At 71.1% G+C, this 115343-nt stretch carries 100 protein-coding genes (1 of these 100 running past the window's edge); 59 read left to right on the top strand and 41 right to left on the bottom strand.

The window, feature by feature from the left end; all coding sequences use genetic code 11:
- On the bottom strand, positions 1–1190 hold the 5' portion of the coding sequence (locus AB0I81_RS05690; RefSeq protein ID WP_360650529.1) for an aldehyde dehydrogenase family protein. 250 nt of this gene lie to the left of the window's left edge; only the first 1190 of its 1440 coding nucleotides appear in the window; the start codon lies at positions 1188–1190; its stop codon lies off the left edge, out of view.
- Between the two features lie 183 nt (positions 1191–1373).
- Positions 1374–3236 carry a potassium transporter TrkA gene (locus AB0I81_RS05685; protein WP_360650526.1) on the bottom strand — a complete coding sequence of 621 codons (1863 nt, stop codon included), beginning with the start codon at positions 3234–3236 and terminating at the stop codon, positions 1374–1376.
- A 185-nt stretch (positions 3237–3421) separates the two neighbouring features.
- Here AB0I81_RS05685 and AB0I81_RS05680 point away from each other — a divergent pair, with 185 nt between their 5' ends.
- From AB0I81_RS05680 to AB0I81_RS05625, 12 genes are all read left to right on the top strand, one after another.
- Entirely contained in the window at positions 3422–4165 is a 744-nt protein-coding gene (locus tag AB0I81_RS05680) for a helix-turn-helix transcriptional regulator (protein WP_360650523.1), read from the top strand.
- Positions 4166–4242: 77 nt separating this feature from the next.
- Positions 4243–5781 (top strand): long-chain fatty acid--CoA ligase, encoded by a 1539-nt coding sequence (locus tag AB0I81_RS05675; RefSeq protein WP_360650520.1) that lies wholly within the window; start codon positions 4243–4245, stop codon positions 5779–5781.
- 219 nt (positions 5782–6000) lie between these two features.
- A complete protein-coding gene (locus AB0I81_RS05670; protein ID WP_360650517.1) occupies positions 6001–6090 on the top strand; it encodes a potassium-transporting ATPase subunit F in 90 nt (29 codons plus the stop codon).
- 20 nt (positions 6091–6110) lie between these two features.
- On the top strand, positions 6111–7751 hold the full coding sequence (gene kdpA, locus AB0I81_RS05665) for a potassium-transporting ATPase subunit KdpA (RefSeq protein ID WP_360650515.1): 1641 nt from the start codon (positions 6111–6113) through the stop codon (positions 7749–7751).
- Between the two features lies 1 nt (position 7752).
- Positions 7753–9837, top strand: coding sequence for a potassium-transporting ATPase subunit KdpB (gene kdpB, locus AB0I81_RS05660; protein ID WP_360650512.1), 2085 nt, complete (start codon positions 7753–7755; stop codon positions 9835–9837).
- The gene (locus tag AB0I81_RS05655; protein ID WP_360650509.1) at positions 9838–10665 is read left to right on the top strand and encodes a potassium-transporting ATPase subunit C; all 828 of its coding nucleotides are present in this window, start codon (positions 9838–9840) and stop codon (positions 10663–10665) included.
- Complete coding sequence (locus AB0I81_RS05650) at positions 10662–13193, top strand: DUF4118 domain-containing protein (RefSeq protein ID WP_360650506.1); 2532 nt, start codon at positions 10662–10664, stop codon at positions 13191–13193. Before AB0I81_RS05655 ends, AB0I81_RS05650 begins: the two co-directional genes overlap by 4 nt.
- The gene (locus AB0I81_RS05645; RefSeq protein WP_360650503.1) at positions 13190–13858 is read left to right on the top strand and encodes a response regulator; all 669 of its coding nucleotides are present in this window, start codon (positions 13190–13192) and stop codon (positions 13856–13858) included. The genes AB0I81_RS05650 and AB0I81_RS05645 overlap by 4 nt, the downstream gene beginning before the upstream one ends.
- A 110-nt stretch (positions 13859–13968) precedes the next feature.
- On the top strand, positions 13969–15897 hold the full coding sequence (locus tag AB0I81_RS05640; RefSeq protein ID WP_360650500.1) for an amino acid transporter: 1929 nt from the start codon (positions 13969–13971) through the stop codon (positions 15895–15897).
- A 91-nt stretch (positions 15898–15988) separates the two neighbouring features.
- Positions 15989–17248 (top strand): extracellular solute-binding protein, encoded by a 1260-nt coding sequence (locus AB0I81_RS05635; RefSeq protein ID WP_360650497.1) that lies wholly within the window; start codon positions 15989–15991, stop codon positions 17246–17248.
- Positions 17215–18114 (top strand): sugar ABC transporter permease, encoded by a 900-nt coding sequence (locus AB0I81_RS05630; RefSeq protein ID WP_360652010.1) that lies wholly within the window; start codon positions 17215–17217, stop codon positions 18112–18114. The genes AB0I81_RS05635 and AB0I81_RS05630 overlap by 34 nt, the downstream gene beginning before the upstream one ends.
- Positions 18104–18934 (top strand): carbohydrate ABC transporter permease, encoded by an 831-nt coding sequence (locus AB0I81_RS05625; RefSeq protein WP_360650494.1) that lies wholly within the window; start codon positions 18104–18106, stop codon positions 18932–18934. The genes AB0I81_RS05630 and AB0I81_RS05625 overlap by 11 nt, the downstream gene beginning before the upstream one ends.
- 42 nt (positions 18935–18976) lie before the next feature.
- Here the strand turns inward: AB0I81_RS05625 and AB0I81_RS05620 are convergent, their stop codons facing one another.
- From AB0I81_RS05620 to AB0I81_RS05610, 3 genes are read right to left on the bottom strand one after another with little or no spacing between them, the layout of a single operon-like run.
- Complete coding sequence (locus tag AB0I81_RS05620) at positions 18977–20815, bottom strand: glycoside hydrolase family 97 catalytic domain-containing protein (protein WP_360650491.1); 1839 nt, start codon at positions 20813–20815, stop codon at positions 18977–18979.
- A gap of 18 nt (positions 20816–20833) precedes the next feature.
- Positions 20834–23245, bottom strand: coding sequence for a glycoside hydrolase N-terminal domain-containing protein (locus tag AB0I81_RS05615; protein WP_360650488.1), 2412 nt, complete (start codon positions 23243–23245; stop codon positions 20834–20836).
- 10 nt (positions 23246–23255) lie between these two features.
- Positions 23256–25133 (bottom strand): glycoside hydrolase family 97 catalytic domain-containing protein, encoded by a 1878-nt coding sequence (locus AB0I81_RS05610; RefSeq protein WP_360650484.1) that lies wholly within the window; start codon positions 25131–25133, stop codon positions 23256–23258.
- A gap of 295 nt (positions 25134–25428) precedes the next feature.
- On the opposite strand from AB0I81_RS05610, the gene AB0I81_RS05605 reads away from it, so the two are divergent.
- The 5 genes from AB0I81_RS05605 (at position 25429) to AB0I81_RS05585 (ending at position 32897) form a co-directional block, all read left to right on the top strand.
- Positions 25429–26766, top strand: a complete 1338-nt coding sequence (locus AB0I81_RS05605) for a glycosyl hydrolase family 28 protein (protein WP_360650481.1) — start codon at positions 25429–25431, stop codon at positions 26764–26766.
- Positions 26763–28532, top strand: coding sequence for a hypothetical protein (locus AB0I81_RS05600; RefSeq protein WP_360650478.1), 1770 nt, complete (start codon positions 26763–26765; stop codon positions 28530–28532). Before AB0I81_RS05605 ends, AB0I81_RS05600 begins: the two co-directional genes overlap by 4 nt.
- Positions 28533–28649: 117 nt before the next feature.
- A complete protein-coding gene (locus AB0I81_RS05595) occupies positions 28650–30386 on the top strand; it encodes a glycosyl hydrolase family 28-related protein (RefSeq protein ID WP_360650475.1) in 1737 nt (578 codons plus the stop codon).
- 113 nt (positions 30387–30499) lie between these two features.
- A complete protein-coding gene (locus AB0I81_RS05590; RefSeq protein WP_360650472.1) occupies positions 30500–31546 on the top strand; it encodes a phosphotransferase in 1047 nt (348 codons plus the stop codon).
- A 91-nt stretch (positions 31547–31637) separates the two neighbouring features.
- Positions 31638–32897, top strand: a complete 1260-nt coding sequence (locus AB0I81_RS05585; RefSeq protein ID WP_360650469.1) for an MFS transporter — start codon at positions 31638–31640, stop codon at positions 32895–32897.
- Here the strand turns inward: AB0I81_RS05585 and AB0I81_RS05580 are convergent.
- On the bottom strand, positions 32887–34305 hold the full coding sequence (locus tag AB0I81_RS05580) for an aminotransferase class V-fold PLP-dependent enzyme (protein WP_360650465.1): 1419 nt from the start codon (positions 34303–34305) through the stop codon (positions 32887–32889). The two genes, AB0I81_RS05585 and AB0I81_RS05580, sit on opposite strands and share 11 nt — an antisense overlap.
- 146 nt (positions 34306–34451) lie before the next feature.
- Here AB0I81_RS05580 and AB0I81_RS05575 point away from each other — a divergent pair, with 146 nt between their 5' ends.
- Together AB0I81_RS05575 and AB0I81_RS05570 are read left to right on the top strand one after the other, a co-directional pair.
- Positions 34452–35372 (top strand): MurR/RpiR family transcriptional regulator, encoded by a 921-nt coding sequence (locus AB0I81_RS05575; RefSeq protein ID WP_360650462.1) that lies wholly within the window; start codon positions 34452–34454, stop codon positions 35370–35372.
- A gap of 433 nt (positions 35373–35805) precedes the next feature.
- Complete coding sequence (locus AB0I81_RS05570; RefSeq protein ID WP_360650459.1) at positions 35806–37467, top strand: NB-ARC domain-containing protein; 1662 nt, start codon at positions 35806–35808, stop codon at positions 37465–37467.
- Here the strand turns inward: AB0I81_RS05570 and AB0I81_RS05565 are convergent.
- The 4 genes from AB0I81_RS05565 to AB0I81_RS05550 form a co-directional block, all read right to left on the bottom strand.
- On the bottom strand, positions 37389–37763 hold the full coding sequence (locus AB0I81_RS05565; RefSeq protein ID WP_360650456.1) for a VOC family protein: 375 nt from the start codon (positions 37761–37763) through the stop codon (positions 37389–37391). The genes AB0I81_RS05570 and AB0I81_RS05565 overlap by 79 nt on opposite strands.
- An 87-nt stretch (positions 37764–37850) precedes the next feature.
- A complete protein-coding gene (locus tag AB0I81_RS05560) occupies positions 37851–38843 on the bottom strand; it encodes a BtrH N-terminal domain-containing protein (protein ID WP_360650453.1) in 993 nt (330 codons plus the stop codon).
- Positions 38844–38985: 142 nt separating this feature from the next.
- Complete coding sequence (locus AB0I81_RS05555) at positions 38986–40683, bottom strand: BCCT family transporter (protein ID WP_360650450.1); 1698 nt, start codon at positions 40681–40683, stop codon at positions 38986–38988.
- Positions 40684–40884: 201 nt separating this feature from the next.
- Entirely contained in the window at positions 40885–41706 is an 822-nt protein-coding gene (locus tag AB0I81_RS05550; protein WP_360650448.1) for a helix-turn-helix transcriptional regulator, read from the bottom strand.
- Positions 41707–41789: 83 nt separating this feature from the next.
- Here AB0I81_RS05550 and AB0I81_RS05545 point away from each other — a divergent pair, with 83 nt between their 5' ends.
- The 10 genes from AB0I81_RS05545 to AB0I81_RS05500 all read left to right on the top strand — a co-directional run bounded on the left by AB0I81_RS05545 (position 41790) and on the right by AB0I81_RS05500 (position 51021).
- Complete coding sequence (locus AB0I81_RS05545; protein WP_360650445.1) at positions 41790–42788, top strand: ABC transporter substrate-binding protein; 999 nt, start codon at positions 41790–41792, stop codon at positions 42786–42788.
- Positions 42785–43600 (top strand): siderophore-interacting protein, encoded by an 816-nt coding sequence (locus AB0I81_RS05540; RefSeq protein ID WP_360650442.1) that lies wholly within the window; start codon positions 42785–42787, stop codon positions 43598–43600. The genes AB0I81_RS05545 and AB0I81_RS05540 overlap by 4 nt, the downstream gene beginning before the upstream one ends.
- Entirely contained in the window at positions 43593–44591 is a 999-nt protein-coding gene (locus AB0I81_RS05535) for an iron chelate uptake ABC transporter family permease subunit (protein ID WP_360650439.1), read from the top strand. Before AB0I81_RS05540 ends, AB0I81_RS05535 begins: the two co-directional genes overlap by 8 nt.
- Positions 44588–45622 (top strand): iron chelate uptake ABC transporter family permease subunit, encoded by a 1035-nt coding sequence (locus AB0I81_RS05530; protein WP_360650437.1) that lies wholly within the window; start codon positions 44588–44590, stop codon positions 45620–45622. Before AB0I81_RS05535 ends, AB0I81_RS05530 begins: the two co-directional genes overlap by 4 nt.
- Positions 45623–45802: 180 nt before the next feature.
- A complete protein-coding gene (locus AB0I81_RS05525; RefSeq protein ID WP_360650434.1) occupies positions 45803–46339 on the top strand; it encodes a tripartite tricarboxylate transporter TctB family protein in 537 nt (178 codons plus the stop codon).
- Positions 46339–47838: a tripartite tricarboxylate transporter permease gene (locus tag AB0I81_RS05520; RefSeq protein ID WP_360650431.1), complete on the top strand. Its 1500-nt coding sequence runs from the start codon at positions 46339–46341 to the stop codon at positions 47836–47838. The genes AB0I81_RS05525 and AB0I81_RS05520 overlap by 1 nt, the downstream gene beginning before the upstream one ends.
- A gap of 23 nt (positions 47839–47861) precedes the next feature.
- Positions 47862–48857 (top strand): tripartite tricarboxylate transporter substrate binding protein, encoded by a 996-nt coding sequence (locus AB0I81_RS05515; protein ID WP_360650428.1) that lies wholly within the window; start codon positions 47862–47864, stop codon positions 48855–48857.
- Positions 48858–48864: 7 nt separating this feature from the next.
- Positions 48865–49443 carry a methyltransferase gene (locus tag AB0I81_RS05510; RefSeq protein ID WP_360650425.1) on the top strand — a complete coding sequence of 193 codons (579 nt, stop codon included), beginning with the start codon at positions 48865–48867 and terminating at the stop codon, positions 49441–49443.
- A 29-nt stretch (positions 49444–49472) separates the two neighbouring features.
- Entirely contained in the window at positions 49473–50234 is a 762-nt protein-coding gene (locus AB0I81_RS05505; protein WP_360650423.1) for an IclR family transcriptional regulator, read from the top strand.
- 25 nt (positions 50235–50259) lie between these two features.
- Positions 50260–51021, top strand: coding sequence for a DUF1932 domain-containing protein (locus AB0I81_RS05500; RefSeq protein WP_360650420.1), 762 nt, complete (start codon positions 50260–50262; stop codon positions 51019–51021).
- A 38-nt stretch (positions 51022–51059) separates the two neighbouring features.
- On the opposite strand, the gene AB0I81_RS05495 is transcribed toward AB0I81_RS05500, so the two are convergent.
- Positions 51060–51881, bottom strand: a complete 822-nt coding sequence (locus AB0I81_RS05495; RefSeq protein ID WP_360650417.1) for an aminoglycoside phosphotransferase family protein — start codon at positions 51879–51881, stop codon at positions 51060–51062.
- Between the two features lie 127 nt (positions 51882–52008).
- Here AB0I81_RS05495 and AB0I81_RS05490 point away from each other — a divergent pair, with 127 nt between their 5' ends.
- Positions 52009–53643 (top strand): FAD-binding protein, encoded by a 1635-nt coding sequence (locus AB0I81_RS05490; protein ID WP_360650414.1) that lies wholly within the window; start codon positions 52009–52011, stop codon positions 53641–53643.
- Positions 53644–53693: 50 nt separating this feature from the next.
- Here AB0I81_RS05490 and AB0I81_RS05485 read toward each other — a convergent pair whose 3' ends face one another.
- Entirely contained in the window at positions 53694–54494 is an 801-nt protein-coding gene (locus AB0I81_RS05485; RefSeq protein WP_360650411.1) for a transporter substrate-binding domain-containing protein, read from the bottom strand.
- A gap of 121 nt (positions 54495–54615) precedes the next feature.
- A complete protein-coding gene (locus AB0I81_RS05480; protein WP_360650408.1) occupies positions 54616–55812 on the bottom strand; it encodes a CoA transferase in 1197 nt (398 codons plus the stop codon).
- 193 nt (positions 55813–56005) lie between these two features.
- Here AB0I81_RS05480 and AB0I81_RS05475 point away from each other — a divergent pair, with 193 nt between their 5' ends.
- The gene (locus AB0I81_RS05475; protein WP_360650405.1) at positions 56006–57787 is read left to right on the top strand and encodes a serine/threonine-protein kinase; all 1782 of its coding nucleotides are present in this window, start codon (positions 56006–56008) and stop codon (positions 57785–57787) included.
- Between the two features lie 165 nt (positions 57788–57952).
- Complete coding sequence (locus AB0I81_RS05470; protein WP_360650402.1) at positions 57953–58864, top strand: alpha/beta hydrolase; 912 nt, start codon at positions 57953–57955, stop codon at positions 58862–58864.
- A gap of 35 nt (positions 58865–58899) precedes the next feature.
- Here the strand turns inward: AB0I81_RS05470 and AB0I81_RS05465 are convergent, their stop codons facing one another.
- Both AB0I81_RS05465 and AB0I81_RS05460 read right to left on the bottom strand, forming a co-directional pair.
- The gene (locus AB0I81_RS05465; protein WP_360650399.1) at positions 58900–59511 is read right to left on the bottom strand and encodes a TetR/AcrR family transcriptional regulator; all 612 of its coding nucleotides are present in this window, start codon (positions 59509–59511) and stop codon (positions 58900–58902) included.
- Entirely contained in the window at positions 59508–60968 is a 1461-nt protein-coding gene (locus AB0I81_RS05460) for an FAD-dependent monooxygenase (RefSeq protein WP_360650396.1), read from the bottom strand. The genes AB0I81_RS05465 and AB0I81_RS05460 overlap by 4 nt, the downstream gene beginning before the upstream one ends.
- 142 nt (positions 60969–61110) lie before the next feature.
- Here AB0I81_RS05460 and entS point away from each other — a divergent pair, with 142 nt between their 5' ends.
- Positions 61111–62349, top strand: coding sequence for an enterobactin transporter EntS (gene entS / locus AB0I81_RS05455; RefSeq protein WP_360650393.1), 1239 nt, complete (start codon positions 61111–61113; stop codon positions 62347–62349).
- Between the two features lie 103 nt (positions 62350–62452).
- Here the strand turns inward: entS and AB0I81_RS05450 are convergent, their stop codons facing one another.
- Entirely contained in the window at positions 62453–63226 is a 774-nt protein-coding gene (locus AB0I81_RS05450; protein WP_360650390.1) for a SigB/SigF/SigG family RNA polymerase sigma factor, read from the bottom strand.
- Positions 63227–63397: 171 nt separating this feature from the next.
- Positions 63398–64087, bottom strand: a complete 690-nt coding sequence (locus tag AB0I81_RS05445; protein WP_360650387.1) for a DUF4142 domain-containing protein — start codon at positions 64085–64087, stop codon at positions 63398–63400.
- 178 nt (positions 64088–64265) lie between these two features.
- On the opposite strand from AB0I81_RS05445, the gene AB0I81_RS05440 reads away from it, so the two are divergent.
- Positions 64266–64571, top strand: coding sequence for a DUF3040 domain-containing protein (locus AB0I81_RS05440; protein ID WP_360650384.1), 306 nt, complete (start codon positions 64266–64268; stop codon positions 64569–64571).
- Between the two features lie 39 nt (positions 64572–64610).
- On the top strand, positions 64611–65558 hold the full coding sequence (gene pip, locus AB0I81_RS05435; RefSeq protein WP_360652007.1) for a prolyl aminopeptidase: 948 nt from the start codon (positions 64611–64613) through the stop codon (positions 65556–65558).
- Positions 65559–65677: 119 nt separating this feature from the next.
- Here the strand turns inward: pip and AB0I81_RS05430 are convergent, their stop codons facing one another.
- Entirely contained in the window at positions 65678–66688 is a 1011-nt protein-coding gene (locus AB0I81_RS05430; RefSeq protein ID WP_360650381.1) for a nucleoside hydrolase, read from the bottom strand.
- Positions 66689–66793: 105 nt separating this feature from the next.
- Here AB0I81_RS05430 and AB0I81_RS05425 point away from each other — a divergent pair, with 105 nt between their 5' ends.
- Positions 66794–67891 carry a serine hydrolase domain-containing protein gene (locus tag AB0I81_RS05425; protein ID WP_360650378.1) on the top strand — a complete coding sequence of 366 codons (1098 nt, stop codon included), beginning with the start codon at positions 66794–66796 and terminating at the stop codon, positions 67889–67891.
- A 15-nt stretch (positions 67892–67906) separates the two neighbouring features.
- On the opposite strand, the gene AB0I81_RS05420 is transcribed toward AB0I81_RS05425, so the two are convergent.
- The 5 genes from AB0I81_RS05420 to AB0I81_RS05400 all read right to left on the bottom strand — a co-directional run bounded on the left by AB0I81_RS05420 (position 67907) and on the right by AB0I81_RS05400 (position 73463).
- Complete coding sequence (locus AB0I81_RS05420; RefSeq protein ID WP_360650375.1) at positions 67907–69085, bottom strand: glycosyltransferase family 4 protein; 1179 nt, start codon at positions 69083–69085, stop codon at positions 67907–67909.
- Positions 69082–69780, bottom strand: a complete 699-nt coding sequence (locus tag AB0I81_RS05415; protein WP_360650372.1) for a sulfotransferase — start codon at positions 69778–69780, stop codon at positions 69082–69084. Before AB0I81_RS05415 ends, AB0I81_RS05420 begins: the two co-directional genes overlap by 4 nt.
- 276 nt (positions 69781–70056) lie before the next feature.
- Entirely contained in the window at positions 70057–71655 is a 1599-nt protein-coding gene (locus AB0I81_RS05410; RefSeq protein WP_360650369.1) for a CocE/NonD family hydrolase, read from the bottom strand.
- A 120-nt stretch (positions 71656–71775) separates the two neighbouring features.
- Positions 71776–72225: a DUF3237 domain-containing protein gene (locus AB0I81_RS05405; RefSeq protein ID WP_360650366.1), complete on the bottom strand. Its 450-nt coding sequence runs from the start codon at positions 72223–72225 to the stop codon at positions 71776–71778.
- Positions 72222–73463, bottom strand: coding sequence for a flavin-dependent oxidoreductase (locus AB0I81_RS05400; protein WP_360650363.1), 1242 nt, complete (start codon positions 73461–73463; stop codon positions 72222–72224). The genes AB0I81_RS05405 and AB0I81_RS05400 overlap by 4 nt, the downstream gene beginning before the upstream one ends.
- A 70-nt stretch (positions 73464–73533) precedes the next feature.
- On the opposite strand from AB0I81_RS05400, the gene AB0I81_RS05395 reads away from it, so the two are divergent.
- Positions 73534–74196: a MarR family transcriptional regulator gene (locus AB0I81_RS05395; RefSeq protein ID WP_360650360.1), complete on the top strand. Its 663-nt coding sequence runs from the start codon at positions 73534–73536 to the stop codon at positions 74194–74196.
- A 107-nt stretch (positions 74197–74303) separates the two neighbouring features.
- Here the strand turns inward: AB0I81_RS05395 and AB0I81_RS05390 are convergent, their stop codons facing one another.
- Positions 74304–74978, bottom strand: a complete 675-nt coding sequence (locus AB0I81_RS05390; RefSeq protein WP_360650357.1) for a TetR/AcrR family transcriptional regulator C-terminal domain-containing protein — start codon at positions 74976–74978, stop codon at positions 74304–74306.
- A 274-nt stretch (positions 74979–75252) separates the two neighbouring features.
- Here AB0I81_RS05390 and AB0I81_RS05385 point away from each other — a divergent pair, with 274 nt between their 5' ends.
- Positions 75253–75741, top strand: coding sequence for a DUF6326 family protein (locus AB0I81_RS05385; protein ID WP_360650354.1), 489 nt, complete (start codon positions 75253–75255; stop codon positions 75739–75741).
- Positions 75742–75954: 213 nt separating this feature from the next.
- Here AB0I81_RS05385 and AB0I81_RS05380 read toward each other — a convergent pair whose 3' ends face one another.
- The 4 genes from AB0I81_RS05380 to AB0I81_RS05365 form a co-directional block, all read right to left on the bottom strand.
- On the bottom strand, positions 75955–76344 hold the full coding sequence (locus AB0I81_RS05380) for an ATP-binding protein (RefSeq protein WP_360650351.1): 390 nt from the start codon (positions 76342–76344) through the stop codon (positions 75955–75957).
- 112 nt (positions 76345–76456) lie between these two features.
- Positions 76457–77266, bottom strand: a complete 810-nt coding sequence (locus tag AB0I81_RS05375; RefSeq protein WP_360650349.1) for an SAM-dependent methyltransferase — start codon at positions 77264–77266, stop codon at positions 76457–76459.
- 283 nt (positions 77267–77549) lie between these two features.
- Positions 77550–79013, bottom strand: a complete 1464-nt coding sequence (gene argG, locus AB0I81_RS05370) for an argininosuccinate synthase (RefSeq protein WP_360650346.1) — start codon at positions 79011–79013, stop codon at positions 77550–77552.
- Positions 79014–79116: 103 nt separating this feature from the next.
- Complete coding sequence (locus AB0I81_RS05365; protein ID WP_360650343.1) at positions 79117–79872, bottom strand: glucose 1-dehydrogenase; 756 nt, start codon at positions 79870–79872, stop codon at positions 79117–79119.
- Positions 79873–79933: 61 nt separating this feature from the next.
- Between AB0I81_RS05365 and AB0I81_RS05360 the strand changes: the two genes are divergently transcribed.
- From AB0I81_RS05360 to AB0I81_RS05345, 4 genes are all read left to right on the top strand, one after another.
- Entirely contained in the window at positions 79934–80491 is a 558-nt protein-coding gene (locus AB0I81_RS05360; RefSeq protein ID WP_360650340.1) for a helix-turn-helix domain-containing protein, read from the top strand.
- A 100-nt stretch (positions 80492–80591) separates the two neighbouring features.
- Complete coding sequence (locus AB0I81_RS05355) at positions 80592–81275, top strand: TetR family transcriptional regulator (protein ID WP_360650337.1); 684 nt, start codon at positions 80592–80594, stop codon at positions 81273–81275.
- Complete coding sequence (locus AB0I81_RS05350) at positions 81272–81466, top strand: ferredoxin (RefSeq protein ID WP_360650334.1); 195 nt, start codon at positions 81272–81274, stop codon at positions 81464–81466. Before AB0I81_RS05355 ends, AB0I81_RS05350 begins: the two co-directional genes overlap by 4 nt.
- Entirely contained in the window at positions 81463–82674 is a 1212-nt protein-coding gene (locus tag AB0I81_RS05345) for a cytochrome P450 (protein ID WP_360650331.1), read from the top strand. The genes AB0I81_RS05350 and AB0I81_RS05345 overlap by 4 nt, the downstream gene beginning before the upstream one ends.
- Positions 82675–82681: 7 nt before the next feature.
- Here the strand turns inward: AB0I81_RS05345 and AB0I81_RS05340 are convergent, their stop codons facing one another.
- Positions 82682–83107, bottom strand: coding sequence for a hypothetical protein (locus AB0I81_RS05340; RefSeq protein WP_360650329.1), 426 nt, complete (start codon positions 83105–83107; stop codon positions 82682–82684).
- Positions 83108–83325: 218 nt separating this feature from the next.
- Between AB0I81_RS05340 and AB0I81_RS05335 the strand changes: the two genes are divergently transcribed.
- Positions 83326–83889, top strand: coding sequence for a helix-turn-helix domain-containing protein (locus AB0I81_RS05335; protein WP_360650326.1), 564 nt, complete (start codon positions 83326–83328; stop codon positions 83887–83889).
- 35 nt (positions 83890–83924) lie between these two features.
- Here the strand turns inward: AB0I81_RS05335 and AB0I81_RS05330 are convergent, their stop codons facing one another.
- On the bottom strand, positions 83925–85424 hold the full coding sequence (locus tag AB0I81_RS05330; protein ID WP_360650323.1) for an alkaline phosphatase PhoX: 1500 nt from the start codon (positions 85422–85424) through the stop codon (positions 83925–83927).
- A 101-nt stretch (positions 85425–85525) separates the two neighbouring features.
- Positions 85526–86365 (bottom strand): hypothetical protein, encoded by an 840-nt coding sequence (locus AB0I81_RS05325; protein WP_360650320.1) that lies wholly within the window; start codon positions 86363–86365, stop codon positions 85526–85528.
- A 168-nt stretch (positions 86366–86533) separates the two neighbouring features.
- Here AB0I81_RS05325 and AB0I81_RS05320 point away from each other — a divergent pair, with 168 nt between their 5' ends.
- From AB0I81_RS05320 to AB0I81_RS05270, 11 genes are all read left to right on the top strand, one after another.
- Positions 86534–87766: a sensor histidine kinase gene (locus AB0I81_RS05320; protein ID WP_360650317.1), complete on the top strand. Its 1233-nt coding sequence runs from the start codon at positions 86534–86536 to the stop codon at positions 87764–87766.
- Positions 87767–87814: 48 nt separating this feature from the next.
- On the top strand, positions 87815–88513 hold the full coding sequence (locus AB0I81_RS05315; protein ID WP_360650314.1) for a response regulator transcription factor: 699 nt from the start codon (positions 87815–87817) through the stop codon (positions 88511–88513).
- A gap of 9 nt (positions 88514–88522) precedes the next feature.
- Positions 88523–89248, top strand: a complete 726-nt coding sequence (locus AB0I81_RS05310) for a class I SAM-dependent methyltransferase (protein WP_360650311.1) — start codon at positions 88523–88525, stop codon at positions 89246–89248.
- 83 nt (positions 89249–89331) lie between these two features.
- Positions 89332–89874, top strand: a complete 543-nt coding sequence (locus AB0I81_RS05305; protein ID WP_360650308.1) for a dihydrofolate reductase family protein — start codon at positions 89332–89334, stop codon at positions 89872–89874.
- Between the two features lie 220 nt (positions 89875–90094).
- Complete coding sequence (locus AB0I81_RS05300) at positions 90095–91378, top strand: BtrH N-terminal domain-containing protein (protein WP_360650306.1); 1284 nt, start codon at positions 90095–90097, stop codon at positions 91376–91378.
- 132 nt (positions 91379–91510) lie between these two features.
- Positions 91511–92227 (top strand): SDR family NAD(P)-dependent oxidoreductase, encoded by a 717-nt coding sequence (locus tag AB0I81_RS05295; RefSeq protein WP_360650303.1) that lies wholly within the window; start codon positions 91511–91513, stop codon positions 92225–92227.
- Between the two features lie 178 nt (positions 92228–92405).
- A complete protein-coding gene (locus AB0I81_RS05290; RefSeq protein WP_360650300.1) occupies positions 92406–93383 on the top strand; it encodes a hypothetical protein in 978 nt (325 codons plus the stop codon).
- Positions 93384–93420: 37 nt separating this feature from the next.
- Positions 93421–93765, top strand: a complete 345-nt coding sequence (locus AB0I81_RS05285; RefSeq protein WP_360650297.1) for a hypothetical protein — start codon at positions 93421–93423, stop codon at positions 93763–93765.
- A gap of 40 nt (positions 93766–93805) precedes the next feature.
- Entirely contained in the window at positions 93806–96049 is a 2244-nt protein-coding gene (gene secD, locus AB0I81_RS05280) for a protein translocase subunit SecD (RefSeq protein ID WP_360650294.1), read from the top strand.
- Between the two features lie 129 nt (positions 96050–96178).
- Positions 96179–96565: a VOC family protein gene (locus AB0I81_RS05275; protein ID WP_360650291.1), complete on the top strand. Its 387-nt coding sequence runs from the start codon at positions 96179–96181 to the stop codon at positions 96563–96565.
- 24 nt (positions 96566–96589) lie between these two features.
- Positions 96590–97270, top strand: coding sequence for a response regulator transcription factor (locus tag AB0I81_RS05270; protein WP_360650288.1), 681 nt, complete (start codon positions 96590–96592; stop codon positions 97268–97270).
- 89 nt (positions 97271–97359) lie between these two features.
- On the opposite strand, the gene AB0I81_RS05265 is transcribed toward AB0I81_RS05270, so the two are convergent.
- Positions 97360–98121 (bottom strand): FHA domain-containing protein, encoded by a 762-nt coding sequence (locus AB0I81_RS05265; RefSeq protein ID WP_360650285.1) that lies wholly within the window; start codon positions 98119–98121, stop codon positions 97360–97362.
- A gap of 98 nt (positions 98122–98219) precedes the next feature.
- Positions 98220–100106 (bottom strand): serine/threonine-protein kinase, encoded by a 1887-nt coding sequence (locus AB0I81_RS05260; protein ID WP_360650282.1) that lies wholly within the window; start codon positions 100104–100106, stop codon positions 98220–98222.
- Positions 100107–100268: 162 nt separating this feature from the next.
- On the opposite strand from AB0I81_RS05260, the gene AB0I81_RS05255 reads away from it, so the two are divergent.
- Positions 100269–100664 carry a hypothetical protein gene (locus AB0I81_RS05255; protein WP_360650279.1) on the top strand — a complete coding sequence of 132 codons (396 nt, stop codon included), beginning with the start codon at positions 100269–100271 and terminating at the stop codon, positions 100662–100664.
- Here AB0I81_RS05255 and AB0I81_RS05250 read toward each other — a convergent pair.
- The 5 genes from AB0I81_RS05250 to AB0I81_RS05230 form a co-directional block, all read right to left on the bottom strand.
- On the bottom strand, positions 100633–102762 hold the full coding sequence (locus tag AB0I81_RS05250; protein ID WP_360650276.1) for a SpoIIE family protein phosphatase: 2130 nt from the start codon (positions 102760–102762) through the stop codon (positions 100633–100635). The genes AB0I81_RS05255 and AB0I81_RS05250 overlap by 32 nt on opposite strands.
- A gap of 140 nt (positions 102763–102902) precedes the next feature.
- Positions 102903–103619, bottom strand: a complete 717-nt coding sequence (locus tag AB0I81_RS05245) for an FkbM family methyltransferase (RefSeq protein WP_360650273.1) — start codon at positions 103617–103619, stop codon at positions 102903–102905.
- 57 nt (positions 103620–103676) lie between these two features.
- Entirely contained in the window at positions 103677–104357 is a 681-nt protein-coding gene (locus tag AB0I81_RS05240; protein WP_360650270.1) for a response regulator transcription factor, read from the bottom strand.
- A 104-nt stretch (positions 104358–104461) separates the two neighbouring features.
- Positions 104462–105652 carry a histidine kinase gene (locus AB0I81_RS05235; protein ID WP_360650267.1) on the bottom strand — a complete coding sequence of 397 codons (1191 nt, stop codon included), beginning with the start codon at positions 105650–105652 and terminating at the stop codon, positions 104462–104464.
- Positions 105653–105662: 10 nt separating this feature from the next.
- Complete coding sequence (locus tag AB0I81_RS05230) at positions 105663–106277, bottom strand: helix-turn-helix domain-containing protein (protein ID WP_360650264.1); 615 nt, start codon at positions 106275–106277, stop codon at positions 105663–105665.
- A gap of 138 nt (positions 106278–106415) precedes the next feature.
- On the opposite strand from AB0I81_RS05230, the gene AB0I81_RS05225 reads away from it, so the two are divergent.
- Positions 106416–107693: an SGNH/GDSL hydrolase family protein gene (locus AB0I81_RS05225; protein WP_360650261.1), complete on the top strand. Its 1278-nt coding sequence runs from the start codon at positions 106416–106418 to the stop codon at positions 107691–107693.
- Here AB0I81_RS05225 and AB0I81_RS05220 read toward each other — a convergent pair.
- The 3 genes from AB0I81_RS05220 to AB0I81_RS05210 all read right to left on the bottom strand — a co-directional run bounded on the left by AB0I81_RS05220 (position 107683) and on the right by AB0I81_RS05210 (position 110048).
- Positions 107683–108180, bottom strand: coding sequence for a carbonic anhydrase (locus AB0I81_RS05220; RefSeq protein ID WP_360650259.1), 498 nt, complete (start codon positions 108178–108180; stop codon positions 107683–107685). The genes AB0I81_RS05225 and AB0I81_RS05220 overlap by 11 nt on opposite strands.
- 108 nt (positions 108181–108288) lie before the next feature.
- Complete coding sequence (locus tag AB0I81_RS05215) at positions 108289–109764, bottom strand: S8 family serine peptidase (protein ID WP_360650256.1); 1476 nt, start codon at positions 109762–109764, stop codon at positions 108289–108291.
- A 35-nt stretch (positions 109765–109799) separates the two neighbouring features.
- Entirely contained in the window at positions 109800–110048 is a 249-nt protein-coding gene (locus tag AB0I81_RS05210) for a hypothetical protein (RefSeq protein ID WP_360650253.1), read from the bottom strand.
- A gap of 142 nt (positions 110049–110190) precedes the next feature.
- On the opposite strand from AB0I81_RS05210, the gene AB0I81_RS05205 reads away from it, so the two are divergent.
- The 3 genes from AB0I81_RS05205 (at position 110191) to AB0I81_RS05195 (ending at position 115225) form a co-directional block, all read left to right on the top strand.
- Positions 110191–111909 carry an aminotransferase class V-fold PLP-dependent enzyme gene (locus AB0I81_RS05205; RefSeq protein ID WP_360650250.1) on the top strand — a complete coding sequence of 573 codons (1719 nt, stop codon included), beginning with the start codon at positions 110191–110193 and terminating at the stop codon, positions 111907–111909.
- The gene (locus tag AB0I81_RS05200; RefSeq protein ID WP_360650247.1) at positions 111906–113744 is read left to right on the top strand and encodes a glycoside hydrolase family 15 protein; all 1839 of its coding nucleotides are present in this window, start codon (positions 111906–111908) and stop codon (positions 113742–113744) included. The genes AB0I81_RS05205 and AB0I81_RS05200 overlap by 4 nt, the downstream gene beginning before the upstream one ends.
- A gap of 152 nt (positions 113745–113896) precedes the next feature.
- The gene (locus AB0I81_RS05195) at positions 113897–115225 is read left to right on the top strand and encodes a xylan 1,4-beta-xylosidase (protein ID WP_360650244.1); all 1329 of its coding nucleotides are present in this window, start codon (positions 113897–113899) and stop codon (positions 115223–115225) included.
- Positions 115226–115343: the final 118 nt, after the last annotated feature.

Raw genomic sequence — 115343 nt, 5'->3', positions numbered from 1 at the left:
TCCGGGTCCTCGTAGGGCAGAACGGTCAGCACCGGGCCGAAGATCTCCTCGCGCGCGATGCGCATGTCCTGCCGCACGCCCGCGAAGACGGTCGGCTCGTAGAAGAAGCCGCCGGCCAGCTCACCGCCGGGCCGCTGCCCGCCGGTCAGCAGCTGGGCGCCCTCCTGCCTGCCGAGGGAGACGTAGCGTTCCGCCTGCTCGACCTGCTCGGCCGAGACCAGCGGGCCGAGGTGCACCTCCGGGTCGAGGCCGTTGCCCAGCCGCAGCGTGCCGGCGGCGCCGGCGAGCAGGTCGGCGAACTCGTCGTGCCGCTTGGCGTCGACGTAGAAGCGGGTGTATGCGGCGCAGACCTGGCCCGAGTTGAGCAGCCCGCCCAGCAGGTTGCCCTGCAGCACGGCGGCGAGGTCGGCGTCCTGCGCGATGATGCTCGGCGCCTTGCCCCCAAGCTCCAGTGACGCCTTCTTCAGCGTGCGCCCGCATTCGGCGCCGATCTCCCTGCCGACGAGCGTGGAGCCGGTGAAGGAGATCTTCTTCACCAGCGGATGACGTACGAGCGCGCGCCCCACGTCAGGACCGCCGTTGACGACGTTGACCACGCCCGGCGGGATCCCGGCCTCCTGCATGAGCTCGGCCAGCCGCAACGTGGACAGCGGGGTCTGCTCGGCGGGCTTGATCACCACCGTGTTCCCCGCGGCGAGCGCGGGCGCGAGCTTCCACACCAGGATCATCAGCGGGAAGTTCCACGGCGTGATCAGCCCGCAGACGCCCAGCGGCTCGCGGCGGCTGCGATAGTCCACGTCCGGCACGGACAGCGGCACGGTGACGCCGGTGATCTTGGTGACCCAGCCGGCGTAGTAGCGGAAGTGCTCCACGGCGTTGGGCACGGAGAAGCCCGCGCTCACGTTCAGCGGCTGTCCCTGGTCCTGGGTCTCCAGCCGGGCGATCTCGTCCGTGTGCTGCTCCAGCAGGTCGGCGACGCGCAGCAGCAGCCTGGCGCGGGCCGCGGGCAGCAGCCCGCCCCACTGGGGCGAGGCGAACGCCGCGGCGGCGGCGCGCACGGCCGCGTCGACGTCCGTCTCCGTCGCCTCGCGCAACTCCGCGAGCACCTCTCCGGTCGCGGGGTTGAGCGAGTTGAAGGCGGACCCTCCGCCCGGCGTCCACTCGCCTCCGATGAACATGTCAGTACGCATCTGCCGATCTCCCTTTCCTCACCACGGGGGTCGCGGACGCCTCCTTCCGGAACGGAACGGCTGTGTCACTTTGGGCGAACCGTACGAAGGCACGGAGCGGGCGGGTCGCCAACCCGCGCACGGGCAGTCGCCAACGCGCGCACGGCAGCCGCTGACGCGCAGCACCGGGACCGGCCGGGGTTTTCAGCTCTCGGCGAGCACGATGACGCTGTCGTGGGCCTCCAGCACGAGGTCGGTGTCCTTGGGCGGGTTGAGCCGCACCCCGTACGTCGGCGCCTCCTGGCTGTGATCGTGCAGGCGGTAGCCGATGGCGGACTCGCCCCGCCGCCGCGCGGACTCCAGGACGGTGGCGAAGTTCACCCGCGCCCCGGCCGGCACGTACGAGGGGGCGGGCTTGAGGTAGATCTCCGAGCCCGACGGGTCGAACAGCGCGGCGAAGACCCCGTGCAGGTGGCGGTTCTCGCTGAGCTGCGTCAGCAGCAGGCTGATCAGCCTGCTGCTGACGATGAAGTCGTCGGCCTTGGTGACCTGGGCCACCTCGCGGTTCTGGTCGTCGTTCATCTCGGTGACGATCGAGAACGGGTCGCCGAGCCGCTCCTCGATGTCGCGCAGGTGCAGCAGCGTGACCAGGGTGCGGTCGTCGGCGTGGCAGGGCTCGACGTCGTCGTCGGCGAGCACCACGATGTGCTGGTAGCTGCCGAGGTCCAGCCGCTCCAGCGAGGCCCTGCTGGTCGGCCGGCAGGGCTTGTGATGGACCGACAGGCCGGCCCGCGCCGCGTTCATCGCCTCGTCGGGCCGCCTGGGCGCCGCGATGACCACCACCGAGCCGGGCTCGACGAGGCGGTCGAGCAGGTCGATGATCTTGGCGCCGCGCGCGTTCCAGCCGATCAGCAGCGTACGGTCGGGCCGGGCGGTCCTGCCGCACGCCTCCACCACGGCCTCCTCCCTGATGGGCGGCTGCTTGGCCGTGGGCCGGATCAGCAGGTCGTCCTCGGCCAGCACGATCACCTGGTCGCCCGCCTCGATCAGGGTCTTGCCGTCGGGGTTGACCAGCGTCTGGCCGTCCGCGGTGCGCAGCCCGATGGGCACGCCGAGCTCGTAGGCGTGCACGGCCTCGCCGAACGTCCTGCCGATGAGGGAGGGCTCCGTACGCAGGTAGAGCTCGTTGCCCGCGAAGTCGAGCAGGTCCGTGCAGACGGTGGACAGGCCGGCCTGCCGGTGCGACTGCACCACCAGCCGGACGGCGATGTCGTCGGCATCGATGACCAGGGCGGATTCGCCGCCGGCCAGCCTGGCCGCCGCCAGGTTCTCGCTGTTCTGCACGGCGGTGACCACGTGCGGCCGGCGGGGCCGCCAGGTGCGGTTGTTCAGCAGCAGGAGCGTCTTCATGATGTCGATGTCGGCGTCGGCGCCCGCGCGGGGCAGCACGATGATCGCCTTGGCCGTGTCCGGGCTCACGAGCTCCAGGTCGGCGCGGTTGAGCGGGTTGCCGGAGCGGCAGATGACCCGGGTCCTGCCGGCCTCGGGAATCCGCGCCCGGATCTGCTGCTCCATGTCGACCTTGTCCTGGCCGGCGAGCACCACCACGCAGGAACGTTCGCCCTGGTTCGCCTTGACCAGCTCACTGATCACCGTGAACACCTGGTCGGACCAGCCGAGCACGATCGTGTGACCGCGCTCGATCAGCCGGGACCGTCCCTTGCGCAGCTTGTCGATCTGCTTCTCCAGGCCCGTGGTCAGCACGCCGATGAGGGCGCTGACCACGAAGATGCCGCCGATCGTGACGAAGAGCATCAGGCTGAGGAAGAGCGCGCTGCCCTTGTCGGCGCCCATCGTGCCCGGATCCAGCGTGCGCAGCAGGCTCATCCAGGCCACGCCCGCCCAGCCGCCGTTCTCCTCGGTGTCGGTGTTGGTGAGCAGCACCACCAGGACGGTGACCACGAGGATCATCAGGGCCGAGCACAGCCCGAGCCAGCCGATCAGCGCCGGCGTCCCGCGGTCCATCGTCCGGTCGAACCAGTAGCGCAGCCGGTCTCGCAGCTTCATCAACCCCGCCGTCGCATGTTGTCGTCGTACCATCGCTCTGCGTAATCATGTGCCTGTGTAGCCTAGCGATGCGTCGCGGTCCTTCTCCTCGTTATCGCTAAATGGGCTGAACTTTCACCCCCGCCTTCACGGGAAGGCTCCGCGCCGCGACGATCGGAGACGAACCGCGACCGCAAGGAGGCGTGATGGCAGATCGCTGGCGCGGCTGGTGCCTGCTCCGCCCCGGCGTCCTGCTCTATGGCGGCACCATCGGCACGAACCAGCTACACGCCCACCACGCGGTCCACCTGATCGTCTCCGCCGAGCCCTTCACCATGGCCGACGCCCATGGCCGGCGGGTGACCACCAGGACCGCGGTCGTCCCGCCCGACACCGGCCACACCATCATCGCGGGAGCCCATGGGGCCCTGCTGGCCCAGCTGGAGCCCAGCGGCTCGGCGGCCCGCTCCCTGCTCGCCCGCTCGGGCGCGGGGGCCGAAGCCCCGACCTGGAGCCCGCCCTGCGAGGGCCGGCCCGCGTTCGCGGGCGTGGCGGAGGCCGGGGCCGCCTTGAAGGTCGTCGAGGACTGGACGGGCACGCGCGGGGCCGCCGAACCCGCGATGCACCCGGCGGTGGAGAGGGCGATCGAGGTGATCCCCACTCTGCTGGCCGGCGGGCCGGTACGGCTGGGCGTGGTCGCCGACGCGGTGCACCTGTCGCCGAGCCGGCTGGCGCACCTGTTCAGCGCGCAGGTGGGGATCCCGCTGCGCCCCTACGTACGCTGGCGGCGCATCCAGCACGCGATCACGTCGGTGGCGGCGGGGGAGTCGCTGACGACGGCCGCGCACGGCGCCGGATTCACCGATGGGGCACATTTCTCCCGCGTCTTCCGGCGCAACTTCGGCGCCGCGCCCTCCACGCTGGCCGCCGCCATCGACTGGCTGCCCTGAATCGACACGTTCGTACAAGCCTCCGCCGGCGCCGGTGCCGCATTCTTGGGGGCCCGGCGAACGGCGAAAGGGTCGCGATGCTCAATCTGTCGATCATCCTGGAAGACAGCGCCCGCAATGCTCCGGACCGCACCGCGCTGGTCTTCGGCGACCTGCGCCTGCCGTACTCGATGGTGAACTCCGTCGCGAACCAGGTGGCCGGTCTCCTGGCGGCCCGGGGCATCGGCAAGGGCGACAAGGTCGCGCTGCTCTGCCCGAACGTGCCCTACTTCCCCTTCGTCTACTTCGGCATTCTCAAGGCGGGGGCGGCGGTGGTGCCGCTCAACGTGCTGCTGCGCCCGCGCGAGATCGTCTACCACCTGACCGACAGCGACGCCAAGGCGCTCTTCTGCTTCGAGGGCACCGCCGAACTGCCCATGGGGGCGCAGGGGCGAGAGGCGTTCGACGCGGTCGAGGGTTGTGAGCACTTCTTCGTGCTGCCGGCCACGCCGCTGGCCACCGAGTCGGAGCACGGCGAGTCGTTCTGGGCGGCGCTGGGCGGCATGTCCGAGGAGTTCGAGACCGTACGGACCGAGCCGGGTGACACCGCGGCCATCCTCTACACCTCCGGCACCACCGGGCAGCCCAAGGGCGCCGAGCTGACCCACATGAACATGCTGACCAACACCATCGTGAGCGACGAGATGTTCCCGGCCGACCCCGGCGGCGACGTCTCCTTCGCCGTGCTGCCGTTCTTCCACTCCTTCGGCCAGACCGCGGTGATGAACGTGAGCGTGCGCCGCCGCGCCACCCTCGTGCTCCAGCCGCGCTTCGAGGCCGGCGAGGCGCTGGATCTCATGCGCCGGGAGAGGGTGACCATGTTCGCCGGGGTGCCGACGATGTTCTGGGCGCTGCTGTCGAAGATCCACGCGGACGGGGCGGGGGCGCCGCCCGCGCTGCGGGTGGCGGTGGCGGGCGGGGCCGCCTGCCCGGTCGAGGTGCTCAAGGACTTCGAGACCACCTGCGGCGTGCCGATCCTGGAGGGTTACGGCCTGTCGGAGACGTCGCCGGTGGCGAGCTTCAACCAGCCGGGGCGGCCCACCAAGCCCGGCACGGTCGGCTTCCCCGTCTGGGGCGTGCAGATGCGGCTGGTGGACGGCGGCTGGAACACCATCGAGGGTGAGGGCCCCGGCGAGATCGCCATCCGGGGGCACAACGTCATGCGGGGCTACTACGGGCGGCCGGAGGAGACCGAGGAGGTGCTGCGGGACGGCTGGTTCCGCACCGGCGACATCGCCACCCGCGACGAGGACGGCTACTACGCCATCGTGGACCGGACGAAGGACATGATCATCCGGGGTGGCTTCAACGTCTACCCGCGCGAGCTGGAGGAGGTGCTGATGTCGCACCCGGCGGTCTCGCTGGTGGCGGTGGTCGGGGTGCCGCACGGTACGCACGGTGAGGAGGTCAAGGCGTACGTCATCCGGGTGCCCGGCGCGACGGTCGGCGAGGAGGAGCTCGTCGCCTGGTGCCGGGCAAACATGGCGGCCTACAAATACCCGCGGATCGTCGAGTTCCGTGAGAGCCTGCCGATGACCGCGACCGGCAAGATTCTCAAGCGGGAGCTGCGGAGCTGATGTCCGCGTAGGGATCCCGTCAAGAATCAGCCTCCGCGCGTAGGGATGGTGTCAAGAAAGGCAATACGGGCCTATTTCGGCGTTTTCCTTGGTCTGCAGCCGCTCATCCTGGGCGGTGAATCGGACTCAAGGAGCAGGGATGGCCGACGTCATCTTCGTCGCCCTGACGATCGCGATCTTCGTGGTCTTCGGGTTGGTCGTCAAGGCGGTGGAGCGGCTGTGAGTGCTGTCAACGCCGCCGGACTTTTCGTGGTCGTCGGGCTGGTGATCTTCATGGTCGCGGCCCTGTTGTTCCCGGAGCGGTTCTGATGGGGACGACAGCGGCTGGGATGATCTTCATCGTCTCCTTGATCGCCGCGCTGGCCCTGGTGCACAAGCCGCTCGGCGACTACATGTACCGCGTCTACACGACCACGAAGCACAACGTCGCCGAGCGGGTCGTCTACCGGCTGCTCGGGGTGCGCGCCGACGCCGAGCAGAGCTGGGCGGTCTACGCGCGCAGCCTGCTGGCGTTCTCGGTGATCTCGATCCTGTTCGTGTACGGGCTCCAGCGGCTGCAGGACAAGCTGCCGCTGAGCCTGGGCCTGCCGCCGGTCACCGACCACATCGCCTGGAACACCGCGATCAGCTTCGTCACCAACACCAACTGGCAGGCCTATTCCGGCGAGTCCACGATGGGCCACCTGACCCAGATGGCCGCGCTGGCGGTGCAGAACTTCGTGTCCGCGTCCGTCGGCATGGCGGTGGCGATCGCCCTGGTACGCGGGTTCGCCCGGCGCAAGTCCGACACGATCGGCAACTTCTGGGTGGACCTGGTGCGCGGCTCGGTCCGCATCCTGCTGCCGATCGCCTTCGCCGGCGCGCTGGTGCTGGTCGCGGGCGGCCTGATCCAGAACTTCTCCGGCGTGCACGAGGTCACCACGCTGACCGGCGGCACCCAGTCGATCACCGGCGGCCCGGTCGCCTCCCAGGAGGTCATCAAGGAGCTGGGCACCAACGGCGGCGGCTTCTACAACGCCAACTCCTCGCATCCGTTCGAGAACGCGACCTCGTGGACGAACTGGTTCGAGATCTTCCTGATCCTGCTGATCCCGTTCGCGCTGCCGCGTACCTTCGGCAGGCTGATCGGCCAGGTCCGGCAGGGCTACGCGATCCTCGCCGTGATGGGCGTGCTGGCCCTGGCCAGCGTGCTGCTCACCAACGTGTTCGAGCTGTCGGGCGACGCGACCGTGCCGCAGGCGGTCGGCGCCGCGATGGAGGGCAAGGAGGTGCGCTTCGGCGTCTCCAACTCCGCCACCTTCGGCGCGGCGACCACGCTCACCAGCACCGGAGCGGTGAACTCCTTCCACGACTCCTACACGCCGTTCGGCGGCATGATGACGATGTTCAACATGATGCTCGGCGAGGTCGCGCCGGGCGGCGTCGGCGCGGGCCTGTACGGCATGCTGATCCTGGCCGTGATCACGGTGTTCGTGGCCGGGCTGATGGTCGGCCGCACGCCCGAGTACCTGGGCAAGAAGATCGGCGCCCGCGAGATCAAGCTCGCCTCGATGTACTTCCTCATCACCCCGATCCTGGTGCTCGTCGGCACCGCGTTCGCGATGGGCTCGGAAGAACGGCGCGCGAGCATGCTGAACGTCGGCCCGCACGGCCTGTCGGAGGTCCTCTACGCCTTCACCAGCGCCTCCAACAACAACGGCTCCGCCTTCGCCGGACTGACGGTCAACACCCCGTGGTACGACGTGGCGCTCGGCCTGTGCATGGTCTTCGGCCGGTTCCTGCCGATCATCCTGGTGCTGGCGCTGGCCGGTTCGCTGGCCGCGCAGTCACCCGTCCCCGAGGGCGCGGGCACGCTGCCCACACACCGGCCGCAGTTCGTCGGCATGGTCGTCGGCGTCACGCTCATCCTGGTCGCCCTCACCTTCCTCCCGGCGCTCGCGCTCGGCCCGATCGCAGAAGGACTGTCCTGACATGACCACCCCCGTGCTGGAGAAGCCGGCACCGAAGAGCGGCCTGCTCGACCCGAAACAGCTGGTCGCCTCGCTGCCGGACGCGCTGAGGAAACTGAACCCGGCGACGTTGTGGCGCAACCCGGTCATGTTCGTCGTGGAGATCGGCGCGGTGTTCACTACCGTGCTGGCCGTACTGGACCCGTCGTTCTTCGCCTGGGCGATCGTGGTGTGGTTGTGGCTGACCGTGGTCTTCGCCAACCTGGCCGAGGCCGTCGCGGAGGGCCGGGGCAAGGCGCAGGCCGCCACGTTGCGCAGGGCCAAGACCGACACCCGGGCCCGCCGCCTGAAGGACGGGAACTCGGCCGAGTGGGACACGGTGGGCGCGCCCGAGCTCAGGCAGGGCGACTTCGTCGTGGTGGAGGCCGGGGAGACCATCCCGGGCGACGGCGACGTCGTGGACGGCATCGCGAGCGTGGACGAGTCGGCCATCACCGGCGAGTCCGCCCCCGTGATCCGCGAGTCCGGCGGCGACCGCAGCGCCGTGACGGGCGGAACCAAGGTCCTGTCGGACCGGATCGTCGTGCGGATCACCCAGAAGCCCGGCGAGAGCTTCATCGACCGGATGATCGCCCTGGTGGAGGGCGCGAACCGGCAGAAGACACCGAACGAGATCGCGCTGAACATCCTGCTGGCCGCGCTGACGATCATCTTCCTGGTCGCCACCGTGACCATGCAGCCCCTCGCGATCTACTCCAAGTCCATCAACCCGGGCGTGCCGGACTCCCTCGCCCTGGACGGGAACGGCGTGACCGGCGTCGTCCTGGTGTCCCTGCTGGTCTGCCTGATCCCGACCACGATCGGCGCGCTGCTGTCGGCGATCGGCATCGCCGGCATGGACCGCCTGGTCCAGCGCAACGTCCTGGCCATGTCGGGCCGGGCGGTCGAGGCGGCCGGGGACGTGTCCACGCTGCTGCTGGACAAGACCGGCACGATCACGCTGGGCAACCGGCAGGCCGCCGAGTTCGTCCCGGTGGACGGGATCGGCGAGCAGGAACTCGCCGAGGCGGCGCAGTTGTCCAGCCTGGCCGACGAGACGCCCGAGGGCCGTTCGATCGTGGTGTTCGCCAAGCAGCACTACGGGCTGCGCGAGCGCGAGATCCACGGCGCCGAGTGGGTGCGGTTCACCGCGCAGACCCGCATGTCCGGGGTGAACCTGGACGGGCGCGAAGTCCGCAAGGGCGCCGCGACGGCGGTGATGAAGTGGGTACGTGACGCGGGCGGCCACCCGACCGACCAGATCGGACACCTGGTGGACGGCATCTCGGCCTCCGGCGGCACGCCCCTCGTGGTGGCGGAGAAGGGCCGGGTCCTGGGGGTGATCCACCTCAAGGACGTGGTCAAGGCGGGCATGCGGGAACGCTTCGACGAGATGCGCCGGATGGGCATCCGCACCGTCATGATCACCGGCGACAACCCGCTGACCGCCAAGGCCATCGCGGACGAGGCCGGCGTGGACGACTTCCTCGCCGAGGCCACCCCCGAGGACAAGCTCGCCCTGATCAGGAAGGAGCAGGAGGGCGGCCGCCTCGTGGCGATGACCGGCGACGGCACCAACGACGCCCCCGCCCTGGCGCAGTCCGACGTCGGCGTGGCCATGAACAGCGGCACGAGCGCCGCCAAAGAGGCCGGGAACATGGTGGACCTCGACTCCAACCCGACCAAGCTGATCGAGATCGTCGAGATCGGCAAGCAACTCCTGATCACCAGGGGCGCGCTGACCACGTTCTCGATCGCGAACGACATCGCGAAGTACTTCGCGATCATCCCGGCCATGTTCGCGGCCGTCTACCCGGGCCTGGACACGCTCAACATCATGCGCCTGGCCAGCCCGCAGTCGGCGATCCTGTCGGCGGTCATCTTCAACGCACTGATCATCATCGCGCTGATCCCGCTCTCGCTCCGAGGCGTCCGCTACCGCCCCTCCAGCGCCTCCAAGCTGCTGTCGCGCAACTTGTACGTCTACGGCCTGGGCGGCATCATCGCACCCTTCATCGGCATCAAGATCATCGACCTTCTGATCCAGTTCCTTCCGGGGATGAGTTAAATGGAACGCCTGCCCAGCTGGCTGCGCCAGCACCTCGCCGCCCTTCGCGCGGTCGCCGTGTTCACGGTGCTGCTAGGCCTCATCTATCCGCTGGTCACCACCGGCGTGGCCCAGGCCGTGTTCAACGACCGGGCCAACGGCTCCATGGTGGAGGGCGGCCGGGGCAGCTCGCTGATCGGCCAGTCCTTCACCGACACTGACGGCAACCCGGTCGGGAAGTACTTCCAGTCCCGCCCGTCCGCCGCCGGCGACGGCTACGACCCGACCTCCACCAGCGCCAGCAACCTCGGCCCCGAGGACGTCATCGACGTGCTGCCCGTCGGCGCGGAGGAGGGCAAGCAGTCACTGCTCACCCAGGTCTGCGCCCGCTCCAAGGCGATCGGCGAGTTGGAAGGCGTCAGCGGCGCCCGCCCGTACTGCACTCCCGACGGGGCAGGCGCGGTGCTGAAGGTCTTCCCCGACCGGGCCGTCGCCGTCAACCAGGCATGCCCGGCCGCGCCCTTCACCGGCACCTACCAGGGCAAGAAGGTCGAGTGCGCCAAGCCTGGCGAGGACTACGCGGCCGGTCGCACCGTTCCCGTCCGTGGGGACGTGACCACCGTGGCGGTGCCCGCCGACGCGGTGACCTCCAGCGGCTCCGGCCTGGACCCGCACATCTCGGTGGCCTACGCCGACCTCCAGGCGCCCCGGGTCGCGAAGGAGCGCGGTCTGCCCCTCGATCGGGTGAAGGCGTTGATCGGTGCGCACACGGCCGGCCGGGCGCTCGGCTTCATGGGCGAACCCGCGGTCAACGTGCTGGAGCTCAACCTGGCCCTGGACCGGTCATGAGGAGGGGCCGCCTGCGGGTCTACCTCGGGGCGGCCCCCGGGGTGGGCAAGACCTACGCGATGCTCGGCGAGGCGCGCCGGGCGATCGAACGGGACCGTGACGTGGTCGTGGGCTTCGTCGAGACCCACGGCCGCGCCCGCACCGCCGAACTGCTCGACGGCCTCGAAGTCATCCCCCGCCGGACGCTGGTCCACCGGGGGGCGACCTTCACCGAGCTGGACGTCCGGGCGGTCATCGAGCGCGCGCCCAAGGTGGCGCTGATCGACGAGCTGGCCCACACCAACGTGCCCGGCTCGAAGAACGCCAAGCGCTGGCAGGACATCGACGAGATCCTGGACGCCGGGATCGACGTCGTCTCCACGGTCAACGTCCAGCACCTGGAGTCGGTCAACGACGTGGTGCAGGAGATCACCGGGGTTCCGCAGCGCGAGACCGTGCCGGACGAGGTGGTACGCCGGGCGAACCAGGTGGAGCTGGTCGACATGTCGCCGGAGGCGCTGCGCCGCCGGATGGCGCACGGCAACATCTATGCCCCGTCGAAGGTGGACGCGGCACTGTCGAACTACTTCCGGGTCGGCAACCTGACCGCGCTGCGCGAGCTGGCGCTGTTGTGGGTGGCGGGCAAGGTGGACGACCAGCTTGACCGTTACCGCGCCGATCACGGCATCCAGGGCACCTGGGAGACGCGGGAGCGGGTGGTGGTCGCGCTGACCGGCGGCCCGGAGGGCGACACGCTGGTACGCAGGGCCGCCCGCATCGCGGCCCGTACCAAGGGAGCCGACCTGCTGGCCGTGCACGTGACCAGCGCCGACGGGCTGGCCGGGGCCGATCCGGGCAACCTGGCCCGCCAGCGCACGCTGGTGGAGAGCATGGGCGGCACCTACCACCAGGTCGTCGGCGACGACATCCCGCGGGCGCTGCTCGACTTCGCCCGCGGCGTCAACGCCACCCAGCTCGTCCTCGGCGCCTCCCGGCGTGGCCGGTTCGCGCAGATCTTCGCGCGCGGGGTCGGAGTGGAGACCACTTCCCGGTCCGGCTCCATCGACGTGCACATGATCACGCACGAGGAGGCCAAGAAGGGCCGCCGCAGGCCGGCCCGCTCGCGTGCCGCGCTCACCCGCACCCGACGCCTGGCGGGGTGGGCGCTGGCGGTGGCCGGGATGCCGCTGCTGACCGCTGTGCTCGCGCCGTTCAGGGACGTGTTGTCGCTGCCCAGCGAGATTCTGTTCTTTCTCACGCTGACCGTCGGGGTCGCGCTGGCGGGCGGGATGTGGCCGGCCATCACGGCGGCGGTCGGCGGGTCGCTGCTGCTCAACTGGTACTTCACGCCGCCGGTGGGTGAGTTCACCATCTCCGATCCGGAGAACCTGTTCGCGCTGGTGGTGTTCGTGCTGGTCGCCGCCGCGGTCAGCACGATCGTGGACCTCGCGGCCCGCCGTACCCGCGAGGCCGCCCGCGCCAGTGCCGACGCCGAGTTGTTGTCCACGCTGGCCGGGCACGTGCTGCGCGGCGAGGCCGCCGTGCCGTCCCTGCTGGAACGCATGCGTGAGACGTTCGGCCTGGCCTCGGTCACGCTGCTCGAACGCCAGGGGGAGCCGGTTCCCGACGATCTGGGCGATCCGGACGCCTGGCGCATCGTGGCCACCTCGGGAGGCGAGCCGGCCACCTGCCCCGGCCGGGCCGACACCGACGTGGTCATCGACGACGACATGATCCTGGCCGCGCAGGGCGGGCCGCTGGACGCCGCCGACCGCACGGTGCTGGAGGCGTTCGCCGCCGAGGCCGCGGTCGCGCTGCGCCAGGAACGCCTCCAGCAGGAGGCCGAGCAGGCCAGGCCGCTGGCCGAGGCCGACCGGATGCGCACCGCGCTGCTCGCCGCCGTCAGCCACGACCTGCGCACCCCGCTCGCCTCGGCCAAGGCCGCGGTGGAGAGCCTGGGCAACACCGGCGTCGCCTGGTCGCCGCAGGATCGCGCGGAACTGCTGGACACCGCGCGCGAGTCCTTGGACAAGCTGGACCGGCTGGTGACGAACCTGCTCGACATGAGCCGGCTGCAGGCGGGCGTGCTGGGCGTCACCCCGGAGCCGACCGCCCTGGAGGAGGTCGTGCCCCGCGCCATCGACGACCTGGGGCCGTTACGGGATCGGATCGAGGGCGACATCTCCATCGAGCTGCCCGACATCCTCGCCGACCCGGCCCTGCTGGAGCGCGTGCTGGCCAACCTGATGGCCAACTCGGTCCGCTACAGCCCACCCGGCAAGACCGTGCTGATCACCGCCAGCTGGCACGGCGAGTACGTCGAGATCCGCGTCATGGACCGCGGCCCCGGCATCCCGCCCGAGGCCCACGACCGGGTCTTCCAGCCGTTCCAGCGGCTCGGCGACCGCGACAACCACTCCGGCGTCGGGCTCGGCCTGGCGCTCTCACGCGGCCTGACCGAGGCGATGGGCGGCAGCCTCGTACCCGAAGAGACTCCAGGAGGAGGACTCACCATGATCCTCACGCTCCCCATCGCGAGCAGATCATGACCCGCATCCTCATCGTCGACGACGAACCGCAGATCCTGCGCGCGCTGCGCATCAACCTGGCCGCCCGCCACTACGAGGTCGCCGTCGCCCCCGACGGCGCCTCGGCGCTCAGGGCCGCCGTGGACGCCGCCCCCGACCTGGTCATCCTCGATCTGGGGCTGCCGGACCTGGACGGTGTGGACGTCATCCACGGCCTGCGCGGCTGGACCACCATCCCGATCATCGTGCTGTCCGGCCGGGCGGGGAACCAGGACAAGATCGACGCCCTGGACGCCGGCGCCGACGACTACGTGACGAAACCGTTCGGCATCGACGAACTGCTCGCCCGCGTACGGGCCGTCACCCGGCGCACCGCCATCCAGGACGCGGAGCTGGCCACCATCCAGGTCGGCGACCACGTCATCGACCTGACCAGGAAGACCGTCTCCGGCAGCGTACGGCTCACCCCGACCGAGTGGCACATCCTGGAGCTGCTGCTGCGCCACCCCGGCAAGCTGATCAGCCAGCGGCAGATCCTCACCGAGGTGTGGGGCAGCCGCTTCACCAAGGAGACGCACTACCTGCGCCAGTACATGGCCCAGCTGCGCAGGAAACTGGAGCGCGACCCGGGCCGCCCCAGGCACCTGATCACCGAGCCGGGGATGGGCTACCGGTTCACGCCCTGAGAAACCCGCTGCGAATATTGACGTTTTCTTGACGCCCTGATCATGCGGATACCGTCCTCCTCGTCACTAGATTGCCCTTTGTCTTGACGAATCCTTGATGGAGGGCCCCGGTGACCGAGGTGGACCAGCGTGCGGCTATGCCGGGAACGGCGCTGCGCCGGTGGCTGCTGAAGGGCTTGCAGCACCCCGAGGGCCTGGCCAACCAAGCCCCGCAGGAGGAGGACCCCGGCCACCGGCACAAGTGGTGGCAGGTGATGTGCCTGACGGGCGTGGACTACTTCTCCACCCTCGGCTACCAGCCCGGCATCGCCGCCCTGGCGGCCGGCGCGCTCAGCCCGGTGGCCACGATGTTGCTCGTCGCGCTGACCCTGATCGGCGCGCTGCCGACGTACCGCGCGGTGGCCGAGCAGAGCCCGAACGGGCTGGGCTCGTTGTCGATGCTGGAGCGGCTGCTGCCCGGCTGGCGCGGCAAGCTCCTGGTGTTGTTCCTGCTCGGCTTCGTGGCCACCGCGTTCATCATCACCATCACCCTGTCGGCGGCGGACGCGACCGCGCACATCCTGCACAACCCGTTCGTGCCGCACGCATGGGAGTCCTGGCAGGTGCCGGTCACGCTGATGCTGATCGCCGCGCTCGGCGGGGTGTTCCTGGCCGGGTTCAGCGAGGCCATCTCCATCGCGGTCGTCCTGGTCGCCGTCTACCTGCTGCTGAACGTGATCGTGGTCGGCACCGCGCTGCTGCGCGTGCTGGCCCATCCCGAGCAGGTGACCGGCTGGCAGAACACGCTCAGTAGCGACTACTCCAGCCCGATCGCGATGGTGGCGGTCGCGCTGTACGTGATGCCGAAGCTCGCCCTGGGGCTGTCCGGCTTCGAGACGGGCGTGGCCGTCATGCCGCTGGTCAAGGGCGACCTCGCCCAGCGCATCAAGGGCGCGCGCAAGCTGCTGACCACCGCCGCGCTCATCATGAGCGTCTTCCTGATCACCTCCAGCTTCGCCACCACCGTGCTCATCCCCGCCGAGGAGTTCGCCGAGGGCGGGTCGGCCAACGGCCGCGCCCTGGCCTACCTGGCCCACCTCTACCTGGGCGACTGGTTCGGCACCGCCTACGACCTGTCCACCATCGCCATCCTGTGGTTCGCCGGCGCCTCCGCCCTGGCCGGGCTGCTCAACATCGTGCCGCGCTACCTGCCCCGCTACGGCATGGCGCCGGACTGGACCCGTGCCAACCGGCCCATGGTGCTGGTCTTCACCGCCATCGCGTTCCTCATCACGTTCGTCTTCGGCGCCGAGGTGGACGCCCAGAGCGGCGCGTACGCCACCGGCATCCTGGCCCTGATCCTGTCGGCCGCCGTCGCGGTCACCCTGTCCGCCTGGCACCGGCGGCACATCAGGTCCGCCGTCTTCTTCGGGATCGTCAGCCTGGTCTTCGCCTACGCCACCGTCGCCAACATCATCGAACGCCCCGACGGCCTGGTGATCGCCCTGCTGTTCGTGCTGGCCATCGTCACCATCTCGCTCATCTCCCGGGCCACCCGCTCCACCGAGCTCCGCGTCACCTCCATCCACCTGGACGACTGCGCCCGCCGCTTCATCAACGAGGCCGGCGAGCTCTACCTGATCGCCAACGAGCCGCACGCCCGCGACGCCAAGGAGTACGTCGACAAGGCCCGCGAGGCGTGGGAGCTGCACCGGCTGCGTACCGGTGAGGGCCTGCTCTTCCTGGAGGTCACCATCCCGGACGCCTCCGAGTTCGCCGGCGAGTTGCACGTCGTCGGCGAGGAGCGGCACGGCTTCCGCATCCTGCGCATGCAGAGCACCACCGTCGCCAACTCCATCGCCGCCCTGCTGCTGCACCTGCGCGACCAGACCGGCAAGACACCGCACGTGTACTTCCACTGGGCCGCCGAAGGCAACCCCATCGGCGCGCTGCTGCGCTACCTGATCTTCGGCGGCGGCGACGTGCCGCCCCTGACCAGGGAGGTCCTGCGCCAGGCCGAGCCCGACGCCGACCGCCGTCCCCTCGTGCACGTCGGCTGAGCGTTGCGCCGGGTGACGTTGACCCGGCGGGAACCGAGCATTTAACGTCCAAAGTTAAATATTCGCTCGGCTCATGGACGGACACTCCCGCATGAGTGATCTCAGCAGACGAGGATTCCTACAAGCCGCGGCCACCCTGACCCTCGCCACTTCCGCCGGCTGCGCCGGAGGCGGAAGCCAGGGCGGCGGTCTCCAGTTCGCGTGGTGGGGCAGCACCGCGCGCCATACCGCGACCCAGCAGGCCATCGAGGCCTTCAAGAAGAAGAAGCCCGGCGTCGTGATCAAGACCCAGTTCTCCGGCTGGGACGGCTACTGGGAGAAGCTGGCGACCCAGACCGCGGGCGGCAACGCCCCTGACGTGATCCAGATGGACTACTCCTACCTCAGCGAGTACGCCAGGCGCGGCAGCCTGCTGGACCTGGGCCCGTACGTCGGCAAGGGCCTGGACCTGTCCGGCCTGGAGCCCGACGTGGTGAACGCGGGCAAGATCGACGGCAAGCAGTACGCCGTGAACTTCGGCATCAACTCCATGGCCCTCATCGTCAACAAGACCCTGGCCGCCGAGCGCGGAGTGGAGATCCCCGCCACCTTCACCTGGCCCGAGTACGGCGAACTGGCCAAGGAGCTGGCCGGCAAGGGCGTCTTCGGCACCGAGGACGGCGGCCAGGACGGCGGCGCGCTGGAGAACTGGCTGCTGGGGCGCGGCAAGATGTTCTTCACCACCGACGGCGCCCTGGCCTACGACCAGGACGACCTGAAGGAGTGGTTCACCTTCTGGGACGGCCTGCGCAAGGCGGGCGCGGCCACCCCGCCGGACGTCCAGGCCACCGCGCTGGGAGACGTGCAGAACAGCCTGGTCGCCACCCGCAAGGCGGTCATGGACTTCGCCTGGTCCAACCAGCTCACCGCCTACATGTCGCTCACCAAGGACGAGATCGACGTGCACACCTTCCCGACCGGCGACAAGCCGGGCCAGTACTACAAGCCGTCGATGCTCCTGACCGTCAGCTCGGGCACCAAGGCCAAGGACGACGCGGTGGCCCTGGTCAACGCGCTCATCGCCGACCCGGACGTGGCCGGCCGGCTCGGCTCCGAGCGCGGCGTGCCGCCCGCCGCCCCGATTCGCGCCGTGCTGCAGCCCAAGGCGTCGCGGCCGGAGCAGGTGGTCTACGCCTACATCGACTCGATCAAGGCCCAGGTCGGCCCGCTCCCGCCGCCGCAGCTGCTCGGGGCCGGCGAACTGCACAACAAGGTGCTCACCAACGTCAACCAGCAGATCGGGTTCGGCAAGCTCACCATCGATCAGGGGGTGGCCCGATTCTTCGAAGAAGCCGGACGAGTGCTCAAGTAGAGGGGCGCGCCGCCTACCTCTTCCTGCTGCCCTGGTTCGCCGGTCTGCTCCTGCTGACCGGCGGGCCGATCCTGGCCTCACTGGCGCTCTCGTTCACCGATTTCGACCTGCTCACCGCCCCGTCCTTCGTGGGGCTGGACAACTACGCCAGGATGCTCACCGAGGACCCGCACTTCGTCAACGCCGTGCGGGTCACGCTGATCTACGTCGTCCTGTCCGTGCCGCTGTCCGGCGCGTTCGCGCTGCTGGTCGCGGTGCTGCTGAACAGGCCCATGCGCGGCGTCGGCGTCTATCGCGCCGCGTACTACCTGCCGTCGCTGCTGGGCGGCAGCGTCGCGGTGGCGATCCTGTGGAAACAGATCTTCGGGGCCGACGGCCTGATCAACGACGCCCTGCTGTACCTCGGCATCGTGGGCCCGAGCTGGATCTCCACCCCCGAGTACGCGATCTACACGCTGATCGTGCTGCACGTCTGGCAGTTCGGCTCGCCCATGCTGATCTTCCTGGCCGGGCTGAAGCAGATCCCGGCCGAGTTGTACGACGCCGCCGCGGTGGACGGCGCCGGGCGGGTGCGCGCGTTCTTCCGCATCACGCTGCCCATGCTCAGCCCGATCATCTTCTTCAACCTGGTGCTGCAGACGGTCAACGCCTTCAAGGCGTTCACCCCCGCCTTCATCATCAGCGGCGGAACCGGGGGACCGGCGGACGCCACGCTGTTCTACACGCTGTTCATCTACCAGGAGGGCTTCGGGAACTTCCGGATGGGCTACGCCTCCGCGCTGGCCTGGGTGCTGCTCCTGGTCACCGTGGCCTTCACCGCGCTGGCCTTCCGTTCCGCGAGGTATTGGGTGCACTATGCCGACTAGCCGCCGCTGGGCCGTACACCTGCTGGTCCTGGCAGGCGCGCTCATCATGCTCTACCCGCTGTTCTGGCTGATCTCCGCCTCCTTCAAGCCGAACGACGAGATCTTCACCGATCCCGGCCTGGTGCCGGGCACCGTGGTCGCCGACAACTACGCCACCGGATGGACCGCGCTGGGCGTGCCGTTCAGCGGGTTCTTCGCCAACTCCTTCCTCATCGCCGCGGCGGCGGTGGCGGGCAACGTCATGTCGTGCTCGATGGCGGCCTACGCCTTCGCCCGGCTGAGCTTCCGGTTCAGGAGGCTCTGGTTCGCGATCATGCTGATCTCGATCATGTTGCCCATCCACGTGCTGATCGTGCCGCAGTACACGCTGTTCAAGTACCTCGGCTGGGTGGACACGTTCCTGCCGCTGATCGTGCCGAAGTTCCTGGCCGTGGACGGGTTCTTCATCTTCCTGATGGTGCAGTTCATCAGGTCGCTGCCGCGCGAGCTGGACGACGCGGCGCGGATCGACGGGTGCGGGCCCGTCCTGGTCTACTGGCGGATCATCGTGCCCCTGTCGCGGCCCGCGCTGATCACCACCGCGATCTTCACCTTCATCTGGACGTGGGACGACTTCTTCAGCCAGCTCGTCTATCTGAGCGATGTGTCCACCTACACGGTGCCGCTCGCCCTCCGCGCGTTCATGGACTCCAGCGGCGGCTCCACCTGGGGCCCGATGCTCGCCATGGCGGTGTTGTCGCTGATCCCGATCCTGGGCTTCTTCCTGATCTTCCAGCGCCGCATCACCGAAGGGATCTCGACCACGGGTCTCAAGGGCTGAGCGGGATTCCTCCGGTACGGGGCCGCCGTACCGGAGGAATCCTCAGCGTGCGCAGGTCGTCAGGCCGGGCCGCCAGCGGCACGCGACGGCGGCGAACCCGCCCTCCGCGCCGACCGGCACCGCCAGCGTCCCGCCGCGCACCACGTGGGCCTCGCGGACGAGACCGCCGTCGCCGTCGCCGGTCACCTCGACCAGCCACCGCCCCCGCAGGAAGTCCATCGGCACCCGGAGCGTCCTGGCCGCCCCGGAAACGCCGGCGCCGATGAACCAGCGGTCGCCGCCGCGCCTGGCCAGCACCGTGTGATCGGCGGGCCGGCCGGACAGCAGCCGCGTCTCGTCCCAGGCGGTGGGCACCTGGTCCAGGAAACGTTCCGCCTCGGGCCGCGCGCGGTAGGACTCCAGCGATCCGGCCAGGTTCTGCAGCCCCGACTCGAACATCACCGACAACGCCAGCTCGTGGGCGTCGGAGGTGGGCCGGCCGTCCCGCTGGAAGGCCATCGGCGTGTAGTCCATGGAGCCGATCGCATTCCTGGTGTACGGCAGCGCCGCCAGATGGCCGGTGGTCAGGTTCGACGACTTCTCCGCGCCGTGCACCCCTTCCATGGTCATCACGTGCGGCCAGGTCCGGTTGATCCCTTTGGGCACGTTCGAGCCGTGGAAGTTGACCAGCAGCCGGTTGCCGGCCGAGTCGCGCAGAGTCTCGTCGTACCACCGCAGCCGCTCCTGCGCCTCGGAGTCGATGAAGTCGAGCTTGACGCCCTTGACCCCCCACCGGCGCAGCAGCCCGAAGCGTGAGGCGCGCTCCTCGGGGGTGTCGAAGTCGGAGAATCGTAGCCACACCATGATGCCGACGCCGCGCGCCCGGCCGTACTCCACCAGCTCGGGGACCCAGGTGAACTCGGCCGTGCGATCCGTCCAGGCCCGCTCGCCGGTGACCGGGTCGTCGTACCAGCCGGCGTCGACCAGCACGTACGGCCAGCGATGCCGCGCGGCGTAGTCGACGAACTCCTGCTGCCGCTCCAGGCTCTGCTGCACGGGCCGGCCCCCCGCGAGCCAGCTCCACAGCACCTTGCCCGGCTTGATCCACGAGGTGTCGGCGATCCTGGAGCCGGGCGCCAGGTCGTCGACCAGGGTGGACTCGGTGACGGTCGCGAGGTCGCCGGTGACCATGACCCGCCAGGGCGTGACCAGGCCGCCGGTGTAGGGGACACGTTCGTCCCACAGGGCGATCCGGTAGGCGTGCTGGTCGCGTACCAGGCGGGGGCCGCTGTAGGAGCGGTTCAGCGCTGACTCGGCCAGCAGGAGGTAGTTCCGGCCCACCTCGAACAGGGCGGGCATCTGGTACTCGGCGGCCGGCACGTCGGAGTACCGGACGAACGGGTTCTCGTAGTCGCGGCGGTGCCCGGCCAGCCAGGCGGCAGACCCGCCGGGAACGGCGAACGCCGAGGTCTCGCCGCGGACGGCGCCCGCGCCGGGCAGCTCGTAGCGGTAGGCGACGCCGTCGCCCGCGGCCCTGACGACCAGGTCGAGCCGGGCATCGCCGCGGGCGAGACGGAACCGGGTCTCCCTCATCACGGACCTGCGCTGGAGCCGTTTTCCGGCGGTGGTCGAGTACTGCTCGACCACCGCCCGGCTGGAGCGGCCGGTGAGGCTCAGGCCGGTGGTCAGGTCCGCCTGCTCCGTGGTGAGCCCGAGCGGGCTGGGGTCCAGCACCGCCGCGCCGTCCCGCGACACGGCCACGGACAGGGCGCCGTGCTCGTCGAGGCGGACGGTGGCGGCGGGCCCGCCGCCGGGGGCCTCGACGGTCCAGGCGCGATGCGGCGGGGTGGCGGGTGCGGTCAGGAGTCCGGCGACCAGGGTGCCGGTGAGCAGCCAGTTCACAACGTGTGTTTCCTCGTTTCAGGTGATCCGGTAGCGTTCACCGGCCTTGGCGGAGAACGTCAGGAGGTCGCCGTTGACACGGTGGGACACCGGCCGGCCGCGCCCGTCCACGACGCGGGCCCCGTCGCGGAAGGTGTCGCTGCGCAGCCTGACCGTGCCGCGCTCGTCCGGGGTCACCTTCACCTCCGACAGCCGCCCGGAGCGCCACACCAGGTCGAGCGTGTGCGCGCCACGGGCGCGCAGCCCCGACACCTGCCCGTCCCGCCAGGTCCCGGGCAGGGCGGGCAGCAGGTCGATGGTGCCGAGGTGGCTCTGCAGCAGCATCTCGGTCATGCCCGACGTGGCGCCGAAGTTCCCGTCGATCTGGAACGGCGGATGGGTGTCCCAGAGGTTGGCCAGCGTGCTGGTCCTGAGCTGGTCGGCCAGCAGCTTGTGCGCGCGGTCACCGTCGAGCAGCCGCGCCCAGAAGTTGATCTTCCACGCCTTGCTCCAGCCGGTGCCCACGTCGGTACGGGCGTTGAGCGACACCTTCGCCGCCTCGGCCAGCTCCGGCGTCGTGCGCGGCGAGACCTGCCGCCCGGGGTGCACGGCGAACAGGTGCGAGACGTGCCGGTGCGTCTCGGCCGGGTCGTCGCGGTCGTCCTTCCACTCCTGCAACTGCCCCCACCTGCCGACGCGCAGCCCGGGGTCGAGCCGCTCCAGGACGGCCGCCGCCGCCCTGGCCTCCTTCCCGTCGCCGAGCAGCGTCGCGGCGTCGCGCAGGTCGGTGAACAGGTTCCAGAGGATCTGCTGGGACATCGCCGTGCCCGCGGTGGACGGGCCGAGCTCGGGCGAGCGGCTGGGCACCGCGACGAGGCTGCCGTCACGCGGGTCGGTCCGCAGGAAGTCCCGCCAGAAGCGGGCGGTCTCCTTCATGATCGGGTACGCGGTCCGCTTCAGGAAACGTTCGTCCAGGGTGAAGCGGTAGTGGTCGTAGAGCTGGCCGGCCAGCCAGGCGCCCGACTCGGGGAAGAAGTAGGCCGGATGGTCCCAGGCGCCGGTCTGGCCGAAGATGTTCGAGGCGTGGTGGGCGACCCAGCCGTCCGCGCCGTACATCTGCCCGGCGGTGACCCTGCCCGGCTCGCGCAGCCGGTCGACGTAGGTGTGCAGGGGTTCGGCCAGCTCCGCCAGGTTGGTCTGCTCGGCCGGCCAGTAGTTCATCTGCAGGTTGATGTTGAGGTGGTAGTCCGACTGCCAGGGCGGCGCCTCCAGGACGTTCCAGACACCCTGGAGGTTGGCGGGCAGCGAGCCGGGGCGGGATGAGGCGATCAGCAGGTAGCGGCCGTACTGGTAGAAGAGCTGTTCCAGGGCCCGGTCGGCGGCCGGGTCGCCGGTGCCGTACGCGGCGAGCAGGTCGTCGGTCGGACGCGCCGGCATGACGCCGCCGAGATCCAGCGCGACCCGGCCGAACAACGCGCGATGGTCGGCCCGGTGCGCGGCCAGCAGCCTCGCGTGACCCTGCGCGGCGGCGGCGCTGACGCGGGCGGTGAGCCGGGCGTGCGGGTCCCTGCCCCGGTAGGAAGGGTAGTCGTCGGCGTAGTCGGTGCCGGTGCCCAGGATGAGGACGGCCGAGTCGGCGCCGGACACCGTGACGGTCCCGTCGGGGTTGTCGGTCCTGGTGCCGCCCCGGTGCAGGACCTGGAGCTGGGCCTCGTACGCCATGCCGTTGTTCGAGAGCGCGCCCTTGACGGTGACCCGGCCGCCCGAGGCGGTGGCGGTCGCCGAGCGGTTGGCCGGCACCGCGATCCTGGCCGTGAAGGCGACGCCGCCGGGACGGTCGGTGGCCAGCCGGGCCACGACCACGCCCGCGGGCGCGGAGGCGAAGTACTCGCGCGTGTGCCGCACGTCCCCGGCCAGGAAGGACACGCCGGCCACGCCGCGCTCGACGTCCAGCTCCCTGCGGTAGTCCGCGGCGCGTTCCGGCAGGCCGGGGAAGCTCAGGCGTACGTCGCCGAAGCTCTGGTACGCGCCGAACCTGCGGTGGCGCGGCGTGTCGGACTTCAGTCCCAGCGCGGCCAGCACGTCCTCGGCCGGGATGCCGCCCTCCTTCCAGATCCGCTCCCTGACGGCCTCCAGCGCGCCCGGCCTTGGCGCGTCCCAGTTGCCGAAGTTGTAGTCCGGCACCCCGGGGCCGCCGGTCCACAGGGTCTTGTCGTTGAACTGCAGTCGTTCGGCCGCGACCCCGCCGAACACGGTCGCGCCCATCGCGCCGTTGCCGATCGGCAACGACCGGCTCTCCCAGCCCTCGTTCGTGTCGGGCGCGGGCTCGTCGTACCACAGCGTGTACGGCTCGCCGGCCGCCGCGGCGACCGTGGACGAGCCCCCGGGGACGACGGCGAGAGCCGCGCCGAGGAGCGTGATGATGGAGCCTGCCAGTAACCGTCGGTTCATGTCCTCGCACCTACCGGTCGCACGTCGTGATGCCCGGCCGCCAGCGGCAGGCGATGGCCGCGTACCCGCCCTCGGCGGGCACCGGCACAGAAAGTCGGTCGCGGGGGCCGTCGATCCGGTGGCTCTCGCGTACCAGCCCGGATGGGCCGTCGCGGATCACCTCGACCAGCCACCGGCCGCGCAACATGGTCAGCGGGACGTCGAGCGTGCGCGCCGCGCCCGACACCCCCGCGCCCAGGAACCACCGCTCGCCCGAGCGCCTGGCCAGCACCACGTGGTCGCCCGGAGCCCCGGACAGCAGCCGCGTGTCGTCCCAGGCGGCCGGCACCCGTTCGAGGAACCGTTCCGCCTCCGGCCTGGCCCGGTAGGACGCGACGGTGCCCGCCAGGTTCTGCAGGCCGGACTCGTACGTCACCGCCAGGCCCAGCTCGTGCGCGTCGGAGGTGGGCCGGCCCTCCCGGTGGAATGCCATCGGCGTGTAGTCCATGGAGCCGACGACGTTCCTGGTGAAGGGCAGGGTGGTCAGGTGCTGGGTGGACAGGGTGCGCTTCTCGGCGCCGTGCACGCCCTCCATGGTCAGCACGTGCGGCCAGGTGCGGTGCACGCCCTTGGGGATGGTCGAGCCGTGGAAGTTGACCATCAGCCGGTTCGCGGCGGTGGCGGGCAGGATCTCGTCGTACCAGCGCAGCCGCTCCTGCGACTCCGCGTCCATGAAGTCGATCTTGACTCCGCGCACGCCCCACCGGTGCAGGACGGGCAGCCACTGATCGCGTTCCCCGGGCGTGTCGAGGTCGCGGAAGTGCATCCAGACCATGATCTCGACGTTCTTGCCGCGCGCGTACTCGACCAGCGCCGGGATCCAGCTCGTGGTGGCCCAGTCGGGGTCGGTGACGTCCCACTGGTCCTTCAGGAAGTACCAGCCCGCGTCCACCTTCACGTACGGCCAGCCGCGGGCGGCGGCGTAGTCCACGAACTCCTTCTGCCGCTCCAGGCTCTGCCCCGCCTCCTTGCCGCCCGCGAGCCAGGTCCACAACACCTGGCCGGGCTCGATCCAGGAGGTGTCACGGACCTTGGAGCCCTCGGCGAGGTCGTCCACGAGCGTCGATTCGGTGACCGTGGCCAGGTCTCCCGCGATCATCACCCGCCACGGCGTGGCCAGCGGGCCCGAGACCTGCACCCGCTCGTCCCACAGCCGCAGGCGATACGCGCCGGTGCCCGGCTCGTGCGTCAGCCGGGGACCCGAGTAGCGGCCGTCCAGCCCCGATTCGGTGACCAGGAGGTGGCCGCCGCCGGTCTCGAACAGCGCGGGCACCATGAAGTCGGCCGCCGGCGCGCTCGCGGCGGTGTAGGGGAGGAACGGGTTCTCGTAGTCCCGGCGGTGCTGCGCCAGCCAGGCCCGTGCGTCCTGGTCCACGACGAACGCGGAGGTCTCGCTCAGTACGGCGCCGTGGTCGGAGGGCAGCCGGTAGCGGTAGGCCACGCCGTCCGGTGCGACCCTGATGACGAGTTCCAGGCGGGCGCCGGCGGCGTTCGCGAAAGAGAGCGTGCTCTCGCGCATCGTGGCGCGCCGCTCCTGGCGCTTGCCCGCGACGGCGGTGTAGCGCTCGGCCACCAGGCGATCGCGGCGTTGTGAGAAGCGTAAGCCCTGGGACAGGTCGGCTCGTTCGGTGACGATGCCGACCGGGCTCGGGGCCAGCACCTGGGTGCCGCGGCGGTGTACCGCGAGCGTGAGGGTGCCGGTCGCGGGATCGAGGGCGAGTTCGGCCGAGGGGCCGCCGGGGAAGCCGGAGATCTTCCAGGTCTTGGGTGACGCGGCCTGCGCGGGCAGGGCGGTGAGGCAGAGGGTGAGAAGCAGTGAAACGAACAGCCGGATCGCGGCGGACGGCATGAAGCCTCCTGCAGGCCACATACATCGGATGTGTTCGGGGGATCGTAACCCGTCATTCTTTGGATGAACAGCGCCTTGCCGCGTTGCATCGAAAATTACTTTCGTCAAGATTTGAATTCGTCCGAGGTGCCGTCGTACGCTCCGGAGATCCGCTGTCTCCACGAACCTCTTGGTGGTGACCATGCCTTCCCGACGCTTTCTCCTCCAAGCCGGTGGTGCGCTGGCCGCGGGCGCACTCGTACCGGGAACCGGTCCTGGGGCCGTCGCCGACCCCTGGCGCAAGGTGCCGGAAATCTTGCGTAAGATCCGACCTCCCCGGTTCCCGGGACGGACATGGAAGATCACCGACTTCGGTGCGGCAGGGGACGGCACGACCGACTGCACGGCGGCGTTCCGGGCGGCGATCGCCGAATGCCATCGCAGGGGCGGCGGCCGGGTCGTGGTGCCACCGGGACGATTCCTCACCGGCGCCATCCACCTGCTGAGCAACGTCGAGCTGCACGTGTCCGAGGGCGCGGTGATCGCCTTCAGCACCGACCCGAACGCGTACCTGCCGGTGGTCTTCACCCGGTGGGAAGGCACCGAATGCTACAACTACAGCCCTTTCATCTACGCCCACGGGCAGCGGAACATCGCCGTCACGGGCCGGGGCACGCTCGACGGCCAGGCCCGGCAGGGCCCATGGGAGAGCTGGTACGCCGGCGGCGGCCCCCAGAGCGGCGACCAGCGGGCGCTGCGCCGGATGGGCGACGACGGCGTGCCGGTCGAGCGGCGCGTGTTCGGCGCCGGGCACTACCTGCGCCCCGCCATGGTCCAGTTCGTGAAATGCCGGGACATCCTGATCGGTGACGTCACCATCGTCGAGCCGCCCATGTGGACCGTGAACCCCGTCCTGTGCGTCAACGTCACCGTGCGGGACGTCACCGTCGTCAGCACTCTGTACAACACCGACGGCTGCGACCCGGAGTCGTCGTCGTACGTGCACATCCACGACTGCCGGTTCAACACCAACGACGACTGCGTGGCGGTCAAGTCGGGACGTGACGCCGACGGCCGCAGGGTGGGCGTGCCCAGCCGGAACATCGTCGTCCAGGACTGCCACTTCTCCGGCCGCTGGGGCGGCATCACGGTCGGCAGCGAGATGTCGGGCGGGGTCCGCGACGTCTTCGCCGAGCGCTGCCGGATCAACTCGCCGGACTTTCCCGGCAACTACCCGGTGAAGTATCCCGTCTACATCAAGGCCAGCAAGAAGCGCGGCTCCTTCATCGAGGGCGTCCACGTACGGGACTTCACCGGCCGGGATGTGGAACGCGAGGTGATCTTCGTCAACATGGCCTACAACAGTGACGAGGGCGGCTCCGAGCCGGTGTCGGTGCGCGACATCCGGATGGAGCGGACCAGGATCGACGGCGCGGACGCCGTGCTCAACCTGGTCGGCCTGGAGAGCGACCACCTGGTCGGGGTGCGGCTGGACAAATGCGTGTTCACCGGTGTCACCGGGCCGGACAAGATCGCGTACACCGACGGCCTGAGCCTGCGCAAGGTGTTCGTGAACGGCGTGGAGCAACTCGCGAACGGCGTGCAGCAACTCGCGAACGGCGTGGAGCAACTCGCGAACGGCGTGGAGCGATGAGACGTTTGCTCGCCGTCCTGATCCTGCTGGCGGCGGCGGGGGTGGTGGTGCTGCCCGCGCAGGCCGAGACCGAGGCTGAGGCTGGGAGCGGGCAGTCGGTGCGCGGGTGGACGATCCTGTCCGACAGTGACGCGGGGGCCGACGCCGTCATCGCCGCCGCGAAGCCGTACCGGATCAACCATCTGCAGCTCAGCCACGAGATCGTGCACGACCTGCGCGAGGTACGCGAGCCCGCCAAGCAGGCGCAGGCCAACCGGCTCGTCAAGGCCGCGCACGATGCCGGGATCGCCGAGGTGGCGATCTGGGACCACTCGCTCTACGACCTGGACCACTACCCGGCCGAGTTCCGCACCGGGCCCGACGGCACGATCGACCTGGACGATCCGGCCTTCTGGCAGTGGTTCAAGCAGGACTACCGGGAGATGCTCGACCTGGTGCCCGACATCGACTCGGTGGTGCTGACCTTCATCGAGACCGGCGCGCGGGTCGAGCGGCAGCACTCGGCGAAGCTCACCACGGCCGAGCAGAAACTGGCCTACCTGGTCGACCAGGTCGCCGAGGTCATCGTCAACGAGCGGGGGCTGGGGCTCTACCTGCGCACGTTCGGATATTTCCCCGAAGAGATGGAGCGTACGATCGGCGCGATCGCGCTGGTCCGCAACCCGGACGTCAAGGTGATGGCCAAGGCCACGCCGCACGACTTCTTCCTCACTCACCCGAACGACTCCACGATCGCGCGGATCGACCGGCCGGTGCTCGTCGAGTACGACACCGCGGGCGAGTACAACGGCCAGGGGAAGATCGCGAACGCGTGGCCGGAGGAGCACGTCAGGCGGCTGCGCCACTATCAGGGCCTGCCGAACGTGATCGGCTACGTGGCCAGGACCGACCGCTACGGCGAGTCCCGCATCGTCGGCACCCCCACCGAGATCAACCTGTACGCGCTGGCGCGGGCCACGGAGGACCGCCGGGTGAGCGTGGAGACGATCTATCGGGAGTTCGCGGCCAGGACGTACGGGAAGCCGGCCGCGCGGGAGGTCGCCGCGGCGCTGTCGAAGTCGTACGAGATCGTCACCTCGGTGCTCTACAGCCTGGGGACGAACACCGCGAACCACTCGCGGCTGGACTACGAGCCGTACTGTTCGAGCTATCACCGCAGCGTGTCCGGCAAGTGGATCGAGCCGCCCGTCACCTATGTCCGTCACGGCGTGAACAAGCGGTTCCACTTCTGGATCGACGTGGTCGACCAGTTGTCGCCGGCCGCCTGCAAGGCCGATCCCACGCTGGCCAGGGAGGCGCAGTACGTGCTGGACAGGGGTTGGGTGACCCCGGGCGACCACCTGACGCCCGCGTACCTGCGCCATGTGCTTACGGAGAAGGATCACGGGGTACGGATGGCGGAGAGCGCGCTGCGTGACATCGGCAAGGCCCGGCGGCACCTGTCGGCCGAGCATTTCCAGCAGCTCACGGCCTACTTCGAGCGGACGTTGCTGACCGCCAGGCTGCATCGGGCGGTCGCGGCGGCGTACTTCGGGTACCGGGTCTACGTCCGGGACGCGGAGCAGCGGACCCGGGCGATGAGGCGGCTCATCTGGGACGGCCTCGACGACAGCCGGCGCATCGCCGAGCAGATCCGGACTTATCCGGTTCCTGCGGCCAGCGGGGAGTGGGACTGGGTCCGGGACGCCGCCGAGGCCGACACGTACTACGACCGTATTTCCAAGGGTTGGGACCGATACGGCGGCATCACGGTCCCGCGCCCCTGAGACGGAGCACCCGCACGTCCGGGGCGCTGCACGTCCGAGGCGCTGCACGTCCGAGGCGCCGCACGTCCGAGGTGCCGCACATCCGACCGTCGCACCCACTCGACTTCGAGGAGCACCATGCGTCTGGATCCTGCCCGGCTGAGCCGCCGGGCGTTGTTCGGGGGAGCGGTGGCGGCGGCCGCCATGCCCGCGCTCACGAGCGAGGCGGCGGCAGCCGACGCGACCGCCGCCGGCGTACTACACGATCCTGTGCCTGAGAACACGGGAGCGGCTCCCGTGCCCGCCGGCTCCCGGCCAGGGGACGCGTCGACCGCGCTGCTGGACCAGTGGGCGCGGACGCCCGGATCACACCCCCTGATCCCCGACATCTCCGGCGCCGGCTACCGCCTCGGCTCCCGGCCGCCGCGGCCCAGGGTCGTGACCCGGGTGACCGATCACGGCGCCCGCGCGGACGGGACGACGGACTGCGCCCCGGCGTTCAACTCCGCCCTGCGCGCCGCCGGGGAGCGCGGCGGCGGAGTCGTGCTGGTGCCCCGCGGCACGTACCTGCTGGCCTCGCCGATCTTCATGCACTGGTCGAACGTCGTGCTCCGGGGCGCCGGCCGCGACAACACCGTCCTGCGCTTCAGCCGCACACTCGACGACGGCTACCGTCAGGCCCGCCAGTCCAACGGCAACAGCCGCTGGTCGTGGACCGGCGGGCAGATCTGGTTCATCGCGCCGGAGCGGCGCGCCCGCTCGGAGGCCGAGGACTTCGCCGGCACCGAAGGCTGGCTGCCGGGCGACACGCTCGCGGACGTGGCCCCGGCCTCACGGGGCCAGCGCACGCTCCTGGTCTCGGACACCAGCGGGCTGCGCACCGGCGACATGGTGCTGCTCGAATGCGACAACCCACCGGACGCGAGCCTGCTGACGCATCTGGCCGGCGAGGTCCCCGGCGCCCTGTCCTACGACTGGCCACGCCGCGCGCCACAACTCGTCACCGGCTCCGGCGGCCAGTACGTGCAGTACGCCTCCCTCCAATGGCCCGTCCGCATCGAGGCGATCCTCAGCGACCGGTTGGTCACCCTGGCCCAGCCGCTCAAGTACGACCTGCGCCCCGGCTGGCCGGCCCGCTTACGTGCGATCGGCCCCACGGTCACCGACAGCGGCGTCGAACAGCTCACCATCCGCAACGAACAGGTCCCGATGACCGCCCACAACAAACATCCGGGCTCGAACGGGGTGTGCTTCCAGGCCGTGCACGACTGCTGGGCGAGCGACGTACGCGTGCAGAACTGCGACCTCGGCTTCGGCTTCACCTCGGCCAAGTCGATCACCCTGTCCCGGGTCGCCGTCGGCGGCAGGTCCGCCCACCACAGCTTCGCCTGTCGGATGCAGTCGCACGACAACCTGGTCGACGACTTCGAGATCGAGGCGTTCACCGTGCCGGTGCCCTCCGGCGCCGTACACCACGGCCTCAACGTGGAGGGCCTGTCATCGGGCAACGTCTGGCGGCGCGGCCGGATGGCCGAGGGCACCTTCGACACCCACCGGGCGCTACCCTTCGAGAACGCCAGAACCGACATCACCATGGTCAACAACGGCCGCGTCGGCGGCTCGGCCGCCTCCGGCCCGCTCTTCGGCGCGAGAATGGCACACTGGAACATCCGGATCACCGGAGACAGCGCGTACGCCGTCGCGATCGCGGACGTGGCCCCCCGCAGCGTGACCGTGGCCCTCCAGGGCACCACCGACACGGCCAGCGGCCTGCCACCGGACTTCCCGGGCGACCTCCAAAACCTCACCGCCGACCAGGGCAAACGCCCTCACGCCCCCGACCTGTACACCGCCCAGCGCACCCGCCGGCCCTGAGCCCCCGCCCCTTGTGCGGAGACGCAGCGGCCAGGTCACGGGCCGGGCACGTCGGGAACCAGGGACGAGGCACCGGGCTGGTGGATACGACTCCGCGCAAGAAGGGCGAAGAGATGACAAACCCCCAGACCCGGCCCGACCTGCCCCATGCGACCGGTGGCCGGCGCATCCGGTGGGACGAGGTTCCCGGCGAGGTGCGAAGCGCGATCGGGCGGTTGCTGGGCAGCGAAGTGGTCGGCGCGGTCAGTCAGCCGGGCGGGTTCTCCGAGGGGGTGGCCGCACGGTTGCGACTCGCCGACGGCGGGCGGGCGTTCGTGAAGGCGGCGAGTTCGCTGGTGGCGCCTGGGGTGGCGGGGTTCCACCGCAGGGAGATCGAGATTTCCGCGCGGCTGCCGAGCGGGGTGCCGGCGCCCCGGCTGCTCGACGCCTATGACGATGGTGTCTGGGTGGCCCTGGTGTTCGAGGAGATCGACGGCGCTCTGCCGGCCCAGCCGTGGCGGCGTGACGAGTTCGATCGCGTACTCGCCGCGACCGTCGATCTGGCGCGGGTGCTGACCCCGTCCCCGATCGACGCGACGAAACTGGGCCCGCCCAGGCTCGGCGGCTGGCACGCACTGGCCGGTGAAGACGGCGGCGGCAAGCCCGGCGGCGAGGGCGGCATCGGCGAACTCGGCGCACTGGCCGGTGGAGGTGGCGCCGACGGGCCGGCTCAGTGGGTGGCCGGACATCTCGATGAGCTGATCATGCTGGAACGGGAGGCCGCCGCCACCCTCACCGGTGAGACGCTGCTGCACGGCGACCTCTACCCGTTCAACCTCATGCTGACCCCGGAACGGGTCTTCGTCGTCGACTGGCCGCACGCGTGGGTCGGTCCGGCGTACTGCGACGTGCTCACGCTGCTGTCGAGCGCCTCGCTCAGCGGCCTGGACCCGCAGCCGTACGTCAAGGAGCATCCGCTGACCCGCGGCCTCGACCCGGAGCCGATCAACGTCTTCCTCGCCATGCACGCCGGCTTCCTGCTGCGGCTGGCCGCGACGGCGGGGACGGCCGCCGACCGTCATCTGGTGGACATGGCCGCCGCGCTGGGCGGGGCGTCGTTGCGATGGTTGCGGCAGCGGCTCCGGGCCATCCCCACGTCCTCCCGCCAAATGTCCGGTTGATGCCCGATCTGTGTCCTGTTGTGGGGGTCCTCGTCTCTGGCAGCGTGTAGGCGTCGTACACGACTCGGACGAGCCATCGGAGACGGGAAAGTTGCCGGAGGAGGGCCAGTCACACGGCCGCGTCACCTACGCGGACATCTTCGGCGAGCGCGAGTTCCGCGCGCTGTTCATCAGCCGGACGTTGTCCACGGTCGGCGACTACGTCGCGCGGGTGGCGCTGGTGATCACGGTCTTCTCCGACACCGGGTCCGTGGCGCTCATGGGCGTCACCTTCGCCCTGACGACCCTGCCGGACCTGTTCGGCGGGCCGCTGCTGGCCGGTCTGGCGGACCGGTTCCCCCGTCGCGCCGTCATGGTGGCCGCGGACCTGGCACGGGCGTCGCTGCTGCTGGTCATGGCCGTCCCCGGGCTGCCGCTGCTTGCCCTGTGGGCGCTGCTCTTCGTGATCCGACTGCTGGACTCGCCGTTCAACGGCGCCTACCTGTCGACCATGTCGGTGGTGCTGCCGGGCAGGCGGCTGGTGAAGGGGTCTGCGGTCACGCAGCTGGTCAACCACGTCTCCTACACCGTCGGGTTCGCCGGCGGCGGCCTGATCGTCGCGTTCACCGGGCTCTCCGTGGTCCTGGTGGGCAACGCCGTCACCTTCGTCCTGTCCGCTCTGGTGATCATGGCGGGCGTGCGTACGCGGCCCGCGACCGCACCTCGCACCGGTGCCCCGTCGTCCTTGCTCGGCGCCACGCGTGACGTGATCCGCTACATCGCCGCCCACCGGCGGTTGCGGGTGATCATGTTGTTCCCGTTCCCGATCGCCGCCACGCTCGTCAGCGAGACGCTCGCGACGCCCTACGCGGCGCAGGCCGGTCACGGGGCCGCCGTGGCCGGTCTGCTGATGGGGGCCGGCACCGCCGGAATCGTCGTCGGGCTCTGGCTCCTGCCCCTGCTGGTTCCCGACCAGCGCCCCGGGCACGTCGTGGTCCTGTCCGTCATCAGTTGCGCGCCGCTGGTGCTGTTCGCCGCCGCGCCCGGAGTGGTGGCCGCGGGCGCGCTGATGGTGATCTCCGGAATCGCCCTGTACTACTGGATCCCGCTCGCCGCCGAGTTCACCCAGGCCGTGCCCGACGACATGCGCGGGCAGGCCGTGGGGCTGCTCACGACGATGATGCGGGTCACTCAGGGGATCGCCATCCTGATCTTCGGGCTGACCGGCCAGCACACGGCTTCGTCCACGGTGATGGCGGTGTCCGGGGTGATCGGCACGCTCATGGTGATCGCCCTGTCCGTGGCCTGGGTACGGGCGACCGGGCCCGCGCCGACTCCCGTGGAAGTGGAAGACGACCGGCTCACTCCGTGACCAGGTCGTCCCGGGAGGTGCGGATGATCTCCAGCGCCTTCACGACCCGGTCCCGGTGGGTACGGTGGCCGACCACGCACACCCGGAGCATGTACCGGCCGTTGATCCTGGTGCTCGACAGCAGCACCGGGCCGCCGGCGTTGATCCGCTCCAGCAGCCGGGCGTTGAACGCGTCGGCGTCGCCCCGCTCCGGCAGCCAGCGAAAGGCCACGGCGGTGAGCTCCGGCCGCCACGGCACCTCGAAACCCGACTTCACCAGCTCGTCATGGACCTCGCAGGCCAGGTCGAGCTTCTCGTCCAGCGCCGCGCGGAAGGCGGCCAGACCGTGCAGCTTGATCGGCAGCCACAGGCGCAGGCCGCGGAAGTCGCGGCTCAGCTCGGGCGAGTACTCGGTGAAGTTCGGGATCTCGTCTTCCGGGCCGAGGTCCTGAAGGTAGTCGGCGCTCACGTGGTGGGCCGCGCGCAGCAGCGCGCCGTCGCGCACGATGAGCGCGCCCGTGCCATAGGGCAGGAACATCGCCTTGTGCGGGTCGAGGGTGATCGAATCGGCCTGTTCGATGCCCCGCAGGCGTTCGCCGCCGCGCTCCGTGAGCTGGAACGGGCCGCCGTAGGCGGCGTCCACGTGCAACCAGAGCTGTTCGGTACGGGCGATCGCGGCCAGCTCGGGGAGTGGGTCGATGGCGCCGGTGTTCGTCGTGCCCGCACTCGCGGCGATCAGGAACGGCCGCAGCCCCGCCGCCCGGTCCCGCGCGATCGCGTCGGTCAGGGCACGTGGATCCATGGCCAAGGTCGCGAGCGTGGGCACGACGCGGACGTTGGCGCGGGGGAAACCGGCCAGCATGGCGGATTTCGCACAGGACGCGTGGGTCTGATCGGTCACGTAGAGGACGCCGTCGAGAAAATTCTCGCCGAGCAACGCGGTACGGGCGGCGACGACGGCCGAGAAGTTGGCCATCGAGCCGCCGGAGGTCAGGATGCCGCGCGCCGTGGCCGGATAGTCGAACAGGTCGCACAACCACCGTACGACGGTCGCCTCCATCTGGGCGAAGACCGGGGCGAGTTGCCAGACGGTGACGTACTTGTTGAGCGCCGCGGCCAGGAAGTCGGCGATCGCGGCCGTGTACAGGCCGCCCCCAGGGATGTAGGCCAGGTAGCCGGGGCCGGCGCTGGTGGCACCCGAGCGGGCGCCCTCGGCGATCGTGGGCAGGAGCTCGGATAACGCGGTGCCGTGCTCGGGCGCGCGCTCCCCGCGCAGGGCGGCGGCCGGTCCGGTGGCGCCGCCGGGGTCGAACGCCGGCAGATGAGGCAGGTCACGGAGGAAGTCCTCGACGAGGGCGAACGCGGCCTCGCTCATGGCGCGGGCCTCGTCCCTGTCCGGTTCGAGCGGATATTTCGGAGCATCGTGCATGTCCGCATCCTTTCACCGGCCTTCGCGGAGCCGGGTGAAGAAGATTTCTCCGCATATATCAATGGAAATGGCCGCCACTAGCACGTACATTCGAACTAAGGACCGTCAAAGTGCTCCAGGTTCGAGCAAGCGGAGAATTTTTGTTCATGGGGCCGCCGACGACGACGGAGAGGCTGCCGGTGGGGGGCATCATCGCCAGACTGCGTGAGCTACTGCCCACGATGCCGGAGGCCCAGCGGACCATCGCCGCCCGGGTGCTCGCCGCCCCCGACGCGGTCGCGCGGATGACCATCGTCAGTCTCGCCGACCACTGCGGGGTGTCCACCGGCAGCGTCACCCGGTTGTGCCGGGCGCTGGGCCTGCACGGGTACGCCGAGATGCGGATCGCGCTGGCCTCTGACAGCGGCCGGATCAAGGCCGAGCCGTGGAGTTCGCGGATGGGCGCGGACGTGGCGGCGGGCGACGACATCCCGCGCCTGGCCGAGGTCATCTCCGCGGCCGTCAGCCAGGCGGTGGGCGACACGCTCCAGGGGCTCGATCGCGAGGTCGTCGGGCGGGCGGCGCTGGCCGTGGCGGGAGCGCGCCGGGTATGGGTGTTCGGCATCGGTGGCAGCGGCACCGTGGCCTCGGAGCTCCAGCAGCGGCTGCACTCGATCGGCAGCGCCGTGTGGACCAGCTTCGACACACACTTCGCCCTCAGCGCGACGGCCCTGCTCGGCCGGCGCGACGTCGTCATCGGCATCTCCCACTCAGGCCGTACACAGGAGACGGTCGAACTGATCGGCGCGGCGGCCTCGAACGGCGCGACCACGATCGCCATCACCAACGACGCCGGCTCTCCTCTCGCGCGGCGGGCCGGGATGGCGCTGATCACCGGCGTCCGCCAGGAGGGGCTGCGTACCGAGGCGCTGTCCACGAGGCACGGGCAGCTCGCGGTGATCGACCTGCTCTTCGTCGCCACCGCGCAGTGCGCGTTCGAGCAGGCCGGCGAGACCATGCTGGCCACGCGGAGGGCCGTGGCGTCCCGCAAGGACCTGCCTTCCGACCCAGGAGGGCCGCTCAGCTGATCACGCTCGCGGCGAGTCCATCACCGGGCCGCCGCACCGGGGCACCGGCAGGAAGGATCGGGGGAGACAGATGTGGCGCCGGACGTACTGGACAGATCATCCAGGGGAAGTCCTTCACGGCCTGGCCGGGTGGACCCTGCTCGCGGCACTCCTGCCACAGCCCGGCCAGACCGCCGCCCCCCATCACCCCGCAGAACGCCTCCGCGACCGACGAGCCCCACTCACCCGGGCACACGAGCCTCAGGACCCTTGCCCTCTTCCGCGCTCCGAGCTGCCGGAGACCGGTCCACCATCTGAAGACGCCTCGCCACCGGGGACCGGGCCGGTGTCTGGAGACGGCTCGTTGCCGGAGATCGGGCCGCTGTCTGGAGACGGCTCGTTGCCGGGGACCGGGCGGGCAGTTGGAGACGCCTTGTCGTCGGAGATCGGGTCGGTGTCTGGAGACGTCTTGTCGCCGGGGGCCGGGCTGGTGTCTGGAGACGCATGGGCGAGCTCTGCGGAGAGCAGGCCGGCGTTGGGGGCGTTGTTGCGTGGCTGGCGGGATCGGGCGCTGCTGACGCAGGAGCAGCTCGCGGCGCGGGCGGGGCTCGACGTCCGTACCATTCGCCGGTTGGAGGCCGATGCGCTGCTGCGGCGGCCACGCAGCAAGTCGGTGCGGTTGCTCGCCGAGGCGCTGGGTCTGGACGCCGCGGAGGTGTCGGTACTGACTCACTGCGCGAGCGGCCCTCCTCCGACGCCACCAAGGCCACGGCGACTGCCCGCAGGCTCCGCGTCCGGTTCCGCTCCGACGCCGCCGCCAACGCCATGGCAACCGCCCACTGGATCCGCGAGCGGCACCCCTCTGACGCCGCCAACGCCACGGCAACTGCCCGCCGACGTGGCGGGGTTCGTCGGCCGGGAGCAGGAGCTCGGCGTTCTGGGCCGGCTCGATCGCGCCGAGACGGCGGTCACCGCCATCGACGGCATGGCGGGGGCCGGCAAGACCGCGCTCGCCCTGCACGCCGCCCACCGGCTCGCCCCTCGATTCCCCGACGGTGACCTGTTCGTCGACCTGCACGGCTTCACCTGTGGCAAGGCCCCGGCGGACCCGCGCGACACGCTCGCCCGCGTACTGGGCGCGCTGGGCGTCCATGAAGAGTCGATCCCGGCACACCTCGACGACCGCGCGGCCCTGTACCGCAGCGTGCTGGCCGGCAGGAGGATGCTCATCGTGCTGGACAACGCCGCCGACGAGACGCAGGTACGGCCGCTGCTGCCGGGCACGGGCGGCTGCCTCACCCTGATCACGAGCCGGCGCCGTCTGGTGGGCCTGGACGGCGCGCGCATGGTGTCGCTGCACGTCCTGCCGCTCGCGGACGCGATCGCGCTGTTCACCGGTGCGGCCGGGGCGGAGCGAGTGGCGAGCGCAGCGATGGAAGCACTCGCCGAGCTGGTACGGCGGTGCGGCCTGCTGCCGCTGGCCATCCGGCTGGCCGCGGCCCGCCTCCGCACCCACCCGGCCTGGACCGTGCCTCATCTACTGGCACGCCTGGAGGAGCGCCAACGCCTGCTGGGCGAGTTGCGGATCGGCCGGCACAGCGTCACCGCCGCCCTCGACCTCTCCTACCGCGAACTCGACCCCGCCGAACGCCGCGCCTACCGCCTACTGGGCCTGCACGCCAACGCGGCCATCGCCCATGCGGCCAATGCCCATGCGGGCGTTGTGGGCGCGGGCGTCGCCGATGCGGGCGTGGGCGTCGGCGGGGCGGACATCGCCGTCGACTCGGCCGCCGTGTTGCTGGGCACGAGCGTCCCTCGGGCCTCGGCGCTGCTGGATCGGCTGCTGGAGGTCAACCTGCTGCGGGAGCCGGTCCTCGGCCGCTACCGGTTCCACGCCCTGGTCCGCGCCCACGCCGCCGAGATGGCCGTCGCGCAGGAGCCGGCCGTCGCGCAAGAGCCGGTCATCACGCAAGAGCCGACCATGGCGCAGGAGCCGGAGGCCGACCGGCGCGCCGAGTCGCCGGGGAGGGGACGCCCCTACGCTTCGGCCCAGACGCCGAGCTCGTTCCCGCTCGGGTCGGTGAAGTGGAACCGCCGTCCGCCGGGGAACTCGTAAGGCCCGTTGACCACCGTGCCGCCCGCCTTCTGCACCGCCTGTACGCTCCCGTCCAGGTCGGCGGAGTACAGCAGCACGAACGGCCCGCCCGCGCGTACGGACTGGTCGAGGCGGAGGCCACCCACTTCACCCGAGCCCGCGCCCTCCGGGCTCTGGATGCCGGCGTAACCCGGCCCGTAGTCGTTGAACCGCCACCCGAACGCCTCGGAGTAGAAGCGTTTGGCCTGCTCAAGGTCGGTGACCGTGAGCTCCACGTAGTCGATGGCGTGATGCCGGTGCGCAGATTCCTGTGTCATGGCCGCCATTATGCAAGCCGGGTACGACATTCCAAGCCGACCGACGAGCCGCTCGACGAGCCGCTCGACAGCGAGCGGCACGCGACCTCAGGACCGGGCCACCTGACACAACTCCCGCATCGCGTCCCCCTCGATGCGCGCAAGGTCGTGCAGGATCGCGCCGGCCCGCTCAAGGAGCCCCACGTCACCGCTCTCACCGGCCTTCGCGATCAACGAGGACACCTCCGTCCACAGCGAGGCGGCCTCGGAATACAGCCGGTGACCGGCGCGGAGGTGGTCGTCGGAGATCAACTGGGCGCACTCGTCGAGAAAGTCCCGATACAGAACGCGGAACAGGCCCCCGCCGGTGCCACCCTTCTCCATGAGGAGAGCGGCCTGCGGCAGATCCCGCCGCGGCTCGCCGGCCCGCGCCAGCCACCCGGGCACCTGCCTGCCCGCCTTCCCGATGCCCCGGTGACCCAGGTTCGCGATGGGAGCAGCGAGGAAGGACTCGGCGCACGACCTGATGGCGGGAACGATCTGGTCCTGCCACGGCAGCGGATGCGCGGGCCGGGTGATGGTGAAGGAGCGGTTCCTGGCGGTCATCGGGCCACGTTCGGCGCGTGCCAGGGCGAGGCCGGCCCGGCTCGCACGCACCGCCCCTCCCTGCTGATCGGTGTCCACCAGGTGGACGTCGTGCTCGTCGTAGCCGTACATGGCGACGACATGACCGCCGAAATGCACCTTGGACCGGAAGTAGTCCAGGTGGTAGCTGTCGAGCTGGAGGCCGACCGGCCGACCGGCGTCGATGGGGGCGGCCACGTTCGCCCACGCCTTGCGCGGCGAGGTGGTCTCCTCCACCGTCAGCGTCAGCCCGAGCCTGGCGGTCAGGTTCCTGGTGAGCTCGAACGGCTTGACGCGGCCGCCGAGGAAGGGGAACGGCATGCCCTTGCCGTCCCAGTAGACGAAGGACAGACCGGAACCCAGCCCGAACAACATGGGTTCGGACAGATCGAGGCCCTCGTGCCGCAGCAGCACCCCCAGCGCCGTCGTCTCGCAGTGGTGCATGCCACGGGCCTCAACGTCCTGCACGATCGTCATGCGTCCATCCCTTTCACCTTCGACCACAGGGATCAGCATGTTGTCTCCCACCGGGGGAGAGTCCAGCCGGGCGAACAAAGGGCCGGCGGCCCGCCATGGTGGCGGACCGCCGGCCTGAGCCGCCCCGGCAGGGGGGCGGAGGCTACTTGCCGGCGACGACCTTCTCGTCGTCGTTACCGTCGCCGTCGCCATTGGTGTTGGCGGGAACGACCCCGAGCTCGAACTCGCCGTTGTAGAGCTCGTGGCCGGCGATGACGGCCGACTCCACGGCCTCCTCGCCGCGCTGCCCGCGCAGGATCAGCGGGTCGCGCCGCAGGTCGCGGGTGAGCGCCACGCACATGAACACCATCACCAGCATGAACGGCACCGCCGCCAGGATCGTGAGGTTCTTCAGTCCGTTGAGCGCGGTGTCACCACCGCCGCCGATCAGCAGCATGATGGCCGCGACCGCGCCGGTCAGCACGCCCCAGATGACCACGACGACCCGGGTGGGCTCCATGCTGCCGCGCTGGGAGAGCGTCCCCATCACGATCGAGGCCGCGTCGGCCCCGGAGACGAAGAAGATGCCCACCAGGATCATCACGAGCAGCGTCGTGACGCCGGCGATCGGGAACTCGTTCAGCAGCGCGAAGAGCTGCCCCTCGGGGGTGGCCTGCTGGGCCAGGCCGGAACCGGCGGCCTCGGACTGCATCCCGGTGCCGCCGAAGACCGCGAACCAGACCAGGCTGACCACGCTGGGCACGAGGATCACGCCGCCGACGAACTGCCGGATGGTGCGGCCCCGGCTGATGCGGGCGATGAACATCCCGACGAAGGGGGTCCAGGAGATCCACCACGCCCAGTAGAACACCGACCAGCCCGACAGCCAGGTGGCGACGTCCTCGCCGCCGGTGGCCTCGGTACGGGCCGCCATCTGCGTCAGCTCACCGAAGAACGAGCCGATGGAGGTCGGGATCAGGTTGAGGATCAGCACGGTCGGACCGGCCAGGAAGACGAACAGGACCAGCGCCAGAGCGAGCACCATGTTGGTGTTGGACAACCACTGGATGCCCTTCTCCACACCCGACACGGCCGACAACACGAACGCCAGCGTCAGCACCGCGATGATCGTGATGAGCACGCCCACGCCGACCTCCGGCATCCAGCCGACCACCTTGACGCCGCTGCCGATCTGCAGCGCGCCGAGGCCGAGCGAGGCGGCCGAGCCGAACAGGGTGGCGAAGATGGCCAGGATGTCGATGACCTTGCCGAAGCCGCCGTTGGCGCGCCGCTCGCCGATCAGCGGCGTGAACACCGCGCTGATCGTCTGCCGCCGGCCGCGCCGGTAGCAGCCGTAGGCGATGGCCAGGCCGACCACGGCGTAGATCGACCAGGGGTGCACGGTCCAGTGGAAGAGCGTGGTGGCGAGAGAGGTCTCCATGCGCTCGGCGACGGGCGCGGTGGCCTCGTGGGTGCCGGGCGGCGGCGCGGTGAAGTGCGTGAGCGGCTCGTTGACCCCGTAGAACATCAGGCCGATGCCCATGCCCGCGCTGAACATCATCGCGATCCAGGAAACGGTCCGGAACTCCGGCTGCTCGTCGTCACTGCCCAGGGTGATCTTGCCGTACTTGCTGAACGCCAGCCACAGCACGAACACCACGAAGCCCGAGGCCGCGAGCACGAAGGCCCAGCCCAGGTTGTGCATGGTCCAGGAGAGCATCGAGCTCGACACGCCTTCGAGCGTGTCGGTGCTGATGGCTCCCCAGATGATGAAGGCCAGGGTGAGCGCGGCGGCAACCCCGAACACCACCCAGTCCGTCCGGGGTGGGAGGGCCGCCTTCAGACCTCCGGAGGTATCCATGATCTTTTCGCTTTTTCGCGCTTCCTGTTCCACGAGCGCCTTCGACCTTCTTTCCCGTCCGTTTCCGTCCCGCTGCACGCGGTGACATTCGACGTTATCGAACGATCTTCGAATAGCCAAAAGAAAAGTATTGCGATCGGGTAAACCTCAAGCCTGCATTGCGCGTCTAGGGCACTCTTGATGCCCGCCGGGCAAGGGGTTTCAGTCCTCCAGGCGACCGGCGTAGCGGCCCGGCGTGCAGCCGTATTCCTTGGTGAAGGCCGAGATGAAGGCCGACGGGCTGGAGTAGCCGACGCGGTGCGCCACCTCGGCCACCGGCCGGGTCTCCAGCAGCACCCGGGACGTGCTGAGCCGCAGTTTGGTTCGCACCTTCGAGTACGACATGCCGAATTCCCGCTCGAAGTCGCGCTGCAACGTCTTGACGCTGACGTGCAGCCGCTCGGCCCACTCCGCCAGCCCGGCCTCGTCGCCGGGATCGTGGGAGAGCGCCCGCGCCACGGTCAGCGCGAAGCCGGTCCCGTTGGCGTGGTGGCCGACGAAGTCGGCGGTGGTCGGGCCGAGCCCGGCCATGATGCGGGCGCGGGCGGCCAGGGCCTCGCCCTCGTCGAGGCCGGGCCGGGCGATGGCCTCGATGAGCCGGGCGGCCTCCCGGTCCACCGACACCGCGCCGGCCCGCAGCCCTTCGAGCGCCGCGGGCACCTCGCGCAGGCAGAGCCGGTAGACGGTCTGCCGGTCGGCGGCGCGCACCTCGTGGGTGACGGCCCGGTGCACCCAGAACGCCTCGCGGTGCCCCACGAACTGCGTGCGGGCCCCGTGCCTGGTCGACAACATGCCGTCGGGGGACCAATAGAGATGGTGCAGGAAGTCCTGGCGGCTCTCGGCGAACTCCAGCACGGCCGCGGAACGGTACTTGAGCACGAGAATGCCGCCGATCCTGCCGAGGCCGTAGCCGTACTCCTCGCACCACAGCGGATCCGTGCCGACGGGGTCGGTGACCGTCACGGAGTGTCGTCTCGGCGACATCGGTTGGCCTCCCGGAGACATCAACGGCAACTTTGGTAAGGGTAACCTAAGTTCCTCTCTACGCTGTTGAAGGAAAGTCGTTCATGTACCCTCTCCAGGTCCGGCGCGCCGCCGGGGTCGCCGTTCTCTCGCTCGCCCTGGTGGCCGGCTGCGGTTCGGGCGGCTCCGCCGGGCAGCCGGCGTCCGCCGCCGCGACCCGCGTCTTCCAAGCGGACAACGGCAAGATCACCATCCCGGCCGACCCCAAGCGGGTCGTCGCCACGGGGTACGCGGTGCCCGTCCTCATCGAGGCCGACGCCGCGCTGGTCGGCATCTCCTCGTGGAAGCGCGGCCTGCCGCTGATGTCCCAGGAGGACCGGGCCGTCTACGACCGGCTGGAGAAGGTCGCGGGTGAGACCGCCGCCGAGACCAACTACGAGGCCATCGCCAAGGCCAAGCCCGACCTCATCGTCATCGGCGTCCCGGCCCCCGTGCTGGCCGACGTGGACGTGGAGCGGCTGAAGTCCATCGCGCCGGTCGTCGCCATCGGCCCCACCGTCCCGTCCGCGTGGCGCGAACTCTCCCAGCGCCAGACCGACGCCGCCGGCCGGGCCACGAACTTCGGGCAGGCCAAGGCCGCCTACGAGAAGAAGGCCGCAGAACTGGCCGCCAAGCACAAGGACGCGCTGGCGGGCCTGAAGTTCGGCCACGTCGGCTCGTACGGGGAGGTCGCGAAGGGAACGTTCCAGCGCGAGTTCGCCGACTCGTGGGGCACCAACATCGCCCAGGACGTCGGCGTCACCTACTACGGCCAGGTCAAGGTGAAGGGCGGGGGCAGCAAGGACGTCTCGGAGTACCCGTCGATCGAGGAGCTGACGCAGAGCCTCGGCGAGGCGGACGCGATCACGTACTCGGTGCAGCCCGACGGCACGCCGAACGAGGCCGTCAAGTACGTGCTCGACTCCGAACTCTGGAAGAACCTGCCCGCGGTCAAGGCCGGCAAGGCGTTCCCGATCCGCTACACCGAGGCGGCCACGTACGACTCCGCGATGACCACCCTGGACGCCATCGACGAGGCGCTCGCGCCGCTGGGCAAGTCATGATCGGCGAGCGTGACGACCCGGCGGGCCGGGTCGCCGCCCACCACGCCACGGGAACGGGCGTGACCAGGATCGGTTACCCGATCGGCGTCCGCAGGGCCCCCGTCGCCCGGCGCGAGCTGGTGACCCCGCGCATGCTCCGGCTCACCCTGGCCGGCCCCGGGCTCGACGGTTTCCACAGCTACCAGTGCGACGACCACGTCAAGATCCTCTTCCCCGATCCCGACGGCACGCTCCGGGTCCCGGTGCCCAACGACAGGCAGATGCTGGACTGGCCAAAGCCGTCGCCCACCTCGCGCAAGTACACCGTGCGGCGCTACGACGCGGCGGCCCGTGAGCTGGACCTGGACATCGTGCTGCACGAGGGCGGCGTGGCCACCGGCTGGGCGGCCACCGTCGCGGCCGGCGACGAGGTGACGATCGCCGGGCCGCCGGGGGCCAAGGCGTTCGCGCAGACCTACGGACATTACGTGTTCGCCGTGGACACCACCGCGCTGCCCGCCGCGGCCCGGTGGCTGGAGGAGTCGCCGGCCGGGGTCTCCGCGCACCTGGTGATCGACACCGACGACGTCGCGGAGCAGGGCTATCCGCTGGCCGGGCGCGACGGCGTCGAGGTGATCTGGCTGCTGCGCGAGGGCGCACGGTCGTCGCTGGCCGACACCGTGCGGGGGCTGCGGCTGCCGGACGTGCCCACGTTCCTGTTCGCGGCGGGGGAGGCGGGCGACATCAAGCCGCTGCGCGCGTGGAGCGCCGATCGTATGGACTCGCTGTTCACCGGCTACTGGAAGCGCGGCGTCGTCGATCTTGATGACTGAAGTTCGGAAGGCCGGGCGCGGGCGGGCGTCGTACCTGGTGGGGCTGCTCGTGTTGCTGCTGGTCGCGGTGGTCGCGAGCGTCTGCGTCGGGGCGCAGGCCATCGCGCCCGCCGAGGTCTGGCGGGCACTGACCGGCGCGCCCGGCGGTGAGGCGTACCTGATCGTGCACGACGTACGGGGGCCGCGCACGATCCTGGCCATCTGCGTCGGCGCGGCGCTCGGCACCGCGGGCACGCTGGTCCAGACGCTGACCCGCAACCCGCTCGCGGAGCCGGGCATCCTGGGCGTGACCGCCGGGGCCGGCTTCGCGATCAACCTCGGCGGCGTCCTGGGGCTGGCGGGCGGGCAGGTGGCCCAGCTCGCGCTGGCCTCCGCGGGGGCCGTGCTGGCCGCCGTCCTGGTCTACGCGCTCGGCTCGGCGGAGCCGCTGCGCCTGGTGCTGACCGGCGTCGCGCTCAGCGCCGTGCTCGCCGGGATCTCGCTCGGCCTGCGCCTGATGGTGCCGGACGTGTTCGACCGGTTCCGGTTCTGGTCGGTCGGGTCGCTGGCCGGGCAGGAGCAGGCGCCGCTCACCCTGCCCGCCGTGACGATCGCGGTCGCGCTGGTCTGCGCGGCCCTGGTGACCAGGCCGCTCAACGCGCTGGTCATGGGGGACGAGATCGCGCGGTCACTCGGCGGGCACGTGCTGCGCACCAGGGTGTACGTGCTCGTGCTGGTCACCCTGCTCGCCGGGGCCGCCACCGCAGTCGCGGGGCCGATCGCCTTCCTGGGGCTCATGGTGCCGCACCTGGCCAGGCGGTGGGCGGGCGCGTCGATCCCGTGGCTGATGGCGTACACGATGGTGCTGGGCCCGGTGCTGCTGCTGGCCTCCGACATCGGCGCGCGGGTGCTGCTGCCGACCGGCGAGGTGCCGGTCGGGGTGGTGACGGCGTTCGTGGGCGCGCCCGTGCTCATCTGGGCGGTACGGCGACGCGGGCGGGTGCTCTCATGAGCCGCTTCGTGGTCGTCCGGATGGGCGCGTACTCGATCAGGGCCGGCCGCAGGGCGCTGGTCGTGTCCTGCACGCTGGCCATCACCGCCCTGGCCCTGGCCCTGCTGGGCCTCTGCCTCGGCGGCGGCTCGTGGACGGCGCCGGGCGAGGTGCTGGCGGCGCTGGCCGGCCACGGCGACTCGGTCATCGTGGTACGGGAGTGGCGCCTGCCCAGAGTGCTGGCCGCGCTGGTGTTCGGCGCGGCGCTGGGCCTGGCGGGCGCGGTCTTCCAGAGCCTGACCCGCAACCCGCTCGGCAGCCCCGACATCATCGGCCTGGACTCGGGCGCCTACACCGGCGCGCTGTTCGCGATGACCGTGCTGGGCGGCGGCCCCGCGTACCTGGCGGCCGGCTCCATCGCGGGCGGCCTGCTCGCGGCCGGGGCCGTCTACGCCCTGTCGTTCGGGTCGGGGCTGGGCGGCCTGCGCCTGGTCGTCGTCGGGATCGCGGTGAACGCCATGCTGACGGCGCTCAACTCCTGGATCGTGCTGCGCGCCGACATGGAGGTGGCCCTGGCCGCCACCGGATGGAACGCGGGCTCGCTGAACGGCCTGGACTGGCACGAGGTCGTCCTGCCCGTCACCGTCATCGCCGCCCTCGCGCTGTTGCTGGCGGCGCTGGCACCCGGCATGCGGCAGACGGCGCTCGGCGACGAGCAGGCGCTCGCCTCCGGGGTGCGCCTGGACCGGCTGCGGCTGCTGCTCGTGCTGGCCGGCGTCGGCTGCACGGCGACGGTGACCGCGGTGGCCGGGCCCATCGTGTTCATCGCGCTGGCCGCGCCGCAGATCGGCAGGCTGCTGGCGGGCACGGCCGGCGTCGCGCCGGCCCCCGCGGCGCTGTCGGGGGCGGTGCTGCTGCTGGCCGCCGACCTGGCCGCGCAGTTCCTGCTCGCCCCGGAGTCCCTTCCCGTGGGCGTGGTGACCACGGTGATCGGCGGCTGCTACCTCATCATGCTGCTGGCCAGGAGGACGAGGGCGGCCAGGAGCCGCTGATCGTGCGGGACCTGACGTCCCGCCGGTCGGCCGGCGTCCATATTGGAACGTTCCATCGTGATCTGCGCCACTGGAAACCTGCTCGTAACCCTTGACACGCCAATCGGCCGCCCGCAAGGCTTGTCATGAAATGAAACATCTTTTCACTCTGTGAAAAGCCCGGAAGGCGGCCACACCCCCATGAGCCACGAATCCGCGCTCGCCCAGCCCACTCATCCCGAACCGGCGGAACCGGCACCGCCCTCCGACGCCCGGCTGAGAACGGGCACCCAGGCGGCCCTCGTCGCCCTGGCGGTCTACGTCGCCGTCGAGTCGCTGAGCCTGGGACTGTGGGCCTCGTTCGGACCCGGGCCGGGATTCTTCCCGTTCGTGCTGGCCGTGGCGCTCGGCCTGCTGGGCGTCGCCTGGTTCGTCCAGTCGCTGCGCGCCAGGCCCGCCACGGGCGCACCGGCCGGCGAGCGGGTCGAGGCCGGGCACGCCGTCGCCGTACTGGGCAGCCTCGTGGTGCTCGCGGCGGTCATGGACCTGCTCGGCTACCAGCTCAGCGTGTTCCTGTTCCTGATGTTCCACCTCAAGTGGCGCGCGGGCCGGGGCTGGGTGTTGTCGCTCGCGCTGGCCCTGGCCGGCAGCGCGGGCGTCTTCCACGGCTTCGAGCAGGGCCTGATGGTGCAGTTGCCGCCGTCGGCGGTGCCGTTCCTGGCCGGCTGGGGGTTGTGATGGACGTCCTCGCCGACCTGCTCGGCGGCCTGGCCACGGCGCTGTCGCCGCAGAACCTCCTGTACGCGTTCATCGGCTGCCTGCTCGGCACCCTGATCGGCGTGCTGCCCGGCATCGGCCCGGTCGCCGGGGTGGCCCTGCTCATCCCGCTGACCCTCAACCTGGACCCGACCAGCGCCATCATCATGCTCGCCGCCATCTTCTACGGCACCCAGTACGGCGGCACGATCACCAGCGTCCTGCTCAACACGCCGGGCGAGGCCGCCTCCGCGATCACCACGATCGACGGCTACGCCATGACCAGGAAGGGCCGCGCGGGAGCGGCGCTCACCATCGCGGCACTCGGCTCGTTCGTCGGCGGCACCATCGCCACCGCCGGGCTCGTCGTCGCCGCCAAGCCGCTCGGCGACCTGGGCCTGCGGATCGGCCCGCCGGAGTTCTTCTCCCTCATGGTGCTCGGCATCTCGCTGCTCGTCGCGCTCGCCGGGCGTTCCATGACCAAGGCGCTCATCTCCGGCGTGCTGGGCCTGCTCATCGCCATGGTCGGCATCGACCCGGTGGCCGGCGCGCCGCGGTTCACCTTCGGCAGCGACCGGCTGCTGGACGGCATCAGCTTCGTGGCCGTCATCATCGGGCTCTTCGGCCTGTCGGAGATCCTCGTGACGGCCAGGAGCCGCAGCGCCCAGGTGGTCGCGCCGGGGCTGCGGGCGCTCCTGCCCGGCCGCGACGACCTGCGGCGCAGCGCGCCCGCGATCGCCAGGGGCACCGGCATCGGGTTCGCACTCGGGCTGGTGCCGGGGATGACCGGCTCGGTCTCCTCGCTGCTCGCCTACGGGGCCGAGCGCAGGTTCGGCAGGCACCGCGCCGAACTCGGCACCGGCGCGGTCGAAGGGGTCGCGGGGCCCGAGACGGCGAACAACGCGCACGCCAACGGCGCCCTGGTGCCGCTGTTCACGCTCGGCATCCCGGCCTCGCCGACGATCGCCGTGCTCATGGGGGCGTTCCTGCAGCAGGGGCTGACGCCGGGGCCGACGCTGTTCGCCGAGCACGCGGACGTCGCCTGGGGCATCATCGCCAGCCTGTTCGTCGGCAACGTCATCCTGCTGGTGCTCAACGTGCCGCTGGTGGGGTTGTGGACGTCGATCCTGCGCATCCCGTATCCGGTGCTGACCGCCGTGATCCTCACGTTCATGGTGGTGGGCGCGTACACGGTCAACTTCACCGTCTTCGACGTGTTCGTGATGGTCGGCTTCGGGCTGCTCGGCCTCGTGCTGCGCCGCCTGGACATCCCGCTCGCGCCCCTGGTGCTCACGCTCGTGCTCGGGCCCCTCATGGAGCGTTCCCTGCGGGAGTCGCTGGAGTTGTCCCAGGGCGACTTCACCCTCTTCCTCACCCGTCCGATCTGTCTCGTCCTGCTGGTCATCGCGCTGGTCATCGCGGCCAGCCCGTTGTTGCGGCTGCGCAAGCCCGCCGCACTGGCCGAGGACCCCGAGGCGTGATCACCCCCCGAGAAGGAGTCAGCATGAAACTCAGGATCGCCGCCACGGCCGTGGCGCTGACCACGGTGATCGCCGCGTGCGGCGCGCAGCAGGCCGGAGGCGGTGCGGCGGGCGCCTGGCCGCGCAAGGGCAAGCCGATCACCCTGATCGTCGCCTTCGCGCCCGGCGCCGCCGTGGACGCGGCCGCCCGCGTCGTCGCCCCCGTGCTGGAGAAGGAGCTCGGCACCAACGTCGAGGTGGAGAACCGGCCCGGCGCCGGTGGCCTGATCGGCTACACCGCCCTGTCCAAGTCCAGGCCGGACGGCTACACCATCGGCGCGACCAGTTCCCCGTCCATCGTCATCTCGCCGCTCGACCCGAGCAGGGGCGCCACCTACACCCGGGCCAGCTTCCAGCCGCTCGGCATGCAGGTGCTCGACCCGATGCTGGTCGGGGTCGCGCCCGACAGCCCGTACCAGAACCTCAAGGACCTGATCGAGGCGGTCAAGGCCAAGCCGAAGAGCGTCACCGTCACCACGACGGGCGTGCAGACCGGTGAGCACTTCGCGCTGGCCGACATCCAGCAGAAGACGCAGGCGCAGTTCGCTCCCGTGCACTTCTCCGAGGGCGCCGCCTCGGCCATCGCCGCCTTCCTCGGCAAGCACGTGGACGCGTACGTCGGCAACGTCAGCGACGTCAAGCCGCACGTCGCCCAGGGCAAGATCAAGGTGCTCGGCGTCATGGGGGCCGAGCGCAGCCCGTTCCTGCCCGACGTGCCCACCTTCGCCGAACAGGGCTACCAGATCGACGCGGCCACCGCCCGCGGCTACGTCGCCCCTGCCGGGGTGCCCGCCGAGGTGCGCACCAAGATCGAGGCCGCGTTGAAGAAGGCCATCGAAGATCCCGCGGTCGTCGCCAAGATGAAGGACCTCGGCCTGCCCACCGTCTACAAGTCCGGTCAGGACTACACCACGTACTGGGCCGGCCAGGAGAGCAACTACAAGCAGGCGCTTCCGCTCGTCCGTAATGAGAAAGGCTGAACCAGCAATGAGTGATCCACTTTCCCGGCTCGCGGCACTGCCCACCGCCAACATCGGCGACGCGATGGAGCGGCTCGGCGTGCTCGACTCCCGGATCCGGGCGGTCTGGCCGGGCGCCCGCGTGGCCGGGCGCGCGTTCACCGTCTGGACCCGCTCCGGCGACAACGCGCTCATCCACCAGGCGCTCGACACCGTGGGGCCCGGTGACGTGATCGTGGTCAACGGCGGCGGCGACGAGTCCAGGGCGCTGATCGGCGAGCTGATCGGGCAGCGGGCCAAGAACAAGGGCGTGGCCGGGTTCGTCATCGACGGGGCCGTCCGGGACGCCGAAGGGCTCGGCGAGATGGGCCTGCCCGTCTTCGCGCGCGCCGTGACGCCGGCCGGGCCGTACAAGAACGGGCCCGGTCACCTCGGCCGCACCATCGCGGTCGGCGGCGTCGCCGTCGCGCCGGGCGACCTGATCCTCGGCGACGCCGACGGTGTGGTCGTCGTCCCGCTCGGCGAGGCCGAGCGGGTGGCGGGGGCGGCGGAGGCCGTTTTCGCGCTTGAGGAGGGCAAGCGCGCTGCCATCCTGGAATCCGCCTGACAATCTGTTGGCCAAGAAGGGGTACGCCGATGCCCGAAGGGCAGCCGCAGTCGTCCATGCGCTCGGTCGAGCGCGCGTTCGACGTCATCGAGGTGCTTGAGCGCAGCAACAAGCCGCTGCGGTTGTCCGACATCGCGCGCCGGGCCGGGCTGTCACCGGCGACCACCCTGCGCCTGCTCGGCGTGTTGCAACGACGCGGGTACGTGATCGCCGAGCACCAGGCCTACCACCTGGGCCCGGCCACGCTCGTGGCCGCGCACGGCTTCCTCGTCACCGACCGCCTGAGCCGCGCCGCCACCCCCGTGCTGCAGGAACTGGCCGCCACCACCGGCCTGACCACGACCCTGCACATCAGGTCGGGCCTGGAGCGCATCGTCATCGTCCGCGTCGACGGCGCGGACCCGCTGCGCTACCAGCTGCCCATCGGCCACCGGCTGCCGCTGCACCTCGGCATGGGCAAGGTGCTGGCCGCCGCCATGCCGCCCGACGAGCTCGACGCCCTGCTCGCCGGGATTCCCGACCTGGGCACCGCGGGCGGCGGGCCCACGAGCGAGGCGGAGCTGCGCGCCGAGCTCGTACTCATCAGGGAACGCGGTTTCCACTACTCCATCAACGAGCGGGTGCTCGGCTCATCGAGCGTCAGCACCCTCGTGCCGCGCGCGGACGGCCCGGCCATGGCCGGGGTCGGCGTCATCGCGCCCGCCGAACGTCACCCGGAGAGCGAGATGCTCGGCTGGGTGCCGGAACTGCGCCGCGCCGCCGACGCGCTCAGCCGCGCCGGCGACCTTTGACGACTTTCTCTACCAGCAAGGATGGATGAACATGCGTTGTGCCGTCATCGGCCTGGGGGAGGCGGGCGGCGTCTATGCCGCCACGCTTGCCGCGTCAGGACACGAGGTCGCCGGATACGACCCCGCCCAAGTGCCCACCCCCGAAGGAGTCACCAGGGCCGCGACACCGGCGCAGGCCGTCGCGGGAGCCTCGCACGTGCTCGTGCTGACCGGTGCCGCCGCCGCCCCGGCGGTCGCCGAGCAGTGCGGGCCCCACCTGGCGGAAGACGCCTGCTACGCCGACTTCACCAGCGCCGCCCCCGCGGTCATGGAACGGCTCGGCGCGAGCATTCCGCACTTCTCCGACGTGGCCATCCTCGGTCCGGTGCCGCTGCACGGCCACCGCGCGCCGCTGCTGGCCAGCGGGCCGGGCGCCGGGCGGCTCGCCCGGCTCATGAGCCCGCTCGGCGCGCCGGTCGAGGTGCTCGACGCCCCCGCCGGCGCGGCCATGTCCCGCAAACTGCTGCGCAGCGTGTTCATGAAGGGGCTGGCCCTGGTGATCTGCGAAGCGGTCGAGGCGGGGCAGGCCGCCGGTGAGGAGGACTGGATCCGTACGCAGATCGCGGGGCAGCTCTCCGGCGACGGGCAGCAGATCATCGACAGGTTCCTGACCGGCAGCCGCAAGCACGCCGTGCGGCGGGCCCAGGAGATGCACGACACCGGCGCCTACCTCGACGACCTCGACGTGCCCGCCGAGATGACCCGCGCCACCGAGCGCAGCCTGCGCCGCCTCGCCGCGACCCCTTGACGGGGACGGGACGCCGGGCCGTGACGCCCGGCGTCCCGCTATGACCACCGCTCGCCGAGGTCACGCACCCGTCTCCTGACGCGATCGATTCCCGCCGGCGTGTTGTAGGCGGCGTAGTGCGGCCACTGGAAGAGGAATATGGTCAGCTCTTCGGCCATAACCCCTCGCTCCAGCGCCCCACGGTCGAGCGGGCTGTGCTCGCAGTACGCGTCGAGGAACACCGGCGGCACGGTCACTCCGGCCGGGGTGGCCCGCACGCTGACAAAGGCCAGGTCGGAGACCGGGCGGCCGATGCCTGCGGCCTGCCAGTCACAGAAGACCAGGGCGTTTCCGGCGTGCGCGATGTTCTCGGTGTGGCAGTCACCGTGCATGAAAACCTGAGGCAGCGCCGACCTGGCAGCGCAGAACTCGGCACGCCGGGCGAGAAGTTCGGGCCCCCAGAATGCCTCGATCGTCGCCCAGTCCGGGTCGGCGTCGCTGACCTGCCAATCCGTGCCCGCCGGCAAGGGCATGCCGTGCAGTGCGGCCAGGTCGCGGCCGAGGGCCCGCCACGTCTCCTGCGTCCAGGACCGGACGTCGCGGGACTCGCCCGTCGCCTCAAGCAGCAGGGCCACGCCGTCGGCGGTGTCCGCGTGATCGAGGAGCCTCGGCGTGCGTACCGGGGCATGCCGGGCGATCTGCCGGTAGAAGCGCAGCTCCCGGCGCGCCCCGGCGGGCGTCACCTTGAGGTAGGCCGCCGTTCCGCCGGCCGTGCGCACGGGGATGAGGTCGGCGCCCGAGCGTGATTCGAGCTGCTGGCGGGATTTCTCCGGGACCACCCCGAACGTGCTCATCAGTGCGGCGGAGAAGGCTTCGGGCATGCGTACGCTCCGGTCCGGTGTAGGTAGGTCCACCCCAGCTGTGCAACTCGATGTATTGTCCCGCCAAATCCCCCTCTCTAGCTTCGTGAGTGCAGGTGCTGGACGTCCGAGACTTGGGGGACCTGAAATGAGCGAGGTGACACGCCGCCGGCTCATCGGCGGCGCGGCGGCGGCCGGCGGGGCGGTCGTGGCGGCGGGGCTGACGCCGGTCGCGGCGGCGGCGCGGGCGAAGTTAGGAGAGTTCGGCCCCGTGGTCGTCCGGCGGGGCGACCCCCGCTACGAGGACCTGGCGGTACGCCGGACGAACCAGCGCTTCCGCGCCGAACCCGAGTACTTCCACGTGCCCGGCTCCACCGAGCAGGTCGTGGCGGCCGTCAACGAGGCGGTGCGGGCGGGCAGGCGCGTCACCGTCCGCAGCGGCGGCCACTGCTACGAGAACTTCGTCGGCGACGGCGCGCAGGTGGTCATCGACCTGTGCGAGATGACGGAGGTCTACTACGACGAGCGGCGCCGCGCGTTCGCCATCGAGGCCGGGACCACGCTCATGCAGGCCTACCGCACGCTCTACTTCGGGTGGGGCGTCACCATTCCCGGCGGCCAATGCGGGGGCGTGGCCGCCGGGGGCCACATCGCCGGCGGCGGGTACGGCCCGCTGTCCCGCCGCGACGGCCTCACCATCGACTACCTGGAGGCGGTGGAGGTCGTCGTGGTCGATCGCTCCGGGCGGGCCAGGGCGGTGGTGGCGAGCAGGAACCCGGCCGACCCGAACCACGACCTGTGGTGGGCGCACACCGGTGGCGGCGGCGGGAACTTCGGCATCGTCACCCGCTACTGGATGCGCGATCCCGCCGCCCGCGGCGACGACCCCGGCACGCTGCTGCCCAAACCGCCCGCCACCGTCCTGTCCGGCGTGGCGATCTGGTCGTGGAACGGCATGACGAAGGAGTCGTTCCGCAGGCTGCTGGGCAACTACGCCGGCTGGCACGAGCGCAACGGCGTGCCGGGCAGCCCGCAGGCCTCCCTGTTCGGCTCCCTGCTCGTGCCCGGCCGCCGGCCCACGGCCAAGCCTGAGGACGACCCTGGCGGGATCGTCCTGCCCGCGCAGATCGACGCCGACGTGCCCGACGCGGAACGTGTCCTGCGCGAGCACTTCTCCGCCGTGGGCGAAGGGGTCACTCCCGAGGCGTACGTGCCCGCGTTCGAGCGCGTCCCGTGGTATCAGGCGGTCCGTACGCTGTCGCTGGGCGCGGAGTCGGAGTCCGGCCGCTACAAGGGCAAGTCGGCCTACCTGCGCAAGGCGCTCACCGACGAACAGGCGGACGTGGCCTATGACGCGCTGAGCGTCGCGGGGGAGATCTCCTCGTCGGGGCTGCTCTGGCTCCTGTCGTACGGCGGGCAGGTGAACCGCAGGCGCCCGGAGGAGACCGCGACCGCCGAGCGGCAGTCCGTGCTCAAGATGATCCACCTGGTGTCCTGGGGACCGGACCAGGACGGCGTGGCCCACCTGGAGTGGGTGCGGCAACTGCACCGGCGCACCTTCCGGGCGACGGGCGGCGTGCCGGTACCGGGCGGCAACTGCGGTGGCGCGTACATCAACTATCCGGACTCCGACCACGCCGACCCGGAGTGGAACACCTCCGGCGTGCCCTGGTCGACGATCTACTACGGGACGAACTACGCGCGCCTGCAGCGGGTGAAGGCGCGCTGGGACCCGCGCGACATCTTCCGCCACGCGCTGGCGGTACGGGCCAAGGACTCCTGACCCGGGGATGATCGGGCCGTGCCCGCATGGGTGCGGCCCTTCGTGCCCGTTCAGGAGCAGCCCTCGAACTGCGGGACCGAGACCGCCGACAGGTCGATGCCCGCGTTGCCGAACCACTTGTGCAGCAACGTGCGCGCCGTGCCGTCCTGGTACATCGCGGTGATCGCCCGGTTGAGCTCCTCACAACCCTCGACGTCGCCCTTCCGGATGCCGATCGAGGTGCGCTGCTCGTTGAAGGTCGCGCCGACCAGATGCAGGTCGACGCCGGGCTTGGTGAGCAGCCCCGCCAGGATCTGGCTGTTGGTGGAGATGGCGTCGATGCCGCCCTCCTCGATCATCTTCAGGCAGGCGTTGTAGTCGCGCGCCTGCACGGGAATCGCCGGGACCCGGCGCTCGTCCACGATCCGCTGGGCGATGTTCGTGCCCCGCACCCAGCAGATCCTGCGGCCCTTCAGGTCGCGGACGTCGCGGATGACGTCCTTGTCGGCCGGCCGCACCGCGATGTCCTGGAAGTCGACGTGGTACGGCCCGGCGAAGTCGATCGACTTCTTGCGCTCCGGCGTGATCGACATGTGGGCGAAGACCGCGTCGGCACGTCCCTCGGTGAGCACGCTGAGCTGTTCGCCGGCCGGGATCTCCAGCCAGCTGATCTGCTTGCCCAGCCGGGAGACGAGATATTCGGCCACGTCGATGTTGAAGCCGTCGTAGTTGCCGTTCCCGTCCTCGAAACTGATCAGCGGGACGTCGGAGCGGATGGCGACGGTCAGCTCCTCCTTGTCCACGAGGGACTCCGGCCGCCCGGTGCCGCAGGCGGTGAGCAGCAGGACCGCGACGATCAGCAGTTTACTCACCGGTACTCCTTCAGCCGTGGCCAGCCGTGGCCATACGCCGGCCGGCAGCAGCGTCACCGGTTCGAGCATGGACGCGGGCGCGGCGGATCCGCAAGAGCCGCCGGAGCCGGGGCCTTCGCCGCTAGATGACCCCACCGGCCGACAGCCGGTCCAGCTCCTCGGCGGTGAGGCCGAGCAGGCCGCGGTAGACCTCCTCGTTGTGCTCGCCCAGAGCGGGGCCGGCGGTACGGACCGCGCCGGGCGTGGCCGACAACTTCGGCGTCACGTTCTGCATCGCCAGCTCGCCGAACTCGGGATGCGCGACGCGGACGATGGCCTCGCGGGCGGCGAAGTGCGGGTCGGCGAACATGTCCGCCGCGCGGTAGATCCGCCCGGCCGGCACCCCGCTCGCGTGCAGCAGGTCGAGCAGCTCCTGGGCGGGCAGCCCGGCGGACCAGCCCGCGATCAGCTCGTCCAGCTCGCCCATGTGCGCGCCGCGCGCGCCGTGGGTGGCGTAACGCTCGTCGGCGGCCAGCTCCGGGCGGCCCATGGCGGCGGCCAGCCGGCCGAACACGCTGTCCTGGTTGGCGGCGATGAGGATCGCGTCGCCGTCCCCGGTGGGGTAGACGTTGCTTGGCGCGACGTTCGGCAACACGGCGCCGGTACGTTCGCGCTGGTAACCGGCCTGCTGCCACTCCGGCAGCAACGACTCCATCATGGCCAGCACCGACTCGTAGATCGCCGAGTCGACGACCTGGCCCCGGCCGCTCCTCTCGCGTTCGTGCAGGGCGACCAGGGTGCCGACACAGGCGTAGGTGGCGGCCAGCGAGTCGCCCAGCGAGATGCCGGCCCGCGACGGGGGCAGCGAGGGGTCGCCGGTCACGTGGCGGATGCCGCCCATGGCCTCGCCGATCGAGCCGTAGCCGGCGCGCGGCGCGTACGGGCCGGTCTGGCCGTAGCCGGTCACCCGCGTGATCACCAGCCCGGGGTTGAGCTCGTGCAGGCGCTCCGGCGACAGGCCCCAGCGCTCCAGGGTGCCGGGCCGGAAGTTCTCCAGCAGCACGTCGGCGCGCCCGGCCAGGCGGCGGACCAGCTCCTGGCCCTCGGCGGTGCGCAGGTCGCACGTCACCGACTTCTTGTTGCGGGCCACCACCGGCCACCACAGGGACCGGCCGTGCGGCTTCTCCCTGCCCCACTGGCGCATCGGGTCGCCCCTGCCGGGGTCCTCGATCTTGATCACCTCGGCGCCGAAGTCGCCGAGCAACTGGCCGCAGAACGGCCCCGCGAGCAGTTGCCCCAGTTCCACGACCCGGATGTCGCCGAGCGGGAGACCCCTCATCACGCCTTCTCCTGCCGCCGGGGGCCCGGCAGGGAAGCGCGGGCCGGGAACGGATGGGCCCTCAATCTCTATACCAGCGCCGGGAGATTGCCTACAGGCGGAAGCCGCCGGCCCGCGGATCGGGCTCCGGGGATGATCGCCGGCTCTGGCATAATCTCTTCGCGATCACCGCTACGAGCCGAAGTGGGACCTCGTGAGTTTCCCCGCACGTCCGGACACCAGTGAAGTCCTCCCACCACGACCGCAGGATCCGGCGCAGGTCGGGCCGTACCGGATCGTCGGGCGGCTCGGTTCTGGCGGCATGGGGATCGTCTACGCGGGCGTGGACGCCGCCGGTCAGCGGTCCGCGGTCAAGCTGATCCACCAGACGCATGCCTCCGACCGGGAGTTCCGGGACCGGTTCCGGCGCGAGGTGGCGATGCTGCGCCTGGTCCGGGGCACGTGTTGCGTACGCATTCTCGACGCGGACGCCGAGGCCGAGCAGCCGTGGCTGGCGACGGAGTACATCGCGGGCCGCACCCTGGACGACCATGTCGCCCGTCACGGGCCGCTGACCGGCGACGACCTGTTCGGGCTGGCCGCCGGGCTCGCGGAGGCCGTGGTCGCCGTGCACGCCGCGCAGGTCGTGCACCGGGATCTCAAAGCCTCCAACGTGATGTTGTCGCCGCAGGGCCCCCGGCTCGTGGACTTCGGCATCGCCCGTTCGCTCGACGGGACCTCCCTCACCGCGACCGGTCTCGTGGTCGGCTCCCCGGCGTGGGTGAGCCCGGAGGAGTACGCCGGCGGCCCGACCGGTTCGGCCGCCGACGTGTACGGCTGGGCGCTCGTCGTCGTTTACGCGGCGACCGGGCGGCAACCGTACGGGATGGCCCGGCCCGAGGTCCTCGCTCTCCGCGTCATGAACGAGCCCGTGGACACGAGCATGGTGCCGGCGGCGCTGCGGCCGGTGATCGACGCGGCCCTGGCGAAGGCGCCCGGCGCGCGCCCGGCGATGGACGAGGTGCTCGCGGCGGTCGCCGGCGCATGGCGGGAACGGCACGGCGAGGCCGGGATCGTGACGTGGGATCCCGCGGCCGACGTGACGACCCGGCTGAACCGCGTCTGGTCCTACCAGGGGCAGGACATGGCGCAATGGCCGTCACAACCGCCGGCCCCGCCGCGGCGAAGTAAATTCAGGCGCTTCTCGCCCGTCGTGGCGACCGTGGCGGCCCTCGGTTGTACGGCGGGGGTCCTGCTCAACCTCCCGTCGGACGCGACCGCCGGCCCGGCCCGGCCCTCGGCCACCCCCACAGCACCTGGCGTGTCCGCGCCGGCGAGCCCCTCCGCCACCCCTGCCGCGCCGCGTACCGCGGCGGAGCTCGCCGCCGCGCTCGACCTGGCGCTCAGCGTGATGCCCGCCGCCGAGTTCTCCTTCGATGGCGGCTTCACGCAGAGCGCCGCCGGCGCCAAGGCGAGCGGCCGCCTCGTGAGCGGCGACGTCCCGGACTACGACGACTTCGAGATGACGGTAGACGCCGAGGAAGAGGATCCCGCCCGGTACGTCATCACCGGCGGCGAGCTGTACCTGGACCGGCCGGGAGCGCCCGCCATGGATATGTCGGACAAGCGGCCGGAGGACGCGACCTGGTACGCGCTGATGGTCGCCGGCATGGCGGGCCCGTACACCGTCCAGCAGGTCGTGCACAACTCCGAGAACTTCCACCAGGCGGGCCGCACCTACATCGGCAACCTGCCCGCGACCAAGACGAACGGCCCGCTGCGGAGCCTGCTCGCCTCCTGGCTGGGCACGGACGTGAGCGGTGCGACCAGCTCCTCCTATCTCAGCTACCGGCTCACGATCGACGAGCGGAACCGGCCCACGAAGTTCAGCCTGACCTGGAAGGTTCCCTTGGACGGCGGAGGCACCTACGCCTCCGAGTTCACCACCTCCTACCGCGGGTGGGCGGAGGACGGCGAGATCTCCAAGCCCTCCTGAGGCGGCACGGGCACAGTTCAACGAAATAGGAAGCGTTCGCCGGACGTGACCAGCCCGGGCGTATCGCCGGCCTGGCTACGATCTGATCTTCCGTCCACACCTCCCCGCGTGTGCTCCTGCCTCCACGAGGCGGGGAAGACGGGATCTTCGATGAAGGGACGATCGATGAAGAAGGCGATCCGCCTCGTGCTGGGCGCCGGGCCGGTGTTCATGCTGATGGCCGGCTGTGGCGACGGACGGGACGCCGCGACGCCGCCGGCGGGCGCGAGCCCGGCCGTGACGGCGAGTCCCGGCCGCTACGCGCAGGTGGACGGGCTGAAGATGTACTACGAGGTGCACGGCCAGGACCGGGGAACGCCCCTGGTGCTGCTGCACGGATCGTTGTCGGGCATCAAGAGCGACTTCGGCGACCTGCTGGCGCCGCTGGCGAAGACCCGGCGGGTGATCGCGATCGAGCAGCAGGCCCACGCCCGCACCGGCGACATCGATCGTCCGCTGCGGATCGAGCACATGGCCGGGGACACGGCCGGGCTGTTGCGGCAGATCGGGGTGAAGCAGGCCGACTTCTTCGGATACAGCACCGGGGGTCAGATCGCGCTCGAACTCGGCATGCGGCAACCGGACCTGGTGCGCAAGCTCGTGCTGGCCTCGGTCACCTACCGTCCGGACGGGCTGCACCCGGGACTGCTGCAAGGGTTGCGGGCACTGAAGCCGCAGGCCCTGCACGGCTCCACCTTCCACCAGGACTACCAGGCCGTCGCACCCGAGCCGAAGAACTTCGATCAGCTGGTGGAGAAGAACAAGGACATGCAGCGGAACCTGCCCACCCTGGCCGCCAAGGAGGTGCGATCGGTCAAAGCGCCGGCCCTGCTCATGATCGGGGACTCCGACATCGTACGTCCCGAGCACTCGGTGGACATGTTCCGGCTGCTGGGCGGCGGGGTGAACGGGGATATGGCGGGGCTGCCGAAGTCCCAGCTCGCCGTGTTGCCCGGCACGTCGCACATCTCGATCGTGCACCGTCCCGAACTGCTGCTCGCCACCATTCCCGCGTTCCTGGACGCTCCCGTCACGTAGGGGCGGCCGGGCGGTGGCGGCCGCTAGGAGTCCGCTCACGGTGCGGGCGGACGGTACAGCCCCGCCTGGCGGTAGACGGCCTTGAGGTAGTCGAGCATGCCGGCGACGTCCGGCGGGTCCGGCTGGAGCACGCGCCAGGTCACCGCGCCGGCCATCATGTCGATCAGCACGTCGAGGTCGGCGTCCGCCGCCACGGTGCCGTCCTGCTGGGCGCGCCGCAGCAGGGCGACGGCCAGTTCGCGGCGCGGCAGTATGTGGTGTTCCCAGTAGACGGCCATCAGGCGCGGATGGCTGACGGCCGCGCCCATCATCCGGGCGACCAGCGCGCGGAAGGCCGGGCTCGCGGTCATCTCCGCCGCCGCCTTCAGAGCACCGTCGATGATGTCCTGGGGTGCCAGATCCCGGACGTCGGCGGGGGAGGGGACGAGATCGGCGCTGACCGTCCGCTCGACGGCCTGGGCGATCAGGTCTTCCTTGGTGCTCCACCGGCGGTAGACGGTGAGCTTGCCGACGCCGGCCCGTTTGGCGATCTGCTCCATGCTGGTGCCCTCGACGCCGCGTTCGATGAACAGCTCCAGCGCGGCGCGCAGGATCGTGGTGTCCGTTTCGGGGTCGCGGGGGCGTCCGCGTCCTCGGGTGGAGGTCAAGCAAGTGCTCCGTCCAGCCAGCCGGTGGGATCGCCCTTGCAGGCCAGGTGGGCGTCCGGGCGTACGAGCATAGCGGGCAGCGGATTCACCGGGCGGAGGTGGACGACGTGGTCGCCGAGCCGCCGGTGGGCGATCTCGAAAAGGTCCTGGCCGCCGAGGACGGCCCAGCGCCCGCGCAGTTCGGCGTGCAGTCGGGTACGGGTGCCGTCGGGACGTTCGCAGGCCACATCCGGGATCCGGTCGCCCGGCCGCGGCCGGGAACCGCGCCTGCCGAGCGGGGCGCCGAGCGGGCCGCGCCGGTAGCTGACCCAGAGCTGGGAGGTGGTGTAGGTGGCCCAGCGCTGTAGTACGGGCAGGTTGAACACCGGCACCATGACCCGGTCGCGCAGGAACCGGCCGACCGGCCCGGAGGCGATGTTGACCTTGGTGGTGGCGGTGCTGCCCCGCAGGACCTGGGTGGCCAGCGGGCGGCGCTCGTCCTGGTAGGTGTCCAGCAGTCGCTCGCCCGCCCGGCCGTCGATCACGAGGGCCAGTTTCCACGCGAGGTTCTCGGCGTCGCCGATACCGGTGAGCATGCCCTGCCCGCCGAACGGGGCGTGCGCGTGCGCGGAGTCCCCGGCCAGCAGGATCCGGCCCCGGCGATAGGTGTCGGCCAGGCGGCGGTGCACGCTGAACAACGACGCCCACGACGCCTCCAGCAGCCGGCCTCCGATGTGGCCGGTGCGTTCGGGCAGGATGCGGCGCATGCGCTCGACGATCTGTTCCTCGCCCGGCTTGTCGTCGGTGAGTGTTGGGTCGTAGGCGAGCAGCCGCCACTGGCCGCCGGGCATGGGCATCGCGCCCAGCATGCCTTCCCGGTGCACCCAGCCGCTGGTTCCCGAGCGGTCGAGCGTGGTGTCGAGGCGGGCGTCGACGAGCAGGAACCGCTCGCTGACCTTGACGCCGGGAAAGCCGATGCCGGCGAGCTTGCGTACCGTGCTGCCGGTCCCGTCGCAGCCGACGAGCCAGCGCGCCCGCACAGTACGGCCGTCGCCCAGTACCGCGGTGACCCCGTTGGTGTCCTGGTCGGCGGCGACCAGGGCGGAGCCCCATTCCGGCCCGCCACCCAGCTCGGCCAGGCGGTCACGCAGCCGCGCCTCGACGCTGGCCTGGGAGATGACCATCGGGGGAGCTGCGGTGTGCAGGCCGGGATCGCCGAACCGGATGCGCATCATCGGGCGGTCGCCGGCGTAGGTGGTGATCGTCATCGCCCGTACCGACTCTTCCGGCAGGCCGCTGAGAGCGTCGAGCCGGTCCAGCACCTCCGAGCCGCGGGCGTGCACGAAGTTCGCCCTCGATGTGGTGGCCGGGGCCGGGGCCCTGTCCACGATCCGTACCGATACGCCGTGCTGGAGCAGCGCGCACGCCAGCGCCAGGCCAACGGGCCCCGCTCCGGCCACCAGGACGTCGGTTTCCACGACCAGCACCTCACTTTGTTTACGGAACGGTACCGTAAATAAATAACACGACGCGGGGCGCGCTGTCCATGGCCCTACATTGCGAACCCGATTCGCCAATAAATAAGGTGTGCCTAACCTAAAATGCTAGAAAGATGTTCACATGCCTCCTCGCCGCCTGCTCCTGGACTTCTCGCCGCTGCGCCGCCAAGGGTTCCGCAACATCTTCTTCGGCCGCACCGTCGCGGTGTTCGGCATCGGCTTCGTCATGGTGGCCGTGCCGCTGCAGGTCTACTCGCTGACCGGCTCGACGGCGGACGTCGCCGCGGTGAGCGCCGCCGTGGGCGTCGCCACCTTCGCCGGCACCATGCTCGGCGGCGTGCTCGCCGACCGGCGCGACAGGAGGAGGGTCATCATCATCGCCCGGGCCACCGCGGCCGTGGCGTTCGTGGTGCTGGCCGGCAACGCGCTGCTGCCCGAGCCCATGCTGCCGGTCATCTACTTCTGCGGGATGCTCGAAGGGCTGGCGAACGGCGTGTCGGGCACCGCGCTCATGGCCGCCACCCCCGCCCTGGTGTCCCGGGACAAGCTCGCCGCGGCAGGAGCCCTCATGGCGCTGATGTCCGACATCGGCTCGGTGACCGCTCCGGCGCTCGGCGGCCTGCTCGTCGCGCAGGCGGGCTTCTGGGCGAACTATGCCGTCTGCGCGGTCGCCGGAATCGTCACCGTGCTCTTCGTCGGCAGGTTGCCGGAGCTGCCACCGCCGGCCAAGGCGGTGCACGAGCCGCCGCTCAAGGCCCTGGGCGCCGGGCTCCGTTACGTCTCCAGGGATCGCATCGTGGGCCCCGTCCTGCTCGCCGGGCTCGTCGCCTCCGCCCTGACGGGCTGGAACGTGCTGCTCCCCGAGTTCGGGCGCGAGGCTCTCGGCCTCGGGCCGCGCGAACTCGGCCTGCTGTACGCGGCGCCCGCCGCCGGCGCCCTGCTGGCCACGCTGACCAGCGGCTGGACCGGCACCGTACGCCGCAAGGGCGCCACGGCCATGGCGGCCCTGCTGGTGTCGGCCGCCGGGCTGACCGCCGTGAGCCTGCCCGGCGGCCTGATCACGGCGGCGGCCGGCCTCGTCCTGTTCGGCGTGGCCCGGGTGACCGGCGACGTGATGCGGTACGCCATTGTGCAGGAGTACACCCCGGACGACTTCCGCGGCCGGGTGGCGGGACTGTGGTCCGCCCAGATGGCCGTCGGCCTGTCGCTCGGGGCGGCGGTGGCCGGCGGGATCTCGGCCCTCGTCCCGCCGGAGCGGCTCTACCTCGTCCACGGCGCGCTGGGGATGACGGCCACCCTCGCCCTGATCCTGAGCTTCCCGGCCCTGCGGCGGATGGCGGCGGCGCCCGTGCCCGACTGACGGGGCCGACGGGCGCGAGGGTTCTACGGGTTTTTCTGCGGCTTCCAGCACGGCGCCCGCCACGGGCTGGCCGTTGGCGGGCGTCGCTGGAACCGTTCCGGATTCAGTCCGTCAGCGCGGTGCGCAGCTGGGTGAGGACGGCCCGCAGGATGCGGGAGACGTGCATCTGCGAGATGCCGAACTCCTTGGCGATCTCCGACTGGGTCATGTTGCCGTAGAAGCGCATCAGCAGGATGCTCTTCTCGCGCGCGGGCAGCGCGTCGATGAGCGGCTTGACCGCGTACCTGTCGAGCATGGTGTCGAGCGACTCGTCCTGGGCGGGCAGGAAGTCCGACAGCTCGGCGGCGTCGTCGTCGCCGCCCGTGACCGGCGCGTCCAGCGACAACGTGCTGTAGGCGGTGGAGGCCTCCAGGGCGAGCAGGACGTCCTCCTCGGAGATGCCCATCTTCGCGGACAGCTCGGCCACGGTCGGGGAGTGGCCGAGGGCCTGGGTCAGCTCCGCGGTGGCCTTGTTGATCTCGATGCGGCGTTCCTGGTAGACGCGCGGCACCCGGATGGCCCAGGTGCGGTCGCGGAAGTGGCGCTTGACCTCGCCCATCATCGTGATCATGGCGTAGCCCCTGAACTCGTGCCCGAGCTCGGGGTCGAAGCCGTTGACGGCCTTCATCAGGCCCACGTAGGCGGCTTGGCGCAGGTCCTCCATGGGCTCGCCGCGGTAGCGGTAGCGGCGGGTGACCTCGCTCACCAGTCCCTCGTGCATCTCCACCAGGCGCTCGCGAAGGCGCACGGCATGCAGATCCGAGATCTGCGGGTCGGCGAGTTCGGCCAGGAGTTCCTCGGCGGTGAGCTGCTCGATTGCGCTGTTCAGGACAAGCATGCGCTGCTCCAAGATATGCCAGCGGCCCTGCTCGGAACAGAAAAAGCCCATGCAGAGGCACGCCGATGTTTCGCGTGGGGTGAAGCCCTCTGCTGGACTTCTTGATCAGTGATGCCCGCGATCGACCATTCATCACCCTTTTTTGGTAACGAAAAGGTCACGACCTTGCCGTCAGGCCGGCGGGGTGGGGAAGCTCGCGGGTGTGGTCAGCCCGGTGCTCTCCAGCAGGCGCTGGTGGTTGAGCACCGCGGTGTTGGCCTGCTCGGAGAAGCGGCGGACCAGGGTGTTCTGGGTGCTGCCGCGGACGGCGCCGATCAGGCCGAAGATCTGCCCATGGGCCAGGCGCAGCCACTTGACGTACGTGGTGTCGTAGGCGTTGCCGGACCTGCCGGAAATGTCGGTCATCCAGCGTTGTTGCTGCTCGGTCGGTTTCACCGGCAGTTTGACCTCCAGCTTGGTGGCCAGGTCGCGGACCTGCCGGTCGAGCGTGTGGTGCTGGGCGGAGATCTCCTTGCTGACCTCCCGTACGCGGGCGGTGGCGGCCCGTTGCACCGCGTCCTGGGCGATGGGCATCTCCCACAGGCTGGCCAGCCGCACCTTGCGGATGAGGTCGCGGTCGGCCTCGGACAGCGGTCCCCACTTGGTCGGCCGGGTGCCGATGTCGGATTCCTCCGCCGGGTCCGGGGAGGGGGAGCCGGCCGGTTCGGTCTCGAAGCCGGCCGGTTCGGTCTCAAAGGTGGCCGGTACGGGGCCCGCGGCGGCGGGGCTCGGCGCGGGCGCGTAGCCCGCGCAGGCGGTGAGCGGGCAGAGCATGGCGATGGCGCACGTGACGAGAGCGCGGCGGTTCCGGTGGAGTCGCATACGACGTCATCCCTTCCGGGTCCTCGCAGGGTCATCAAGAGGTACGTCGCGGGGCCGGGGGACGTTCATGGCAGTGTGCAAAATTTGCATAGTGCAAGGCAGGGGGCGGGCCGCTTCACATGTTCGTTGCACTGTGCAATATTTGCTTGGCGTTTCGGACCGAGCGAGGGCGTGATACATGGAGCTTTCCCGTCAGGAGCGCCTGGCGCTTGAGGAGCTGGAAAGGCGCCTGGCGCAGGAGGACCCCGCTCTCGACGCGATGCTCTCCGGGCCGCCGGCCCCTCCTCGATCGCCGGGCTCCGGGACGGAACCGCTGCCGCTGCCGGCCGGTGCGCGGTCGTTGTTTCACGTGTGGTTCATGCTGGTGATGCTGACCTGCGCGGTGCTCATGATGGGCATCGTGCTGCTGACCAGGGGCGAGACCAGTTGCCCCGGCGGGCAGTCCACTTCCTGTCAGAGCCCGGTGAGCACCCGCGAGGGGTAGGGTGGCAACGATCTTCCCTGCCCCGGAGCGTTCATGACCCTGATCGATTGGTATCCCCCCGCCGAGCCGTACGACTCGGGGCTGCTCCCCGTGGGCGACGGCAACGAGATCTACTGGGAGACGTGCGGCAACCCGGCGGGTAAGCCCGCGCTGTTCCTGCACGGCGGCCCCGGCGGCGGCGTGCTGCCCGACAACCGGCGCTTCTTCGACCCCTCCGCCTACCGCGTCGTGCTGTTCGACCAGCGCAACTGCGGGCGCAGCATACCCGGCGCGGGCGATCCGGCGGTGTCGCTCGAACACAACACCACGCCGCATCTGGTCGCCGACATCGAGCGGCTGCGTGAGCACCTGGGGATCGACCGCTGGCTCGTCTTCGGCGGCAGCTGGGGCACCACGCTCGGCCTGGCCTACGCGCAGGCCCATCCGCGGCGCGTCAGCGCGCTCGTGTTGCGCGGAGTGTGGCTGATCCGACCGCCGGACGAGGACTGGGCCTTCACACCGACGGGGGCGGCGCACCTGTTCCCCGCCGAGTGGGCGGCCTTCCGCGACGCGATCCCCGCCGCCGAGCGGGACGACCTCGTCGCCGCCTACGGCCGGCGCATCGGCGACCCGGACCCCGCCGTGCACGTTCCCGCCGCGCGCGCTTGGATGGCCTGGGAACTGGCCGCCAACACGCTGCTGCCGGTGACGCCGCCCGATCTGGACGACGCCACGCTGCTGGCCTTCGCCCGCATCACCCACCACTACATCGTGGCCGGGGGTTTCCTGCCGGAGGAGGGGCTGCTGGCCGGCATCGACCGCATCCGCCACATCCCGGCCGTCATCGTGAACGGGCGCTACGACGTCAAGACGCCTCCCGGCCAGGCCTACGATCTGCATCGGGCCTGGCCGGAGGCCGAGTTCAGGATCGTCGAGGACGCCGGGCACGGCGGTTCGGAACCCGGCACCCGCAGCCTGCTGGTCCAGGCGACCGACCGGTTCCGCTGAGGGCGCCTGCCCTCGCTCCCGGTCCCTGTGGTGTCCTCGCGTCCGGACGCGTCCGGACGCTGGGGGTGTCCTCGCCTTCCGGCCACGCGTGGCCGCTGGGTGGGTGTCCTCGCGTCCGGTCAGGTCCGGCCGTTGAGGGTGTCGAGGAAGCGCTGCTCGAACGCGGCGGTGCCGGCCGCCGTGCCGTACCGGAGCGGACCTCCGGACGGTGACGGGAACGTACGTCCGGCGGAGGGGCCGCCGAGGACCACGTCCAGGCGTCCGGAGGTGAACTCGACGTGCCCGGGGTGGATGGCGCTCATCGCCGCCAGCGGGTCCCACCAGTAGAGCAGATCGTCCGCGATCAGGGGCCTGACCTCGGGATGGGTGACGATCTCCAGCACGGTGTCGGCGGCCGGCGTGCCGTGGTCGGCGCCGAGCCGGGCCAGGAACGCGTCCGTGATGATCACCTCGTTGGCGGCGTCCAGCGGCACCACGCGCACCGCCCCGAAGCCGCGGCTGCCGGTGAGCACCGCGCGGGCGGCGGCCGGGTCGAGCCAGTAGTTGAACTCCTGGCTGCCGTCGAACTCGGGCGGGGTCCCGCAGCACAGGTTCCCCGGCACGTTCACGGCCCCGCCCATCGTGGTCAGCCGGGAGGCGGCGGCGGGCAGGGCGGCGGCCGGGTTGGTGAGCGGTCCCGTGGCGATGATCTGCGTCGAGGGGTCGGCCCGCAGCAGTTGCCTGATCAGCTCGGGTGCGCGGGTACGCGACGGCGTCTCGTCCCCCGCGCACCCGGGCGTCGCGGCCGTGAGCACCCGGTCGAAGAGCTGCCGCAACTCGGCGGGGAAGGCGTTCGCGCCGGTGGCGGGACTGTCCGCGATCAATACGCCGCGCAACCCCAGGCGCTCGGCCAGGCAGCGCGCGTGCCTGATCGCCCTGCCGGGCAGCCCGGCCCCGCTGCTGTTCACCGTGATGGCGCGTAAGTCGATGCGGCCGGCCTTGTGCTCCTGCGAGAGGTAGGCCAGGGTCGCGGCGTCGTCGAAGTCCATGTCGGTGTCGAAGATGACGGCGGGCGGACGGGAGTGGGCCACGGCAGGCAGCACGGGCAGCGCCGCCAGGGCCAGGAGAAGGGCCAGGACGAGTCGTCTCATGAGGTTCCCGGGGTCGGAGGTGAACGTCTCGGAGCCAGTTAAACCCAGGGATGTTTCATCTCGCCCTCATTGCCCGGCATACCCCCTACAGGTATGTTGAGGGCCATGAAGGTCGAGGGATTCACTTCAGACGGGTACGAAGCGGTACGCGAGGTCTTCCAGAAGCTGGTGGACGAGGGCCGCGAGACGGGCGCGGGCGTGTCCGTCTGGAAGGACGGGCACGAGGTCGTCCGGCTGAGCGGAGGCTGGGCCGACACCGGGCGCACCCGTCCCTGGCAGGCCGGCACCCTGGTCCAGCCCTACTCGTTGTCGAAGTCGTTCGCGACCCTGGCCGCCCTGGTGGCGGTGCGCGACGGCGCGCTGACCCTGGACGAGCCGGTGGCCCGATACTGGCCCGCGTACGGGGTCAACGGCAAGGAGGCCACCACCCTGCGCCAGGTCCTCACGCACCGCGCCGGCCAGCCCCGCTTCCCCGATTCGGCGGCGCGGACGGACCTGCTGGACGACGCCGCGCTGTGCCGGAGCCTGGTGGAGGCGGCGCCGGAGTACGTCCCCGGCACCGCGCTCGGGGAGCACGCCCTGACCTACGGGCACCTGATCGACGGCATCCTGCGCGCCGGCGCCGGCACCACGCTGCACGAGGTCTACGACGGCGTGGTGCGGCCCGCCCTGGACCTGGACGCCTGGTTCGCGGTGCCGGACGGCGAACTGGACCGGGTGGCCGACCTGGAGTACGCCGACCCCCGGTGGCCCGGCCTGCTGCACGCCGCGCCCTGGCTGCGTGTCCCCGACGGCGTCCTGGACGTCGCGCGGGCCAACTCCAGGGCCTGGCGGCAGTCGGTCTTCGCCGCGGTCAACCTGCACACCACCGCGACCGCCATGGCCCGCTTCTTCTCCGGGCTCACCGCCGAGGACGGCCCCGTACGCGACCTGCTCGGACCGGACCTGCACGGTGACCTGCTCGCCCCGCAGGTCACCGGCTTCGACGAGGTCTTCGGCACCCGGCTCACCTGGACGCTCGGCTTCATCCGCGACCAGGGCAAGATCGCCAAGGGCGGGATCGGCGGCTCGGCCGCCTGGTGGTCGCGCAGACACGGTCACGGGGCCGCGTACGTGACGCGACGGCTGGACGACCACTCCCGGGCGGCGGAGATCGCGACGGCCCTCGGTGACGACCTCGCGGTGGTGGGGGAGGACCAGTGAGCGACGGCCCGGCCGTTATCTCCTCGTCCTGGCGTTGTCGGCGACCGGCTCACCGTTGGACAGGGCGGTGAACAGGTTCTCCCAGAGCGGCATCACGACGTCCGGGGTGTAGTCGTGGGCAGTCTCGGCCGCGGCGGCGCCCATGCGCACCCGCAGTTCGCGATCGCCCATCACCCGGCCGAGCGCCTCGGTCAGCGCGTCCACGTTGCGCGGCGGCACCAGCACCCCGTCCTTGCCCGGCTTCAGCACGTCGCCGGGGCCGGTGGGGCAGTCGAAGGCGACGATCGGCAGGGCGTGGCCCATCGCCTCGATCATGGCCATCGGCAGGCCCTCGATCCTGGAGCTGAGCACGTACACCGACGACCTGGCCAGCTCCTCGTGGATGCGGTTGCTGCGGCCCATCAGCCGGATCCGATCGCCTCCGCCGACCTCCTCGATGCGGTTCTGCAGCTTCTCCTTGGACGGGCCGGTGCCGAAGATGCGCAGCTTCCACTCGGGGTGCTCCTCCGCGGTGCCGGCGAAGGCGGGGATGAGCATGTCGAAGCCCTTCTGCGGCACCAGCCTCCCCACGGCGATCACGATCTTGCTGCTCTGGTCGGAGTGCTTACGATCGTCCATGTGCACCGCGTTGGGGATCCGCACCACCGGCGTGTCCTTGAGCAGCTTGCGGTACTCCTTGCGGCTGGTCTCGGTCAGCACCGACACCGCGTCGAAGCGGCCGTAGTGGCGGGCGATCTGCTCGCGTACGGCCTCGTGGTAGGAGGCCAGGTTCATGTGCTCCTGGGCGACGCGGATCACGCCGGTGGGCGTGCGGCGGGCAGAGACCAGGTTGAGCGCGGGGCGGGTGGTGACCAGGACGCCGTCGCGCAGGCCGGAGACGTACTCGATGACCGCCGCCTCCACGCGCTCGGTGAAGTACTCGGCCGCGAACTCCCCGTAGGGCACGATCTTCCCGCGGGCGCGCCGCCAGACCTTGCGCGCCAGGGAGTCGGGGACGATGCCGTCACGCTGGTCCACCAGCGCCGACAGCCCCACGCGCGGGTCGATCGCGAACTGTGGCTCGTTCCTGCGCCGGACCACGCTGACGATCTCGACGTCGTGGCCCGCCTCCGCCATGGCGTTGGCCTGGTTGACCACCGTGCGGATGGTGCCGCCCATGCCGTAGGCGTGCAGCAACATGTACCGGATCCTCATGTGAGGTACTCCCAGGTCCTGCACATGCTCTTCAGCACCTCGGGGACCTGGTCCGGGCCGGGCAGGTCGCGGCCCTGTTGCACCGTTCCCGAGCGGATCTTGTCCTTCCAGTCGCCCAGGCCCTTGGTCACGACGTCGGGCGTGCCGTAGGAGAGCAGTTCGGCCGCCCAGGGGACGCCGAGGAAGTCGCAGATCTCGCGGCCGATGCGCTCGGGGTCGGTGGTCAGGTCCTCGTAGCGGACGGTCAAACCGGGCAGGGCGGCCCGCGCCCGCTGCACGGCCTTCATGTACCGCAACGCGTCCGCGGCGGCCTCGTCGGGCGTGCGCCTGTCCGGGCTGGCCTCGTGCCAGGAAGAGGCGATCGAGGCGGGGTGGCGCAGCAGGAAGACGAACCGCGCGCCGGGCCAGCACGCGGCCAGCCGCTCGTAGGCGAAGGCGTTGGCCGGCGTCTTCTCCACGATGAACCGTTTGCCGCTGCGTACCAGCTCACGGTGGAGCACCCGGTCCCAGAGCAGATGCTCCAGGTCGGCCCGGTCGTGACCGAGCGCCTCCATCGCCTTCTCCGCCAGCGAGGTATCGAATTCCACTCTTAACCGGCGTACGTGCAGCTCATGGGGAGCGTGCAGGTCCGGGTGAGCGTTGAGCATCGCCCGCAGCAGCGTCGAGCCTGACCGGACCGGAGAGATGATGAACACCGGCGCCTGCACCAGGCGATCGGTCTCCGGGTCCGCCGGCGGCCGGAAAGGCGTGTCCTTACGCTTTCCCGCCGCCTGGGGCGTCGTCGTCGGCCTTGCCGCTTGCCCTGCTTTTCCTACTCGGTTGAACTGGAATCCTGTGTACCTGGCCAGCGCCCCGTTGAATGTGCGCTGCCATCTCATGCCGACGGAGATTACCTGCCGTACCTGGAAATTGCCTGAACGCTCGAAGCGGCGGTCTGCGTGACGTTCCCGCAGCTCAGAGCCTACCTGTTTTCAGCGTGGCACGATCGGCAGCGTGAGGTAAGAGCCTTTGAGGACACGTTGGTGCGCGATGACCAGATCGTCCTCCGCGGCCTTCGCGGCGGGGTGGCCGGTGCCGGGGTTGCGGTCGAAGCGGGGGAAGTTGGAGCTGGAGATCTCCAGCCGGATGCGGTGACCGGCCTTGAAGACCTGGCTGGTGGCCACCAGGTCGATGGTGTACGTCCCCGAGGAGTCCGAGGTGCGCACGATGCCGTCGATCACGCTCATCGCCCGGCCGTCCGGGTGCACGTTCACCAGTTTGGCCGTCCAGTCGGTGGCGGCGGCCGAGGTCTCGGCACGCAGCGTCACCGACACGGGGCCCGTCACCTCGACGTCCGCGCCGAGCGCCTCGGTGGTGTAACAGAGCACGTCGGGGCGGCGCTCCACGTCCCGCTGGTCCTGCGGCCCGGCGTTGGTGGCGTCGGCCAGCAGGGTCGGCCCGCCGGTGGTGGGGACCGGGTCGCGCGGATCGAAGGTGAAGACCGCCGGCTCATCCGTGGCAGGCGCCTCGGGGGACAGCAGGCCGTCCGCGTGCAGGTGGTAGCGGGTCTCGACGGCGCGGGCCGGCGGCCAGGACTCCTCGTCCCGCCACACGTCGTCGCCCATCACGAAGATCTTCACCGCCGGGCCCGTGTCGCGGCCCTGGAGGAAGGCCAGCTGCCGCTGCTCCAGCCGGATCGCCTGCGCCGAGGCCCCGAAGCCGAAGTCCACCCGCCCGGTGCCGGACGCGCCCATCGTCAGGTGGGACCACGGGCCGATGATCAGCGGGCCGCCCAGCCGGCGGTGGTTCTCCAGCGTCCCGGACAGGAACAGGTCGAACCAGCCGGCCACGTGCATGACCGGCGCCTCGATCCGGTCGTGCCGCAGGGTCTGCGCCAGTTCCTCCCAGTACGCGTCCCGCTCGGGATGGGAGATCCACTCCTGCCACCACGGGATGCCCGCCACGGCGTCCAGCGGCAGCGTGCGCACCGCGGCGGCCTGGTCGGTCATGGCGGGCAGCAGCGCGCCGAACGCCGCGCCCACGTCCTCGCCCGCCTCCGCCGCGTGCATCAGCCCGAGCGCCGCCTGCATCGCGCCCCAGTTGAGCGCCGAGCCCAGCGCCAGCGCCCCGCCGTGGTACTTCAGGCCGTCGTGGAAGTCGTGCGGCGTCATGGAGGCGAACACGGCCTTGAGCCCCGGCGGGCGGGTGGCCGCCGCCTGGAGGGCGCAGCCGGCCAGGTACGACATGCCGGTCATCGAGACCTCGCCGTTCGACCAGGGCTGGGAGGTGATCCAGGCGATCGTGTCGTGGCCGTCGCGGCCCTCGTCCGCCCAGGGCCGGAACTCGCCGTCGCTATTCCCGCGCCCCCGGCAGTGCTGCAGCACCACCGCGAAACCCGCCTCCAGCGCGGCGGTCACCGGGATCATCCGGAACGCCCCCTCGCCGTACGGGGAGCGCGCCAGCAGCGCCGGGTACGGCCCGCCCTCCGCCGGCCGGTGCACCGAGCCGCGCAGGATGGTTCCGTCGCGCATCGGCATCGGAGCGTCGTACTCGGCGGTGACGCGCAGCGGGGGGCGGTTCAGCTTCGGCATCGGAACTCCAGCGGTCGTCCGGCCGGGGAGGCCGGCGGTCGGGTCAGGTCGGGTCAGGTCAGGCCGGCGGTCAGGCCAGGTCAGGTCAGGTCAGGTCAGGTCAGGTCAGGTCAGGTCAGGTCAGGTCAGGGTGTAGGCGTCGTAGCGGACGGTGGCCGCGGTGCGGGCCGCCGAGGCGACGGTCAGCGTGCGGTTGAGCCAGTGATACCGCTCGTCGCCGGTCTCGAAGCGGCAGAACAGCCGGAAGTAGTACTCCGACGGGTCCACCTCCTCGCCGCGCCCGAGCCGGTCGAGCACCTCGGGGGGACCGTGCCGCACGCCGCTGGTCGAGATGTACAGCAGCGCCCCGTCGTGGGTGCGCAGCGTGTAGCGGGTGTCGACGCTGATCGTGCCGTCGGCGTGCACCACCTGCCAGTCGGCGCCGCCCGGCAGCACGACGCCCGACAGGCGGGGGCCGTCGAACGAGCCGCCCACGATGTTGATCACGCGGCGGTGGCCCCAGGGGGAGTGGCCGAGGTCGAGGATCGGGTCGAGGGCGACGTGGAAGGTGGCCAGCGGTTCGAGGTTCACGACGCGACGCCCCGATCCCGGGCGACGGGCCGATCGTGGGAGACGCTCCGATCCGGGGCGGCGCGATGATCAGGGGTGACGCTCCAGGATGGGCGTTCGCTGAGTGCGGCCGGGTCGAAGCCGGCCGTGCGCTTGTAGGAGGCGGCGATCTCGGCCCGCTCGGCGTGCGGGATGACCTGCTCGACGTCGGTGAAACCGCCGGGCGCGCGCTCGTGGGCCAGCTTCATGACGACCTCGGGGCCCATCTGTCTGTTCGACAGTTGCAGCGCGGTCGTGGCGGGCCGCCGCAGCGTCTCGTACGCGGCCAGGTCGTCGTGGGCGAGCGCGTGCGCCAGTACCCGGGCGTCGATGATGGCCTGGGAGGCGCCGTTCGAGCCGATCGGGTACATGGCGTGCGCGGCGTCGCCGAGCAGCGTGACCTTGCCGCGGGTCCAGCGGGGCAGCGGGTCGCGGTCCACCATCGGGTACTCGTAGGCCGCCTGCGCCCCGGCGATGATCCCCGGCACGTCCAGCCAGTCGAAGCGCCAGTCCGCGAAGTGCCTGCCGACCTCGGTCAGGTCGGCGGGACGGTTCCAGTTGCCGCGTTCCGGGGCCTCGCCCTGCAGTGGCTGCTCGGCGATCCAGTTGATCAGCGGGCGCTCGCCGGTCTCGATCGGGTAGGCGACGAACTTCCGCGTCCCGTCCCCGGCCATGATCATGGATCGGCCGGTCAGGAACGGCTCGCCGTACGTCGTGCCGCGCCACAACACCAGGCCGTTCCACGGCGGCGGGCCCTCGCCGGGGTACAGGTGGGCGCGCACGGCCGAGTTGATGCCGTCGGCGCCGATCAGCAGGTCCTCCGTCCCGGGGCCGGTGATCCGGCTGCCGGTGCGTACGCTGTCCGGGCCCAGCCGTTCGAGCACCGCCTCCAGCAGGAGCAGTTGCAGGCGGCCCCGGTGCACCGAGTACTGCGGCCAGGCGTAGCCGGCGGCCACTCCGCGGGGCTCCGACCAGATCGGCGTGCCGTAGCGGTTGAAGTAGGCCAGTTCGGCCGTGGCCACGCCGATCTCCGCCAGCCGGTCGGCCAGGTTCAGCTCGGTCAGCTCCCGTACGGCGTGGGGCAGGAGGTTGATGCCGACGCCGAGCGGCTTGAGCTCCCGGACGGACTCGTGCACGGTCACCTCGGTGAAACCGGCGGCGTGCAGGCTGAGAGCGGCGGTCAGCCCGCCGATGCCGGCTCCCGCGATGACGATGCGCACAGGCCCTCCAGGGATTGTTATGGCCGAAACAATATGTCGGGAAGGTACGTGGCTGCGCAAGACTTGTCCGGTGACCAGAGCAGGACTTCCGCCGGGCGGCGGCCATCCGGACCGGCGCGGCGACGCGGGACGTCCGTCGGGCGGCGGCCATCCGGACCGGCGTGGCGACGCGGGGACTCCGACCGGCGGCCATCCGGACCGGCGTGGCGACGCGGGGAACCCGACGGATGGTGGCCTTCCTGATCTCGAATACGCCGCGTATGCGCGCGAGCGCCTGGCCGCCATGCCGCCCCCGGCCGACCCCGAGGCGTTCGCGCTGGCCTATCACCTGCTCCAGCTGGCCTACCTGCTCGTGACGGACCTGGAGACCGGGATCCACCGGCCGCGCGGCTGGACGCTGCCCGGGTTCCGGCTGATGTTCAAGTTGTGGTTGCTCGGGCCCACGCAGCCGGTCCGGCTCGCCGAGTTGTCGGCCATGTCCCGCTCCGCCGTGACGAACGCCGTCAACACGCTGGAGCGCGACGGGCTCGTGGAGCGCCGGGCGGTGGCGGGGGACGGCCGGGCGGTGGTGGTCGCGCTGACCGGCAAAGGGGAGAGGGCCGTGCGGGAGGCGTACGCCGAGCAGGCCCGGCGGGAGGGGCAGTGGTTCGCGCCGCTCGGCGAGGGGGAGCGGGAGCAGTTGACCGGACTGCTCACCCGGATCCTGCGGGCCCGGCCCGCCGACGTGCCCTGAACCCGGTGGTCAGAGTGCGTTACGTGAGCTGACGCCCCTTTTGGCGCGGACGCCAACGCAGCAGGTCGTCATCCACACGATCACCTTACGACATCACGGACGGAGGCTCACGTAGGCACTCTCAGGGGCTCGAGGGCGGCCAGGACGAGGTCGAGGCCGAAGGTGAACTCCTCCGCCGGGTCGTAGCCGGCAGCGGCGAGCACCGTGGCGGATTCGTTGAGGTAGGGGAACTCCTCAGGAGGAAGCTGGGGCAGGTAGACCTTCTCGGTCATGTCCGCGAGCCCATCGGCGGTGTTGAACGGCAGGCCGGCTTCCTGCAGGGCGAAACCGTAGACATAGCTGTCGAGCAACCAGTTGGCGTGCGTCGTCATCAGGACCGGGAAGCCGGCCTTCCGCAGGCAGGCGGTGACCGCTTCCCGGTGGCGGAGGTTCGCGGGTCCCGGCGAGGTCCGCGACTCCATCAGGCCGATCGCCCACGGGTGGCGTGCGAGAACCTGTCGGGCGGATACCGCCCGACGTCGCATCGCCGACTGCCAGTCGGTCTCTTCGGGCGGGAGTTCGATCTCCCCGAACACGACGTCGATCATGGCGTCCAGCAACTCTTCCTTGTTCGCCACGTAGTAGTAGAGCGACATCGCGCCCGCGCCGAGCGCGCCGGCCAGCCTGCGCATGCTCAGCCCGTCGACCCCCTCGCGGTCGGCGAGCCGGACCGCCTCGATCACCACCCGCTGCTTGCTCAGCGCCGCGTCTGACGCCACCTGGCGTGATTCCCTCGCAGACACGGGTCTCCTCTCGCTCGAGCGGCTTGACAATCGTCCAGCGCACGGTCATGGTACAGCGTACTACCCGTAGTACAGCGTACGACGTACAATGTACGAAACCAGTCAGACTCGTAGCTCGGACGTGAGGAAGCTTCCCGCCCTCAGCGCTCGAACCGTCCGAGGTCCGGGCTACCGCTGCCCGGTCGAGGCGATGTGCTCGTCCAGGCGGGCGCGGCCTCGGTACATCCCTGCCGCCGCTCCGGCGGAGGGACCGCTCCTCTCGAAAGAAGAACCGATGAGCATCCGAACGAAAACCCCGAACCTGCTCGACAACCAGCCGATCCCCGTGCGGGTCAAGCTCGCCGCCGCATGGACCAGCCTCATGTTCCTCTACATCTACGTCGACTACTTCCACCTCTACAAGCCCGGCGCCATCGACGACATCCTGGCCGGTGTCATCTTTGAGTTCGACATCAGCCCGACGTTGTTAACCATGATGCTCGCGTCCATGGCGATCCCGGCCCTGATGGTGATGCTCTCCATGACACTGCCCGCCCGGGTGGACCGCGCCACGAACCTCGTCGTCGCATCGCTCTACATCCCCTACTCGGCGTTCAACGCGGTAGGGGAGTCCTGGGACTGGGCCTCCTTCTACGGCCTCTCCATCGGAATCGAGGTGCTGCTCCTGGCCTTCATCCTGCGCTCCGCCTGGGCATGGCCCCGAACCCCCGCCGTCCCGGCCGGTCCCGCGACGACCGACCTTCGACAGGACCTCCGACCGTAGGTGTCCGAGTAAAGCCCTACGGCGTGAAGCCCGCCGCCGCGGACACCGGGCCAACCGTGACCGGCTCAGTCGCGGTATACGCAGAGAACCTGCTCACGAGCGGTCCGGTGTCCGCGCCGGCCGTGCCGTAGGCCGAACTGCGGCTGACGGATCAGCAGACCTCATCCAACCAACCGCAACGACGAAAGGGGTATCAGTTCGATTGACGCACTCTCAGGGCGCGCAGGCGACCGTGAACCAGACGAGTTTGCCGTTGTCCGTGGTGGCCACTCCCCAGTCGTCGGCGATGGCCGCGACGATCTGCAGGCCCCGCCCCGACAACGCCTCCACACCGGGGGACCGCTGTAAGGGCACGCCGTCGCCCGGGTCGAAGACCTCGCCGTACAACCGACCGGCCCGCTCCTCCAGGCGCAGCGTGTAGGCCGAGCCGCCGTGGCGTACGGCGTTGGTGACCAGTTCGCTGACGATGAGCAGGCAGTCGTCCATGACGTGCGCAAGGCCCCAGCGGCCGAGGTCGGCCCTGACCAGGGAGCGCGCCTGGCCGACACCGGCGGGGGCGGACGGCAGCAGGTACTCCACCGTGCGGACCGGCGGGGCGGACAAGGATCCGTGGTGGGGGGCCATACGCATCACGTCTCTCACAATTTTGGGAGCGCTCCCACATCCACGATAAGCCGTCGCCTTCACTCTTGTGAATGCGCGGCTGAAAGTTTCCTCAGGGGATGCGAGCGACGGCGCCGTAGTTGCCCGACGAACTGGGCTCTTCGCGACAGGCGAGGTGATCCTCGACCGGTCGCCAATCCGGCACCCACACCAGTCCTGGCGCCACCAGGTCGAGCCCTTCCAGCAGGGCCGCGACCTCGCTTCCGGTACGGATCGCGAGGTGCGGCAGGGTCATGGCGAGCACGTCGCGGATGACGGGCAGCAGTTCCGGCGGGATGCCGTCGAACGTGGTGTGCAGCAGCCCGAGGAAACTGTCGCCGGGCGCCGTGTGCCGCAGCCGCTTGATGACGTAGTGGGCGTACTCGTCGTCGCGCAGGCTGTAGGTCGACACCAGCAGCACGGCCACGGGTCTGTCCCAGTCGATGAAGGTCCTGACCACGTGGTCGCGGAGCAGGTCGTCGATCTCGCGTATGTCGCCTTCGATCACCCGTACGAGGTCGGTGAAGGGCTCGATGGTGGCCTGGGCCATGGTCACCACCATCGGGTTGCTCTCGACGTACAGGACGCGCGGGTCCGGCCCGGCGGGGTGGCGGGCCATGTCGTGCAGACCCTGACCACTGGCGGGGCCCGTGGGAATGCCGCTGCCCACGATCAGGAATTGATCCACACCTTCGCCGGCGGACAAATGGCCGATCATCCGGGAAAGGAATTCGAGCACCGCGAGGGCCGCCGTGGTAAGGGCGGGTGCCGCTTGATCGAATTGGCGTACCGTGTCCTTGTCGGCCAGGAAGTTGTTCTTCCCGCCGGCCGCCGCGTCGAAGATGCGGGTGATCCTGGCCTGGGTGGTTTCGAGCCGGGCCAAGTTTCGGACGGCACGCTGGTGCATGAGCGTTGCCCCTTTCCCTCGCCGCTACCTTTATGCCGGGTTAGCGATCTTCGGACCTCACTCGATGGCTCGAACCATATGTTCCAACAATTCCAGTCAATGACAACACGCTAGACCAGTTGTCTTGGAAAGGTTTGTTCCGCAACTGAGGTGGCAAGCAATCCCCGCCGCACGTTCTCGGTCTCGCTCACGTACGGCGGGCGAGGCATGTGCGGCGCGCTCGCCAAGGGGGAGCGAGCGCGCCGGGCCGGCCGAGGGGTCAGTCGGTGCCGAACTCCATCGCCGCGTTGTCGAGCAGTTCCTCGTCGTCGGGAACGTCGCCGGGGGAGGCCATCTCGCCGCGGGCGGCGATCGCGTCCGCGCCGCCCTCGTCCAGCTCGCCGAACAGTCCGACAGGGGTCTGCGGGGTGCCGAGCAACGACTGGTGCGGGCTGCCCACCATGCCGAAGCCGGCGTACTGCTCCAGCTTGGCGCGCGAGTCGGCGATGTCGAGGTTGCGCATGGTGAGCTGGCCGATCCGGTCGAGCGGCCCGAAGGCGGCGTCCTCGATGCGCTCCATCGACAACTTGTCCGGGTGGTAGCTGAAGGCGGGACCGGTGGTCTCCAGGACGGAGTAGTCCTCACCGCGCCGCAGCCTCAGGGTCACCTCGCCGGTGATCGCCATGCCGACCCAGCGCTGCAGCGACTCGCGCAGCATGAGGGACTGCGGGTCCAGCCAGCGGCCCTCGTACAGCAGCCGGCCCAGCCGCCTGCCCTCGTTGTGGTAGCTGGAGACGGTGTCCTCGTTGTGGATGGCGTTGATCAGCCGCTCGTAGGCCGCGTGCAGCAGCGCCATGCCCGGCGCCTCGTAGATGCCCCGGCTCTTGGCCTCGATGACGCGGTTCTCGATCTGGTCGGACATGCCCAGGCCGTGCCGGCCGCCGATGGCGTTGGCCTCCAGCACCAGATCGACGGCGGAGGGGAACTCCTTGCCGTTGATCGTCACCGGCCGCCCCTGCTCGAAGCCGATCGTGACGTCCTCGGCCGGGATCTCGATCTCCGGGTCCCAGAACCGCACGCCCATGATCGGCTCGACGATCTCGATGCCCGCGTCGAGGTGCTCCAGCAGCTTGGCCTCGTGGGTGGCGCCCCAGATGTTGGCGTCGGTGGAGTACGCCTTCTCCGTGCTGGACCGGTACGGCAGGTCACGGGCGAGCAGCCACTCCGACATTTCCTTGCGCCCGCCGAGCTCGCTGACGAAGTCGGCGTCGAGCCACGGCTTGTAGATGCGCAGGGAGGGGTTGGCGAGCAGGCCGTAGCGGTAGAACCGCTCGATGTCGTTGCCCTTGAAGGTCGAGCCGTCGCCCCAGATCAGCACCTCGTCGTCGAGCATCGCGCGCACCAGCAGGGTGCCCGTGACGGCCCGGCCGAGCGGGGTGGTGTTGAAGTAGGTGCGGCCGCCGGAGCGGATGTGGAACGCGCCGCAGGCCAGGGCCGCGAGACCCTCCTCGACGAGGGCTTCCCGGCAGTCGACCAGGCGGGCGATCTCCGCGCCGTACGCCGTGGCGCGGCCCGGCACCGAGGCGATGTCGGGCTCGTCGTACTGGCCGATGTCGGCGGTGTAGGTGCACGGCACGGCACCCTTCTCGCGCATCCACGCGACCGCCACGGAGGTGTCGAGGCCGCCGGAGAAGGCGATCCCGACGCGTTCGCCGGCTGGGAGGGAGGTGAGCATCTTGGACACGAGTAGAAGTATATACACATCACTGCATGATCATTCAAAACCCCGCCACGCAAAGAAACCCCCAACCGCCCCACCGGCCCCGCCGCGCGGGGCCGGTGGGGGCTCAGGCGGCGGACCAGCCGCCGTCCACGGGGAGGATGGCGCCGTTGACGAAGGAGGCCGCCTCGGAGGCGAGGAAGAGGGCGGCGTCGGCCATCTGCTCGGGCTGGGCCAGGCTTTCCCCGAGGGCCAGTACGGGGCCGAGCCGGGCGGCGCCGGTCGGGTCGAAGGAGCCGCCGGTGGCGATGTTGGTCATGGTGGGGCCGGGCAGGATCGCGTTGCAGCGGATGCCGTCCTTGGCGTACGCCCAGGCCACGCTCTTGGTCAGGCCCACGACCCCGTGCTTGGAGGCGGTGTAGGCGGCCCCGGCGGCGCCGCCGCGGATGCCGGCCTCGGAGGCGGTGTTGACGATGGCGCCCCTGCCCTGGCCGAGCATGTGCGGCAGCACCGCGTGCGTGACCAGGAACGTCCCCGTCAGGTTCACCCGCAGGACCCGCTCCCACTGCTCGATGGGGATGTCGGCGGGCAGCGCCATCGTGTCCATGATCCCGGCGTTGTTGCACAACACGTCGATCCGCCCGTACGCGCCGAGCGCCGCCTCCACCAGCGCGGCCACCGACGCCTCGTCGGCGATGTCGGCCCGCACGGCGAGGGCGGCGTCGCCGATCTCGGCGGCGGTCTGCTCGGCGTTGGCGAGGTCGATGTCGCAGGCCACGACGCGGCCTCCGGCCTTGGCGAAGGCGATGGCCATCGCCCTGCCGATGCCGGAGCCCGCACCGGTGATCAGAATGACGCGGTCGTCGAAGGTGTCGCTGGTCAAGGGGCCGACCTCCTGGGCGCAGTTAACCGGACAGGCTTGTCCGGTTGCTACCATAACCGCCATGCCCGCCGTGCGTCGACCCAACAGAGGACCCAGTGCCGCCGCCGAGAACCGGGCGGCCCTGGTGGCGGCGGCGCGCGAGGTCTTCGCCACCGCCGGTTACGACGCCCCGCTCAGCGCCGTCGCCCGCCAGGCCGGGGTCGGGCAGGGCAGCCTCTACCGGCACTTCCCCGATCGCATCAGCCTCGCGGTGGCGGTGTTCGTGGACAGCGTCGCCGAGTTGGAGACGCTGGCCGCCGATCCCGCCACCACCCTCGACGACGTGCTGGCGATGATCACCGCGCAGACCATCGCCTCGACGGCGTTCATCACGATGGTCACCGCCGCCGCGCGGCCCGATCCGCGCGTGATCGAGTTGCGCGACCGGGTGGCGGAGCTGCTGGAGAGCCGGCTGGTGCAGGCCAGGGACGCCGGCCGGGTCCGCGCCTCCGTGACGGTCGAGGACCTGGTCCTGGCCGTGGGGATGATCGCCGGCGTCCTGTCGCACGTGCCCGCCCCCGACCGGGTCGCGACCGCCGAGCGTATGTGGCGCCTGCTGCGCCAGGGGATCGACGCCTGAGATTTGGCGCCCAGAAGTAAATCAACTGCTTGACTTAATGCGATGTCCTTGGTTTGCTGTGGCTGACGGAGGAGGTCACGATGCGTCAGGTGGCACGTCAATGAGCGCGGTACGGGCGGCGCGGGTCCACGCCACCCGGGAGCAGATCCTGACCGCCGCCGAGCGGCTCTTCGCCGAGCAGGGCGTGTACGCCGTGTCCAACCGCCAGGTCAGCGAGGCCGCCGGCCAGGGCAACAACGCCGCCGTCGGCTACCACTTCGGCACCAAGGCCGACCTGGTCCGCGCCATCGTGCGCAAGCACTCCGACCAGGTCGAGCTCCAGCGCGCCCGCATGCTGGCCGAGGTCGAGGGCTCAACCGAGGTGCGCGACTGGGCGGGCTGCCTCGTACGTCCGCTCACCGGGCACCTGGCCACCCTCGGCAGCCCCACCTGGTACGCCCGGTTCGCCGAGCAGGTGCGTACCGATCCGGCGCTGCGCAAGATCATGACCGACGAGGCGCTGACCTCGCCGACGCTGCGCCGCGTCGTGGACGGGCTGCAGCGCTGCCTGCCGGAACTGCCCGCCGGTGTACGCGCGGAACGCGACGAGATGGCCGGTCAGCTCATGGCCCACATGTGCGCCGAGCGCGAGCGCGCCCTCGCCGAAGGGCGTCCCACGGCCCGTTCGAGCTGGCACGACGCCGCGACCGGCCTGATCGACGCGATCGTCGCGATCTGGACGGCCCCGGCCACCCCGCCGGAGCCCGAAGCCCCAGAGGAATTCAAGGAGGGAATCTCGTCATGAAAGTCACCGTGGACGAGGACAAGTGTTGCGGCGCGGGCAACTGTGTGCTGCTCGCACCGGAGGTGTTCGACCAGCGTGAGGACGACGGCATCGTGATCCTGCTCGACGCCGAGCCCGCGGCCGGCCACCACCCCGAGGTGCGCGAGGCCGCGGCCGTCTGCCCGGCGGGTGCGATCGAGGTCGCGGAATGACCGGCACGGTGAGGGACGCCGCGCTGCCCGAGTTCCCCGGCACCAGGGCGGAGAAGTGCCCGTTCGACCCGCCGCCGGAACTGCAGGCATTGCAGCAGGACGGGCCTCTGACCAGGGTACGGCTGTGGGACGGCAGCACTCCATGGCTGGTCACGACGCACGCCGAGCAGAAGGCGCTGCTGAGCCATCCGAAGGTCAGCGCCGACGTCACCCGCCCCGGCTACCCGATCCAGGGGCCGAGGACCGGGGGCGGCGGGCTGAGCTTCATCCTCATGGACGACCCGGAGCACGCCCGGCTGCGCCGCATGGTGCAGGGCGCGTTCACGGTCAGGCGGACGGAGTCGCTGCGGCCGGCCGTGCAGCGGATCGTGGACAAGCTGATCGACGAGTTGCTGGCGGGCCCGAAGCCGGTCGACCTGGTCGAGGCGTTCGCGCTGCCGGTCCCCTCGCTGGTGATCTGCGAGCTGCTCGGAGTCCCGTACACCGACCATGACTTCTTCCAGGACAACAGCAAGACGATCATCAAGCGGAACGTGACCGCCGAGGACCGGACCGCGGCGTTCGGCCGCCTGTTCGCCTACCTGGACGGGCTCGTGGGCGACAAGCTCGCCGCACCGGGCGACGACCTGCTCTCCCAGCTTGCCGCGCGGGTCGCGGCGGGCGACCTGACCCGCGCCGAAGCGTCCCAGATGGGCGTGCTGCTGCTGATCGCCGGGCACGAGACCACCGCGAACATGATCGCGCTGGGCACTCTCGCCCTGCTGCGGAACCCCGGACAGCTCGCGGTGCTGCGCGAGAGCGAGGACCCCAAGCTGGTCGCGGGCGCGGTGGAGGAGCTGCTGCGTTACCTCAACATCACGCACAGCGGACGCCGCCGGGTCGCCATGGAGGACATCGAGATCGCCGGTCAGGTCATCCGCGCGGGTGAGGGCCTGATCATGCCCAACGACATCGGCAACCGCGATCCGTCGGTCTTCGCCGACCCGGACGGGCTGGACATCGAGCGCGACGCCCGCCGCCACGTGGCCTTCGGCTTCGGCGTGCACCAGTGCCTCGGCCAGCCCCTGGCCCGGCTGGAGCTGCAGGTCGTCTACGGCACCCTCTACCGGCGCATCCCCACGCTGGCCCTGGCGGCCGATCCCGACCGCATCCCGTTCAAGCACGACGGCCAGGTGTACGGGGTCTACGAGCTGCCCGTCACCTGGTGAGGACGGGTCAGTGGTGGTGGATGGCGGGCGCCACGACGTACTGGTAGAGCTCGTAGCCCGCGAACGCGGCCAGCGGCAGCCCGAGCGCGATCAGCAGGCGGCGCTGCAGCGGCGGGCGCCCGGCCGGCGGCTCGATGTCCTTGATGGGCAGGATCGGCACCTTGGCCAGCGCCCTCGGCTCCGGCGCCGCCAGCAGCTCCGGGTGGCGGGCCAGGTAGCCCGAGGGGAAGGAGGTCAGGTGGTAGGCGCCGCACGCCGGGCAACTCGTGCCCGACCAGGGCGGTTGCACCGGCACGCCGCAGCTCAGCCAGATCTCCACCTCGTTGCCGTGCTCGTCGGCCAGGTGGCGGACCAGATAGTCCTCCTCCCAGACGTACAGGCAGCGCAGGCATTCGAAGGGCCAGGACTCGCGGGATTCAAACCCGTCGCGCACAGGGGACCACCCCCGGACCGGAAATGAGGTGTTCGTCTCTGAGTGTCCGCCCTGACCCACACCTCCGGACAGAGCCTACTTATGACACAACCCGCCATAGAAGGGTTACCCAGTGTCATGTGTAGGAGGGCAAAAGCGCTGGTGAAAAACGCATTGAGCCCTATTCGTGAGGCTGCCTACGTTGTTCCGCAAGTACGGAACAACAAAGGAGATCATCCGTGCATGAAGAAAGGCTCGATCAATTAGAGCGCCGTCTCGGCCGGCTGGAGAGCCGGATCGACGACGGCACCACCGCGCACCCCGCACCGGGGGACCCGCTGCTGAAGCTGGTGGACACCTGGCGCGACGAGGCCGAGCGGCAGTCCCTGCCAGGGGCGGTGGGCTATCTGGGCGCCGCGTTCCAGGCGGACGGCAGCGTCTACGGCTGGGCCAGGAAGCACTCGCTCGAGGAGCTGATGCCGGCCGACTGGACTCCGGCGGCCGGCATCCTGGAGGTTCTCGGCAGCCCGCCACGGCTGGCGCTGCTGCGGGCCTTCGCGCGGGAGGGACGGCGTACCGGCGCCGACCTCCTGGAGGTCCTCGGCGAGGAGACGGGCAGTGGACGGCTCCACCATCACCTGCGCGCGCTGCAGGCGGCGGGGCTGGTCGTGCAGCGGCGGCACGGTGAGTACGAACTCGTCGGGATCGCCGTGATCCCGGTGCTCACCATCCTCGCGCTCTCGCTCAACCTGGCCACCGACCCGCCGGTCGGCCCGCCCATCGAGGCCACGCAACCGGCGTGACCCGGTAAGTTCTGTACGTCCGACGCGATCCTCCCCTACAGCGGGCCGCGGTGCCAGGGTCCGCGGATCGCGTACGTACGCCCCGGCGGATCCAGCGAGACCGTGTCGCCGAGCTGGTTGACGAACAACACCGAGCCGTCCGGGCTGAAGCACGCCCCCGCGAACTCGCTGTCATCGGCGACATTGACCGCGAACTCGAACGGCTGCCCCCCGCGCGGATCCAGCCCGATCAGCCGGTTGACATTGACCAGGCCGGGCGCCAGGGGATGCGGATCGGCGTCGGCCGAGCCCGCGTCGTCCTCGCACAACACGATGCCGCCCCTCGGCGTGAACAGGAGATTGTCCGGCGAGTCGAGCTCCTTGCGGCCGGGCGACTCGTACACCAGCACCAGCGTGCCGCCGCCGCGCCGGCCCGGGACGTACTGCCAGACCTGGCCGTAACCCTCCAGGTAGCCGTCGGCGTTCGGCGGGTCGCCGTTCTTGGCGTCGCCGCCGCTGGTGGAGTTGAAGAAGATGCCGCCGTCGCCGTACCAGCAGCCCTCCAGGCGGTTGAACTTCGCGCCGCCCTTGGCCAGGCCCTGCCGGGTGCAGGTGGCCGCGCCGTTCTCCAGGTCGGGGTCGGGGTCGTCGATGGTGACCCACTCGACGGGCAGGCGCGCGCCCATGGTCTGGCCCTCGCGGCAGTCGTAACCGTCCACGCCCACAATCTTGAGCATCTCCAGTACGCCCCCGGCGGCCAGGTCGCGCGGATCCTCCGGGCGGAAGCGGTAGAAGCCGTCGGGCCTGCCGGACTCGTCCTCGGTCTCGTAGACGTACCCGGTGCGCGGGTCCACCGCCACGGCCTCGTGCGAGAAGCGGCCCATCGCGGTCAGCGGCCGGGAGGGGGAGGGCCTGCCGGGCCCGGGGCCGTCCAGCGGCACCTGGAAGACGTAGCCGTGCTTGCGCTGCCAGCCCTGCGCCACGCCCGCGGTCGTCTCCTCGCAGGTCAGCCAGCCGCGCCCATGCAGCATGCGGCCGCCCGCGCAGTTGACGATCGTGCCGTTGAGGCTGACGAAGTCGCGCAGCACCTCGCCGTCGCGTAAGTCCACCTCCACCGTGGTGGTGCCGGCCACGCCCAGCTCGTCGTAGCGCCGCGAGCCCTCGACGTGCACGCGGCCCACCGGGGAGCCTGGCGTGGTGCGTACCTCGTGGTTGCGGATCAGGCGGACGGTGTGGCGGCGGGTGCCGGGGAAGGCGGCCATGCCGTCGTGCGCGATCGGGGTCGCGACGCCGTCGGTCATGACGGTGCCGCTCCTGCCCAGCACGACGTAGGAGAAGCCCGCGGGCAGCGCCAGGAGCTCCTCGCCGGTGTTCCTTGCAGGGGTACGGCGCAGCGGACCGTAACCGGTGCCGCCACGCGGGTCGGCGGCGGGGCGGCCGGCTTCGGCCCAGGACGCGTGGGCGGTCAGGGTCTCGATGGCGATGCCGCTGGCCAGCACGCCGCCGGTGGTGGCCAGGCCGCGGCCGAGGAACGATCGTCGATCAAGCTCGGTCATGGTGCTCCCCTCGGGACAAGGGTTACGAGGACACCTTCGATGTACGGGTGATGTCGCCAGCGTAAACGCCCAATAACCGGACGAGAGGGCCCATTTGCCCGTCAGGTGTTTCTGCCGTGAGAGCGCAGTAAGGGCACGAGGCCCCCGGCCAACGCGATCGCCCCGAAAGCGCACGCGCCGGTCACCGCCACGACCATGGGCGGCACGAAGAAGGCCGCGACGACGCACGAACCGCCCAGCACCATCAGGCCGCGCCCTGCCACACGCTGGGTTCGTTCCCAGCCGGGTACATGGGCCTGAAGCCGGATCATCGGCATGATGCGTCCGAATCCGGCGATCAGCAACCCCAGCGCGACGGTCATGCCCAGCTCCACCGGGACGTCGTGACCGGCGGAGTGCAGCAGGGTGCAGCCGTGCAGGACCAGCAGGAACGGCGAGATGAGGACGTAGGAGGCGTTCCTCGCCCGGCTCCGCGAGCGCGGTGTCACGACAAGTTGCGGCGGGAGGGCGATCCGCGGCGGGCGGGTGTGCTGCGGCGAGAGGGCGATCTGCGGCGAGAGTGTGGGTTGCGGCGAGAGTGTGGGCTGTGATGGGAGTGTGGGCTGCGGCGGGAGCGTGGGCTGTGGTGTGAGGGCGAGTTCCGGCGGCAGGAGGGTGAGCTCCGGCGGGAGCAGGTGCCGCAAGCGGTTCGCGATCACGGGCGCGGCCACGGTGATCACGCCAACGGCGATCAGGGTCGCGGGGATCACCGTCGCCAGGAAGAGCTTGGACACCTGGACGCCGGCACGGGTGGCGGTGGCCTCCCGGGTGGTCACGAGTTCGGGCAGTGAGTCCCACAGCGCCAGGGACATCCCGATCATCGCGATCAGGCTGAGCGTGGTCACCACGATGCCCGCCCACGGCACGCCGCCTGCCCGCTGGTCCCGTACGGTCGCGCTCATGTCGGCCCCCTCCGGTCGGCGATGAGAAGATCGTAAGATCGCAGGCCGGGGCGGGACATCCGGCGCGGGACACCTGCTGGTCATGTCCGCACCGTGACCGGAGTCATGCACCGGAGCATGACCATCGGCACTCTGCCCCGCGCGGGACACGATGGTTAAGCTCCGCATATGCGGCAGGCGAGATCGATCCGGGACTTGACCCGCTGGGTGCGCTTCTCCGACGGTCGCCCGCCCGCCGTGTTCAACGTCATCTTCTGGGGCTCGGCCGGACTCCTCGCGCTGTCGTTCTTCGCCCAGGTGCAGGCGGTCCAGCAAGCTGCCGCCGGACGGCTGCTGGTCTATCAGCTCTACTACGGGATGGGCCTCGCCCTGCTGGTGGTCGCCGCCCTCTGGCCGTTCCTGTCCTGGCGGTCAGAAGCGCCCGCCTTACGCCACAAGGCGGTGAGCGTGGTGTTCCTCATCGCGACGCTGCCACTGTGGTCGGGAGGGATCTCGGGCACGCTGATCGTGGGCCTGGCGATGGCGAACGCGCTGGTGATCCTGGGGTTACGCGGCGTGGTGGGCTACACCGGCGTCGTCGGCCTGCTCGCTTTCGTGATCTCGCTGCTCAACCCCGGCCGGTCGGTCATCGGCATGATCGCCGACAGCGTGGTCGTGGTGTTGTTGTGCTTACTGATCATCGCGATCGTGGTGGCCATGCTGGAGTTCAGCCGGCAGGCCGAGGAGACCCGCCGCGTGCTGGCCGAGCTCGAACAGGCCCACGCCGAGTTGGAACGCCACGCCTCCCGCTCCCGCGAACTGGCCATCGCCGAAGAACGCGCGCGGATGTCGCGCGACATGCACGACTCCGTCGGCCACTACCTGACCGTCATCAACATGAGCCTGCAGAACGCCCAGCGCTACCGCACCGTACGTCCCGACTCCGCCTGGGAGGAGGTGAAGCAGGCGCAGACCCTCACGCTGGAGGCGCTGACCGACACCCGCCGCTGGGTGCGCGCGCTCAAACCCCTGCGCATGGACGGCCTCACCGGCCCGGCGGCCCTGCGTGCCCTGGTCGAGTCGTTCGGCTCGGCGGACACCGGCGTCTCCTTCAGGCTGATCGGCGCCTGGCCGGACGTGGACGAGAATCGGGAGCTGGTCTGCTACCGCGTCGTGCAGGAGGGGCTGACCAACGCCATGCGCCACTCGGGCGCGCGGCACGTCGAGGTCGCGCTCGACTGCACGGCCGAGCGGGTCGAGGTACGGGTCTCCGACGACGGCACGGGCGCGGCCCCCGGGGCGACGGCGCACGGCTTCGGCCTGCGCGGTTTGCGCGACCGCCTGCGAGGCGTCGGCGGGGAACTGGACGTGTCCGGCGATTCGGGCAGCGGCTTCACCCTCCGTGCCACAGTCCCGGTCTGATGGGTGAGAGGATGCGTCTCCGGGCCGAGAGACGCTGCGATGGGTGAGATGATCCGCGTTCTGCTGGTGGACGACCAGATCCTCATGCGTGAGGGCCTGCGCAAGCTGCTGGAGATCGAGCCCGGCATCGAGGTCGCCGCGACCGTGGGCGGCGGCGAGGAGGCGCTGAGCTGGCTGGCCGGGGTTCCGGACGGCGAGGGGCCGCGGGTGGCGCTGGTCGACGCCCGTATGCCGGGGATGGACGGCGTGGAGCTGGTGGCCCGGATGAGCGCGGAGTTCCCCGAGGTGGCGCCGGTGATCCTGAGCACGTTCGACGATGACGACTACATCTTCGGCGGGCTGCGCGCGGGCGCCAAGGGCTACCTGCTGAAGGACATCCCGCCCGACGAGCTGGTCTCCGCGATCAGGCGGGCCGCGCGGGGCGAGACCGTGCTGGGCGGCGCGGCGTCCGAGCGCCTGGTCGGCCTGCTGCGCGAGACGCTCGACCCGGCGGCGCCCACCCAGGGGCCGCTCGCCCAGGGGGCACTCGCCCAGGGGCTGCCCGTCCAGGGGCCGCCCGGCGGGCTGTCCGAGCGGGAGCATGAGATCGCGCTGCTGATCGGCTCCGGCGCGGCCAACCGCGAGATCGCGCGCCGGCTGCACATCACCGAGGGCACGGTGAAGAACCACATCTCCAGCTGCCTGCGCAAACTCGGCCTGCGCGACCGCACTCAGCTCGCGGTCTGGGTGGCGAAGACGCGCGCATAGAGTGACCGCATGCCTGACGCGATCTTCGAGAACCCACGACTGGCCGCCGTCTACGACCCGCTTGACCCCGACCGGAGCGACCTGGACGCCTACGCCGCCATGGCCGAGGAACTGGGCGCGGGCAGCGTGCTCGACATCGGCTGCGGCACGGGCACCTTCGCGCTGCTGCTGGCCGGACGGGGCATTGAGGTGACGGGCGTGGACCCGGCCGGAGCCTCGCTCGACGTCGCACGCGCCAAGCCGGGCGGAGATGGTGTCCGCTGGATCCACGGCGACGCCACCGCCCTGCCGCCGCTGCGCGCCGACCTGGCCACCATGACCGGGAACGTGGCCCAGGCGATCGCCGAGCCGGAGGCATGGCGCGGCACGCTGCGCGGGGCGCACGAGGCGCTCCGGCCCGGGGGACACCTGGTGTTCGAGACCCGCGACCCGGCCAGGCGGGCCTGGCTCGACTGGAACCGCGACCAGAGCTACCGGCGTGCCGACCTCCCCGGGGTGGGCCGGGTGGATGCGTGGCACGACGTGATCGACGTCAGCGGGCCGCTGGTGACCTTCCGCTCCACGATCGTCTTCGCCTCCGACGGGGAGACGGTGCACTCGTACTCCACGCTGCGCTTTCGCGAGCGCGAGGAGGTCGAGGCGGACCTGGCGGCAGAGGGATACGAGTTGCGGGAGGTCAGGGACGCCCCCGACCGGCCCGGCAAGGAGTTCGTGTTCCTCGCCCGGCGGCCGTAAGCGGCCGTAAGGATTCCGGCAGGATTCGGTAAGTGGTTTCGGCCAGGCTTAAGCCATCAAAGAAACGACCTGAGGAGAACACCATGAGGAAGCTCGTCGAATCCACGTTCATCACCATCGACGGCGTCATCAGCGACCCGCACGTCTGGGGCCCGCCCTACTGGGACGAGGAGCACAACAACTACTCCGCCGGGCTGCTCTTCGGCTCCGACGCCCTGCTGCTGGGCCGGGAGACCTACGAGGGCTTCGCCGAGGCGTGGGGCTCGCGCTCCGGCGACCCGTACACCGACAAGATGAACTCCATGCCGAAGTACGTCGCCTCGACCACGCTCAAGCAGGCCGACGCCTGGAACGGCAACCTGATCGAGGGGGACGTCGCCACCGCCGTCACCAAGCTGAAGGAGCAGCCGGGCGAGAACATCCTGAAGTACGGCACCGGGCAGCTCGACCGCACGTTGATCCAGCACAAGCTGGTCGACGAGTACCACTTCTGGGTGTTCCCCACCATCGCGGGCAGCGGGCAGCGGCTGCTCGACGGCGTGGTCGACGTCACCCACCTCGACCTGCTGGAGACCACCCGCTTCAAGTCCGGCATCATCGTGCTCACCTATGGGCCCAAGTCCTAGGCATTCCGTCCGGGGCGGCGGTGCAGTAATATCCGCTGCACGGCGGTACTCTCCCGCCGAACCTCCAGAGCGGGCCCCCACGCGGCCCGCCGGACGCGGAGGCAAAGGGGACGCCAGGAGCCTCGGGAGCCGCGCTCCGACCGGTCGGCGATCTTTCGCGGCCGCCATGGGCCGCGGGCGTGGGCCGGGCCGGTGGCGATGGCCGTGGGAAGAGCCGTACATGACCAGCAAGAAGCAGCTCAAGGCGCGGATCCGGGCCCGGATGGCCAAGACGGGCGAGAGCTACACCACGGCGCGCCTGCACGTCGCGGGCCGCGCCGAGCCGGTGGCCGACGGCGGATGGCGTCTCACCGGTGGGCGGCACCCCTCCACCGCGGCCATCGCCGCCGTGCTGGCCAACCAGGGCGCCGCCGTCAGCGAGCCGCTGGTGTTCCTGGCGGGCGGGGGCATCGGCGCCGGGTACATCCTGTGGGAGTTCCAGCACGACCAGTCCCGGCATGTGGTCCTGGGGTTCCGCAACCAGTGGCAGTACCACGACCGGTGGATGGACAAGACGCTCGGCCGGCTCGGGGTGCCGTACGAGGTGCACCGCACGGGCGGGGCACGGGCGGCGAGCGACCGGCTGGCGGCCGAACTGGACGCGGGACGGCCGTGCGTGGTCCTGCCCGACCGCTACCACCTGGGCTACTGGCACCTGCCCGCCTCGCTGGACGGGCACGGCGGCCATCCCGTGGTCGCCTACCGCCGCGACGCGGACGGGGTGTTCCTGGACGATCGCGGCGGGGCGCCGCTCCGCGTGCCGAGGGAGCGGTTCGACGCCGCGCGGGCCAGGGTCGGCTCCTACCGGAACGTGCTGCACGTGCTCGGCGAGGCGAAGCCCACCGAAGCGGCGCTGGCCGCAGCCGCCGGTGAAGGGCTGCGCGACTGCGCCGCGCACCTGTCCGCCGCCTCCGACTCCTTCTCCCTGCCGGCCTGGCGCAAGTGGGGCCGGCTGCTGGTGGACACCCGCAACGCCAAGGCCTGGCCGAAGGTGTTCGCCGACCGGCAGGGCCTGGCCGGCGCGCTGCTGTCGGTCTGGGAGGAGGTCGAGCCGGTGGGCATGGACGGCGGGAACCTGCGCGACCTGTTCGCCGACGCCCTGGACGAGGCCGCCACGCTGCTGTCGCGGCCCGGACTGGCGGAGCTGGCCGGGCGCTACCGCGAGATCCACGCCATGTGGCACGACCTGGCCGAGGCCGCGTTGCCGGCCGACGTGCCGCTGCTCGCGCGCATCCGGGAGCTGACCGCTGCGGTCAAGGAGAGCGTCATGGCGGAGGGCAGCGCCGGTGAACCGGCGGCGGCACTGGCCGCGAAGGAGTTGTGGGAGGCCCGCGCCGCCGCGAACGAACACTTCGCGGCGGCCGCTGACGTGGACCAGTTCTTCGCCCCCCTCGCCGTCCGGGTGAGCGCCATCTACGAGGCCGAACGGGAGGCGATCGGCCGGCTCGCCGCCCTCACCTCCTGATCACTCCCTCGGGTACGCCGCCCGCCCGCCCCTCCTGGGGGTGTGACGAGCGTCTCTGGGGTACGCCGCCCACTCCCTCCCCGGGATTCGCCACCCGAACCCCGGGGAGGAACTTCTAGTAGCGTCACGGTCATGCAGATCAGCAATGCCGTCGTCACCGGCGCCGCCGGAGGAATCGGCCGCGCCCTGGCCACCCGCCTGAGCTCGGAGGGCGCGCACGTCGTGCTCGCCGACATCGACGCCGACGCGCTCGGCGCCGCCGCCGGAGAGGTGGGCGGGCAGGCGGTGCCCACGGACGTCTCCGACGCGGCGGCGATGGACGCCCTGGCCGCCGCCGCGCCGGACGCCGACCTGGTGTGCCTGAACGCGGGCATCGTCGGGCGGGACCTCGGCGTGCCGTGGGAGGTGAGCCCCGAGGACTGGGCGCGCGTGTTCGCGGTGAACGCCGGGGGCGTGAGCAACGGGTTGCGGGCCTTCGTGCCCAGGATGCTGGCGAGCGGGCGGCCCGGCCACATCCTCATCACCGCGTCGCTGGCGGGACTGGTGACCTTCCCGGCCGGAGGGGCGTACGCGGCCTCCAAGCACGCCGTCGTCGCCCTCGCGGAGCAGGCCGCGCTGTCGCTGGCCGGCACGCCCATCGGGGTCACGATGTTGTGCCCCGCGCTCGTCCGTACCGGCATGTCGCCCGATGGCGAGGACCCGGACGACATCGCGCGGGACGCGCTGGACGCGGTGCGGGCGGGCCGCTTCACGGTGGTGCCCGAGGGGTGGGACGGCGAGATCGAGCGGCGCGCGCGGTGGCTGGCCTCGGGCGACCAGCCGAGCCTCCCGAACCTGCCCGGCGCGTAGCCGACCCCGCCGAAACCCCAGGGCGAGCAGGCGACCCCGCCGGACGTGCCGCTTCCGCCGGACGTGCCGGGCTGAAGGGCATAAGTTTCGATTTTCCTCGAAGAAAACCGTGATCAGGCCGAACCGGCCCTAAGGTGCCCCTCGACGCACGAGCCCGGGGGAAGGAAGCCACGCCACCATGACAGCCTCGCCATGCCCGCGCTGCGGCCTGCCGGTCCTGCCCGACAGGCAGGCTCCCGGATACTGGCTGGACCAGTGGAATGGCCGGTTCTGCGGCGGCGACCAGCGCTTCCCGCACCTGGCCCCGGTCCCGCCCGCCCGCTCGCCGGGCGGCGCGGGGCTGGTGTTGTGGATCGTGGCCGGGGTCGTGGCGGCCGTGGCCGTGCTGGTCGGCGCGGCCATCCTCTTCGTCGTCATGAACAGGGAAGCGTCGGAACCGGCCACCGTCGCGCAGTCCGAGCGCGAGCCGACCCGATCGCCCACGCCCTCCGCCGACCCGAGCAGCGACCCGAGCGCCGACCCGAGTGCAGACCCGAGCAGTGACCCGAGCAGGCCCGCGATGCCCGAGGCCGCGGTGCCCTGCGACCCCGCCAGGGACAACGCCGCGTACTGCTTCCCGGACTCGCTCAAGGGCCCGGAGTACCTGCAGCGGATCAAGAAGGCGATGAAGTGGGACTGCTACGAGAAGGGGGAGAAGGACAAGTACGGCTCGAAGATGCTGGAGGCCGAATGCCAGGGCCGCAACACCGTGGACCAGTCGTACGACAAGAGCGCCTCCATCAGCTACCAGCGTCCCACCAGCAAGGACGACGGCACCATGGACCGGGTGTCGATCGTCGCCTCCACCGCCGCCGAGCAGGGCGGCACCACACCCAGGAACACCACCAACCTGGCCCGCGACATCCTCGACATCGCCACCACCCACCTGTGGCCGGACAACGCCGCGCTGCGCAAGGAGGCCGAGAGAGCGCTCGTCAAGATCCAGCGCAACTGCATGCCGGACGGCCAGTACGCCGAGGTGATGCTGTCGGCCGGCTACCGGATGACCTGCTCCGTCCCCACTCCGATCAGCGTCAGGAACAACGCCGGCAAGGTGATCACGTCCATCACCCAGAGCGTACGCATCGAAGCCCCGTTCGGCGGCGGCAGGGACTGATCTGCCGCTAGGGTGAACTCCGAAGGGAGGGGGCGACATGTTGCGTAACAGGCTGCCTGCCGCACTGCTCCTCCTCCTGTCCTGGTTCCTGCCGGCCGCCGCCCACGCGCAGGCCGTCCAGCAGGTCGCCGCCGCGTCCGCCGCGACCTGGCGGGCCGAGCAGCCACCTTCCGGGATGCGGCAGGTGCCGCCCCCGGCTCCCGACGTACGGGCCTGGTCCGGTCCCGGCAGCATGGCGGGCGCGTCCGCCGCGCTCACCGCGGAACATTCCGGTGTACGGCCCGCGTGGTCCGTCCTCGCCCCCGCGTCGTGCGCCGACGCCCCGGCCAACCGCCGGCCGCTGGCCGCGGCGGCGCGGGCGCCTCCCTCCACAGTGCTCTGACGTCTTTCTTTTCCCTTTTTGAGCCTGTGGAGGCTTTCTCATGTTCCGTGCGCCGTTCTGGCGTGCGGTGGCGGCGTGTGCCGTCATCGCGATCTCCTTAGTGGCCGTCTTCTCCTCCTCGCCCCGCCTGGGCCTGGACCTGCGTGGCGGCACCCAACTCGTCTTCGAGACGAAGGACGCCCCGACCGTCAAGGCCGACGCCGCCGCCACCGACCGGGCGCTCAACGTGTTGCGCCAGCGGGCCGACGCGCTCGGCGTGGTCGATCCCACCCTGGTCCGCTCCGGTGAGAAGCGGATCATCGTCGAACTGCCGGGCGTGCTCGACCCGTCGCAGGCGGCCGAGGTCATCGGCCGTACCGCGCAACTCGCCTTCCATCCCGTGCTCGGCGCGGCCGGGGCCGGGGACAAGGACGCGGTCCGCGACGAGGGCGGCGGGCTGCTCAAGCTCGGCCCCGCGGCCATCACCGGCGACGGGGTGAGCGACGCCGTCGAGCAGAGCGACCCCCAGCAGGGGCCCGGCTGGTGGGTGAGCCTGGACTTCCGCGACGCGTCGGCCTGGCAGCGGCTGACCGGGGAGGCGGCCTGCCAGCCGGCCGGCGATCCCAAGCGCAGGGTCGCCATCGTGCTGGACAAGGAGGTCATCTCCTCGCCGCCGCTCGACCCGTCCATCGCCTGCCGTACCGGGATTCCCGGCGGCAGCGCCCAGATCACCGGCTCCTTCACCCACGAGGAGGCGCGCGACCTGGCCGTGCTCATCAAGGGCGGCGCGCTGCCGGTCCCGCTCGACCTGGTCGAGCAGCGCACGGTGGGCCCCACGCTCGGCGCGGCGGCGATCCAGGCCAGCGCCGAGGCGGCGATCACCGGGGTGGCCCTGACCGCCGTGTTCATCGTGGCCATGTACCGCCTGGTCGGGCTGCTGTCGGTGATCGCGCTGGCCTGCTACGGGCTGATCTCGTACGCGGCGCTGGTGGCGATGGGCGCGACGTTCACGCTGCCGGGGCTGGCCGGGTTCGTGCTGGCCATCGGCATGGCCATCGACGCGAACGTGCTGGTCTTCGAGCGGGCCAGGGAGGAGTACCAGCAGGCGCCCGGCCGCGGTCTGCGGGGAGCGCTGGACCGGGGGTTCAAGAACGCCTGGAGCGCGATCGCCGACTCCAACGTCACCACCCTGATCGCCGCCGGGTTGTTGTTCTGGCTGGCCTCGGGCCCGGTCAAGGGCTTCGGTGTGACGCTGGCCGTCGGCGTGCTGGCCTCGCTCATCTCCGCCCTGCTCATCACCCGCGTACTGACCCAGGCCGTCATCGGCCGCGTCGGGCCGCGCCTTTCCGGGCTCGGCTCACCCGGGACCGTCAGGACCTGGCTGACCAGCAGGAACCCGCAGCTCATGCGGCACCTCAGGCTCTGGCTGGCGATCGCGGGCGTGCTGGCGGCGGTGGCCGTCGGCGGGCTGGCCATCCGGGGGCTGAACTTCGGCGTGGAGTTCACCGGTGGGCGGCTCGTGGAGTTCGCCACGAGCAAGCCGATCTCGGCCGAGGCGGCGGGGCAGGCGGTCGCGCGGGCCGGATTCCCCACGGCGGTGGTGCAGGCGGGCGACGACGGCGTCACCGTACGGGCGGCGCGGCTCGGCATCGAGGAGGTCACCAGGATCGAGCAGGCCCTGGAGGGCTCGGCGGGCGAGGTGAGCAAGCGGCGCGAGGAGTTCATCGGCCCCAGCCTGGGCGAGGAACTGCGCCGCAACGCCCTCATCGCGCTCGGCGTGGCCGTGGCCATGCAACTGCTGTACCTGGCGGTCCGCTTCCGCTGGACGTTCGGCGCGGCGGCCGTGACGGCGCTGCTGGTGGACGTGACCGTGGTGGCGGGCATGTTCGCCTGGCTGAGCAAGCCGATCGACGGGGTGTTCCTGGCCGCGATGCTGACCATCGTGGGTTATTCGGTCAACGACAAGGTGGTGGTGTTCGACCGGGTCAGGGAGTTGTGGACGGCCCGTCGCCGCGAGCCGTTCGCGGCGGCGGTGAACGGCGCGATCCTGCAGACCATGCCGCGCACCGTCAACACCGGGCTCGGCGCGCTGTTCATCCTGGTGGCGCTGATGGTCTTCGGCGGCGATTCGCTGCGTGACTTCGCGATCGCGCTGGTGGCCGGGATCGTGACGGGCACGTTGTCGTCGGGCTTCGTGGCCGGGCCGGTGGCGATCGTGCTCAGCCGTTTCGACCGGCGCCCGCCGCCCGAGCCCGCCAGACGACCGGCCGCACGCGATCCCAGGAGCTCGGGGGCGGTGGTGTAGGCGAGGCGCGGGTCGCCGACTCGGCCGGGGCGCTCTTTCGCGGGGGAGCCCCGGCCGGGGTCACTTTCTGATCAGGGGGCTTTCCCGAGTCGGGGGCTTCCCCGGCCGGGGGTGGGGAAGAGTGTCGGCATGGAGGTGCTGAGCAGTCGCGTGTTGTTGCGTCCCGGTGACCCCGTGCGCAGCCGCCGTTTCTACGCCGAGACACTCGGCCTGGCCGTCTACCGCGAGTTCGGGCCGCCCGACCACCCGGGCGTGGTCTTCTTCCTGGGCCAGGGATTCCTGGAGCTGTCCGGTCACGCGCAGGACGACCCGGGAGACGGGGTGTCGCTCTGGCTGCAGGTGCGCGACGTCGCCGGCGAGGAGGAACGGCTGCGCAAGGAGGGCGTCACCGTGTTGCGCGAGGCCCGTCAGGAGCCGTGGGGGCTGGTCGAGTGCTGGATCGCCGACCCCGACGGCCACCGCATCGTCCTGGTGCAGATCCCGGCCGACCACCCCCTGCGCCGTGACACCCGCTGAGCCGACTCGGGAGGAAGCGCCCGCATGACCGGCTACCGGATCCTCGCCGTGGACGACGACCACGCCACCCAGCTCGCGCTCTGGCGCGGCCTGCGCCTGGAGGGCTTCTCCGTGGACACCGTGGACTCGGGCCCGCTCGCGCTGGAGCGCACGGAGAAGTCCCCGCCGGACGCGATCGTGCTGGACGTCTCGATGCCCGGCATGTCGGGCGTGGAGGTGTGCGCCCGATTACGGGAGACGGGCACGCGGGCGCCCGTGGTGATGCTCGCCGACCGCGACGAGGTGGACGACCGCGCCGCCGCGCTGGGCGCCGGGGCCGACGACTGCGTGCTCAAGCCATTCGACGTGTACGCCCTGGCCCTGCGCCTGCGCGCGCTGCTGCGCCACGTCGCCCCCGCCTCCAGGACCACGATCAGGCTCGGCCCGCTGGCCCTCGACCCCGCCGCCCGCCGGGTGGAGCTCGACGGCAGGCGGGTGGAGGTGACGCGGCGCGAGTTCGACCTGCTGGAGGCGCTGGCGCGCAACGCCGGCATCGCCATGTCCCGCACGCTGCTGCTGGAACGCGTCTGGGGCTACGACTTCGAGATTGACGGGAGCCCGGTGGACACGTTCGTCGCCGGCCTGCGCCGCAAGCTGGAGTCGGACGGCCGGCCGCGCCTGCTGCACACCGTACGCGGGGCCGGATTCATGCTGGGGGAGCCGTGAGGCCCTTGACCAGGCGTGCCACCCGCACCGCGTCTCATGGCTGGCGCGCCTGATCGGGGAGCCGTGAGGCCCTTGGCCAGGCGTGCCCGTCAGCAGTCCTCCTCCAGCAGGTCCAGGTCAGGGGGCACCAGCGTGGTGGACTCGACCAGCCCGCGCAGCAGGTTGTGCAGCAGGTTGTCCGACGGGCCGCCCGCCGCCTTGTCGTGCGTCAGCGGGTACGGGAACCCGCCCGCGTCCAGGCGGCGACGCACGACCTCGATCCTGTTCTCGACCCTGCGCTCCCGCCATTCGTCGCCGGGCCGCAGATAGCCGAGCTGCTCGGCCGCCTGCCTGTAGGACAGGGGCCGCGGACCCTCCTCGTACAGCAGGTAACGCTGCCCCAGCACCACCAGCAGCAGCCGCTCCTCGTCATCCAGCGGCCACCGTTTGGGCGGCAGCGTCTCGGCGCGGCGGCGCGGGGCACGCTCGTCGTCGGGGCCCGAGACGTACAGCTCGACCAGGTGCTCGCGGTAGCCGGACCCGCGTACGAACACCGGCGTGTAGCCCGGCGCGAGCGGGAGGGCCTCGGTGGTGGTGTGCATCATCCGGCCCTTGGGCAGCCGCAGCAGTTGCCGGCCGACGTTCCGCAACCACCAGCGGTGCTTGCGGTAGGTCAGCTCGCCGTGCCTGCGGCTCACCCACAGGTCGTCCTCGCCGACGCACAGGTCCACGTCGGGACGCTCACCCCGGCCGAACGCGACGGTCAGGCCCGCCGTGGGCGCCACCTCGACACCACCGTGGACCGTACGCGCGTGCAACGTGCCCGGCGCGGCGGGCACGACCCCGCGGGCGAGACTGTCATGAACGCTCATCGCACCCTCCCCAAAAGGATCGCACTCTCCCCAAAAGGGACGTGAGACGCGCAGGACGTGGGACCTTCATCGCAGCTCTCCTTCGACAGCCTCCAGCCTCACCCGGACCGCGCGGGACCCTTCCCGGCCGCCGCGCCGGGCAGCCGGGCCGAGGCGGAGTCGGCCAGGCCGGTGGCCATCCGGCAGAGCCGGTCCATCGGCCGTGACCCGCCCACCAGGACGCGTACGGTCTCGGCGTTGGTCCGCCCGCCCACCGAGGCGTAGGTGCGGGCGGCGATCAGGACCAGGCACGTCTCCTCGCCCTCGCCCTCCGGCCGGATGTAGGCGGGCAGGCCGCCCAGCCGCGTGGACGTGCCCTCCTGCGCGTCCGGCGGCGGGCCCCGGTCGAACCGCACGTCGAGCCACAGGTCGCTGGTGGTGCTCTCCCATTCGCAGTCCCAGCCGCCGAACCCGCGGTCGGGGTCGGCCGCGTCTATGCCCGGTATGAGCTCAAGCGCCCGCGCGTCCAGCAGCGTGCAGACGTCCTGGTGGGCCAGGGAACCGGACGGGAACGCCGGGTCGCGGCGGGCGATCGGGCCCTGGTTGAGGATCCTGACGGCGTCGGCGGTGGCCGCGTCGGCGATCTCGCACAACGGGGCCTCGCCGTCCTCGCTCCGCTTCGCCTCGACGAGGATGGTGGTGTCGGTGACGCCGTCGAGCGCCAGCGTGCGGTTGCACTCGTGGCTCTCGTGCGACTGCTCCACCACCGTGACGATCCCCGTCGTCCTGGGAGCCTTCGCCTGCTCGGGCGGCGGGTCGCGGTTGAAGTCCACCCTGAGGTCCACGACGCTGTCGGAGCGCGGCTGGATGAGGACGTCGCAGCGGTCGAAGTTGCCGTAGTCGGGGTCGAGTTCGGTCTGCCCGAACCGCCCGAAGGACGCCGGCCGCAGCAGGGCGCAGGGGTCGGCCGTACGCGGATCGCCGAGCACGTCTCTTCCGGTCCAGGACTTGCGGCCGTCCGGGGCGGGCGTCGCGGCCTCGGGGGCAGGGGACGGGCCGCCGCCCCACGCCCACAGCGCGAGACCGGTGGCGAGCGCGGCCGCGACCGCCACCGTCGCGATCGCCCGGCGCCGGGGACGCCCGGGGGCGGGCTCGTCCTCGGGAGCGGGGGAAGGGGCGGGGAGAGGGCCGGGAGCGGCGGCGATCTCCGCCAGCCGTCGTCGCGCCTCCTCCGCGCCCGGCCGGTGGCGGGGGTCGCGTCGCAACATCGCCGCCAGCACCTCGGCCAGCGGCCCCAGGTCGGCGTCCAGCACGACGACACCCCTGGCGGCCTCCCGCCTGGCGATGTGGGCGTCCACCGAGTCCTGGTCCTGGCGCGCGGCCCCGCCCCTGCGGGGTGGCCGGCCCGCCACCAGCGCGTACAACATGGCCCCGAGCGAGAAGACGTCCGACTTCGGCTCCGGCTGCCCCCGTACGACCTCGGGCGCCGCGTAGTCCGGCGTGTAGCTGATCGCGCTGTTCGGGGTGATCGTCTCGGCCCCGCCCACCCGGTACGCGGCCCCGAAGTCGGCCAGCTTGGCCGTGCCGTCCCCGGTCACGACCACGTTGCCCGGCTTGATGTCGCAGTGCACGATGCCCTCGTCGTGCAGGGCCGCCAGCGCGTCGGCGATCTGCGCCCCGATCCGCGCCGCCACCTCCGGGGACAGCTCAGGGCGGCCCTCCAGGCTTCCGCCCGGAACGTGCTCCATGACCAGCCACGACGCCGCCCTGCCCGGCACGGCGTGATACAGCGTGACCACGTGCGGATGGCTGAACTTGGCCAGCGCCCGCGCCTCGGCCCACAGCCGCGCGCCGTCCACGGCCATCTGCTTCAGCACGACGTCCCGGCCCAGCTCCAGGTCGCGGGCGAGCCACACCTCGCCGATCCGCCCCCGCGCGAGGCTGCGCGTCAGCCGGTAACGGCCGTCCACGGTCGTGCCGGGGCGCGGCGCGGCCCCCCTCGTCAAGAGACCCAAGCACCGTTGGAGGAAGCGCACAAAGCGAATGTATCGAGTGAGAGAACGGACACGCAGCGTTTTCCCCGGACCTCGGGACCGGTCCCGGCGGGAACGGCACACACTTGGCCCGCTGGCGGCTTCACAGCCTCCAGTAAGATCCGGTAAACGTTCATGAGCGGAGAACAGGACATCATGCCCCTCAAGATCTCCACCGCCCTCGTGGCCGCCGCGGTCCTCGCCCTGACCCCGGCCACCGCCGCCCTCACCGCCACCGGCGCGTCCGCGTCCGCGTCCGCCAAGCCCAATTTGCGAGCCTGCTACGACGGCAAGTGCAAGCTCACCCTCACCAGGAACGTGTCGTTCCGGGTCAGCCCCCGCTTCGGCATCACCCGGCTGGCCATCTCCTTCAACTCCGGCACCGTCGTGGTCAGGGGCACGGGACCGGGCGTGACGTCGCAGGGATCGATGTCCGGCGGCGGGTCCGTGACGGTCAACGGCATCCGCGTCAAGGTGCTCTCCCAGTCGGCGGCCAGGCTCAAGCTGAGCCTGACGCCGCCGAAGCGCTGAACCAGTCCTCCCGCAGGAGGAGCACGGCGATGTCGTCCGTGCGCTGCTCGATCGTGGCCGCCTCGATGAGCGACTCCGCCAGGTCGTGCAGGGGCCGGCCGGGTGTCGGCCGGAAGCGCCCGGCCAGGGCGGCGATGGAGTCGCCCAGGTCCTGGCCTGGCTCCTCGATCAGGCCGTCGGTGTAGAGGGCCAGCACCGAGCCGGGCTCCAGGGTCAGCTCCGAGGTGGCGTACTCGGCGGCGGGGTCGATGCCGAGCAGCAGTCCCGGCACCGCCTCGACGACCCGGCCCGGCGCGCCCGACCGGCCCAGCACCGGCGGCAGGTGGCCCGCGCTGGCCACGCACGCGGTGTGCCGGCGCAGGTCGAAGCTGACGTACAGGCAACTGGTGAAGCGGTCGGGAGCCAGTTCGGCGAGCAGCCGGTTGGTGTGCGCCAGCACCTCGCCGGGGCTGGCGCCGGCGGTGGCGTGGGCGCGTATGGCGGTGCGCACCTGGCCCATGAGGGCGGCGGCGGTCACGTCATGGCCCTGTACGTCGCCGATGACGGCCGCGGCCATGGTGTCGCTGAGGCGGATCAGGTCGTAGAAGTCGCCGCCGATGTCCATGCCGGGGGTGGCGGGCACGTACCTGGCGGCCACGTCGAGGCCGGGGACCCGGGGAAGCGTGTGCGGCAGCAGGCTCGCCTGCAGGCACTGGGCGAACTGGTGCTTGACGTCGTAGAGGCGGGCGCGCTCGAACGCCTGGGCGATCAGCCCGGTGAGCGCGGTGAGCGCGGCCCGCTCGTCGGTGCTGAAGCGGTGGGGGCGGTCGTAGGCCAGGATGCACGTGGCGAGGGGGCGGCCCGACGTGATCAGCGGCAGGATCGCCCAGGCGCACATGTCGTCGGAGCGCAGCGTGTCCGGGTACATCGCGCGCAGCTCGTCCCACGTTGAGAAGAAGCCTGGTTTGTCGGCGTCGAACGGGCGGTCCGTGGGGATCGCCGGGATGACCGGATGGCCGTCGAACTCCTCGATGGCCTCCCGGCTGTAACCGCGTGAGGCGGCCACCCGCAGCCGGCCCCCCTTGGTGGTCAGGATGACCAGCGCCTGCACGTCGTAGACGGGCATGACGTGGTCGGCCACCAGGTCGATCACCTCCTGCGCGGTCACCGCCCGCGCGAGCGTGGTGGCCAGCTGCAGGATCTCGTGCACCGCGACGACCCGATGCCGGCGGTCGCCACTCGTGACGGGGTCGGGGTCGGGCCGGCGCGAGGACGTGCCGGGCGTGATGCGCAGGGTGATGCCGGTCAGCCCGGGATACAACCAGAACGACAACGCCCGCCCGGCGGGGGTGCGGGCGATGAAGTGGGTGACCTGCCTGCTGACCACGGCGGCCCGATAGCGGTCCTCGTACGACGGGTCGGCCAGCCAGGGCAACTCCTCCCACAGGCGCCGGCCGAGCAGTTCCGGCGGCGAGCCGCCCAGCAGGTCGGCGGCCGGCGCGCTGACGAGCGTCATGCGCCCTTCGACGTCCAGCGCACAGTACCCCTCGGGCAGCCGGTTGAGGCACTCCAGCGCCACCAGGTCGGCCCGCGGCTCCGACTCGCGCACCGGACGCGGCCCGAGGATGCGGGGCCGCGGCCCGGCGGTGATCGGCCGGCCCCGCTCGGCCGCCTCCCGCACCACCTCGCCGAGGTCGGCACAGGTCCGGTCGATCGTGTCGCACTGGCGCGGGGTCAGCTCGGACACGCGACCGGCCGGCCACAGCAGCATGAACCCGCCGCACACGGCCCCGTCCGCGCAGACGGGGGACAGGGCCGCCGCGAAGTGGTACGGCAGCGCCAGGGCCGCCGCGGGGAACTCGCGGGCCAGGTGCTCGCGGCCGGTGATCCAGACCTTCCGCCGCTCGCGGACCGCGATGGCCATCGGCACCGGATCCTTCGTCCTGATCCTGGCCCACGCCCTGGCGATCGGCGCCGGCAGGCCGGCCTCGGTGTCCATCTGCAGGACCTGGCCGCTGTCGTCCAGGAGCCAGACCGCGCCGATGTGCGCGCCGGTGGCGATCACGGCCTCGATCAGCAACTCGTCCAGGCGGGACGATCCATTCGCCGCGCCAGGCACCGGGACGTCCTCTTCGGGCACCGCCTCAGCACGCCCCGCTCACCCGAAGTGAGCGCGATAGCCACTCGAAACCAGCCATACGGGCAGATTACACGCGGAAGAGTGATTATTTGGTGACGAACAGTTAATATCCCGCCAAGTCATCCGGCCGTGAACAGGTAGTTGCGCCGGTTCGTGCCGACCGTGTCCGTACGCCGCCACCGCCCGCCCCGCCACACGTGCATGCGGTACCCGCGCCCGGCCAGCGAGCCGCTCACCTCATCGGCCGTCCTGCCGTACTTGCCGAGATGCCGCTCCTCGATCTCCAGCAGCAGCGCGGGCCGGTGCTGCTCGATCGTCCAGGTCGCGCCCTCCAGCACGACCGCCTCGAACCCCTCGACGTCCACCTTCATGAAGTCCACCCGCGACAGCTCCCGCAGCTCGCACACCCGGTCCACGGTGTGCACGACCACCTCAAGCGTCTTGACGGAGGTGAACCGCCCGGGTTCCTTCAGCCCCTCCTGCAGGTGGGCCCACCCGTGGATGGGCAGCCCGAACCGGTAGGGCAGCCGCAGCCGCTGCCAGCCGGTCGAGGCGCCCATGGCCGCGTTGGTGACCCGCACGTTGCGCGCCCCCGACGCCCGTACCCCCGTCTCCAGCAGCCGGTACGGCAGCGGCAGCGGCTCGAAGCTGTGCACCTGCCCCGCCGGTCCCGCGAGCCTGGCCAGCGGATAGGTGTACATCCCGTACGCGGCCCCGATGTCGAAGCACACGGCCCCCGGCCGCACGAACTCCGACAGTCCCAGCAGTTCCGGCTCGCTGAGCGACATCCGGGCCCCCGCCCGCAGCAACCCGGCCGCGGTTCGCAATCTGGTCATGCCGCCGACGCTAGGAGCGGGCCGGGGGAGGCCACATCCCCCTCAGAAGCGCATCCGTCAGCCCCGGTCCAACCCCGTGGGGGGAGTGCCCGGGACCACCAGGCCGCTCTCGTAGGCGAGCACCACCGCCTGCGCCCGGTCGCGCAGGCCCAGCTTGGCGAAGATCCGCCCCACGTGCGACTTCACCGTCTCCTCGGCGATCGTCAGCTCCCGCCCGATCTCCGCGTTGGCCAGCCCCGCCGCGACCAGCCTGAGCACGTCCCGCTCGCGCGCGGTCAGCGCGTTGAGCCGCAGCGCCGCCCGCTCGTCCATCGGCCGCCGGGCGGTGAACTCCTCGATGAGCCTGCGGGTGACGGACGGCGCGAGCAGCGCCTCGCCGCCCGCGACGACGCGGACCGCGGTGATGAGGTCGGCGGCGGGGGCGTCCTTGAGCAGGAAGCCGCTGGCCCCGCCGCGCAGGGCCGCGTAGACGTAGTCGTCGATGTCGAACGTGGTCAGGATCAGCACCTTCGTCATCTGGCCCGCCCCGATGATGCGCCGGGTGGCCTCCAGGCCGTCGAGGTTCGGCATCCGCACGTCCATGAGCACGACGTCGGGCCGCAGCTCGCGGGCCGCCGCCACCGCCTCCAGACCGTCGGCCGCCTCCCCGACGACGCTCAGGTCGGGCTGCGCGGAGAGCAGGGCCGCGAAACCGGACCTGATCATCGCCTGGTCATCCGCCACCAGCACCGTGATCATTCACCGTCTCCCTCCGGCAGCCGCCAGTCTGATCATCCGCCGTTTCCCATCAGCGGCCACCAGCGTGGTCATCCACCGTCTGCCTCCGGCGGCCGCCAATGTGATCATCCGCCCTCTCCGTCCGGCAGCCGTGCCCGCACGGCGAAGCCGCCCGTCTCCGTGGTCTCCGCGGTGAGCCGGCCGCCGAGCGCCGCCACCCGCTCCCGCATGCCGGCCAGCCCGTGCCCGGAGCCCGCCGGCGCGGCCCCCGGCCGTTCCGGACGCTCGTTCTCGACCTCCACGGCCAGGTCGCCGCCCTCCTCGCGGACGGTCACGACGGTCCTGGCGCCGGGGGCGTGCCGGATGACGTTGCTCAGGGCCTCCTGCACGATCCGGTACGCGGTCAGCGACACGACCGGTGAGGGCGGCGACGGATCGTCGATCGCGGTCTCGACGGGCACGCCCGCCCGCCGTACGGACTCCACGAGCTTGCCCAGATCGCCCAGCCCCGGCTGCGGCTCGGTGCCCGGGTCGGCGTCCGTGCCGCGCAGCGCCCCGAGCAGGTGCCGCATGTCGCGCAGGGACTCGCGGGCGGCGGCGTTGATGGCCGCGAACTCCTTCGCGGCGGCTTCACCCACCCCGCCCTCGATCCGGTACGGCGCGCTGGCCGCCTGCACCGCGATCACCGACATGTGATGGGCCACCACGTCGTGCAGCTCCCTGGCGATGCGCGCCCGCTCCTCCAGCAGCCGCCGCCGGCCCATCTCCTCGGCCACCCGTAAGGTGTCCAGCCGCCGTATCTGCCTGACGTAACCCAGAACCGCGGCGACCACGAGGGTCAGCGCCCAGCTCAGGACCGCCTGACCCGTCAGTGCGGGCTCCAGGTCGATGAACGCCCTGGTCATGAGGCCGGCGGCGATGGTCGTGGCGAAGACGCCCACAGTCACCCGCAGGGGCGCCGACAGCGCCAGCACGTACATCACGGGAAGCTGGGCCGCCACCTGGTTGATCAGCCATGGTTGCGGCATGAGCAGGCTGCCCAGGGCCAGCCCCAGCCCGGTGAGCATGATGTGCACCACCATCATGGCGCCCCACGCGCTCATCGGCCGGTACCACGCCCACACCACGGGCCAGGGGAGCAGCGCGGCACTCAGCACGGCCGGCAGCTCGAAGACCGGGTTGGCACTCAGCAGGAGCATGTTGAAGACGAAGATCACCAGGGCCGCGATGACGAGCGTGCGGCGGCGGAGCATCGGCCGATCCGTGCCCGGTGAGGTGGGCAGCCGGATGCCGCGTACCTCACCGAGAACCCCCACATGTCCCAGCCTATTCGGGCAGGCTCAGCCCGCGTGACATGAACTGGTGCATATGGGTGCGGAAGCGTCGCAACTGCTGAGGATCCTCGATGCCCTGCCGCTGGCCGGTCCCGTTCAGCACCCCGCTCAGCACGAAGCCGTGGATGCACCAGATCATCGTGTACGTGGTGTGCAGCGGATCGGAGCCCACCGGCTCGGCCAGCGTGCTGACGCTGTCCACGACGTACTGCGTCAGTGGCTGCGCGCTCTTGGCCTCCAGGTCGGAGATGTCACTGGCGTCGGACAACCAGCGGTGCGTCCACAGCGCCGGCACCTCCGGATGGGCCACGCACAGGTCGAGGTAGCCGTCGAGGAACTCGTGCAGCGCCTCGGCCCGCCGCTCGGGCGCGGCGTTCAACAGCGCCTCCGCCCGCCGCCTGATGACGCCCGCCAGGAGGTGGTGGGCCCGCAGCATGACCTCGATGTAGAGCTCGCGCTTGCCGTCGAAGTGGGCGTGTATCTCGGCCTGGTCCAGCCCGGCGGCGTCGGCGATCTGCGCCATGCTGGTGCCGTCGTAGCCGAGCGCGGAGAACAGCCTGGTGGCCGCCCGGACGATCGCCTCTCGCCCGTCCTGTGGAGAGCCCATGTAGGCGACCCTAAGCGTGGAGGACGGCCAGGCCCATGACCTGATCGACAAGCGTGGGTAAAAACGCCACCCGGTCGCCGATGGGGGCGAAAGGTTCGCTATCGTGCCGAAAGTTTCGACTAGCGAGTGGAGCCGTACATGGGCAAGGGGCACTGGGTCACCACGTGGACGGCGATGCCGCAGCTCACCGAGCCGGACAACCTGCCGCCCGCGCCGTACGCCAAGGAGGGCCTGATGCTGGCCGACACCACGCTGCGGCAGACCGTGCGGGTGTCGATGGGCGGGCGGCGCGTGCGGCTGCGCGTGTCCAACGGCTTCGGCGGCGCGCCCCTGCCGATCACCCGCGCCGCCGTCGCCCTCCCGGACAGCGAACCGGCGACCGGAGGACCGGTGAGCGGGGGAGCGGTGACCGGGGGAGCGGGCCAAGACGGTGGAGCGGCGGCCGGGGGAGTGGGCCGGGGCGGTGGGGCGGGGGCGAGTGCCATCCTGCCCGGCACCTCCCGCGCCGTCACCTTCGCCGGGCGGGCGGGAGCCGTCGTCCCGATGGGCGCGCACGTGGTGTCGGATCCGCTGGAGTTCGACCTGGCCCCGGGCTCGGTCCTGGCCGTGACCCTGCACCTGGCCCAGGGGCAGGCGTCCTCGGAGCTCACCTCGCACCCGGGCTCAAGGACCACCTCCCACCTGGCCACCGGCGACCACGTGGACGCCCCCGATCTGCCCGCCGCCACGCCCGTCGACCACTGGTACCTCCTGAGCGCCGTCGAGGTCTGGTCCGAGCGGCCCGCCGCGACCCTCGTCCTGCTGGGCGACTCGCTGACCGACGGCAGGGGCTCCACCACCAACGGCAACGACCGCTGGCCCGACCGGCTCTTCGACCGGCTCCCGCCCGGCGTCGCCGTCGCCAACCAGGGCGCGGGCGGCAACCGGGTGCTGAACGACGGCCTCGGCCCGAGCGCCCTGGCCCGGCTGGACCGGGACGTGCTCGCCCAGAGCGGCGCGCGCTGGCTGATCGTCTTCGAGGGCGTCAACGACCTCGGCACCGCGCCCGCCACCCGGCACGACCAGGAACGGGCCGCCACCGACCTGATCGCCGCCTACGAGCAGATCATCGAGCGGGCCAGGGCACGGGACCTGCTCGTGTACGGCGCCACGCTGACCCCGTTCGGCGGCCACGATCCCTACGACGACCCCGAGAGACACCGCGAGGCGGCCAGGCAGGCGGTCAACGCCTGGATCCGCGACGCCGGCCGGTACGACGGCGTCATCGACTTCGACCGGGCGGTAGCCGACCCGGCCGCGCCCAGGCGGCTGGCGCGGCCCTTCGACGAGGGCGACCACCTGCACCTGAACCCCGCCGGCTACCGCGCCCTCGCCGAAGCCGTGCCCATCGGGCTGTTCGGCCGGCCTACGCCTTGACCCGGCGCAACTCGCCCGTCTCCACGTCCCACACGAACCCGTACACCCGCTGCCGCTGCGGGATCAGCTCATCGGCCCTGATCCGCGCGATCGACTGCACGACGTCGCCGTTCGGGTCCTTGGGGAACGCCTCGGCGGCCCAGTCGGGCCTGATCCCGGTGTCCCTGAAGACGGCCTCGCGGAACTCGTCCTCGGTGATCTTCGTCGCGCCGCAGTCCGTGTGATGGATGATCATGATCTCGGTGGTCTCCAGCAGCCGCTGGCTGATGGCCAGGCTGCGGCGCGTGTCGGCGGTGACGACGCCGCCGGCGTTCCTGATCACGTGGGCGTCCCCGTGCCGCAGCCCGAGCACGCTCCAGACGTCGAAACGCGCGTCCATGCAGGTCACGATCGCCAGCTTCAGGCGAGGCTCGGACGGCGCCCCGGGGCACTCGTAGCACTCGGCGTACCGCGCGGCGTTGGCGACCAGCTCGTCGATGACCCTCATCGGACCTCCCCATGTTCGGGAAGATCTTCGCGTGGGCGGCCTTCCACCGGCGGGGCATCCCCGAAAGATCTACGTTCGGGGGGACCGTGCGCCGGTGGAAGGACCCGGTCAGCGGGGCGGCGGGATCGTGTGCAGGTGGCGCGGCGTGACGGAACGCGCCAGCCGGTACGCCGCCTCGGCGTTGACCAGCCCGGACCCGGTGGGCCCGTCGTAGCCGTCGCCGGCCACCTGGCCCATCGCGCTCTTGCCCTCGGTCACGTCCCTGGCCGACGCCTTGAGTATGGCCTTGACCAGGTCGGGCGAGAGCCCGGGCTGCGCCTGCTTGAGCAGCGCGCACACGCCGGCGACCTGCGGGGAGGCCGCGCTGGTGCCGCTGATCACCGCCCAGCCGTCGTCGGGCGCGGTGCCGTCCTTATTGGGGTAGCCGGCCCCGGCCAGGGTCTTGTCGATCTCGTCGCCGGGCTCGACGGGCAGCATGATGTAGATGGCCCGCGGCGCCTTGCCCACCAGGCCGCACACGTCGGGCACGTGCCTGCCGGCGTAGATGAGGCTGTCGAAGCTGCTGGCGTAGTCGGACGCCTCCATCCTGAACTCGCCGTTGACCTGTGTCTCGTCCACGAACACGCCGCCGACGGAGATCACGTCGGGCATCATGCCGGGGAAGGCGACGTGGCCGTTGCCGGCCGAGAAGCAGACGGTGATGCCGCGCTGGCGTACCGCCTCGACGACCGCCAGCTCCAGCGGGCGCAGGAAGTTGGGGAGCTGGGTCAGGCCGGGCAGGTGGTAGCCCCAGCTGTTGGTCATGACGGCGGGCGACAGGTCGGCGGCGGCCTTGAAGGCGAGCGTGGCGTTGGCGCCCATCTTCACGCCGACGAAGTCGATGTCGCGGGCGCTGGCGAAGATGTTCGCCGCCTCGGCGGTGCCGTGCCCGTGCTCGTCGTGCTGCACGCGGGTGGCGTCCGGGGCGAGGGTGGCGTTGTAGTTGTAGCCGTGGTGGTCGTAGAACGGGTGCCGGTAGAAGCCGGTGTCGGCCATGGCGACCAGCACGCCCCTGCCGGTCACGCCGCGGTCGTGCACCGGGTGCGAGCGCAGCAGCAGCGCGACGTCGTCGGGCACGCGCAGGTGGTGGTAGCCCACGCGGGGCGGGAGGGGGGAGGCGAAGAAGCGCGGCGGCGGCTGCGGGTAGGCGCGCTCGACGTACGGCTCCAGGTCCTGCGGCATCGTGAACGGCTCGCCGCTGACGTGCGCCAGGTAGGGCACCTGGGTGGTGGAGCTGGCGGTCATGTCCGGCGGACGCCCGCCGATGTCGGCCTGGCGCACCTCGACGTGCGTGCCGAACGTGCTCTCCCAGAGCGATCTCGGGCCTTCCGCGCTGATGGAGAAGACGCCGACGTGCCGTACGGTGAAGCCCTTGGCCTGCAGGGCGCTGGCGGTGCGCTCGGCGACCCCGGGCGCGGGCTTGAGCTGGTCGAGGTTCGCGTTCTGCGTCGCGGAGGATTCGGCGAACATCGAGGCGCCACTGTCCGGCCGCAGGGCCGCTTCGAAGTAGACGGTGTCCTCGCGTCGCTCGGTCATCGTGGTCATGTCGCTCCTTTGCGAGTCGAGACCAGGAACGGACGTCAGAGGGCGTGCAGATCCGGTGGCCCCTGGAAGTGGACGCCGATCACCAGCTCGCTCAGTTCCCCCGGAACCTCCGTCTGGGGCAGGCCGAACGCCTGTTCCCAGACCTGCCTGGGCGCGCTCACGCTGATCGTCGTCCCGATGTGGAGCACCTTGAAACCGAGGCGCGACAGAGCGGTCGCCGCCTGGCTCTGACGGCCCGGCGCCGCTTCGACCTCGGCCGAGAGAAAGTCACCCTCAGCGGCCATGACCCCAGGGTCACCCCTCCCCGCCGGGTGCGACACAGGGTGCGACCCAGGGATTCCCCCGGTGTCGGCGCCCCCTGGACCAGGCATGGACCGGGGTGTCGCGACCTGGTGACCAGGGCATGCCGTGAGGCATCCTGAGTCGGTGGTGACACAGCAGGCACAGGAGACCGGACACCGACCGCAACCGCCCGCATCGCCGCTGCTCGAACGCATCCGCCGCGGCATCATCGGCGACGACGAGGTGCTGGTGGGCCCGTACGGCCCCCGCCGCATCACCTACGCCGACTACACCGCCTCGGGCAGGTCGCTCGACTTCATCGAGGACTTCGTCCGCGACCAGGTGCTGCCCCGCTACGCCAACACCCACACCGAGAGCTCCGGCACCGGCCTGCAGACCAGCCGGTTACGCGAGGAGGCGCGCGAGGTCATCCGTGACTCGGTCGGCGGCGGGCCGGACGATCTGGTGATCTTCTGCGGGTCCGGCGCGACCGCCGCCGTCAACAAGCTCATCGGCATCCTGGAGTTACGCGTGCCCGACCGCCTGGCCCGGGGCCACGGGATCGGCGAGGGCATCCCGGCGAACGAACGGCCGGTGGTGTTCGTGGGCCCGTACGAGCACCACTCCAACGAGCTGCCTTGGCGCGAGTCCATCGCCGAGACCGTCGTCATCGGTGAGGACGCGGGCGGCCACATCGACATCGAGGAGCTGCGCGCCCAGCTCGTCAGGCACGCCGACCGGCCGCTGCTCATCGGCAGCTTCTCGGCCGCCTCCAACGTGACGGGCATCCTGTCCGACACCGAGCGGATCGCGGCGCTGCTGCACGAGTACGGCGCGCTGTCGTTCTGGGACTACGCGGCGGCGGGGCCGTACGTGCCGATCAGGATGGCCGCCACGGCGGCCGGGCGCACCGACCACAAGGACGCGATCTTCCTGTCCCCGCACAAGTTCGTCGGCGGGCCCCAGACGCCGGGGGTCCTGGTGGTGCGGCGCGAGCTGGTGCGCAACCGGGTGCCCACCGCGCCGGGCGGCGGCACCGTGTTGTTCGTGCACCCGGCGGGACACCGCTACCTGGACGACCCGGTGGCCAGGGAGGAGGGCGGCACCCCCGCGATCGTCGAGTCGATCCGCGCCGGCCTGGTGTTCTCGCTGAAGCGGGCCGTGGGCACGGACCTCATCCAGGCCAGCGAGGAACGCCTGTGGCAGCGCGCCCTGGAGCGGTGGGGCCGCAATCCGGAAATAGACATCCTCGGCGACCGCCACTCGCGCCGGTTGTCGATCGTCTCGGTGCGCATCCGGTCGGGGGAGCTGTTCCTGCACCACAACTACGTCGTGGCGGTGCTCAACGACCTGTTCGGCATCCAGGCCAGGGGCGGCTGCTCGTGCGCGGGACCGTACGGCCACCGCCTGCTGGACATCGACTCCGCCCGCTCCCGCGCGTTCCAGCACGAGATCGGCCACGGCTGCGAGGGCATCAAACCCGGCTGGGTACGGGTGAACTTCAACTACTTCATCTCCGACACCGTCCGCGACTACCTCATCGACGCCGTCGAGCTGGTCGCCGCGGCCGGGCACCGGCTGCTGCCCGACTACCACTTCGACCCCCGCACGGGCCTGTGGCGGCACCGCCGGGGCCCGGCCGAACCGCCGCTGCGCCTGTCGGACCTGCGCTACACCGAGCCCTGCCCGCGCCGCGCCGTCCCACGGCCTCGGGAGGGCGAGGACGCGCTGGCCGGCTACCTGAAACAGGCCCGCGAACTGCTCGGCGCGCTGCCCGACGAGATCGACCCCCGCCCGCCCGAACTGCCCGCCGACTTCGAGCGGCTGCGCTGGTTCCCGCTTCCCGCCGCCTGCCTGGGGTGAAGGGCGCCCGCCGGTGGGTAGGCGGACGGGCAGCGAGGAGGGGGTGGCCGATGCGGATCGAGGACTACGCGCTGATCGGCGACATGCACACCGCCGCACTGGTGGGCGCGGACGGCTCGATCGACTGGTTGTGCCTGCCCCGCTTCGACTCGGCGGCCTGCTTCGCGGCGCTGCTGGACGACCCGCGGGCCGGACGCTGGCTGCTGGCCCCCGCCGACGGCCGCGCCAGGGCCGCGCGCCGCTACCGCCGGGACACGCTCGTCCTGGAGACGACGTGGGAGGCGGACGGCGGGTGCGTGCGGGTGCTCGACTTCATGCCGCCGCGGGTCGAGGCGCCCGACGTCGTACGCATCGTCGAGGGCGTGCGCGGCCGGGTCGAGATGCGTACCGAGCTGGCCCTGCGCTTCGACTACGGCAGCATCGTCCCCTGGACCCGGCACGACGGCGGCGACCTGGCGGCCGTGGCGGGCCCGGACTCCGCCTGGCTGGACGCCCCCGTGCCCCTGCACGACAACGATGGCCTGACCACCGCCCGCTTCCACGTCTCGGAAGGCGACCGGCTGCCGTTCGTGCTGACCTGGCAGCAGTCCTGGTTGCCCCGGCCCGCCAAGGTGGAGGCCGGCACCGCGCTGGAGGACACCGAGCGCGCCTGGACCGGCTGGCTGCGCGGCTGCGCGTACAACGGGGGCGAATACGGCCAGGCGGTGCGGCGCAGCCTGCTCACCCTGAAAGCCCTCACCTACGCCCCCACCGGCGGCCTGGTCGCCGCGCCCACCACGTCGCTGCCCGAGGAGATCGGCGGCGCGCGCAACTGGGACTACCGCTACAGCTGGCTGCGCGACGCCGCTTTCACACTGCGCGCCATGCTGACGGCCGGCTACGAGGAGGAGGCCAGGGCCTGGCGCGACTGGCTGCTGCGCGCGGTCGCGGGCGACCCGGCGGACCTGCAGATCATGTACACGCTGGACGGCACCCGGCGCATCCCCGAGTGGCAGGCGGACTGGTTGTGCGGCTACGAGGGATCCCGGCCGGTGCGCATCGGCAACGCCGCCTACGCCCAGGTCCAGCTCGACGTCTACGGCGAGGTGCTGGACTGCCTGTACCAGGGCAGACAGGCCGGCCTGCGGCACGACGACGCCGCCTGGGAGCTGCAACGCGCCCTCATGGACTACCTGGAGGGCCACTGGCGCGACCCGGACCACGGCCTGTGGGAGATCCGCGGCCCCCAGCGCCACTTCGTGCACTCCAAGGTGCTGGCCTGGGTCGCCGCCGACCGCATGGTCCGCACCGTCGAACGGCACGGCCACGCGGGCCCCGCCGGCCGGTGGAAGGCGCTGCGCGAGGAGATCCACCACGAGGTGTGCGCACGCGGCTACGACGCCGGGCGCAACACCTTCACCCAGTTCTACGGCTCACGCGGGGTGGACGCGGCGCTGCTGCTCATCCCCAGGCTCGGCTTCCTGCCGCCGTCCGACCCGCGCGTGGCCGGCACGGTCGATGCGGTGCGGCGCGAGCTGGGGCAGGACGGCCTGGTGTTGCGCCACCGCCGCGACCTGGACAACCTCGACCAGTTCAGCGGCGGCGAGGGCACGTTCCTGGCCTGCTCGTTCTGGCTGGCCGACGCGCTGGCCCTGCTCGGGCGCGAGGAGGAGGCGCGCGAGTTGTTCGAGCGGCTGCTGGACCTGCGCAACGACGTCGGGCTGCTCGCCGAGGAGTACGACACCGCCCGCCGCCGCCAGGTCGGCAACTTCCCGCAGGCCTACAGCCACCTGGCCGTCATCAACACGGCCATGGCTCTGGAAGGCCGATTGGGCGGCTTTACCACCAAACGATAACGATTACCTGTGAAAGTCGCTCCCGGATATGCCCGCGTGCGTACACCCATGGAACGCTACGAGCGGCATGCACAGAGTTGGGATCGGGTGAGAATCGGGTGGCAACGACTTACGGGGGTTCGTTCTGGCGTCGGCTTGGCCAGGTGACGGGGGTGGCCGTCACCGCTCTGGCCTTGGCGAGCTGCGGAGCCCTGACCCAGGCGGAGCAGACTCCGCCACCGCGGGCGACCTCCGCCGCGCCGCAGACCGCGACGCAGGAGCCGAGCTCCAGCCCGGCGGCCAAGCCGCCGGAGGTCGAGGAGGGCTGGCCCCGCTGGGGCTTCACGCACACCGGCACCAGCGCCAACAACATCACCCCGCAGTTCGAGCAGGTCGTGGGCAACCGGCTGGCCGGCACGCCGATGGTGCAGAACCAGCACATCATGGGCTTCGGCGCGCTCAACCCCGAGCCGGCTCCTGGACAGTACTACTGGGAGGACCTCGACCGCCGCCTGAACTTCATGAAGCAGTCGAAGTCCACGCAGGTCATCACGCTCTGCTGCGCGCCCGACTGGATGAAGGGCGGGCCCGAGGGCCCCACGTCGCAGGAGGGCTGGGCCGAGCACCTGGAGGACGCCCCCTACCCGCAGCACTTCGACGACTTCGCCAAGCTGTCGGCGGCGGTCGCCGAGCGGTACAAGGACGTCAAGTACTTCATGGTGTGGAACGAGTTCAAGGGCTTCTGGCCGGACCACAAGAAGCCCGCGGACTTCAAGGGCTACACCGACATGTACAACAAGGTCTACGACGCGATCAAGAAGGTCCGGCCGGACGCCCAGATCGGCGGCCCGTACATCGGGTTCGACAGCAACGCGGGCGGCGACACCGAACTGCGCGGCGACTGGGGCGTGGTCAACCAGAACGTGCTGGACGCCTTCAACTACTGGTTCGAGAACAAGAAGGGCGCCGACTTCATCGTCATCGACGGCGCCTCGGTCACCGACGCGCACGAGATGATGCCCGACGAGTTCGGGGCGCTGAGCAAGTTCGGCGCGGTCACCAAGTGGCTGAAGGAGAAGACCGGCGACATGCCCGTCTGGTGGTCGGAGTGGTACTTCGAGCCCGAGGACGGCAGCACCCGGTGGCCGGAGCCCAAGCGGCTGGCCGTGCAGGCCGCCTCGATGATCGAGTTCGCCACCAGCGGCGCCGCCACCGCGCTGTACTGGAACCCGCAGGCCAAGCAGGGCGCCTGCCAGGGCTGCCTGTGGAACCCGACGAGCGGGGCCGAGATGCCGACCGGGCAGCTCGTGGCCGACTTCACCAAGTGGTTCCCCGCCGGGGTGCAGCTCGACTCGGTGACCTCATCCGAGTCCTCGGTGCGGGTGCTGGCCCAGCCGGAGCAGCTCGTGCTGGTCAACACCACTGACGGCCCGGTCACCACGACGGTGGACGGCAAGGAGTTCTCGCTCAAGGCGTACGAGGTCAAGTGGAGCGAACGCTGACGCTTGTTCACAGATAGGGCGGCGGGGGGGGGCGCCCGGGGGGGCCCGCGGGGGTTTAGAAAGTATCGGGGGGGGCGGGGGAAAGACACAGGCGAGTTATTTTTTTGTGAATATCTTA

It is taken from the genome of Nonomuraea sp. NPDC050404 (genome assembly GCF_040655495.1).
Lineage (GTDB): Bacteria > Actinomycetota > Actinomycetes > Streptosporangiales > Streptosporangiaceae > Nonomuraea.
Note: the sequence above shows the minus strand (reverse complement) of the source record. Positions and strands in the feature narration are given on the sequence as shown.

Bases quoted from the DNA above. Each gene is read 5' to 3' on its own strand.
- AB0I81_RS05685 (WP_360650526.1), bottom strand. From the start codon at position 3,236: ATGAAGCTGCGAGACCGGCTGCGCTACTGGTTCGACCGGACGATGGAC.
- AB0I81_RS05680 (WP_360650523.1), top strand. From the start codon at position 3,422: ATGGCAGATCGCTGGCGCGGCTGGTGCCTGCTCCGCCCCGGCGTCCTG.
- AB0I81_RS05675 (WP_360650520.1), top strand. From the start codon at position 4,243: ATGCTCAATCTGTCGATCATCCTGGAAGACAGCGCCCGCAATGCTCCG.
- kdpA (WP_360650515.1), top strand. From the start codon at position 6,111: ATGATCTTCATCGTCTCCTTGATCGCCGCGCTGGCCCTGGTGCACAAG.
- kdpB (WP_360650512.1), top strand. From the start codon at position 7,753: ATGACCACCCCCGTGCTGGAGAAGCCGGCACCGAAGAGCGGCCTGCTC.
- AB0I81_RS05655 (WP_360650509.1), top strand. From the start codon at position 9,838: ATGGAACGCCTGCCCAGCTGGCTGCGCCAGCACCTCGCCGCCCTTCGC.
- AB0I81_RS05650 (WP_360650506.1), top strand. From the start codon at position 10,662: ATGAGGAGGGGCCGCCTGCGGGTCTACCTCGGGGCGGCCCCCGGGGTG.
- AB0I81_RS05645 (WP_360650503.1), top strand. From the start codon at position 13,190: ATGACCCGCATCCTCATCGTCGACGACGAACCGCAGATCCTGCGCGCG.
- AB0I81_RS05635 (WP_360650497.1), top strand. From the start codon at position 15,989: ATGAGTGATCTCAGCAGACGAGGATTCCTACAAGCCGCGGCCACCCTG.
- AB0I81_RS05625 (WP_360650494.1), top strand. From the start codon at position 18,104: ATGCCGACTAGCCGCCGCTGGGCCGTACACCTGCTGGTCCTGGCAGGC.
- AB0I81_RS05615 (WP_360650488.1), bottom strand. From the start codon at position 23,245: ATGAACCGACGGTTACTGGCAGGCTCCATCATCACGCTCCTCGGCGCG.
- AB0I81_RS05610 (WP_360650484.1), bottom strand. From the start codon at position 25,133: ATGCCGTCCGCCGCGATCCGGCTGTTCGTTTCACTGCTTCTCACCCTC.
- AB0I81_RS05600 (WP_360650478.1), top strand. From the start codon at position 26,763: ATGAGACGTTTGCTCGCCGTCCTGATCCTGCTGGCGGCGGCGGGGGTG.
- AB0I81_RS05595 (WP_360650475.1), top strand. From the start codon at position 28,650: ATGCGTCTGGATCCTGCCCGGCTGAGCCGCCGGGCGTTGTTCGGGGGA.
- AB0I81_RS05590 (WP_360650472.1), top strand. From the start codon at position 30,500: ATGACAAACCCCCAGACCCGGCCCGACCTGCCCCATGCGACCGGTGGC.
- AB0I81_RS05580 (WP_360650465.1), bottom strand. From the start codon at position 34,305: ATGCACGATGCTCCGAAATATCCGCTCGAACCGGACAGGGACGAGGCC.
- AB0I81_RS05575 (WP_360650462.1), top strand. From the start codon at position 34,452: ATGGGGCCGCCGACGACGACGGAGAGGCTGCCGGTGGGGGGCATCATC.
- AB0I81_RS05565 (WP_360650456.1), bottom strand. From the start codon at position 37,763: ATGACACAGGAATCTGCGCACCGGCATCACGCCATCGACTACGTGGAG.
- AB0I81_RS05560 (WP_360650453.1), bottom strand. From the start codon at position 38,843: ATGACGATCGTGCAGGACGTTGAGGCCCGTGGCATGCACCACTGCGAG.
- AB0I81_RS05555 (WP_360650450.1), bottom strand. From the start codon at position 40,683: ATGGATACCTCCGGAGGTCTGAAGGCGGCCCTCCCACCCCGGACGGAC.
- AB0I81_RS05550 (WP_360650448.1), bottom strand. From the start codon at position 41,706: ATGTCGCCGAGACGACACTCCGTGACGGTCACCGACCCCGTCGGCACG.
- AB0I81_RS05545 (WP_360650445.1), top strand. From the start codon at position 41,790: ATGTACCCTCTCCAGGTCCGGCGCGCCGCCGGGGTCGCCGTTCTCTCG.
- AB0I81_RS05540 (WP_360650442.1), top strand. From the start codon at position 42,785: ATGATCGGCGAGCGTGACGACCCGGCGGGCCGGGTCGCCGCCCACCAC.
- AB0I81_RS05535 (WP_360650439.1), top strand. From the start codon at position 43,593: ATGACTGAAGTTCGGAAGGCCGGGCGCGGGCGGGCGTCGTACCTGGTG.
- AB0I81_RS05530 (WP_360650437.1), top strand. From the start codon at position 44,588: ATGAGCCGCTTCGTGGTCGTCCGGATGGGCGCGTACTCGATCAGGGCC.
- AB0I81_RS05525 (WP_360650434.1), top strand. From the start codon at position 45,803: ATGAGCCACGAATCCGCGCTCGCCCAGCCCACTCATCCCGAACCGGCG.
- AB0I81_RS05520 (WP_360650431.1), top strand. From the start codon at position 46,339: ATGGACGTCCTCGCCGACCTGCTCGGCGGCCTGGCCACGGCGCTGTCG.
- AB0I81_RS05515 (WP_360650428.1), top strand. From the start codon at position 47,862: ATGAAACTCAGGATCGCCGCCACGGCCGTGGCGCTGACCACGGTGATC.
- AB0I81_RS05510 (WP_360650425.1), top strand. From the start codon at position 48,865: ATGAGTGATCCACTTTCCCGGCTCGCGGCACTGCCCACCGCCAACATC.
- AB0I81_RS05505 (WP_360650423.1), top strand. From the start codon at position 49,473: ATGCCCGAAGGGCAGCCGCAGTCGTCCATGCGCTCGGTCGAGCGCGCG.
- AB0I81_RS05500 (WP_360650420.1), top strand. From the start codon at position 50,260: ATGAACATGCGTTGTGCCGTCATCGGCCTGGGGGAGGCGGGCGGCGTC.
- AB0I81_RS05495 (WP_360650417.1), bottom strand. From the start codon at position 51,881: ATGCCCGAAGCCTTCTCCGCCGCACTGATGAGCACGTTCGGGGTGGTC.
- AB0I81_RS05490 (WP_360650414.1), top strand. From the start codon at position 52,009: ATGAGCGAGGTGACACGCCGCCGGCTCATCGGCGGCGCGGCGGCGGCC.
- AB0I81_RS05480 (WP_360650408.1), bottom strand. From the start codon at position 55,812: ATGAGGGGTCTCCCGCTCGGCGACATCCGGGTCGTGGAACTGGGGCAA.
- AB0I81_RS05470 (WP_360650402.1), top strand. From the start codon at position 57,953: ATGAAGAAGGCGATCCGCCTCGTGCTGGGCGCCGGGCCGGTGTTCATG.
- entS (WP_360650393.1), top strand. From the start codon at position 61,111: ATGCCTCCTCGCCGCCTGCTCCTGGACTTCTCGCCGCTGCGCCGCCAA.
- AB0I81_RS05450 (WP_360650390.1), bottom strand. From the start codon at position 63,226: ATGCTTGTCCTGAACAGCGCAATCGAGCAGCTCACCGCCGAGGAACTC.
- AB0I81_RS05445 (WP_360650387.1), bottom strand. From the start codon at position 64,087: ATGCGACTCCACCGGAACCGCCGCGCTCTCGTCACGTGCGCCATCGCC.
- AB0I81_RS05440 (WP_360650384.1), top strand. From the start codon at position 64,266: ATGGAGCTTTCCCGTCAGGAGCGCCTGGCGCTTGAGGAGCTGGAAAGG.
- AB0I81_RS05430 (WP_360650381.1), bottom strand. From the start codon at position 66,688: ATGAGACGACTCGTCCTGGCCCTTCTCCTGGCCCTGGCGGCGCTGCCC.
- AB0I81_RS05425 (WP_360650378.1), top strand. From the start codon at position 66,794: ATGAAGGTCGAGGGATTCACTTCAGACGGGTACGAAGCGGTACGCGAG.
- AB0I81_RS05420 (WP_360650375.1), bottom strand. From the start codon at position 69,085: ATGAGGATCCGGTACATGTTGCTGCACGCCTACGGCATGGGCGGCACC.
- AB0I81_RS05410 (WP_360650369.1), bottom strand. From the start codon at position 71,655: ATGCCGAAGCTGAACCGCCCCCCGCTGCGCGTCACCGCCGAGTACGAC.
- AB0I81_RS05385 (WP_360650354.1), top strand. From the start codon at position 75,253: ATGAGCATCCGAACGAAAACCCCGAACCTGCTCGACAACCAGCCGATC.
- AB0I81_RS05360 (WP_360650340.1), top strand. From the start codon at position 79,934: ATGCCCGCCGTGCGTCGACCCAACAGAGGACCCAGTGCCGCCGCCGAG.
- AB0I81_RS05355 (WP_360650337.1), top strand. From the start codon at position 80,592: ATGAGCGCGGTACGGGCGGCGCGGGTCCACGCCACCCGGGAGCAGATC.
- AB0I81_RS05350 (WP_360650334.1), top strand. From the start codon at position 81,272: ATGAAAGTCACCGTGGACGAGGACAAGTGTTGCGGCGCGGGCAACTGT.
- AB0I81_RS05345 (WP_360650331.1), top strand. From the start codon at position 81,463: ATGACCGGCACGGTGAGGGACGCCGCGCTGCCCGAGTTCCCCGGCACC.
- AB0I81_RS05330 (WP_360650323.1), bottom strand. From the start codon at position 85,424: ATGACCGAGCTTGATCGACGATCGTTCCTCGGCCGCGGCCTGGCCACC.
- AB0I81_RS05325 (WP_360650320.1), bottom strand. From the start codon at position 86,365: ATGAGCGCGACCGTACGGGACCAGCGGGCAGGCGGCGTGCCGTGGGCG.
- AB0I81_RS05320 (WP_360650317.1), top strand. From the start codon at position 86,534: ATGCGGCAGGCGAGATCGATCCGGGACTTGACCCGCTGGGTGCGCTTC.
- AB0I81_RS05315 (WP_360650314.1), top strand. From the start codon at position 87,815: ATGATCCGCGTTCTGCTGGTGGACGACCAGATCCTCATGCGTGAGGGC.
- AB0I81_RS05310 (WP_360650311.1), top strand. From the start codon at position 88,523: ATGCCTGACGCGATCTTCGAGAACCCACGACTGGCCGCCGTCTACGAC.
- AB0I81_RS05305 (WP_360650308.1), top strand. From the start codon at position 89,332: ATGAGGAAGCTCGTCGAATCCACGTTCATCACCATCGACGGCGTCATC.
- AB0I81_RS05300 (WP_360650306.1), top strand. From the start codon at position 90,095: ATGACCAGCAAGAAGCAGCTCAAGGCGCGGATCCGGGCCCGGATGGCC.
- AB0I81_RS05295 (WP_360650303.1), top strand. From the start codon at position 91,511: ATGCAGATCAGCAATGCCGTCGTCACCGGCGCCGCCGGAGGAATCGGC.
- AB0I81_RS05290 (WP_360650300.1), top strand. From the start codon at position 92,406: ATGACAGCCTCGCCATGCCCGCGCTGCGGCCTGCCGGTCCTGCCCGAC.
- AB0I81_RS05285 (WP_360650297.1), top strand. From the start codon at position 93,421: ATGTTGCGTAACAGGCTGCCTGCCGCACTGCTCCTCCTCCTGTCCTGG.
- secD (WP_360650294.1), top strand. From the start codon at position 93,806: ATGTTCCGTGCGCCGTTCTGGCGTGCGGTGGCGGCGTGTGCCGTCATC.
- AB0I81_RS05275 (WP_360650291.1), top strand. From the start codon at position 96,179: ATGGAGGTGCTGAGCAGTCGCGTGTTGTTGCGTCCCGGTGACCCCGTG.
- AB0I81_RS05270 (WP_360650288.1), top strand. From the start codon at position 96,590: ATGACCGGCTACCGGATCCTCGCCGTGGACGACGACCACGCCACCCAG.
- AB0I81_RS05265 (WP_360650285.1), bottom strand. From the start codon at position 98,121: ATGAGCGTTCATGACAGTCTCGCCCGCGGGGTCGTGCCCGCCGCGCCG.
- AB0I81_RS05255 (WP_360650279.1), top strand. From the start codon at position 100,269: ATGAGCGGAGAACAGGACATCATGCCCCTCAAGATCTCCACCGCCCTC.
- AB0I81_RS05245 (WP_360650273.1), bottom strand. From the start codon at position 103,619: ATGACCAGATTGCGAACCGCGGCCGGGTTGCTGCGGGCGGGGGCCCGG.
- AB0I81_RS05240 (WP_360650270.1), bottom strand. From the start codon at position 104,357: ATGATCACGGTGCTGGTGGCGGATGACCAGGCGATGATCAGGTCCGGT.
- AB0I81_RS05230 (WP_360650264.1), bottom strand. From the start codon at position 106,277: ATGGGCTCTCCACAGGACGGGCGAGAGGCGATCGTCCGGGCGGCCACC.
- AB0I81_RS05225 (WP_360650261.1), top strand. From the start codon at position 106,416: ATGGGCAAGGGGCACTGGGTCACCACGTGGACGGCGATGCCGCAGCTC.
- AB0I81_RS05220 (WP_360650259.1), bottom strand. From the start codon at position 108,180: ATGAGGGTCATCGACGAGCTGGTCGCCAACGCCGCGCGGTACGCCGAG.
- AB0I81_RS05215 (WP_360650256.1), bottom strand. From the start codon at position 109,764: ATGACCACGATGACCGAGCGACGCGAGGACACCGTCTACTTCGAAGCG.
- AB0I81_RS05210 (WP_360650253.1), bottom strand. From the start codon at position 110,048: ATGGCCGCTGAGGGTGACTTTCTCTCGGCCGAGGTCGAAGCGGCGCCG.